100 protein-coding genes, 1 tRNA gene and 1 pseudogene (2 of these 102 running past the window's edge) are annotated in these 115343 nt (G+C 67.1%); 68 read left to right on the forward strand and 34 right to left on the reverse strand.

The genetic code is table 11. From position 1 onward, the window contains the following. From ABE487_RS02115 to ABE487_RS02125, 3 genes are all read left to right on the forward strand, one after another. Window positions 1-1091: the 3' portion of a tryptophan--tRNA ligase gene (locus tag ABE487_RS02115; protein ID WP_346441741.1), read on the forward strand. It extends 229 nt beyond the left edge of the window; the window shows 1091 of its 1320 coding nt (coding positions 230-1320); its start codon lies off the left edge, out of view; it ends in the stop codon at window positions 1089-1091. After that, window positions 1088-1399: a hypothetical protein gene (locus ABE487_RS02120; RefSeq protein ID WP_346441740.1), complete on the forward strand. Its 312-nt coding sequence runs from the start codon at window positions 1088-1090 to the stop codon at window positions 1397-1399. The genes ABE487_RS02115 and ABE487_RS02120 overlap by 4 nt, the downstream gene beginning before the upstream one ends. Window positions 1400-1488: 89 nt before the next feature. After that, window positions 1489-2424, forward strand: coding sequence for an MBL fold metallo-hydrolase (locus ABE487_RS02125; RefSeq protein ID WP_346441739.1), 936 nt, complete (start codon window positions 1489-1491; stop codon window positions 2422-2424). A gap of 60 nt (window positions 2425-2484) precedes the next feature. On the opposite strand, the gene ABE487_RS02130 is transcribed toward ABE487_RS02125, so the two are convergent. From ABE487_RS02130 to ABE487_RS02140, 3 genes are all read right to left on the reverse strand, one after another. Next, window positions 2485-2907 carry a hypothetical protein gene (locus tag ABE487_RS02130; RefSeq protein ID WP_346441738.1) on the reverse strand — a complete coding sequence of 141 codons (423 nt, stop codon included), beginning with the start codon at window positions 2905-2907 and terminating at the stop codon, window positions 2485-2487. 214 nt (window positions 2908-3121) lie between these two features. After that, entirely contained in the window at window positions 3122-3784 is a 663-nt protein-coding gene (locus ABE487_RS02135; protein ID WP_346441737.1) for an energy-coupling factor ABC transporter permease, read from the reverse strand. Between the two features lie 15 nt (window positions 3785-3799). Next, window positions 3800-4675: a tryptophan 2,3-dioxygenase family protein gene (locus tag ABE487_RS02140; protein WP_346441736.1), complete on the reverse strand. Its 876-nt coding sequence runs from the start codon at window positions 4673-4675 to the stop codon at window positions 3800-3802. A 162-nt stretch (window positions 4676-4837) separates the two neighbouring features. On the opposite strand from ABE487_RS02140, the gene ABE487_RS02145 reads away from it, so the two are divergent. From ABE487_RS02145 to ABE487_RS02155, 3 genes are all read left to right on the forward strand, one after another. Beyond that, the gene (locus ABE487_RS02145; protein ID WP_346450764.1) at window positions 4838-8392 is read left to right on the forward strand and encodes a pre-peptidase C-terminal domain-containing protein; all 3555 of its coding nucleotides are present in this window, start codon (window positions 4838-4840) and stop codon (window positions 8390-8392) included. 145 nt (window positions 8393-8537) lie between these two features. Next, a complete protein-coding gene (locus ABE487_RS02150) occupies window positions 8538-10118 on the forward strand; it encodes an AbgT family transporter (RefSeq protein ID WP_346450766.1) in 1581 nt (526 codons plus the stop codon). Window positions 10119-10257: 139 nt separating this feature from the next. Beyond that, window positions 10258-11781 (forward strand): peptide MFS transporter, encoded by a 1524-nt coding sequence (locus ABE487_RS02155; RefSeq protein WP_346447385.1) that lies wholly within the window; start codon window positions 10258-10260, stop codon window positions 11779-11781. A gap of 62 nt (window positions 11782-11843) precedes the next feature. Here the strand turns inward: ABE487_RS02155 and ABE487_RS02160 are convergent, their stop codons facing one another. After that, window positions 11844-12335, reverse strand: coding sequence for a MarR family winged helix-turn-helix transcriptional regulator (locus ABE487_RS02160; RefSeq protein WP_346447386.1), 492 nt, complete (start codon window positions 12333-12335; stop codon window positions 11844-11846). A gap of 79 nt (window positions 12336-12414) precedes the next feature. Between ABE487_RS02160 and hppD the strand changes: the two genes are divergently transcribed. The 3 genes from hppD (at window position 12415) to ABE487_RS02175 (ending at window position 15828) form a co-directional block, all read left to right on the forward strand. Further along, the gene (hppD, locus tag ABE487_RS02165; protein WP_346450768.1) at window positions 12415-13521 is read left to right on the forward strand and encodes a 4-hydroxyphenylpyruvate dioxygenase; all 1107 of its coding nucleotides are present in this window, start codon (window positions 12415-12417) and stop codon (window positions 13519-13521) included. Between the two features lie 164 nt (window positions 13522-13685). Further along, complete coding sequence (gene hmgA, locus ABE487_RS02170) at window positions 13686-15005, forward strand: homogentisate 1,2-dioxygenase (RefSeq protein WP_346447405.1); 1320 nt, start codon at window positions 13686-13688, stop codon at window positions 15003-15005. 160 nt (window positions 15006-15165) lie between these two features. Continuing rightward, window positions 15166-15828 carry a lectin gene (locus tag ABE487_RS02175; protein ID WP_346450769.1) on the forward strand — a complete coding sequence of 221 codons (663 nt, stop codon included), beginning with the start codon at window positions 15166-15168 and terminating at the stop codon, window positions 15826-15828. Between the two features lie 38 nt (window positions 15829-15866). Here the strand turns inward: ABE487_RS02175 and ABE487_RS02180 are convergent, their stop codons facing one another. The 6 genes from ABE487_RS02180 to ABE487_RS02205 are packed head-to-tail and all read right to left on the reverse strand — an operon-like array spanning window position 15867 to window position 21675. Beyond that, window positions 15867-16244, reverse strand: coding sequence for a Na+/H+ antiporter subunit G (locus ABE487_RS02180; protein ID WP_346441729.1), 378 nt, complete (start codon window positions 16242-16244; stop codon window positions 15867-15869). Next, on the reverse strand, window positions 16241-16525 hold the full coding sequence (locus tag ABE487_RS02185; RefSeq protein WP_346441728.1) for a K+/H+ antiporter subunit F: 285 nt from the start codon (window positions 16523-16525) through the stop codon (window positions 16241-16243). The genes ABE487_RS02180 and ABE487_RS02185 overlap by 4 nt, the downstream gene beginning before the upstream one ends. Then, window positions 16522-17010, reverse strand: coding sequence for a Na+/H+ antiporter subunit E (locus ABE487_RS02190; RefSeq protein ID WP_346441727.1), 489 nt, complete (start codon window positions 17008-17010; stop codon window positions 16522-16524). Before ABE487_RS02190 ends, ABE487_RS02185 begins: the two co-directional genes overlap by 4 nt. Beyond that, the gene (locus tag ABE487_RS02195; RefSeq protein WP_346450770.1) at window positions 17007-18536 is read right to left on the reverse strand and encodes a monovalent cation/H+ antiporter subunit D; all 1530 of its coding nucleotides are present in this window, start codon (window positions 18534-18536) and stop codon (window positions 17007-17009) included. Before ABE487_RS02195 ends, ABE487_RS02190 begins: the two co-directional genes overlap by 4 nt. Next, window positions 18533-18898, reverse strand: a complete 366-nt coding sequence (locus tag ABE487_RS02200; RefSeq protein ID WP_346441725.1) for a Na+/H+ antiporter subunit C — start codon at window positions 18896-18898, stop codon at window positions 18533-18535. The genes ABE487_RS02195 and ABE487_RS02200 overlap by 4 nt, the downstream gene beginning before the upstream one ends. Continuing rightward, on the reverse strand, window positions 18898-21675 hold the full coding sequence (locus ABE487_RS02205) for a monovalent cation/H+ antiporter subunit A (RefSeq protein ID WP_346441724.1): 2778 nt from the start codon (window positions 21673-21675) through the stop codon (window positions 18898-18900). Before ABE487_RS02205 ends, ABE487_RS02200 begins: the two co-directional genes overlap by 1 nt. Window positions 21676-21851: 176 nt before the next feature. On the opposite strand from ABE487_RS02205, the gene ABE487_RS02210 reads away from it, so the two are divergent. Beyond that, window positions 21852-22712, forward strand: a complete 861-nt coding sequence (locus tag ABE487_RS02210; protein ID WP_346441723.1) for an NAD-dependent epimerase/dehydratase family protein — start codon at window positions 21852-21854, stop codon at window positions 22710-22712. A 10-nt stretch (window positions 22713-22722) separates the two neighbouring features. Here ABE487_RS02210 and ABE487_RS02215 read toward each other — a convergent pair whose 3' ends face one another. Then, on the reverse strand, window positions 22723-23217 hold the full coding sequence (locus ABE487_RS02215) for an Mpo1-like protein (protein ID WP_346441722.1): 495 nt from the start codon (window positions 23215-23217) through the stop codon (window positions 22723-22725). A 228-nt stretch (window positions 23218-23445) separates the two neighbouring features. Here ABE487_RS02215 and ABE487_RS02220 point away from each other — a divergent pair, with 228 nt between their 5' ends. Then, window positions 23446-25455 carry a serine hydrolase gene (locus ABE487_RS02220; protein WP_346450772.1) on the forward strand — a complete coding sequence of 670 codons (2010 nt, stop codon included), beginning with the start codon at window positions 23446-23448 and terminating at the stop codon, window positions 25453-25455. Between the two features lie 474 nt (window positions 25456-25929). Then, on the forward strand, window positions 25930-28794 hold the full coding sequence (locus ABE487_RS02225; protein WP_346450773.1) for a TonB-dependent receptor plug domain-containing protein: 2865 nt from the start codon (window positions 25930-25932) through the stop codon (window positions 28792-28794). A gap of 370 nt (window positions 28795-29164) precedes the next feature. Here ABE487_RS02225 and ABE487_RS02230 read toward each other — a convergent pair whose 3' ends face one another. Next, window positions 29165-29659: a hypothetical protein gene (locus tag ABE487_RS02230; RefSeq protein WP_346450775.1), complete on the reverse strand. Its 495-nt coding sequence runs from the start codon at window positions 29657-29659 to the stop codon at window positions 29165-29167. A gap of 9 nt (window positions 29660-29668) precedes the next feature. Next, on the reverse strand, window positions 29669-30565 hold the full coding sequence (locus ABE487_RS02235) for a phosphoribosylaminoimidazolesuccinocarboxamide synthase (protein ID WP_346450776.1): 897 nt from the start codon (window positions 30563-30565) through the stop codon (window positions 29669-29671). 116 nt (window positions 30566-30681) lie between these two features. On the opposite strand from ABE487_RS02235, the gene ABE487_RS02240 reads away from it, so the two are divergent. The 10 genes and pseudogenes from ABE487_RS02240 (at window position 30682) to ABE487_RS02285 (ending at window position 39634) form a co-directional block, all read left to right on the forward strand. After that, window positions 30682-31026 carry a DnaJ domain-containing protein gene (locus ABE487_RS02240; protein ID WP_346441717.1) on the forward strand — a complete coding sequence of 115 codons (345 nt, stop codon included), beginning with the start codon at window positions 30682-30684 and terminating at the stop codon, window positions 31024-31026. A 166-nt stretch (window positions 31027-31192) separates the two neighbouring features. Beyond that, window positions 31193-31876, forward strand: coding sequence for a ribulose-phosphate 3-epimerase (rpe, locus tag ABE487_RS02245; protein WP_346450777.1), 684 nt, complete (start codon window positions 31193-31195; stop codon window positions 31874-31876). A 5-nt stretch (window positions 31877-31881) separates the two neighbouring features. Beyond that, a complete protein-coding gene (gene rraA / locus ABE487_RS02250) occupies window positions 31882-32358 on the forward strand; it encodes a ribonuclease E activity regulator RraA (protein ID WP_346450845.1) in 477 nt (158 codons plus the stop codon). Between the two features lie 230 nt (window positions 32359-32588). Continuing rightward, complete coding sequence (gene yegS, locus ABE487_RS02255) at window positions 32589-33536, forward strand: lipid kinase YegS (protein ID WP_346441715.1); 948 nt, start codon at window positions 32589-32591, stop codon at window positions 33534-33536. Window positions 33537-33818: 282 nt separating this feature from the next. Continuing rightward, a complete protein-coding gene (trpE, locus tag ABE487_RS02260) occupies window positions 33819-35303 on the forward strand; it encodes an anthranilate synthase component I (protein WP_346441714.1) in 1485 nt (494 codons plus the stop codon). A gap of 40 nt (window positions 35304-35343) precedes the next feature. Next, entirely contained in the window at window positions 35344-36123 is a 780-nt protein-coding gene (locus ABE487_RS02265) for an SIMPL domain-containing protein (protein ID WP_346450779.1), read from the forward strand. 3 nt (window positions 36124-36126) lie between these two features. After that, window positions 36127-36705: an aminodeoxychorismate/anthranilate synthase component II gene (locus tag ABE487_RS02270; RefSeq protein WP_346441712.1), complete on the forward strand. Its 579-nt coding sequence runs from the start codon at window positions 36127-36129 to the stop codon at window positions 36703-36705. Window positions 36706-36813: 108 nt separating this feature from the next. Further along, entirely contained in the window at window positions 36814-37851 is a 1038-nt protein-coding gene (trpD, locus tag ABE487_RS02275) for an anthranilate phosphoribosyltransferase (RefSeq protein WP_346441711.1), read from the forward strand. A 79-nt stretch (window positions 37852-37930) separates the two neighbouring features. Beyond that, a pseudogene (trpC, locus tag ABE487_RS02280) lies at window positions 37931-38692 on the forward strand (indole-3-glycerol phosphate synthase TrpC); the annotation flags it as partial. Window positions 38693-38944: 252 nt separating this feature from the next. Next, a complete protein-coding gene (locus tag ABE487_RS02285) occupies window positions 38945-39634 on the forward strand; it encodes a haloacid dehalogenase-like hydrolase (protein WP_346450847.1) in 690 nt (229 codons plus the stop codon). Here ABE487_RS02285 and ABE487_RS02290 read toward each other — a convergent pair. The 3 genes from ABE487_RS02290 to crp all read right to left on the reverse strand — a co-directional run bounded on the left by ABE487_RS02290 (window position 39620) and on the right by crp (window position 41548). Further along, a complete protein-coding gene (locus ABE487_RS02290; RefSeq protein WP_346441710.1) occupies window positions 39620-40372 on the reverse strand; it encodes a sulfite exporter TauE/SafE family protein in 753 nt (250 codons plus the stop codon). The two genes, ABE487_RS02285 and ABE487_RS02290, sit on opposite strands and share 15 nt — an antisense overlap. A gap of 61 nt (window positions 40373-40433) precedes the next feature. After that, window positions 40434-40907: a GNAT family N-acetyltransferase gene (locus ABE487_RS02295; protein WP_346447396.1), complete on the reverse strand. Its 474-nt coding sequence runs from the start codon at window positions 40905-40907 to the stop codon at window positions 40434-40436. Window positions 40908-40912: 5 nt separating this feature from the next. Further along, entirely contained in the window at window positions 40913-41548 is a 636-nt protein-coding gene (gene crp / locus ABE487_RS02300; protein WP_346441880.1) for a cAMP-activated global transcriptional regulator CRP, read from the reverse strand. A 189-nt stretch (window positions 41549-41737) separates the two neighbouring features. Between crp and speD the strand changes: the two genes are divergently transcribed. Beyond that, window positions 41738-42529, forward strand: a complete 792-nt coding sequence (gene speD, locus ABE487_RS02305) for an adenosylmethionine decarboxylase (protein WP_183427679.1) — start codon at window positions 41738-41740, stop codon at window positions 42527-42529. Between the two features lie 166 nt (window positions 42530-42695). On the opposite strand, the gene coq7 is transcribed toward speD, so the two are convergent. Beyond that, on the reverse strand, window positions 42696-43343 hold the full coding sequence (gene coq7 / locus ABE487_RS02310; protein WP_346441708.1) for a 2-polyprenyl-3-methyl-6-methoxy-1,4-benzoquinone monooxygenase: 648 nt from the start codon (window positions 43341-43343) through the stop codon (window positions 42696-42698). Between the two features lie 204 nt (window positions 43344-43547). Between coq7 and rplM the strand changes: the two genes are divergently transcribed. The 6 genes from rplM (at window position 43548) to maiA (ending at window position 47095) form a co-directional block, all read left to right on the forward strand. Then, a complete protein-coding gene (gene rplM, locus ABE487_RS02315) occupies window positions 43548-43976 on the forward strand; it encodes a 50S ribosomal protein L13 (RefSeq protein WP_183427677.1) in 429 nt (142 codons plus the stop codon). A gap of 3 nt (window positions 43977-43979) precedes the next feature. Then, window positions 43980-44372: a 30S ribosomal protein S9 gene (gene rpsI, locus ABE487_RS02320; protein WP_346441707.1), complete on the forward strand. Its 393-nt coding sequence runs from the start codon at window positions 43980-43982 to the stop codon at window positions 44370-44372. A 90-nt stretch (window positions 44373-44462) separates the two neighbouring features. Continuing rightward, a tRNA-Gln gene (locus ABE487_RS02325) sits at window positions 44463-44537 on the forward strand. Between the two features lie 104 nt (window positions 44538-44641). Further along, the gene (locus tag ABE487_RS02330) at window positions 44642-45376 is read left to right on the forward strand and encodes a 2OG-Fe dioxygenase family protein (protein WP_346450781.1); all 735 of its coding nucleotides are present in this window, start codon (window positions 44642-44644) and stop codon (window positions 45374-45376) included. A gap of 58 nt (window positions 45377-45434) precedes the next feature. Then, entirely contained in the window at window positions 45435-46439 is a 1005-nt protein-coding gene (locus ABE487_RS02335) for a fumarylacetoacetate hydrolase family protein (protein WP_346441705.1), read from the forward strand. Next, window positions 46436-47095 (forward strand): maleylacetoacetate isomerase, encoded by a 660-nt coding sequence (gene maiA / locus ABE487_RS02340; RefSeq protein WP_346450783.1) that lies wholly within the window; start codon window positions 46436-46438, stop codon window positions 47093-47095. The genes ABE487_RS02335 and maiA overlap by 4 nt, the downstream gene beginning before the upstream one ends. A gap of 10 nt (window positions 47096-47105) precedes the next feature. Here the strand turns inward: maiA and ABE487_RS02345 are convergent, their stop codons facing one another. Then, window positions 47106-48218, reverse strand: a complete 1113-nt coding sequence (locus ABE487_RS02345; RefSeq protein ID WP_346447397.1) for a PilT/PilU family type 4a pilus ATPase — start codon at window positions 48216-48218, stop codon at window positions 47106-47108. On the opposite strand from ABE487_RS02345, the gene ABE487_RS02350 reads away from it, so the two are divergent. From ABE487_RS02350 to ABE487_RS02445, 20 genes are all read left to right on the forward strand, one after another. After that, on the forward strand, window positions 48166-48693 hold the full coding sequence (locus ABE487_RS02350) for a DUF4398 domain-containing protein (protein ID WP_346450784.1): 528 nt from the start codon (window positions 48166-48168) through the stop codon (window positions 48691-48693). The genes ABE487_RS02345 and ABE487_RS02350 overlap by 53 nt on opposite strands. 2 nt (window positions 48694-48695) lie before the next feature. After that, window positions 48696-49271 (forward strand): hypothetical protein, encoded by a 576-nt coding sequence (locus ABE487_RS02355; protein WP_346450785.1) that lies wholly within the window; start codon window positions 48696-48698, stop codon window positions 49269-49271. Between the two features lie 473 nt (window positions 49272-49744). Further along, entirely contained in the window at window positions 49745-49966 is a 222-nt protein-coding gene (locus ABE487_RS02360; protein WP_047137910.1) for a YdcH family protein, read from the forward strand. 128 nt (window positions 49967-50094) lie between these two features. Next, a complete protein-coding gene (locus ABE487_RS02365; protein ID WP_346450787.1) occupies window positions 50095-51471 on the forward strand; it encodes a pyridoxal-phosphate dependent enzyme in 1377 nt (458 codons plus the stop codon). Window positions 51472-51645: 174 nt separating this feature from the next. Next, entirely contained in the window at window positions 51646-52827 is a 1182-nt protein-coding gene (locus tag ABE487_RS02370) for a cystathionine gamma-synthase (RefSeq protein WP_346450789.1), read from the forward strand. Between the two features lie 59 nt (window positions 52828-52886). Beyond that, complete coding sequence (locus ABE487_RS02375; protein WP_346450791.1) at window positions 52887-53204, forward strand: hypothetical protein; 318 nt, start codon at window positions 52887-52889, stop codon at window positions 53202-53204. Next, entirely contained in the window at window positions 53204-56392 is a 3189-nt protein-coding gene (locus tag ABE487_RS02380; RefSeq protein WP_346450792.1) for a glycosyltransferase, read from the forward strand. The genes ABE487_RS02375 and ABE487_RS02380 overlap by 1 nt, the downstream gene beginning before the upstream one ends. Continuing rightward, window positions 56389-57183 carry an ABC transporter permease gene (locus ABE487_RS02385; protein WP_346450794.1) on the forward strand — a complete coding sequence of 265 codons (795 nt, stop codon included), beginning with the start codon at window positions 56389-56391 and terminating at the stop codon, window positions 57181-57183. The genes ABE487_RS02380 and ABE487_RS02385 overlap by 4 nt, the downstream gene beginning before the upstream one ends. Beyond that, on the forward strand, window positions 57180-58421 hold the full coding sequence (locus tag ABE487_RS02390; protein WP_346452858.1) for an ABC transporter ATP-binding protein: 1242 nt from the start codon (window positions 57180-57182) through the stop codon (window positions 58419-58421). The genes ABE487_RS02385 and ABE487_RS02390 overlap by 4 nt, the downstream gene beginning before the upstream one ends. Before the next feature lie 14 nt (window positions 58422-58435). Then, the gene (locus tag ABE487_RS02395; protein ID WP_346450798.1) at window positions 58436-59773 is read left to right on the forward strand and encodes an FkbM family methyltransferase; all 1338 of its coding nucleotides are present in this window, start codon (window positions 58436-58438) and stop codon (window positions 59771-59773) included. Window positions 59774-59775: 2 nt separating this feature from the next. Next, window positions 59776-62301, forward strand: coding sequence for a glycosyltransferase family 1 protein (locus ABE487_RS02400; RefSeq protein WP_346450799.1), 2526 nt, complete (start codon window positions 59776-59778; stop codon window positions 62299-62301). A 111-nt stretch (window positions 62302-62412) separates the two neighbouring features. Then, a complete protein-coding gene (gmd, locus tag ABE487_RS02405) occupies window positions 62413-63453 on the forward strand; it encodes a GDP-mannose 4,6-dehydratase (RefSeq protein ID WP_346450800.1) in 1041 nt (346 codons plus the stop codon). Continuing rightward, a complete protein-coding gene (locus ABE487_RS02410; protein WP_346450801.1) occupies window positions 63437-64360 on the forward strand; it encodes an NAD-dependent epimerase/dehydratase family protein in 924 nt (307 codons plus the stop codon). Before gmd ends, ABE487_RS02410 begins: the two co-directional genes overlap by 17 nt. 115 nt (window positions 64361-64475) lie before the next feature. Next, entirely contained in the window at window positions 64476-65426 is a 951-nt protein-coding gene (locus ABE487_RS02415) for a UDP-glucuronic acid decarboxylase family protein (RefSeq protein WP_346450802.1), read from the forward strand. 11 nt (window positions 65427-65437) lie between these two features. Continuing rightward, window positions 65438-66376 (forward strand): glycosyltransferase, encoded by a 939-nt coding sequence (locus ABE487_RS02420; protein WP_346450803.1) that lies wholly within the window; start codon window positions 65438-65440, stop codon window positions 66374-66376. Further along, window positions 66360-66758 carry a GtrA family protein gene (locus ABE487_RS02425; RefSeq protein WP_346450804.1) on the forward strand — a complete coding sequence of 133 codons (399 nt, stop codon included), beginning with the start codon at window positions 66360-66362 and terminating at the stop codon, window positions 66756-66758. Before ABE487_RS02420 ends, ABE487_RS02425 begins: the two co-directional genes overlap by 17 nt. Next, a complete protein-coding gene (locus ABE487_RS02430; RefSeq protein WP_346450806.1) occupies window positions 66755-67354 on the forward strand; it encodes a hypothetical protein in 600 nt (199 codons plus the stop codon). Before ABE487_RS02425 ends, ABE487_RS02430 begins: the two co-directional genes overlap by 4 nt. Then, entirely contained in the window at window positions 67345-69024 is a 1680-nt protein-coding gene (locus ABE487_RS02435) for a DUF6311 domain-containing protein (RefSeq protein ID WP_346450807.1), read from the forward strand. Before ABE487_RS02430 ends, ABE487_RS02435 begins: the two co-directional genes overlap by 10 nt. 44 nt (window positions 69025-69068) lie before the next feature. Beyond that, window positions 69069-70364: a hypothetical protein gene (locus ABE487_RS02440; protein ID WP_346450808.1), complete on the forward strand. Its 1296-nt coding sequence runs from the start codon at window positions 69069-69071 to the stop codon at window positions 70362-70364. Window positions 70365-70390: 26 nt separating this feature from the next. After that, complete coding sequence (locus tag ABE487_RS02445; protein WP_346450809.1) at window positions 70391-71557, forward strand: nucleotide sugar dehydrogenase; 1167 nt, start codon at window positions 70391-70393, stop codon at window positions 71555-71557. Window positions 71558-71726: 169 nt separating this feature from the next. Here ABE487_RS02445 and ABE487_RS02450 read toward each other — a convergent pair whose 3' ends face one another. Together ABE487_RS02450 and ABE487_RS02455 are read right to left on the reverse strand one after the other, a co-directional pair. Then, window positions 71727-72671, reverse strand: a complete 945-nt coding sequence (locus ABE487_RS02450; protein WP_346450811.1) for an electron transfer flavoprotein subunit alpha/FixB family protein — start codon at window positions 72669-72671, stop codon at window positions 71727-71729. Between the two features lie 100 nt (window positions 72672-72771). Next, window positions 72772-73518, reverse strand: a complete 747-nt coding sequence (locus ABE487_RS02455; protein WP_346450813.1) for an electron transfer flavoprotein subunit beta/FixA family protein — start codon at window positions 73516-73518, stop codon at window positions 72772-72774. Window positions 73519-73732: 214 nt separating this feature from the next. On the opposite strand from ABE487_RS02455, the gene rfbB reads away from it, so the two are divergent. The 4 genes from rfbB (at window position 73733) to rfbD (ending at window position 77213) form a co-directional block, all read left to right on the forward strand. Next, window positions 73733-74788, forward strand: coding sequence for a dTDP-glucose 4,6-dehydratase (gene rfbB, locus ABE487_RS02460; protein ID WP_346441682.1), 1056 nt, complete (start codon window positions 73733-73735; stop codon window positions 74786-74788). An 84-nt stretch (window positions 74789-74872) separates the two neighbouring features. Next, entirely contained in the window at window positions 74873-75760 is an 888-nt protein-coding gene (gene rfbA / locus ABE487_RS02465) for a glucose-1-phosphate thymidylyltransferase RfbA (protein WP_346450814.1), read from the forward strand. Then, window positions 75757-76314, forward strand: a complete 558-nt coding sequence (rfbC, locus tag ABE487_RS02470) for a dTDP-4-dehydrorhamnose 3,5-epimerase (RefSeq protein ID WP_346450816.1) — start codon at window positions 75757-75759, stop codon at window positions 76312-76314. Before rfbA ends, rfbC begins: the two co-directional genes overlap by 4 nt. Further along, window positions 76311-77213, forward strand: a complete 903-nt coding sequence (gene rfbD, locus ABE487_RS02475) for a dTDP-4-dehydrorhamnose reductase (protein ID WP_346450818.1) — start codon at window positions 76311-76313, stop codon at window positions 77211-77213. Before rfbC ends, rfbD begins: the two co-directional genes overlap by 4 nt. 62 nt (window positions 77214-77275) lie before the next feature. Here rfbD and ABE487_RS02480 read toward each other — a convergent pair whose 3' ends face one another. Both ABE487_RS02480 and ABE487_RS02485 read right to left on the reverse strand, forming a co-directional pair. Further along, on the reverse strand, window positions 77276-78679 hold the full coding sequence (locus ABE487_RS02480) for a mannose-1-phosphate guanylyltransferase/mannose-6-phosphate isomerase (RefSeq protein WP_346450849.1): 1404 nt from the start codon (window positions 78677-78679) through the stop codon (window positions 77276-77278). 15 nt (window positions 78680-78694) lie between these two features. After that, the gene (locus tag ABE487_RS02485) at window positions 78695-80044 is read right to left on the reverse strand and encodes a phosphomannomutase (protein ID WP_346450820.1); all 1350 of its coding nucleotides are present in this window, start codon (window positions 80042-80044) and stop codon (window positions 78695-78697) included. 110 nt (window positions 80045-80154) lie between these two features. On the opposite strand from ABE487_RS02485, the gene ABE487_RS02490 reads away from it, so the two are divergent. The 3 genes from ABE487_RS02490 to ABE487_RS02500 are packed head-to-tail and all read left to right on the forward strand — an operon-like array spanning window position 80155 to window position 82152. After that, window positions 80155-80889, forward strand: a complete 735-nt coding sequence (locus ABE487_RS02490) for a CoA transferase subunit A (RefSeq protein ID WP_346450821.1) — start codon at window positions 80155-80157, stop codon at window positions 80887-80889. Window position 80890: 1 nt separating this feature from the next. Beyond that, complete coding sequence (locus ABE487_RS02495) at window positions 80891-81523, forward strand: CoA transferase subunit B (protein ID WP_346450823.1); 633 nt, start codon at window positions 80891-80893, stop codon at window positions 81521-81523. 23 nt (window positions 81524-81546) lie between these two features. Beyond that, entirely contained in the window at window positions 81547-82152 is a 606-nt protein-coding gene (locus ABE487_RS02500; protein ID WP_346450825.1) for an alpha-ketoglutarate-dependent dioxygenase AlkB, read from the forward strand. Window positions 82153-82193: 41 nt separating this feature from the next. On the opposite strand, the gene ABE487_RS02505 is transcribed toward ABE487_RS02500, so the two are convergent. Genes ABE487_RS02505 through ABE487_RS02520 form a run of 4 tightly spaced genes read right to left on the reverse strand, consistent with a single transcriptional unit; the run spans window position 82194 to window position 85808 of the window. Next, window positions 82194-82880: an ABC-type transport auxiliary lipoprotein family protein gene (locus ABE487_RS02505; RefSeq protein WP_346441673.1), complete on the reverse strand. Its 687-nt coding sequence runs from the start codon at window positions 82878-82880 to the stop codon at window positions 82194-82196. Next, the gene (locus tag ABE487_RS02510) at window positions 82877-83803 is read right to left on the reverse strand and encodes an MlaD family protein (protein WP_346441672.1); all 927 of its coding nucleotides are present in this window, start codon (window positions 83801-83803) and stop codon (window positions 82877-82879) included. The genes ABE487_RS02505 and ABE487_RS02510 overlap by 4 nt, the downstream gene beginning before the upstream one ends. 6 nt (window positions 83804-83809) lie before the next feature. After that, the gene (locus ABE487_RS02515; protein WP_346441671.1) at window positions 83810-84691 is read right to left on the reverse strand and encodes an ATP-binding cassette domain-containing protein; all 882 of its coding nucleotides are present in this window, start codon (window positions 84689-84691) and stop codon (window positions 83810-83812) included. Window positions 84692-84698: 7 nt separating this feature from the next. Then, on the reverse strand, window positions 84699-85808 hold the full coding sequence (locus ABE487_RS02520) for an ABC transporter permease (RefSeq protein ID WP_346441670.1): 1110 nt from the start codon (window positions 85806-85808) through the stop codon (window positions 84699-84701). 110 nt (window positions 85809-85918) lie between these two features. Here ABE487_RS02520 and ABE487_RS02525 point away from each other — a divergent pair, with 110 nt between their 5' ends. Beyond that, entirely contained in the window at window positions 85919-87175 is a 1257-nt protein-coding gene (locus ABE487_RS02525) for a threonine/serine exporter family protein (protein WP_346447303.1), read from the forward strand. A gap of 199 nt (window positions 87176-87374) precedes the next feature. On the opposite strand, the gene ABE487_RS02530 is transcribed toward ABE487_RS02525, so the two are convergent. The 3 genes from ABE487_RS02530 to ABE487_RS02540 form a co-directional block, all read right to left on the reverse strand. Beyond that, on the reverse strand, window positions 87375-87737 hold the full coding sequence (locus tag ABE487_RS02530; RefSeq protein WP_346441668.1) for an H-NS histone family protein: 363 nt from the start codon (window positions 87735-87737) through the stop codon (window positions 87375-87377). A 166-nt stretch (window positions 87738-87903) separates the two neighbouring features. Next, complete coding sequence (locus ABE487_RS02535; RefSeq protein WP_346450827.1) at window positions 87904-89598, reverse strand: proline--tRNA ligase; 1695 nt, start codon at window positions 89596-89598, stop codon at window positions 87904-87906. A 64-nt stretch (window positions 89599-89662) separates the two neighbouring features. After that, entirely contained in the window at window positions 89663-90073 is a 411-nt protein-coding gene (locus ABE487_RS02540) for a DUF4124 domain-containing protein (RefSeq protein WP_346441667.1), read from the reverse strand. 108 nt (window positions 90074-90181) lie between these two features. Here ABE487_RS02540 and pssA point away from each other — a divergent pair, with 108 nt between their 5' ends. The 4 genes from pssA (at window position 90182) to ABE487_RS02560 (ending at window position 92534) form a co-directional block, all read left to right on the forward strand. Beyond that, window positions 90182-90952, forward strand: a complete 771-nt coding sequence (pssA, locus tag ABE487_RS02545) for a CDP-diacylglycerol--serine O-phosphatidyltransferase (protein WP_346441666.1) — start codon at window positions 90182-90184, stop codon at window positions 90950-90952. Then, window positions 90949-91203, forward strand: a complete 255-nt coding sequence (locus ABE487_RS02550; protein WP_346441665.1) for a hypothetical protein — start codon at window positions 90949-90951, stop codon at window positions 91201-91203. The genes pssA and ABE487_RS02550 overlap by 4 nt, the downstream gene beginning before the upstream one ends. Before the next feature lies 1 nt (window position 91204). Beyond that, the gene (rimI, locus tag ABE487_RS02555; protein WP_346447302.1) at window positions 91205-91693 is read left to right on the forward strand and encodes a ribosomal protein S18-alanine N-acetyltransferase; all 489 of its coding nucleotides are present in this window, start codon (window positions 91205-91207) and stop codon (window positions 91691-91693) included. Window positions 91694-91760: 67 nt separating this feature from the next. Then, the gene (locus tag ABE487_RS02560; protein WP_346441663.1) at window positions 91761-92534 is read left to right on the forward strand and encodes an NYN domain-containing protein; all 774 of its coding nucleotides are present in this window, start codon (window positions 91761-91763) and stop codon (window positions 92532-92534) included. A 42-nt stretch (window positions 92535-92576) separates the two neighbouring features. Here the strand turns inward: ABE487_RS02560 and ABE487_RS02565 are convergent, their stop codons facing one another. After that, window positions 92577-94811, reverse strand: coding sequence for a primosomal protein N' (locus ABE487_RS02565; RefSeq protein WP_346447301.1), 2235 nt, complete (start codon window positions 94809-94811; stop codon window positions 92577-92579). 507 nt (window positions 94812-95318) lie between these two features. On the opposite strand from ABE487_RS02565, the gene ABE487_RS02570 reads away from it, so the two are divergent. Further along, window positions 95319-96299 carry a sigma-70 region 4 domain-containing protein gene (locus ABE487_RS02570; RefSeq protein ID WP_346447300.1) on the forward strand — a complete coding sequence of 327 codons (981 nt, stop codon included), beginning with the start codon at window positions 95319-95321 and terminating at the stop codon, window positions 96297-96299. Then, on the forward strand, window positions 96286-96915 hold the full coding sequence (locus ABE487_RS02575; protein WP_346441660.1) for a DUF3106 domain-containing protein: 630 nt from the start codon (window positions 96286-96288) through the stop codon (window positions 96913-96915). Before ABE487_RS02570 ends, ABE487_RS02575 begins: the two co-directional genes overlap by 14 nt. Before the next feature lie 13 nt (window positions 96916-96928). Here ABE487_RS02575 and ABE487_RS02580 read toward each other — a convergent pair whose 3' ends face one another. Further along, window positions 96929-98053, reverse strand: a complete 1125-nt coding sequence (locus ABE487_RS02580; protein WP_346441659.1) for a DUF3667 domain-containing protein — start codon at window positions 98051-98053, stop codon at window positions 96929-96931. A gap of 195 nt (window positions 98054-98248) precedes the next feature. On the opposite strand from ABE487_RS02580, the gene ABE487_RS02585 reads away from it, so the two are divergent. Both ABE487_RS02585 and sppA read left to right on the forward strand, forming a co-directional pair. Next, the gene (locus ABE487_RS02585; RefSeq protein WP_346441658.1) at window positions 98249-99628 is read left to right on the forward strand and encodes an MATE family efflux transporter; all 1380 of its coding nucleotides are present in this window, start codon (window positions 98249-98251) and stop codon (window positions 99626-99628) included. 120 nt (window positions 99629-99748) lie between these two features. Then, on the forward strand, window positions 99749-101644 hold the full coding sequence (gene sppA / locus ABE487_RS02590; protein WP_346441657.1) for a signal peptide peptidase SppA: 1896 nt from the start codon (window positions 99749-99751) through the stop codon (window positions 101642-101644). Window positions 101645-101733: 89 nt separating this feature from the next. Here sppA and ABE487_RS02595 read toward each other — a convergent pair whose 3' ends face one another. Next, window positions 101734-102759: a sugar kinase gene (locus tag ABE487_RS02595; protein WP_346447298.1), complete on the reverse strand. Its 1026-nt coding sequence runs from the start codon at window positions 102757-102759 to the stop codon at window positions 101734-101736. 196 nt (window positions 102760-102955) lie between these two features. On the opposite strand from ABE487_RS02595, the gene ABE487_RS02600 reads away from it, so the two are divergent. The 3 genes from ABE487_RS02600 to ABE487_RS02610 all read left to right on the forward strand — a co-directional run bounded on the left by ABE487_RS02600 (window position 102956) and on the right by ABE487_RS02610 (window position 113116). Beyond that, window positions 102956-105733, forward strand: coding sequence for a TonB-dependent receptor (locus ABE487_RS02600; protein WP_346450828.1), 2778 nt, complete (start codon window positions 102956-102958; stop codon window positions 105731-105733). Window positions 105734-105997: 264 nt separating this feature from the next. Further along, entirely contained in the window at window positions 105998-109132 is a 3135-nt protein-coding gene (locus ABE487_RS02605) for a TonB-dependent receptor (protein WP_346450830.1), read from the forward strand. Window positions 109133-109306: 174 nt separating this feature from the next. After that, a complete protein-coding gene (locus ABE487_RS02610) occupies window positions 109307-113116 on the forward strand; it encodes a LamG-like jellyroll fold domain-containing protein (protein ID WP_346450832.1) in 3810 nt (1269 codons plus the stop codon). A gap of 52 nt (window positions 113117-113168) precedes the next feature. Here the strand turns inward: ABE487_RS02610 and ABE487_RS02615 are convergent, their stop codons facing one another. Both ABE487_RS02615 and ABE487_RS02620 read right to left on the reverse strand, forming a co-directional pair. Then, a complete protein-coding gene (locus ABE487_RS02615) occupies window positions 113169-114764 on the reverse strand; it encodes a carboxylesterase/lipase family protein (protein WP_346447294.1) in 1596 nt (531 codons plus the stop codon). Then, window positions 114761-115343, reverse strand: the 3' portion of a protein-coding gene (locus ABE487_RS02620) for an alpha/beta hydrolase (protein ID WP_346447293.1). The gene runs 377 nt beyond the window's last position; 583 of the gene's 960 nt are visible here — the last part of the coding sequence; its start codon lies off the right edge, out of view; it ends in the stop codon at window positions 114761-114763. Before ABE487_RS02620 ends, ABE487_RS02615 begins: the two co-directional genes overlap by 4 nt.

Genomic DNA, 115343 nt, shown 5'->3' on the forward strand with positions numbered 1-115343 from the left:
ACCCGGCGAAGGTCTGGTTCTACCGCCAGAGCGACGTGCCCGAAACCACCGAACTGATGTGGTTGCTGACCTGCGTGGCAGGCAAGGGCTTGCTCAACCGGGCACATGCCTACAAGGCTGCCGTGGACCGGAATCGGGCCCAGGCGCTGGATGAGGACGCATCGGTGACCGCCGGGCTCTATCTTTATCCAGTGCTGATGGCCGCCGACATCCTGATCTTCAACGCCCACCGCGTGCCGGTGGGGCGCGACCAGATCCAGCACATCGAGATGGCGCGCGATTTCGCGCAGCGCTTCAACCATCTGTACGGGCGCGAGTGGTTCACGTTGCCCGAGGCGGTGATCGACGACGACGTCGCCACGCTGCCCGGCCTGGATGGCCGCAAGATGAGCAAAAGCTACGACAACACCATTCCGCTGTTCGCGCCGCCTGCGCAGCTCAAGAAGTTGGTGTTCTCGATTCTCACCGACTCCCGTGCGCCGGGCGAGCCGAAGGACACCGAAGGCTCGGCGCTGTTCCAGCTCTACCAGGCGTTCGCCACGCCCGAGCAGACGGCCGCCTTCGCACAGGCCTTCGCCGATGGCATCGGCTGGGGTGAGGCCAAGCAACAGGCGCTCGATGTGATGGAGCGCGAGATCGCGCCGATGCGGGAGCGCTACGAGGCGCTGATCGCGCGGCCGTCGGATATCGAGGACATCCTGCGCGATGGCGGGCGCCGGCTGCGCGAGCGCTATGCCACGCCGCTGCTGGCACAACTGCGCGATGCGGTCGGGCTGCGCGATCTGGGCCGCGTGGCGGTGCCGGCCACCGCCGGGGCCGCCGCGATCCGCAACGAGCCGCCACAGTTCAAGCAGTACCGTGAGGACGATGGCCGGTTCTATTTCAAGCTCGTGGACGGCGATCGGGTGCTGCTGCAGAGCCACGGCTTCGACGCGCCGCGCGAGGCGGGGCAGACCATCGCGCGCTTGCGTCGCGGTGAGTTGGCACCGGCGCAGGCGCCGGCCGCGCTTGGCGAGGGCGTTGCGCTGGCCGACGTGCAGGCTGCGCTGGATGCAATCGCTGCGGCGGAGGTGGAGAAGGCGGCATCATGAACCCGCTCGTCGAGTTCAACCTGACACTGCTGTTGTTCCTGCCGTGGTTCGCGATCCTCGGCGTGCTGTTCTGGGTCTACCCCCGGCGTCCGCGTGGCGTGCGGCGCGTGCTCTACGATCTGGCCAGCCTGGCGGTGTCGGTCGCCGCCTTCATGGTCTCGATCTACTGGGCGCAGACGAGCGCCGATCCGGTGCATGGCCACATGTGGCAGCAGATCCTGGCGACCGCGGTCGGCTACGGGGTGTTCCTGGCGGTGCTCGGCGCCGCGTTCGTGCTGCGCTTGGCGATCCTGCGGCCGCGCGACTGAGGCCAGACCCGGCCACGCCTACGACCAAAGGCCCATGCGCGTCTTCCAACGCACGGCCTAGACTGCCGGCAGCGACCTGGAGCGATGCGATGCGCGACGACAGCGGCGGAATCACGATCATCGACACCGGCTACGTGCGGCCGGCGTTATGCGCCGCCTATCTGGTGCGCAGTGAAGGGCGCGCCGCGCTGATCGACTGCGGGACCGCGACCTGCGCGCCGCGCGTGCTCGCCGCGATCGATGCGGCTGGGGTCGATCGCGCATCGGTCGACTGGGTCATGGTCACGCACGTGCATCTCGACCACGCCGGCGGCGCCGGGCCGTTGATGCGCGCGCTGCCCAGCGCGCGACTCGTCGTGCATCCGCGCGGCGCGCCGCACATGATCGATCCGACGCGGCTGATTGCCGGTGCGAAGGCGGTGTACGGCGAGGCGGACTTCGCGCGCGACCATGCCGGCATGCTGCCGGTGCCCGAGTCGCGCGTGGTGATCGCCGACGACGGCCATGTCGTCGATCTGGCGGGCAGGGCGCTGGTCTGCGTCGACACGCCCGGCCACGCGCGCCACCACTACAGCGTCTGGGACGCAGCCACCCGCAGTTGGTTCGCCGGCGACACCTTCGGCATTTCCTATCGCGAGCTCGACACCGACGCGGGGGCCTTCATCGTGCCGACGACCTCGCCGGTGCAGTTCGATCCGCAGCAGATGCATGCCTCCATCGATCGGCTGCTGGCGCGCGCGCCGGTTTCGATCCGGATCGCGCACTACGGCGAGGTGACCGAGTGCGTGCGGCTCGCCAGCGACCTGCATACGGTGATCGACGCGATGGTCGCCATCGCGCAGGCGGCCGATGGGCGCGACGACCGCCAGGATGTGATCGTCGACGGCCTGGTCCGGCTCTATACCGAGCGGGCCGTGGCCCACGGCATCGCCGACGCACCGGCACGCGTGCGCGAGGTGCTCGGCGGCGACATCGCCCTCAACGCGCAGGGCTTGTGCGCCTGGCTCGATCGCATGGCGCGCTGACCGTGCGCGCCGATATCGCCCCCACCGGCATCGACGATGTAGGCGGAGGCGACAGGTGGGTCAGCCCAGCGGCGGCTGGCCCAGATCGGCCAAAAGCTGGTTCTGCACCTTGAGGGCATTGGCGCGCGGCAGCTTGGCCATCACGCCCGGGTAGGACAGCGCGAGGTCGCCCTTGAGCAGCAGGCCGTCGACGTGCACGTAGCTGCGGGTGGTGTAACGGTTGCCGTCGCGCTCGACGTCCAGGCGCATCGGCGCGGTCAGGACGTTGATGCCCTTCTGGTAGACGCGGCGGCGGCCGTCGTCGCTGCGCAGCTTGTAGCCGTTGGCCGCGGCCCAGGCGTCGACCCGGCCCAGTACGTCGCCTTCGGCCGTGAACTCGCGCACGTCCCATGGGTGGTTCGCGCTCTTGGCCTTGTGGGCCATGAAGTTGATCAGGCCGAAGCCCATCAGCCCGCCTGCGATCGTCGCGGTCAACATCGCCATCGTTGCGATTCCTGTTCATGATGAATGGGGAGCGCACTTTAGTGTGCGCCATGTGAAGGCGGTGCTGGGGGCGCCCCCAGATGACGCGCGCACGCCGCCGTGCCAGGCCGTGGGCTGCCCAAGAGGCGGGCAGAGCGGTGGACCGTGGCCGTGATCCGGGCCCGTCGGGCGATCCGGCGCTGCCTCGAGCAGAGGTGCGCGGCCGCCGGTCCGGTTACATGGGCGCCTGCGGCCAGAGGTAGGCGCGGTCGTCGAAACTCACGCACCAGTGTGGCCGGTAGACCACGATCAGGGCCATGACCGTTCCGGAGAAGAACGCCTCGGCAAACATCAGCAGCGGCGTCGCAGTCAGGTAGGCATCGACCGTGCGGCCGCCGAGCCAGGCCGTCAAGGCGGCCTTGGCAAGCATCGAGGCCGCCATCGCCAGAGCGGCGGCCGCAAAGGCGTTGAGCATCACGTAGACGACGATGTTGCGCGGCGCCCAGCGCCGTGCCGCGCGTGAGGCCAGGGCGGTGACGGCGACCGGTAGCGCGCCGGTGACCAGGAAGTCGGCCGCCCAGCCCTGCCACGCCGCGCCCAGCAGCACGCCGGTCAGGCTGACGGCGGCCATCGACCAACAGGCGACACCGGCGCCGAACAGCAAGGTTGCGATGGTTGCGCCCAGGAAGTGGAGCATCACGCCCTGCAGCGCGGCCGTGTTGAACCAGCGCATCGCCGCCAGCGCGAGGGTCGCGGCCAGCAGCACGCGCAGCGTGTCGGGCGTGGCCGTGCGGATGTGCGTGCGCAACGCGCCGACCTGGCGCAGCAGCACCGCGATCGAGGCGGTCCAGGCCAGGGCCTGGAGCCACAGCGGCAGCGCATTGCCGGAAAGGGCCATCGGACCTGCCGGCGCCTAGTCGGGCACCGCCGGCGTCGGCTGGCCAAGGTGAGTGCGGACCTCGAACAGCTCGGGGAAGAAGCTCAGCTCCAGCGCCTGGCGCAGGAAGCCCACGCCGCTCGAGCCGCCGGTGCCGCGCTTGAAGCCGATGATCCGCATCACCGTGCGCATGTGGCGGAAGCGCCACGACTGGAACTGGCTCTCCAGGTCGACCAGGTCCTCGCACAGCGAATACTCGCGCCACCAGCGATCGGTGTCCTCGTATATCGTGCGCAGCACCGGCACCAGGTCTGCATCGAACACGTGTGGCTGCGCCCAGTCGCGCGCGACGTGCGCCGCTGCGACCGGATGCCCCCAGCGTGCGAGATAGCGCAGGAACTCGTCGTACAGGCCTGGCTGCTCCAGCACCGCGCGCAAGCCGGCCTGGCCGTCGGGGTCGTGCGCGAACACCTCCAGCATCGCGGCGTTCTTGTTGCCGAGCAGGAACTCGACCGTGCGGTACTGCAGCGACTGGAATCCGGACGAGGGGCCCAGCACATCGCGGAACTCCATGTACTCGGCCGGCGTCATCGTCTCGAGCACCGACCATTGTTCGGTCAGCTGCCGCAGCACCTGCTTGCAGCGCGCCAGCACCTTGCGGCAGCGCCAGACTTCGTCGCGGCGCAGGTGTGCGATGGCCGCCGACAGCTCGTGGATCATCAGTTTCAGCCACAGCTCCGAGACCTGGTGCTGCACGACAAACAGCATCTCGTCATGGTGTGGCGGATCGGACAGCGGCTGCTGGGCGGCGAGCAGCAGGTCCAGGCGCAGGTAGCCGCCATAGGTCAAGCGCCCGGACAGGTCGCGGTGGATGCTGTCCTCGAGCGGACGCTGGTTGCGGTCGATGGTCATCCGCACAGCGTAGCGCAGGACGTGGTGCTGCCTGCGCCCGGCGACCGGTGCCCGTGACCCGGGTCGTCGGCAATTGCCGCACAGCGTCATGCAAACGACATCGGCCCCGTCCACACTCCGTCCAGGGGCGCCTTCGCCCGGGGATGCCAGGGGAACCGACGCATGAACGAGACCGTCCGCCGGCTGTTGCCGGCGCTGTTGCTGTCCTGCGCAGCCACGGGCGCGCAGGCCCAGGTAGTGGTCAGCCAGATCTACGGTGGAGGCGGTAACGCTGGCGCCCCGTACCAGGCCGACTACGTCGAGCTGTTCAACGCCGGCGACCAGCCCGCCTCGCTCGCCGGCAAGTCGGTGCAGTACGCGAGTGCGACCGGCAACGGCCATTTCGGCGCCGGTGCCAACCAGATCGTGGTGCTGCCAAGCGTCGACATCCCCGCTGGCGGCTACTTCCTCGTCGCACTGGCGGGCGGCGCGAACGGCGACCCACTGCCGGCGCCCGATGCGAGCGGCACGATCAATATGTCGGGCAGCGCGGGCAAGGTGGTGCTGGCCGACACCGCAGCCGGGCTGGGCTGCAACGGCGGCAGCACGCCCTGCACCCCGGCGCAGCAGGCGCTGATCCTCGACCTGGTCGGCTTCGGCGGCGCCAATTTCTTCGAGGGCACCGGGCCGGCCCCGGCGCTGGGCAATGCGCTGGCCGCCGTGCGTGCCGGCGGCGGTTGCACCGACAGCGACGACAACGCCGCCGACTTCTCCGCCGCCGCACCGGCGCCGCGCAACGCCGCCTCGGTGCCGAATGTCTGCGGCGGAGGCGGGGCGCTGTACCTGAGCATCGGCGATAGCCGCGGCGCCGAGGGCGACAGCGGCACGACGCCGTTCTTCTTCACCGTCAGCCTCAATCAGCCGGCGGGACCGGATGGGGTGCGCTTCGCGTATGCGACCACCGATGGCAGCGCGACCGTGGCCGACCAGGACTACATCGCCAAGTCCGGGACAGGCAGCTTCGCGCCCGGCCAGCGCGAGCTGACGATTCACGTCGATGTGGTCGGCGACGAGCGCGTCGAGCCCGACGAGGATTTCCACGTGGACCTGGCCGATGTCGAGGGCGCGCTCGTCGCCAAGACGCGCGGGACTGGGCTGATCGTCAACGATGACGTGTTGACGCTGCCGATCCACCACATCCAAGGGCCGGGTGCCCGCTCGCCGGTCGAGAACCAGCCGGTCGCCACGACCGGTATCGTCACCGGCCGCAAGAACAACGGCTTCTTCATCCAGACGCCCGACGGCGAGGACGATGGCGACCCGATGACCTCGGAAGGCGTGTTCGTGTTCACTGGCAGCGTGCCGCCCGCCGATGCCGCGGTCGGCAACAAGGTGCTGGTGCAGGGCACGGTCATCGAATACGTGCCGGCCGCCGACCCGCGCCAACTCCCGCTGACCGAGATCACCGATGCCTCGGTCGTGGCGCTGTCCAGCGGCCATGCGCTGCCGGCGCCGGTCGTGCTGACCGTCGAACTGCCGCATGCCGACGGCGGTCTCGACCAGCTCGAGCCGCTGGAGGGCATGCGCGTGACCGCGCCGAGCTTCACCGTCGTGGCGCCGACCGGCGGCAACATCGACGAGCGCGCCGCGAGCGCGACCGGCAACGGTCGCTTCGCGGTCGTGGTGACCGGGACCCCGCGCCCGTTCCGCGAGCCGGGCATCCAAGTGCCCGATCCCGACCCCTTGGGCAGTAGCGCGCCGGCGATCCCGCGCTGGGACTTCAATCCCGAGACGATCGTCGTCAACAGCGCCACGATCGGTGCGCCGTCGGCCGACCTTGCGGCCGGCTGCCGGATCGTCGGCGGCTCGCTGACCGGCCCGCTCGATTACACGTTCCGGCGCTACACGATCTATCCCGAGGGCGCGCTCGACACCGACTGCAGTGGGGCCGGCGAGGTGCGTCCGGCGGCGCTGCCGGGCCCCGACCATGTGAGTCTGGCGACCTACAACCTGCAGCGCTTCTTCGACACCGTCAACGACGGCAACAGCGGCCCGACGCTGACCGCTGCGGCGCTGGAACGGCGGCTGGCCAAGGCGTCGATCGGCATCCGCGCCTTCCTGCACGCGCCCGATGTTGTCGGCGTGACCGAGGTCGAGAACCTCGGCGTGTTGCAGAGGCTGGCCGCGCGCATCAACGCCGATGCCATGGCCGCGGGCCAGCCCGATCCGGGCTACGTCGCCTATCTGCAGGAGGGCTTCGATGTCGGTGGCATCGATGTTGGCTTCCTGGTGCGGGCCGGCGCGGTCGCGCCGGGCATCGCGCGGATCGAAGTGCGCTCGGTCGTGCAGCAGGGCGCCGAGGCGGTGCTGGCGAACCCCAACGGCTCGACCAGCGTGCTCAACGATCGGCCGCCGCTGGTGCTCGATGCGGTGGCGCATTTCGCCGACGGTCGCCGGTTCCCGTTCACCGCGATCGTCGTCCATCAGCGCTCACTCAGCGGCATCGAGGCCGACGACGGCGGCAGCAATGGCTGGATCAGCGGTGGCGCGCGGGTGCGTGCCAAGCGTCAGCGCCAGGCCGAATTCCTGGCCACGCTGATCGACGACATGCAGCGGGCCGATGCGAGTCGGCACATTGTCGTGCTCGGCGATTTCAATGCTTTCGAGTTCAACGACGGCTACGTCGATGCGATGGGCACGACGACGGGTCTGCCGTCCCCGGATGCGCAGACCGCGGTCGATGGCGATGGGGCGGTGCTGGTGGCGCCGTCGCTGCTGAACATGACGCTGGAGGCGAGCGACGAGGCGCGCTACTCCTTCGTCTTCGACTACCAGGCGCAGTCGCTCGACCATGTGCTGGTGAACCAGGCGGTCGTCGATTCGCCGCTGGTCGCCGGCCTCGACATCAGCCATGCGCGCATCAACGCTGACTTTCCCGAAGTCGCGCGCAACGATGCGACCACGCCGACCCGGCTGTCGGATCACGACCCCACGGTGCTGCTGCTGCGGCTGCAGCCGGCGGCGCTGGCCGACCTCGGCATCGAGGCCGAGGCGGCGAATGCCGACGTCTTCGAGGGTGCGCCCCTGGCGTTCTCGGCCGTGCTGCGCAACGCCGGCCCTGATCCCGCGCAGTTCCCCGGCTTCGGTGCGGTCATCGATGCCGAACTCGCGGACCTCGTGGTCACCGCGCCGGCGGGTTGGGACTGCGAGGCGCCGGTCGTCGGTGGCGGCACGACGACACTGTCGTGCAATCACGATGCGCTCGCGGTTGCGGGCGAAGCGGCATTCGCGCTGTCTGCGACCGCGCCGGCCTCGGCCATCGGCCGGACGCTGGTGCTGACCGTCGCTGCGACCTCGCAGACCCACGATCCGGACGAGGGCGACAACAGTGCCCGCGCATCGGTCGCGGTACTCGCCGATCCGGCGCTGCCGTTGACCGATGGCGTGCCGGTCCAGGGTCTCTCGGGCGCGGCGGGCGCGTCGCGGTTGTTCCGCATCGATGTGCCCGAAGGCGCGCGTTCCCTGCGCGTGCTGACGTCGGGCGGTAGCGGCGATGTGTCGTTGTACGCGTCGCATGCAGCAGTTCCGACGCCGGACGACTTCGACCTGCGCTCGCTCCGTCCGGGCAACAACGAACTGATCCAGGTGATGGCGCCGGCCGCGGGCCGTTGGTACCTGCGCGTGGCCGGCGAGCGCGCGTTCGAGCGGGTCAGCGTGCGCGCCAGCATCGTGCGCTGACGGCACCGCGTCATGCAGGCGTCCGGCCGGTGCGATGGCCGGGCGCCGGGAAACGGGCGCCGGTGGACGCAGGCGGCCCGACGCCGTGGGGCTGCGACGTGCTGCTAGGATGCGCGATCGCACGCTTTGCAGGGGATTCCATCGCATGAGCCAGCCTACGTCCGATACCGGTGCACCGCGCGGCACCGTCGCCCGTCTTCTCGACGCGATCGAACGCACCGGCAACCGGCTGCCGGATCCGGCCATGCTGTTTCTGCTGTTGATGCTTGCGGTGTGGGGGTTGTCGTGGGCGTTGTCGGGCGTGGACTTCGCCGCGATCGATCCGCGCAGCGGCACGCCGATCCAGATCGTCAACCAGCTCTCGGGCGAGTCGCTGACCGCGTTCATGGCCAACATGGTGCGGGTGTTCCTGGGCTTCGCGCCATTGGGCGTGGTGCTGGTCGCGATGCTGGGGCTGGGCGTGGCCGAACACACCGGCTTCATCAATGCGGCACTGCGCAGCGTGCTGTCGGTGACGCCGAAGATGCTGCTGACGCCGGCGCTGGTCGCGGTCGCGGTGCTGAGCCACGTCGCGGTCGATGCCGGCTACGTGCTGGTGATCCCGCTGGGCGGGGTGATCTTCTACGCGGCCGGGCGCCATCCGCTCGCCGGAATCGCCGCCGCATTCTGTGGTGTGTCGGGTGGATTCTCGGCGACGCTGCTGGTGCCCTCGTCGCTGGATCCGCTGCTGGCCGGTTTCACCCAGGAAGCGGGCCGCATCCTCGACCCGGCGTTGACGATCAACCCGCTCAACAACTGGATCTTCACCACTGCCTCGAGTCTGCTGATCATCGCGATCGGCTGGTTCGTCACCGACCGCATCGTCGAACCGCGACTGGCGCGCACGGTCGTGGACGGCGACCCGGCCAACCTGCCGAAGATGGACCCGCTGCGCGCGGCCGAGAAGCGTGGCCTGATCTGGGCCGTGGTCGCGATGCTCGCCGCGTGCCTGGTGTTCGCGCTGACGCTGATGCCCGAGGCCTCGCCGTGGCGCGCGCCGGCAGAGGCCGTGCCCGAGGGCAGCCATCCGCTGTTGGTCGCGGCCGCGCCGGTGATGCAGTCGATCGTCGCGTTGATCTTCGTGCTGTTCCTGCTGCCGGGCGTGGTCTACGGCGCCGTCGCCGGCACGGTCCGCTCGCACCGCGATGTCATCGCGGCGATGACCAAGTCGATGAGCGGCATGGGCTACTACATCGTCATCGCGTTCTTCATCGCGCAGTTCCTGGCCGCGTTCAATGGCTCGGGCCTGGGTACGTTGATGGCGGTGGAGGGCGCGGACTTTCTCAAGGCGCTCGGGTTGCCGATGTGGTTGACGATTCTGGGCCTGATCGTGATGACCGGTGTGGTCAACCTGTTCATCGGTTCGGCCTCGGCCAAATGGGCCTTGCTGGCGCCGATCATGGTGCCGCTGATGATGCAGCTTGGCGTGTCGCCGGACCTGACCCAGGCCGCGTACCGTGTCGGCGACTCGATGACGACGATCCTGACCCCGTTGATGCCGTACTTCCCGCTGATCGTGGTGTTCTGCCAGCGCTACGTGACCGCGGCCGGCATCGGCACGCTGGTGTCGATCATGATTCCGTATTCGATCGCCCTGTCGGTGCTGTGGACGTCGTTCCTGCTGGCGTTCTGGGCATTGGACATCCCGCTGGGGTTGGGCGCGAGCTACACCTATCCGGCTGGCTGAACAGGGGGCGGGTCGCGCAGAGTGGGTCGGTCGGCGTTGACGCCACGTTGACGCCCGGGCTCCGGGCTGGGATTCTCGCCGCTTCCCGGCGGTCGCGATCGTCCGGGTCGTCCCAGCTTCCCTTTATGCAAGGATCTCCATGAGCGCCGACGTCGTCGAGCCCAAAGTCGCGGCCGTACCGCCGCCGCCCGTCAATCCGCCCGAGTTCTCCCAGGTGCTTGGCCATCCACGCCCGCTGTGGATGCTCTTCATGTCGGAGTTCTGGGAACGCTTCGCGTTCTACGGCATCCGCTGGGCGATGGTGCTGTACATCGTCGCGCAGTTCCACGGCGGCGATGCGGCCGGCGAGCGGCCGGCGAGCGAGATGTACGGCGCGTACCTGGCGCTGGTCTATGCGGGTGCGATCTTCGGTGGCTACGTTGCCGACAAGCTGATCGGCTTCCAGCGCTCGATCCTGCTCGGCGCGATGTTCATGGCGCTGGGGCTGTTCATGCTGGCCTCGCCGAGCGAGCCGCTGTTCAAGCTGGGCTTGGCGACGATCATCGTCGGCAACGGCCTGTTCAAGCCGATCATCTCGACCATGGTCGGCAAGCTGTACATGCAGGGCGACGCGCGTCGCGATGCGGGCTTCACGATCTTCTACATGGGCATCAACATCGGCGCGATGATTGCGCCGGTGGTCACCGGCTGGCTGGCGCGCAAGGTGTTTGGCACCGACACCGACCCCCACTACCAGTGGGTGTTCATCGCCGCCGGCATCGGCATGGTGATCAGCCTGGTGTGGTTCTGGGCCGGCCGCAGTCAGCTCAAGGGCATCGGTCTTCCGGAACCGGGTCACGAAGGCCTCGGCCGCGTCGGCCTGGTCGCGCTGCTCGGCGCCGCCATCGGCGTCCCGCTGTTCTACTTCCTGCTCACCATCGATGCGAGCGCGCTGCAGGCGATCCTGATGGCCCTGTTCGTGGTGCCGGCGGTGATGCTGCTGGTCGAAGGTATCCGCGAGGGCAAGGTGGCGCGCGACAAGGTGATCGCGATGCTGATCATCTTCGTGTTCAACGTGTTGTTCTGGATGTTCTTCGAGCAGGCCGGCAGCTCGTTCACCTTCCTCGCCGATCGCATCGTCAATCGCGAATTCGGCAGCTGGACCTTCCCGCTGGAGTGGTTCCAGTCGGTGAACTCGATCGCCATCATCACCTTCGCGCCGATCATGGCCTGGATGTGGGTCAAGATGGGCCGCGCCAATCCGTCGATCCCGCGCAAGTTCGGTCTGGGCCTGATCTTCAACGGCCTGGCGTTCCTGCTGCTGATGATCGCGCTCAACAGCATGGTCGACGGCAACGGCAAGATCCCGTTCTGGACGCTGTTTGCGGTGTATGTGATCCAGTCGATCGGCGAGCTGTGCCTGTCGCCAATCGGGTTGTCGATGACGACCAAGCTGGCGCCCTCGCGCGTGGCTGGCATGGCGATGGGCTGCTGGTTCCTGTCGGTCGCGATCGGCAACAACCTGGCGGGCATCTTCGCCGGCCAGGTCAGCGGCGAAAGCGGCATGACCGCCGCCTCGGCGCAGGCCGGCTACACCGTCGGCTTCTGGGCGCTCGCCGGTGCCGGGGTGCTGCTGTTCGTGATCGCGCCGTTGGTCAACCGGCTGATGCACGGCGTGAAGTGATCGCTCGAACCGGATAGCGAACGGCGGCCTTCGGGCCGCCGTTTTCGTTTGCGCGCCGGCGATCAGCCGGCCAGCGCAGCCTCGAGTTTGTCCATCAGCCGCAGCAGCGTCGCGCGCTCGTCGGCATCGAGCGGGGCCATCACCCGCTGCTGGTACTCCAGCGCGAGCGGGGCCACGACGTCGTAGACCGCTTCGCCGGCGCGGCTGAGCGCGAGCACCGAGCGCCGGCGGTCGCTGTCGTGCATGCCGCGCAGCAGCAATTCGCGTTCGAGCAGCCGCGCGACCGCGCGGCTGACGGCGACCTTGTCCATCGCGGTGCGTTCGGCGACTTCGTTCGCTGACAGGCCGCGGTCGCGGCCAAGCACCGCGATCACCCGCCACTCGGTCACGCTGATGCCGAAACGCTCGGAATAGATGTCCGCCAGGCCGCGGCTGATGTGGTTGGTCAGCACGCTGAGCCGATAGGGCAGGAACGTCTCGAGGTCGAGGGTGGCGTGTTCATGGCTCTGGAGGGCCTGCCCGTCGCCAGCGACGGAGGTAACCGACTGCGTCATGGTGCGGTGCGCCTTGCAAGTGGTTGCAGTTGAAACTATAAACGGGCATCCAAGCCATCGTCACGCCACGGAGTATCCCATGAGCGCCCACGCACACACCGCCCCCAACCTGGGCATGGACGTCACCACGTTCGAGAATCCGATGGGCATCGACGGCTTCGAATTCGTCGAGTTCGCAGCCCCCGAAGGCCAGGCCGATGCCATGCACGCGTACTTCCGCAACATGGGCTTCACCGCGGTGCTCAAGCACACGTCGCGGCCGATCACCGTGTACCGCCAGGGCGGGGTGAACTTCCTGCTCAACGCCGACCCCGATTCGTTCGCCGCCGATTTCGCCAAGGCCCACGGCCCGTCGGCCTGCGGCTTTGCGATCCGTTTCAAGCGGCCGGCCGACGAGGTCTATGGACGTGTGCTCGAGAACGGCGGCGAGGCGGTGGGCGCGCGCGAATCCACCAAGGCGGTCGATGCGCCGGTCGTCAAGGGCATCGGCGACTGCATGCTCTATCTGGTCGATCGCTACGGCGCCGCCGGTTCGATCTACGGGGACGACTATGTGCCGGTCGAGGGCGCCGACCAGAATCCGACCGGGTTCGGGCTGACCTTCATCGACCATCTCACGCACAACCTCTACTTCGGCAACATGCAGAAGTGGTCGGATTACTACGAGAAGCTGTTCAACTTCCGCGAGATCCGTTACTTCGACATCAAGGGCAGCAAGACCGGCCTGGTGTCCAAGGCGATGACCGCGCCTGACGGCATCGTGCGCATCCCGCTCAACGAGTCGAGCGATCCGAAGTCGCAGATCAACGAGTACCTCGATGCGTACAAGGGCGAGGGCATCCAGCACATCGCCTGCTTCACCGACGACATCTACAGCTCGATCGAGAAGATGCGCGAGCACGGCATCACCTTCCTCGACACGCCCGACACCTATTTCGACGTGATCGACCAGCGCATTCCCGACCACGGTGAGGATGTGCCGCGGCTGCGCCGCAACAAGATCCTGATCGACGCCGATCCCGAGACCAAGCAGCGCAAGCTGCTGCAGATTTTCACCGAGAACGCGTTCGGTCCGATCTTCTTCGAGATCATCCAGCGCAAGGGCAACGAGGGCTTCGGCGAGGGCAATTTCCAGGCGCTGTTCGAGAGCATCGAGCGCGACCAGATGAAGCGCGGCGTGCTGTGACGCCGCGCGCTGGCGCACGGCGGGCGTCGGCGCACGGCATCGCATGACGGCCGAACGCCGGCGACGGGTGTGCGCGACTTGACGCCATGCCCGCGCTGCGCGGTGATGGCAACGATCCTCCAGGTGAAGCGATGAACGCAACGATCGACGACACGATCATCCCGATGCCGCAGGCAGCGGCGCAGCCGCGCCCTGCGTTCGACTACATGTCCGGATTCGGCAACGAGTTCGCGACCCAGGCCGAACCCGGCACGCTGCCGGTCGGCCAGAACTCGCCGCAGCGGGTCGCGCATGGGCTTTATGCCGAGCAGCTGTCGGGCACTGCGTTCACCGCGCCGCGCGGCGAGAACCGACGCAGTTGGCTGTACCGCATCCGCCCGGCAGTGCTGCACGGGCGCTTTGTGCCGTTCGCGCAGCCGCGCTTCCACGACGGTTTCGATCGCGGTCCGGTGACGCCGGAACAACTGCGTTGGAGCCCGATCCCATTGCCCGAGACGCCGGTCGATTTCGTCGATGGTCTGTTCTCGATGGGCGGCAGCGGCGGCGCCGGCGCCTACGACGGCGTGGGCATCCACGTCTACGCGGCCAACGCATCGATGACCGACCGCTTCTTCTACAGCGCCGACGGCGAGTTGTTGCTGGTACCGCAGTTGGGCCGGCTGGTGGTGGCGACCGAGCTCGGCACGCTCGAGGTCGAGCCGCAGGAGATCGCGGTGATCCCGCGCGGCATCCGCTTCCGCGTCGAACTGCCTGACGGGGCGAGTCGTGGTTACGTGTGCGAGAACCAGGGGCGTGCGCTGCGCCTGCCCGACCTCGGGCCGATCGGGGCCAATGGCCTGGCCAACCCGCGCGATTTTCTGACCCCGGTCGCGCGCTACGAGGAGCTTGAGGGCGACTTCTCGCTGATCGCCAAGTTCCAGGGCCATCTGTGGCAGGCGCCGATCGGGCACTCGCCGCTCGACGTCGTCGGCTGGCACGGCAACTACGCGCCGTACAAGTACGATCTGCGCCGGTTCAACACGATCGGCTCGATCAGTTTCGACCACCCGGACCCGAGCATCTTCACCGTGCTCACCTCGCCCAGCGACACCCCCGGCACGGCCAATCTCGATTTCGCGATCTTCCCGCCGCGCTGGCTGGTGGCCCAGCATACGTTCCGGCCGCCGTGGTTCCACCGCAACGTCGCCAGCGAATTCATGGGTCTGGTGCACGGGCAGTACGACGCCAAGGCCGACGGCTTCTCACCCGGTGCCTGTTCGCTGCACAACTGCATGAGCGGCCACGGGCCGGACGCGGCCACGTTCGACAAGGCCAGCGCTGCCGATCTCTCCAGGCCCGACGTGATCGCCGACACGATGGCCTTCATGTTCGAGACCCGTGGTGTGCTGCGGCCGACCATGCAGGCGCTCGAAGCCGCGCATCGGCAGGCGGACTACCAGACGGTCTGGGCGGGCTTGGAGCGTCGGTTCGTCCCACCGCGTTAGCGCAGGACATCACGCCCGCCACGGCGGTGGAGGGGCGGGCAGCAAGCGGCGGCAACAATGGGGTCAAGCCGGTGCCCGTCGGCCGCGGCAGCCGCACAGTTCGCAGCCCATTCACGCGGGCTCGCGGACGCTGGCGCGGTCTTTTTCCGTGGAGTGACCCATGAAGCAGACCCTGCCTGCCGTCGCCTTGCTGGCACTCGCGCTGTCCGCCTGCGGCGACCGCTCGCCAACGCCAGCCTCGGGCTCCCAGGCCGATGCCCAGACGCCGCAGGCTGCCGATCCTGCGCCTGCAGGCTCGCCGCCGATGCCGTCCGCAGGCACCGACGCGCCGTCGGCCCCCACGCAGGCGACGGGCACCAACATCCCGCAGGTGGTCGATGGCGTGATCACGTTCGACGGCTTCGGACCAGCGGCGTTCGGCAGCACTGAAGAGGAGGTGCGCATGTCCTGGGGCAATGACCTCGGCGACGCGGCGCCTTCGGAGCCGGGCGGCTGCTACATCCTCAAGCCGCAGCCGATCGGCACGACCGATTACCGGCTCGGCTTCATGATGGAGGGCGATCGCTTCGTCCGGATCGATGTCCGCAACGCGGGCTACACCGCCCCGGGCGGCGGCAAGGTCGGCATGGATCGGGCCGAGATCGTGCGCCTGTACAACGGACGCGTCGAAGCCTCGCCGCACAAGTACGTGGAGGGCGCGCAGACATTGCGTGTCGCCGAAGGCGACAAGGCCCTGGTGTTCGAGACCGATGCAGCCGGCAAGGTCACCGAATGGCGCATTGGTGTGCCGCCGCAGATCGACTACCTCGAAGGCTGCGGCTGAAGCCGCGTCCCTCGCCCAAAGGCGCGGCTGACGGAGGCTCAGTCGCGCTCGGGCGGCGCTGGATCGTCGTCGTCGACCACGCGCTGGTTCGCATCCGGCGTGCGCTCGGGGTGCGGTGGCCGGTTGTCCATCAGCGACAGCGCGGCGCGCGACATCAAGTGCGCGCTGATCGGTGCGGTCAGGAACAGGAACACGGTGATCAGCAGTTCGCGCGGGTGGACGCCGCTCTCGTTGACCGAATGGTAGAGGATCGAGGCGAACAGGATGCAGCCCACGCCCAGCGTGCTGGCCTTGGCCGGCCCGTGGACGCGCTGAAAGAAGTCGCGCAGCTTGAGCAGTGCGATCGCACCGAGCAAGGTGAAGAAGCAACCCACCAGCAGCAACAGCGCGATGACGAGGTCGAGGACGATGTTCATTCCACGACGTCCCGGCGGATCACGTACTTGCTGAGCACCACGGTCCCGACGAAGCCAAGCATCGCGATGATCAGCGCCGCTTCGAAATAGATCTCGGTGTCCATCAGCATGCCGAACAGGATGAGCTGGGCAATTGAGCTGACGTAAAGCGTGTCGAGCGCGAGGATGCGATCGGGCGCGGTGGGCCCGCGCAGCAGACGCCAGGCCGACAGCAGCATCGCGATGCCGACCAGATGCATGCCGGCGATGATGGCCAGCTCGATCAGGGGATTGCCGTTCATGGGAAGATCTCCCGCAGCGGGGCCTCGTAGCGGTCCTTGATCTCGGCGACCAGCGCCTCGGGATCGTTGGTGCTCAGGCAGTGGATCAACAGAAACCGGCGGTCTTCCGACAGTTCCGCGGACACGGTTCCGGGCGTCAGCGTGATCAGGCTGGTGAGCGCGGAGATGCCGTGGATGTTGGTCAGGTCCAGCGGCAGCCAGACGAACTGGGAGTTGAGCTTGTCGCGAGGGCCGAGCACCTGCCGGGCCACAGTCATGTTGGCGACCACGATGTCCCACAACACGCGCGCGGCCAGGGCCCAGACGCCGCGCAATCTGCCGAGTTGGGCGAACTCGCGTTCCATCCGCGAGGCCAGCAGCGGCATCAGCCAAGCCAGCAGCAGCGCCATGACGATGTTGGCCGGGCTGAAGTCCTCAGCCATCAACAGCCAGAACAGAAAGACGGTCAGACTTTGCGGGATCGACGGCAGCAAACGGCGCTTCATCGCGAGGGCTCCCGGATCAACGGCGTGGTTCCGCCGACGCGTTCGATGGTCGCGCTGGTGTCGAGCAACTGGTCGGCGGTCGCCTCGGTGTAGCGCAGCAATGGACCTGCGAAGACGGTCATCGCAACACCGTAGGCCAGCAGCAACGTGGTCGCGGCGATCTCGGTCCGGCGCAGGGGCATCGCAGCGGTCCCCTCGGGCGCCGGATCGACACGCCAGAACAACCGAGTGCCACTGCGCGACAGACCGATGATTGCCATCAGGCTGCTGCCCAGGATCGCGGCCCAGACCCAGCCGATGACCGATTCGGGGACCGAGTTGAGCAATTGCAGCTTGCCGATGAAGCCCGACAACGGCGGCAGGCCGGTGACCGAGATCGCCGCGACCAGGAACAGCAGCGCCGGCACGGTCTTGCCAGGCATCGAGGCGATCGGCATCAGATAGTCGCCGGTGCTGCCACGGTGGCGCTGGATGATGTCGGCCAGCAGGAACAGCGCCGCGGTCACGAACACGCTGTGCGGCAGGTAATACAAACCGGCGGAGATGGCGCCACGGTTGGCGAGCGCGAATGCGACGAACAGCATGCCCGCCGACAACAGCACCAGATACGCCACGCCGATGCGCAGTCGTGGCGCGCCGACCACGCCGAGCGCGGCCAGGACCATCGTTGCCGCGCCGGCCGGTAACAGCCATGGCCAAGCGAGGTCGGCCAGCAGGCCGGCATCGGCGCCGAACACCAGCGTGAACACGCGCAGGATCGCGTACAGCCCCACCTTGGTCATGATGGTGAACAGCGCCGCCACCGCTGCCGGTGCCCGCGCGTAGGCCTCCGGCAACCACAGGTACAGCGGCAGCAGCGCGGCCTTGGCGCAGAACACCAGTAGCAGCAGGCCGGCGCCAGCGCGCACCAGGGGCGCGGTCTCAGGCGGCACCTGTGCCACGCGGACTGCCACCTCGGCCATGTTCAACGTCCCCAGCAGGCCGTAGAGCAGTCCGAGCGCGAGCAGAAACACGGTCGATGCCGCGATGTTGAACACCACGTAGTGCATGCCGGCCTTGATCCGCGCACCGCGCGCGCCGCTCAGCAGCAGGCCGTAGGAGGCGATCAGCATCACCTCGAAGAACACGAACAGGTTGAACAGGTCGCCGGTCAGGAACGAGCCGTTGAGGCCCGCGAGTTGGACCTGGAACAAGGCATGGAAGTGCAGCGCGCGCTTGTCCCACCCGGCGCAGGCGTAGAGCAGGCATGGGATGGCAAGCAACGTGGTGGTCATCACCATCATCGCCGAGAGGCGATCGACCATCAGCGCGATGCCCAGTCGCGCAGGCCAGTCGCCGAGCAGGTAGACCAGCATCTCTTCGCGCTGAACCTGCAGCAGCAGCGCGATGCTGACCGCCAGCAGCACCGCCATGCCCAGCCACGCCCACAGCCGCAGTGTCGAGGCGCGATGTCGGCGCTCGAGCAGCAACAGCAAGGCGCCGGTGATCAGCGGCACCAGGATCGGCGCGATCGCGATGTGGTTCATCGCCCACCTCCGCGCTGCTCGCTGTCGGGTTCTTCGCCGTCGACATGGTCGGTGCGCAGGTCCGAATGCTCGCGCATCGCGATGACCACGGTTACAGCGGTCATCGCGAACGCGATCACGATCGCGGTCAGCACCAGCGCCTGCGGCAGTGGATCGGTGTAGCTGGCCAGCGTTTCGGGAATACCGTCGCCGAGCACCGGCGGCTTGCCGACCACGATGCGGCCGGACGAGAAGATCAACAGGTTGGTGGCGTACGAGAGCAACGTCAGTCCGAGGATGACGTCGAACGTGCGTGCGCGCAGCAGCAGGTACACGCCCGAGGCGGCAAGCACGCCGATGGCGCTGGCGATCGCAAATTCCATCAGGGCGTCTCCTCGCCGGCCTGGCGTTGCTTGACCGTGCCCATCGTCGAGAGCATCAGCAGCGTGCCGGCGAACACCACGACGTAGACGCCGGTGTCGAACACCAGCGCGCTCGCCAGGGGCAGCATGCCCACGACCGGCAACGTCACATCGATATGGCCGCTGGTGAGGAACGGCAATCCGAACCACCATGAGCCCACGCCGCCGATCACCGCCAGCAGCAGGCCGATGCCGATGCCGCGCAGGTAGTCGAAGCCGAAGGTGGCCTCGACCGCACGCGCACCCTGCAGGACGTACTTCACCAGCACCGGCACCGCGAACACCAGGCCGGCGATGAACCCGCCGCCTGGGGCGTTGTGCCCGCGCAGGAACAGATAGATCGAGACCGTGAGCGCCAGCGGGAACAGCAACTGGGTGAGGTCGGCCGCGATGGGCAGATGCACCGGCGGGCCGGGCATCACCTCGTCGGGCTGCAGCCGCGCCCAGCGCAGCAGGGCATGCACCACCAGTGCCGCGGTGCCGAATACGGTGATCTCGCCGAAGGTGTCGAAGCCGCGGAAGTCGACCAGGATCACGTTGACGACATTGCGTCCGTAGGCCTCGGGTAGCGAGCGCACCAGCAACTCGCCAGAGATCGTGTCCACCGGCGCCATCATCATCGCGTAGGCCAGCGTCGCCAGTCCGCCGCCGGCGACCAGCGAGATCGCGACGTCGCGTACCTTGCGCAGGGGCGTGCGCGCGACCTTCGACTGCTTGGGCAGGTAATTGAGCGCCATCATCATCAGCGCAATGGTGACCATCTCCACCAGCAACTGGGTCAGCGCCAGATCCGGCGCCGAGAGATAGACGAACATCAGGCTCACGGCCAGGCCCACCGCACCGATGACGATCAGCGCGGTCAGCCGCTTGCCATGCACCAGCACCGTGCCGATCGACGCGGCCACCAGCAGCGCCCACAGGATCCAGCCGATCGGAGGCATGGTCTGCGAGCCGGGCGCGGCGGACACGATCGCGCCGATTTCGCCGACGAGCGGCCAGCCGGCGAGCAGCAACGCGACCAGCAGCAGGCCCAGCAGGCTGCGCTGCAGCCGGCCATTGGCCACGCGGGCGGTGAACGCGCGCGCCAGCGAGAACAGCCGTTCGATGTTGACGTGGAACACGTGGCGGCCGATCGACCGGGTGACCACCGCATGGAAGTCGAGCAGCCGGCGCAGGCCGAAGTACAGCGCCACGCCCAGCACCAGGCTGGCCACGCTCATCAGCAGCGGCAGGTTCACCCCGTGCCAGACCGCAAGACTGAACGCAGGCGCGGCATCGCCGAGCGTGCCGGCGACCATCGTGCGCAGCAGCGGCTGCACCGTCAGTGCCGGCACGATGCCGACCACGACGCACAGCACGGCCAGCACGCCGACCGGGATGCGCATCCAGCGCGGCGGCTCGTGCGGCACCACGTCCAGCGCGCGCGGCCCGTTGCCGAAGAACGTGTCGTGGACGAAGCGCAGGCTGTAGGCGATGCCGAACACGCCGGCGAGCAGCGCCGCGACGCTGATGACCAACCGCATCGTGCCGTGGCCGCCGATCTCCAGTGCCTCGGCGAAGAACATCTCCTTGGACAGGAAGCCGTTGAGCAACGGAATGCCGGCCATCGCCAATGACGCGACGATCGCCAGCGCGCTGGTCATCGGCATCAAGCGCCGCAGGTTGCCGAGCCGGCGCATGTCGCGGGTCCCGGCCTCGTGGTCGATGATGCCCGCCGCCATGAACAGCGAGGCCTTGAACATGGCGTGGTTGAGGATGTGGAACAGCCCGGCGACCACGGCCATGTCGGTCGACAGGCCGAACAGCAATGTGATCAGGCCCAGGTGCGAGATCGTCGAGTAGGCCAGCAGCCCCTTGAGGTCGTGCTGGAAGATCGCGAACCAGGCGCCGACCAGCAGCGTCGTCGCGCCGACGCCAGTGACGACGTAAAAGAACAGGTCGGTGCCCGCCAGCGCGGGGTGCAGCCGCGCGAGCAGGAACACACCCGCTTTGACCATCGTCGCCGAGTGCAGATAGGCCGACACCGGCGTGGGCGCAGCCATCGCCTGCGGCAGCCAAAAATGGAACGGGAACTGCGCGCTCTTGGTGAACACGCCCAGCAGCACCAGGGCCAGCGCCGCCGGGTAGAGGTGGCTGGCACGGATCGTGTCGCCGGCGGCGAGCACCGCATCGAGGTCGTAGCTGCCGACGATGCGCCCGATCAGCAGCACGCCGCCCAGCAGCGCCAGACCGCCCAGGCCGGTGATCGTCAGCGCCATGCGCGCGCCCTGGCGGGCGTCCTGGCGATGCGACCAGAACCCGATGAGCAGGAACGAGCTGATCGAGGTCAGTTCCCAGAACACCGCCAGCAGCAGCAGGTTGCCGGCCAGGACCATGCCCAGCATCGCGCCCATGAACAGCAGCAGGTAGGTGAAGAAGCGTCGCGGGCTGTCCTTGAGCGACAGATAGTAGGCGCCGTAGAGCACCACCAGACCGCCGATGCCCAGCACCATCAGCGCAAACGTCCAGGCCAGCCCGTCCATGCGCAGGCTGAAGTCGAGCCCGGCCTCGGGGATCCATGCGTATCCGGTGCGCAGGATCGTGCCGTCGAACACGTCGCCGGCCGCTGCCGCCAATATCGCCAGTCCCAGCAACGGCACAGAGCCGGCGAGCCAGGCGGTGGTGCGACGCGACGCGTGCGCCGAGAGGGCGACGACGAGCGCCAGCACGAAGGGCAGGGCCAACAACAGTTCGAGCATCGGACTCCTTGTGGAGGCGGTCGGCCAGAAAGCCGGCGGAGCGCGCAAGGGCCGAGCAGTCTAACCGATACGCGCGAACAGTTCGTGGATTTTGCCGGCTATGCTGTGAGGATGTCAGCATGGTCCGTGCCGTTCGCGTCCTCCCGGCGCCGATCGCCTCTTCAGGGCGGGCGGACATGAACAGGCGTGCGCTGGTGTTCGGCGGCAGTGGCGCGATCGGGCGCGCGCTGGTGGTGCGACTCATTGCCACTGGCTGGTCGGTCGACGCGGTCTCCCGCGAGGCCCGTCCACCACAACCGGACCTGCGCTGGCACTTGGGCGGCTTTCAGGCGATGCCGGCGTTGACCGGACGCTTCGATGCCATCTTCAGCTGCGGACCGCTGGACCACTTCTCGGCCTGGTACGCGGCTGTCGCACCCGACTGCCCGCGCGTGGTGGCGTTCGGATCGACCAGCGATGCGACCAAGCAGGCCGCGGCCGACCCCGACGAGCGCGCGCTGGCCGCACGCCTGCGCGAAGCCGGCGCGCGATTGTTCGCCGCTGCCGGAGATCGGGGGGCGGCCGCGACGCTGTTGCGCCCAACCTTGATCTATGGGCCTGGCAGCGCGCACAACCTGGGGCGGGTGGTCGCGCTCGCGCGCCGTCGCGGCCTCTTCGTGCTGCCGTCCGATGCGCATGGCCTGCGCCAGCCCGTGCATGCCGACGATTTGGCGGCCGCGGCGCTGGCTGCGGTCGATGCGTCGTCCGCCGCCGGCCAGGCCTACGCCTTGCCCGGCGGCGAGACGTTGCGCTACCGCGACATGGTCGCGCGCACGTTGGCCGTCCTCGTACCACGGCCGCGGTTGTTGTTACTGCCCGCGCCGTTGTTCGGGGTGGCGCTGCGGCTGGCGCATCGTGCCGGCCAGTTGCAGGGGTTGCCGGCAGGTGCGGTGGCGCGGATGCGCGAGGATCTGGTGTTCGATCCCGGCCCGGCGCAGGCCGCGTTCGGCTACGCGCCGCGGCCGTTCCTGCCCGACGCGTCGATGTTCCCGGACTGAGCGGCCGCTCTCAGTACCGCCAGCCGAGCCGCCGATACAGCTTGGCCAGCACCCACGCCGGCCCGATCAGCAGATAGCGCAGGTCGGTCAGGAAGCTCGGTTTGCGGGCCTCGAACCACCGGCTGTGGCCGATGAACTGGGCGATCCATGCCACGACGAACACCGCTGCGCCCAGCGCCAGCAGTCCCTGCGTGCCGAGTGTGCGATGCAGCCAGGCGGTGCCCGCGGCCATCGCCACGAAGAGTGCGAGCATGCCCAGACCCAGCGGGCGCGACACGCGTTGGTAGAACAGCCAGGCACCGAACATCGCCAGGGCGGCCCAGGCGCCGTGGCGGAAGAACGGGCCTGGCGGCAGACACCACAGCAGGGCCACCACGCTCCACAGAATCGCCGGGACGGCGACGACATGGATCCGCTGGTTGGCGGCGTTGCGGTGATCGGCCGAGTAATGCGCGAACCAGTGCTCGATCGGGCGCAGGCCCTCGTCACCGTGTGTCGTGTCCAATCTGGCTCCCGAATGCCGTGGTGCGGGATCATCTTCGCAGAATGCGGTGCGCCGATGCCGTCCTCCAGTGCGATGTACGGTTGTCCGCCTGGCACCTGCAGTCGCATTCTCCCGATCGGGCACTGCGCGCCGGAAATCGAAAACATTTTCCGATCAGGCTTGACTTGGCCGGTTCAGGGCGAGAGAGTCGGTGGGCTGTCTCGCGTCCGTCCCGTCGAGGTGCCTCCGATGCCCGGTTCGTTGCGTGTGCGATCGTTGCTGGCCTGCGTGCTGCTGTGCACCTCCGCGTTCGCCCAGACGGGGCCTGCGCCAGTCCCCCCGACGGCGGTCCCCGAGTCGAGGGCGGCTGTCGACACGCCCCCAGCCGCCGACGGGGCCCAGGCCCTGACCGGGACCGACGTGACGGCCTGGCTCGACGGGTTCATGCCCTACGCGCTGGCGCGTGGGAACATCGCCGGCGGTGTGGTCACTGTGGTCAAGGATGGCGAGATCATCGCCAAGCGCGGTTACGGCTACGCCGATGTCGCCAAGCGCCAGCCCGTGGATCCGGATGCCACGCTGTTCCGACCCGGCTCGGTCTCCAAGCTGTTGACCTGGACGGCGGTGATGCAGCAGGTCGAGGCCGGGCGCCTGGATCTGGATGCCGACATCAACGATTACCTCGACTTCCGGGTGCCGACGCGCGGAACGCCGATCACGCTGCGCCACCTGATGACCCACACTTCCGGGCTGGAGGAGCGGGTCAAGAACCTGATGACCACCGAGGCGCAGGCGCGCGCGGGCAAGACCGAGCTTGGTGCCTACCTCAAGGCCTGGGTGCCCGGCCAGATCTTCGAGCCTGGCTCGGTGCCGGCGTACTCCAATTACGCGACCAGCCTGGCGGGCTACATCGTCGCGCGGGTCAGTGGCGAGTCGTTCGACGACTACATCGAGCGGCATGTCCTGCAGCCGTTGCGGATGACCCGTTCGAGCTTCCGCCAGCCGCTGCCGGACGAACTGGCGGGGCTGATGTCGCGCGGCTACAAACTGGCTTCGGACGAACCCGGCGGTTACGAAGTCGTGCCGTCGGCGCCGGCTGGCGCCCTGGCGGCCACCGGCAGCGACATGGCGCGCTTCATGATCGCGCACCTGGAGACCGCGGCCGGCCGCGATTCTCCGTTGCTCAAGGCCGCGACCGCGGCGCAGATGTACACGCCGCAGACTCGCTTCGTGTCGCCGCTGCGGACCATGGCGCTGGGCTTCTACGAGATCGACCTCAACGGGCAGCGGGTGCTCGGACACGGCGGCGACACGATCTTCTTCCACTCGTATCTGTATCTGTTCCGCGACCAGGGCGTCGGTGTCTTCGTGTCGGTCAACAGCACCGGCGCCGATGGCGCGACCGGCGTGATCCGCAGCGAACTGCTCGAAGGCTTCGCCGACCGTTACTTCCCCGCACAGCCGCCGCAGCCGGTCCAGGTCGATCTCGAGACTGCGAAGGCGCAGGCACGGCTGCTCGCCGCGGGCCATTACTTGAATTCGCGCCGCAGCGAGTCGGGCTTCATGCGTCTGATGCAGCTCCAGCAGGTCCAGCTCGTGGACCACGGCGACGGTTCGGTCGGATTCCCGATGTTCTCCGGCACCGATGGCCAGCCGAGCCGCTTCTATCCGGTGGCGCCATTCGTCTGGCGCACGCTGGATGGCAAGCAGCGCTTGGCCGCCGTGGTCGAGGCGGGCGAGGTCACCGCGTTCTCGGTCGATGCGATCTCGCCGTTCATGCTGTTCCAGCGCGTCGAGGGCTATCGCTCGGGCGCGTGGCTGGTGCCGGTGCTGGGCGTGTCGTTCGCGGTGCTGGTGCTCAGTGCATTGGCCTGGGCGCTGAGCGCCTTGGTGCGGCGCCGCTATCGCCTAGCGCTGCCGTGGCCGCCGCGCACCGTGCACGCGTACCGGGCCAGCCGCGCCGCGAGCTGGCTGGTGCTGGTGAGCTGGGTCGGCTGGATCGGCTTGATCGCCTGGTTCATGGCCGACTACTTCCGGATCAACGACGGCCTCAATGGTGGGGTCCTGGCGCTGAGCGCGCTGTCGGTCGTGGCGATCGCCGCCGGGGTCGCAACGTCGGTGTGGAACCTGCGCGAGACCTGGCGCGGCGGACGCGGCTGGCCGGCACGGCTGTGGGCGGGCTTGCTGCTGATCGCGATGCTCGCGACCAGCTATGCCGCCGTGATCAGCGGCCTGGTGGCCTTCGTCACCGACTTCTGACCTCAGGATGGGGGCAGCCTGCGCGTCGGTTCCCTAGATCGGTCGAGTCGTGCCGCCCCGATGGCATGGGCATGCGCGCTCCTGAAGGCCGCATACGGCCCCGGACCACTTTCCTCATCGGGGCGCAGCGCCCGGCGCGCTGCGCGCGCCGGTCCGCCTTTAGTCGACGACGATGCCCGCCAACCGCTGCAGGGCCTGGGCGTCGCAAAACACAGTAGATCTGGCATTCACTGCTTAACGTAAGTTCGAGCGCGTGGGGCCAGCGCGTTGACCGCGACCAAGAGCGTTGCGTTGATTATTGTGCGGCGCGTCATAATTCGCCAGATTGCGCAAAGGCACTGTCTTGCCAGGGCAATATTGATGGTAGTTTCGGCAATGGCGGCATTGGGCCGCCAATCGCGAGGGGCCTGTCAAGGACGCACCGGGGGGGGCTCCATCGTCCGACCACGTATCACTCGAATGGGGATAAACGAGATGTCGAATCGCGCCGTTTCCGCGCGTCGCCACCGTCTTTCGGTGGCGCTCGCAAGTGCAGTGTGCTGTGCAACCAGCATGTCAGCGACCGCTCAAGACACCACATCCGCTCCAGCCACCTCCCCCGCCACGCTGGACGCGGTGATCGTGACTGGTACGCGCATCCGTAGCCAGACGATGACCGCCGCCAGCCCGGTCGCCGAGATCCAAGCCGAGGAGTTCCGCTACACCGGCGCGACGAAAGTCGAGGACCTCGTCAATCAGTATCCGCAACTGGGGTTCACGAGCGGCTTCGACAACTTCCAGAACAACCCGTCTCAGGGCTACGCGACCGCGTCACTGCGTGATCTTGGCGCGCAGCGCACCTTGTCGCTGGTGAACGGTCGCCGCATTCCGAAGGGGCTGGGAGAGACGCCGGATCTGAGCATCATTCCCTCGGCCCTTGTGCGTCGCGTCGATGTCCTTTCGGGAGGCGCATCCGCCGTTTACGGCTCCGACGCGGTCGCAGGCGTGGTCAATTTCGTGCTCGACGACGATTTCGAGGGCGTCAACGTCAACGTGGGGTATTCGGCGTTCCAGCACAAGAACGAGAACCACTACATGCGTGGCCTCATGGACAAGGTGGGATACGACTATCCGACCGGGGGCTCTGGGTTCGACGGTATCTCGCAGAACATCGACCTGTCGATTGGTGGGCGCTTCGGCGAAGGCGGTCATGCGATCGCCTGGGCGACCTGGCGGGAGAACAAGGCGCTGCTCCAGGGCGACCGGGATTACTCGTCCTGCGCTTTGAACGATGCGGGCACGGCCTGCGGTGGTTCGAGCGGTGCCGATCCAGCGAACTTTACCGTGCTCGCGCCATCGCTTCCTGGAGGCAATACCCAGGCCCACCTCGGGCCGGACAGTGTCTGGACACCCGGATTCGGGGCGCTCTACAACTACGCGCCAGTGAATTACTACCAGCGCCCGGATACACGGTATACGGCCGGTACACGCATCAAGTACCAGATCAACGAGCACGTGCAGCCATACTTGGAAGCGATGTTCGTCAACCGTCGAAGCGCCACTCAGATAGCGCCGAGCGGCACATTCAACACGGATGTCGACGTTGCTTGCGATAACGGAATCATCGGCACGTTGTGCAGTGATCTGGGCATCACCGATGATGCGATCACCGTGCTGGTCAACAAGCGCAACGTGGAGGGTGGTCCACGCGCGACCAACCAGGAAACGACGAGCTATCGCATCACCGCGGGCCTGGGTGGCGCGATCAACGAAGACTGGACCTACGATGCATCGTTTACCTACAACCGAAGCTCGGTGAAGGACGAAAGCGTCAACGACTTTGTCACCGACCGCGTACGGTCCGCTTTGCTCGGCTGTCCGCCCGGCTCATTCAGCGGCTGCACGTTCTACAACGTGTGGCAGGACGCGGTTACCAAGGAGGCGGCGGAAGCGCTTCAGGGCGTCGGCCTCGTCAACTACGTGACCTCAATGAAGGTCTTCAACGCCTACGCGTCCGGAAGCCTTGGGGTCGGCCTACCGTGGGCGAATCAGCCGATCAGCTTGGTGCTGGGCTACGAGCGCCGGCAGGAAACGTACGAACGCACGCCCGATTCCAATATGGCCACCAACAACTTCACCGGCCTCGGAGGGCCTACCACAGCGGTGGCCGGCGACCTGACTGTCGACGAATTCTTTCTGGAAAGCGCGTTGCCTTTGCTCTCGGACGCAGGTTCGCTCGACGGCCTCGATCTGGAGTTGGGCTATCGCTACTCCGACTACAGCACGTCCGGTGGCGTGAACACCTGGAAGGCCGGCCTGGGCGCAAAGTTCGCCGATGGTCGCTTCCTGTTGCGCACGGGCTGGAATCGGGCGATCCGGGCTGCCGGCATCACCGAGCTCTACGAAAACCAGAGTATCGGTCTTTGGGGTGGATCGGACCCCTGCGCAGGATCGGCGCCCACCTGGACCGCCGAACAATGCGCGCTGACAGGGGTGGCGCCGAGTCAGTACGGTTTCGTGCCGGACAATCCCGCAGGCCAGTACAACCTCCTTGGAGGCGGCAGTCTCAATCTTGATCCTGAGACCGCGGATACATGGACAATCGGGTTTGCTGCAGCGCCTATCGAGGGTCTGAACTTGAGCCTCGATTACTATCGGATCGAGCTCAAGGACGCAATCACGAGCATCGGACCTTCGGTCATTCTGGACCTGTGCGCGCGTGGGCAGTCCGAGATGTGCGGGCTCGTTCGTCGCAATCCGAGGACCGGTGATCTGTGGTTGGGCAGCGATCCCGAAAGCTCGGGATTGGTCGTCGATACCCTGGGCAATTTCGGCAGTTTTGACTTCAGCGGTATCGATCTCACGGCGTCCTACGCTTGGCCGGTCGGCCCCGGGCGGCTGACCACCTCGCTGGTCGGTACCTACCTGCTGGAGCAGACCAAGCAGCCGGTCGCCGAGGACGCGTCCACTGCCTACGACTGCGCCGGCCGGGTCAACGAGGCCTGCAATGCGCCCGAATGGCGCCATGTGGCCAGCGCCCGGTATGCGTTCGACCGCTATGGCGTGGGTCTGCGCTGGCGCTATGTCGGGGGGTTGGACTACGTCAATAACGACGGGACGCCGGGAACCACCGATAAGCTTCTGGTCAATCGTGGCAACCGGGTGGGCAGCTACAACTACATCGATCTGAGCGGATCGGTGGAGCTGTGGGACGTCGCGACGTGGACCGTAGGCGTCAACAACGTGTTCGACAAGGAGCCGCCGCTGGTCGGAGGTACCTTGGTGTTGAATGGCAATTCGCTCGGAGGCTACGACCAGGCGGGACGCTTCTTCTTCACCAGCCTGAGCTTCCGTTTCTAGTCGACCGGGGCGGCGGCGGGCAAGACGCCTGCCGTCGCCCCCTCGGACGACGGACGCGGCGAGACATGGGGTGGACGCAGTACGGGCCGCGCTGGGCATGGCCGGCGCGTGCGCTGCGGCCATGAGGCCAGGGCCAGGCGCTTGAGCGCCTGGCATCAGTGCATGGCTGTTTCGGCGCGCGGGTCGAGTCGAATCGGCGATCGAGAGGCATCCGCACGGCGTCCGGATCGACGCAGGCGCACGACTTCGTTGCCCGCCGTCGCGGGTGTTGGATCCAGCATGAGCGCCTGCTTCGAGGCTTTTCGGGCATCAAGCCTCTGTCGGTGCTGCCTGCGGCGCGCTCAGCGCGGCGCGATTCAGCCCATCGACGTCAACGCAATCGGCGGGCGCGAAGCGAGACGCCGGCCGGGGTGCGCAGCATGTAGCCGCCCATCGCACCTCTTCTAATCGACACCGCTTCGCCCGGCGTCAACGGGCCGCGTGCGGTGACTTCGATCAGTGTCCAGACTTGGCCGTTGTCGAGGGCGACCGTTCGTCGGTCCCCCAGGTCGTCCACCGCTACCACACGCGCCTCGATCCGGTCCGACATCGAGTCACGCTCGCGAGGCGGCAGTGGCAGACCGAAGGCCTCGCCATGCAGGGCCTCCGCTGGGGCGGCGCCGAAGACCGGTGGGAAGGCTCGGTCATAGCATGCCAGCCGTGCGACCGCGTCGGCGAGATGGCTGCAGCTCAAATCCGGTTGCGGCGACGAGGTGGCCGGGCCAGCAGCAGCGGCCGCTGTGCCACAGAGCGAGAGCAGCCAACCGGCCGCCAGGACATCGGCACGCATGATTCTCCGCTTCCGCTTGGGAGAAGCATCGAGCATAGCGCGCCGTCAGTCGAAGGCGATGTCTGCCAACCGCTGCAGGGCCTCGGCATATCGCGCATGGGTGCGCGCGATGACCTCGGCCGGCAGGCGCGGACCCGGCGCGGTCTTGTCCCAGTCCAGCGTTTCCAGATAATCGCGCACGATCTGCTTGTCGTAGCTCGGCGGGCTGGTGCCAACCTGGTACTCGTCCGCCGGCCAGTAGCGCGACGAGTCCGGGGTCAGCATCTCGTCCATCACATACAGGCGGCCATCGGCATCGGTGCCGAACTCGAACTTGGTGTCGGCCAGGATGATGCCGCGCTCGGCGGCGTGGACGGCGGCATGCGCGTACAGGCGCAGTGTCGCGTCGCGGACCTGCTCGGCAAGATCGGCACCGATGTGGCGCACCATCGTGTCGAAGTCGATGTTCTCGTCGTGGTCGCCGACTGCGGCCTTGGTCGACGGGGTGAAGATCGGCTGCGGCAGCTGTTCGGCCTGGCGCAGGCCGCCCGGCAGCGCGATGCCGCTGACCCGGCCGGTGCGCTGATAGTCCTTCCAGCCGCTGCCGATCAGGTAGCCGCGGGCGATCGCCTCGACCGGCACCGGCTTGAGCTTTTTCGTCACGACCGCGCGCTGTGCGTAGAGCGCCGGATCGACGCCGGTGGGCAGCACGCTGGCCACGTCGATGTCGGTCAGGTGATTGGGCATCAGCGCCGCGGTCTGTTCGAACCAGAAGTTGCTGATCTGGCACAGCATCTCGCCCTTGCCGGGGATCGGGTCGGGCAGCACGACGTCGAACGCGCTCAGGCGGTCGGTGGCGACGATCAGCAGCCGCTCCTCGCCGAGCTCGAACACGTCGCGGACCTTGCCGCGGTGGCGCAGGTGGAGGCCGGGCAGGTTCGCTTCGAGCAGGGTCGTCGACACAGAGGTGGTCCGGGTTGCGTCGCAAAACGGTCGGCAAGTGTAGTGCGAACGCGGTCGCGGTGCAGGGGGGGGCATCGCGACCGCCTGGGCGGCGGCGAACCGCTACACTGCCGGCCATGCAACGCTGGTACGGAAAACTGCTGGGCTTCATCGCCGGATGGCTGCTGCTGCGCCACCCTGCGGGCGGTGTGATCGGGCTGGTGATCGGGCATGCGTTCGACGCCGGCTGGCTGGCGCCTCGCCGGCAGAAGGATCATGCGGTGTTCGGCCTGGCCCCGGATGCGACCCAGGCCCAGATCGACCAGGCCTATCGTCGGCTGATCTCCCAGTACCACCCCGACCGCGTGGCCGGCGCCGCGCCGGAGTTGCGCGCCCAGGCCGAGGCGCGCGCCGCCGAGCTCAATGCCGCCTACGACCGGCTGCGCCGCGGCCGCGACGGCCGCAAGCGCCCCCGGCGCTGAGGCGCGCGGCGCCCACGCAGCATCGGTGCGCGATGGCCGCGCCGTCCACAGTGCGGCCTTCGAGCCGGACGCAGGCGCCCGGCAAGCAGTCGGGCCGGGTGCGCGGCCGCGTAGAATGGCGGTCTGCGGCGCTCGCCGCGCCCTCCCGCCGCCCCCGGAGCCGTCCATGCAGCCCGCCGTCATCGCGCCCTCGATCCTGTCCGCCAACTTCGCACGGCTCGGCGAGGAGGTCGACGCCGTACTGGCTGCCGGTGCCGACTGGGTGCACTTCGACGTGATGGACAACCATTACGTGCCGAACCTGACCATCGGGCCGCTGGTGTGCGAGGCGCTGCGCAAGCACGGCGTGACCGCGCCGATCGATGTGCACCTGATGGTCGAGCCGGTCGACCGCATCGTGCCGGACTTCGCCCGCGCCGGCGCGACGCTGATCAGCTTCCATCCCGAGGCCAGCCGCCATGTGCACCGGACGATCCAATTGATCCGCGCCGAGGGCTGCCAGGCCGGCCTGGTGCTGAATCCGGCGACGCCGGTCGAGGTGCTCGACTACGTGCTCGAGGATCTGGACATGGTGCTGCTGATGTCGGTCAATCCGGGCTTCGGCGGTCAGGCGTTCATTCCCTCGACGCTCGACAAGCTGCGCCGCGTGCGCGAGCGCATCGATGCCACCGGCAAGGCGATCCGGCTGGAGATCGACGGCGGCGTCAAGCCCGACAACATCGGCCAGATCGCGGCGGCCGGCGCCGACACCTTCGTTGCCGGTTCTGCGATTTTCGGCAAGCCCGACTACCGCGCTGTGGTCGACGCGATGCGCGTGGAGATCGCACGCGCGACCACGATGCGCGCGTGAACGACGTGATCTCTACCTGCGACCTGTGCGATGCGCACCCCGACGCGGTGCGCGTGCTCGATCTCCCTCTGCGGGATTTCGGTGGACGCCGCGCGTTCGCCGGCATCGTCAGCACGGTGCGCGCGTTGGAAGACAACTCGCGGGTGAAAGAGGCGGTCGCCGAACCGGGCGAGGGGCGCGTGCTGGTGATCGACGGCGGCGGTTCGACCCGCCGCTCGATGCTCGGCGACCTGCTGGCCGCGCAGGCGGTCGCCAATGGCTGGGCCGGCGTGATCGTGCATGGCGCGATCCGCGACAGCGCGGTGATCGCAGGCATGGATCTCGGCGTCAAGGCGCTGAGCACCGTGCCGCTGAAGACCGATCGCCGGGATCAGGGCCTGCGCGATGTGCCGGTGACCTTTGGTGGCGTGACCCTTGTGGCGGGCGAGTGGCTCGCCGCGGACGCCGATGGCGTGATCGTCGCCGCGCAGCCACTGCTGTAGGCGGGGTCCATCGCCATCACCACAGAAGAAGGCCGCATCCTGCGATGCGGCCCTCCGGAAGATTGGAGGCTGATCCTGCCTCCGCCCGTCGTCCCTGCGATGGCCTCCCATGGTCCGGGCGCTCGATGACAGCGTCATGACGGCGCACGGACAAACAGCGTGAGGGACGTTTAACAGCGCAGCCCGCGTACTCCGCTACGCTGCGCCACCTCTCCTTCGTCCCGTGCCCCATGCCTGCTCCGTCCTGGTGTCTGATCCTCAACGGCAAATCGGCGGGGGTGGAGGCGGTGCGCGAGGCGGTCGCGGCGATGCGCGCCCGCGGCATCGCGCTGGCCGTCCGGGTGACCTGGGAGGCGGGCGACGCCGCGCGCTTCGTCGACGAAGCGCTGGTCAGCGGTGTGGAGACGCTGGTGGTGGGCGGCGGCGATGGCACGCTCAATGCGGTGGTCTCCGCGCTCGCCGCGCGCCCGGAAGCGGCCGACGCGCTGCCGTCGCTGGGGGTGCTGCCGCTGGGCACCGCCAACGACTTCGCGACCGCAGCGCAACTTCCGATCGACCCGCACGACGCCCTCTCCCTGGTCGCCGAACTGGCGCCGCGTCCGGTCGACGTGCTCCGGGTTGCGGCCGACGACGCCGTGCTGTGGTGCGCGAACCTGGCCTCGGGAGGCTTCGGCACGCAGGTGACGGTCGACACGCGCGACGCCCTCAAGCGTGTACTCGGCGGACTGGCCTACTTCGTGACCGGACTGTCGCGGCTGGGGCGGATCGAGCCGATCCAGGCGCGGGTCCGCGGCCCCGAGTTCGCCTGGGACGGCGGGCTGGTCGCACTGGGCATCGGCAATGGCCGTCAGGCTGGTGGCGGGCAGGCGCTGTGTCCCGATGCCTGGATCGACGACGGCATGATCGATCTGACGATCGTGCCCGAGTTCGAAGGCGAGGTCGTCGCGGCCTTGCGCACCGCGCTGGTCGAGGGCAAGGTCGCCGCGCTCGACCAGGTCGCGGTGCGTCGCCGGCTTCCTCGACTGGTCGTCGAGGCCGACGCGCCGATGGCGTTGAACCTCGATGGCGAGCCGGTTCAGGCCGCTCGCTTCGATATCCAGTGCGTGCCCGCGCGCCTGCGGATGCATCTTCCGGCCGATTGCGCGTTGCTGTCGAAGACGCCCGCCGCCGCGCGCTGACCGCTTGCACGGGGCGGCACTGTGGGCCGTTCGACCAGGACGTCCCACGCCCCCAGCTGCTCGCTGGCCGCCTCCAGCACGGTGGTTGTCGCTGCGCACCGCGGACGTGCCGCCATCGTCGTCGCGATCTCGCCGGACGGTCGCGCAATCGCCGGTGAGCCGCTAAAGTAGCCGCCATGCGCGCGCCTTCGCCCCTGCATTTCCGTTCCGCCGGCTCCAGCTGGCGATGGTGGCCTTCGGCTGCACTCGCCCCTGCCTGCCTGCTTTGCAAGGAAATGCCGCGTGATCTCGCAACACGACTTCCAGCGCTACGCCACTGACGGCCACACCCGCATCCCCGTGGTGCGCGAGGTGCTGTCCGATCTCGACACTCCGCTTTCGGTCTACCTCAAACTCGCCGACGGTCCGCACACCTACCTGTTCGAATCGGTGGAGGGCGGTGAACGCTTCGGCCGCCATTCGATCATCGGCCTGCCGGCTGCCCGGGTGTACGCCTTCCATGGCCACAGGCTGACGATCAGCGAGCACGGCGAGACCATCGAGACGCGCGAGGTCGCAGATCCGTTCGCCGAGGTCGAGCGCCTGCGCGCCGAGCACTCGGTTCCGCGAGTCGAGGGCCTACCGGGCTTTGCCGGCGGCCTGGTCGGCTGGTTCGGATTCGAATGCATCGAGTACATCGAGCCGCGCCTGCGCGATGCGGCGAGGACGGATGTGCGCGACGAACTGGGCACGCCGGACATCCTGCTGATGCTCAGCACCGAGGTCGCGGTGTTCGATAACCTCAAGGGCCGGCTGTATCTGATCGTGCATGCCGATCCGCGCGAGCCGCAGGCCTGGGCGCGCGCCAATCGCCGGCTCGATGCGTTGAGTCACCGGCTGCGCCAGGGCGGGGCCGGCTACCCGGAGACGCTGCAGCCGGCGGCGCTGGACGAGTCGGACTTCGTGTCCGGCTTCACCCGCGAGGGCTTCATCGACGCGGTGGCCCGGGTCAAGGACTACATCGCGGCCGGTGACGCCTTTCAGGTCGTGCTGTCGCAGCGCATGTCGGTGCCGTTCCAGGCGCGTCCGGTGGATGTCTACCGGGCGTTGCGGGCACTCAATCCATCGCCGTACATGTATTTCCTCGATGTCGGCGGCACCCAGGTCGTCGGCTCGTCGCCGGAGATCCTCGTGCGGCTGCAGGACGGCGAGGTCACCGTGCGGCCGATCGCCGGCACACGGCCGCGGGGCAGGACCGCGGAGGAGGACGCAGCGCTCGAGGTCGAACTGCTGGCCGATCCGAAGGAGCGGGCCGAGCACCTGATGCTGATCGACCTGGGCCGCAACGATGTCGGCCATGTGTCCGACGCGGGCACGGTCGAGGTCGGCGAGCGCTTCGTGATCGAGCGCTACAGCCACGTCATGCACATCGTCAGCGAGGTCACCGGGCGGCTGCAGGCCGGGCTGACCTATGCCGACGTGCTGCGTGCGACGTTCCCTGCGGGCACCGTCAGCGGCGCGCCGAAGGTCCGCGCACTGGAGATCATCCGCAGTCTCGAGCCGGTCAAGCGCAACGTTTACTCCGGCGCGGTCGGTTGGCTCGGCTGGCATGGCGACGCCGATACCGCGATCGCGATCCGCACCGCGGTGATCCAGGGCGGTCGCCTGTACGTGCAGGCGGGCGCGGGCATCGTGTACGACTCCGACCCCGACATGGAATGGGCCGAGACGATGAACAAAGGCCGCGCGCTGTTCCGCGCGGTGGCGCAAGCGGCGAAGGGGCTGTGAGCCGCCATACCGGTTTCGATCAGGGATCAGGGAGACGACGATGAAAGGATGTTTGGTTCGCGGATGTGCCGGTCTGCTGCTGGCTCTGTGCGCGCCGTGGGCGACGGCGCAGGTCAATGCGCTGCCGTCGCTGCCGCACCTGCTGGTCAAAGGCGATGCGACACGCGACGTAGTGCCGGACCGCTTCACGGTTTCGATCACGTTGAGTGCGCTGGACATGCAGCCGGAAGTCGCACGCGACCGTGTGCAGACGCATCTGGGCGCGCTGCTGACCGCGTTGAAGTCGGGCGGCGCGATCGCCGAATCGATCGACGCCAGCACGTTCTCGGTGCAGCCCGAGCACGACTACGAATCCCAGAGGCGGGTGTATCGCGGTATCCGCGCGACGCGCGCGTTGCGGGTGACGTTTCCCGACGCGGAGGCTACGCGCGCGTTTCTCGCGAAGCTGCCTGCCGGTGAAGACGTGCAGTTGGGCGGTATCGAGCCGACGTTCTCCGGTGAAGCCGCGCTGCGCGGTGAACTGAAGGCCGAGGCCATACGCCAGACTCGTGACACTGCGGCGCTGTTGGCGACGAGCTACGGCGCGCGTCTCGGTCCGCTGTACAGCGTGTCCGACGTGGCCCCGAGCTTCGCTTACGGCATCCAGGCCGGCCAATGGCCATCGACACGCGGCGGCACACCTCCGCCGCCTGCGGCGAGTCCCGCTGCCGCGTTCGAGCGCATCCAGGTCACCGGCAACCGAATCACGCCCGAAAGCCTCGCGGTCGGCACCGTCACCATCGCCGAACACCTTTACGCCATCTTCCTGCTCGCGGATTGACCCATGCTGTTGATGCTCGACAACTACGACAGCTTCACCTGGAATCTCGTGCAGTACCTGCAGGCGCTTGGCGCCGAGGTCCGCGTTGAGCGCAACGATGCATTGACGGTCGAGCAGATCGAGCGGCTCGCACCGGAGCGGATCGTGATTTCGCCTGGTCCGTGCACGCCGAACGAAGCGGGCGTGTCGTTGGCGGTGATCGAGCGCCTGGGGGCGACGGTGCCGATTCTGGGTGTGTGCCTGGGCCATCAGGCACTGGGCCAGGCCTACGGCGGCCGCGTGGTCCGCGCCGGCCGGATCATGCACGGCAAGACCTCGCCGATCCGACACGAAGGCCGCGGCGTGTTCGCCGGACTGCCCGATGGCTTCGATGCCACGCGCTACCACTCGCTGGTCGTCGAGCGCGCATCGCTGCCCGATTGCCTGGAGGTCACTGCCTGGACCGAGCATGACGACGGCACAGTGGAAGAAATCATGGGCCTGCGCCATCGCACGCATCCGGTCGAGGGCGTGCAGTTCCACCCCGAGTCGATCCTCACCGAACACGGCCATGCCCTGCTGAAGAACTTTCTGGCGCGCTGAGCGGGCGCCGGAAGAGCGCGGATTCCAACGCGCCCTCCGATTGCGGGGCACCGTACCCGGATCGGCGACAATCTGAAGCGTCAGCCTGTGCCAGGAGTCCGCGTCGCGATGCCCATCACCCCCCACGAAGCCCTGCAACGCACGATCGAGCATCGCGAGATCTTCCGCGACGAAATGGTCGAGCTGATGCGCCAGATCATGCGCGGCGAGGTTTCGCCGCTGATGACCGCGGCAATCCTGTCCGGCCTGCGAGTCAAGAAGGAGACCGTCGACGAGATCGCGGGGGCGGCGCAGGTCATGCGCGAGTTCGCGCTTCCGGTACCGGTCGCCGAGGACGACCGCGTGCAACTGGTCGACATCGTCGGCACCGGCGGCGACGGCGCGCACACGTTCAACATCTCCACGGCGAGCATGTTCGTGGTCGCCGCGGCCGGGGCCAAGGTCGCCAAGCACGGCAACCGCAGCGTGTCGTCGAAATCCGGCAGCGCCGACGTGCTCGAGGCGCTGGGCGCGCGTATCGACCTGCAGCCCGAGGCGGTCGCCGATTGCATCGCGCGCACCGGGATCGGCTTCATGTTCGCGCCGGTGCACCACCCGGCCATGCAGGTCGTCGCCCCGGTACGCCGCGAGATGGGCGTGCGCACGATCTTCAACATCCTCGGCCCGCTGACCAACCCGGCCGGCGCGCCGAACATCCTGATGGGGGTGTTCCATCCCGACCTGGTCGGCATCCAGGTCCGCGTGCTGCGGGAGCTGGGCGCCGAGCGCGCGCTGGTGGTCTGGGGCCGCGACGGCATGGACGAGATCTCGCTGGGTGCCGGCACCCTGGTCGGCGAATTGCGCGACGGGCAGGTGCACGAGTACGAGATCCATCCCGAGGATTTCGGCATCGCGATGGCGGCCAGCCGCAACCTGCGTGTCGCCGACGCCGCCGAATCGAAGACGCTGCTGCTCGCCGCACTCGACGACACGCCAGGGCTGGCCCGCGATATCGTCTGTCTCAACGCCGGCGCGGCGCTGTATGTCGCCGGCGTAGCCGATTCGATCGCCGAGGGTGTCGTGCGCGCACGCAACGCGATCGCCGACGGTGGCGCGCGCGCGCGGCTCGACGCGTTCGTCATGGCGACCGGCGGTCGTCCGCATTGATCGAGGCCGGCGCCGGGCGGTGGTGGCGTCACCTGGGGTATCTTGGGCGGCCCTGTCCGTCCGCCGCGGTTCTACGATCTTGAACGACGTCCTGCAGCGCATCGTCGCGCGCAAACACGAAGAAGTCGCCGCTCGCCGCGCCGCCTGCCCGCTGGCGGAGATCGCCGCGCGCGCGGCCGATGCCGGCCCGGTCCGCGGCTTCGCCGCGGCGATCGAGGCCAGAATCGCCGCAGGCGATGCGGCGGTGATCGCCGAGGTCAAGAAGGCCAGCCCGTCGAAGGGGGTGATCCGGCCGGACTTTCGCCCGGCCGACATCGCCCGCAGCTACGCAGCCGGCGGCGCGGCCTGCCTGTCGGTGCTGACCGACATCGACTTCTTCCAGGGCGCCGACGACTACCTGGTGCAGGCGCGCGACGCCTGCACGCTGCCGGTGCTGCGCAAGGATTTCATCGTCGACCCCTGGCAGGTCCACGAATCGCGCGCGCTCGGCGCCGACTGCATCCTGCTGATCGTCGCCGCGCTCGATGACCGCCAACTGGTCGAGTTGGCCGGGCTGGCGATGTCGATGGACCTCGACGTGCTGGTCGAGGTGCACGACATCGACGAGCTCGAACGCGCGCTGCAGGTGCCGTCGCCGCTGCTGGGCATCAACAACCGCAGTCTGCGCAGCTTCGAGGTCTCGCTCGACACCACGCTGTCGTTGCGGGGCGCGGTACCGCGCGATCGGCGTCTGGTCACCGAGAGCGGCATCCATACGTCCGACGACGTCGCGCGGATGCGCGACGCGGGCATCGACGCCTTCCTGGTCGGCGAAGCCTTCATGCGCGCGCCCGATCCGGGCGCCGCACTCGCTGCCTTGTTCTCGCCGGCCCTGCCGGCGCCGGAGGTCATCGCCCCCCCTCCGCAGGCCCCCGACGATACCGATCGGCCGCGTGCGCCACTGACCCCGGTGATTGTCGCGGCCACCGATCCGTCCCAGGCTTCGGCCGGAGCCGCGCCGGCCAGCGCGCCGACGCTGGCGGGGCTGTTGGCGCCGGCGGCCGCGGCCGGCGAGTCCGGCGCGGAGGCCGCGGCCGTCGCCACGCCGCGCACCGTGGTCTTCGATTTCGACCACACCCTCTACGACGGCGATTCGGGGACGCACCTGTTCGGCTGGCTGATCCGCCGCAGCCTCTGGCGCACGGCGCTGGCGCTGCTGGCCACGCCGCTGCTCGGGCCGATGATCGCCTGCCTGCCGACCCGCCGGTACGGCATTTCCGGCTACGCGTGGATCGCCACCGTCGGCCTGAACAGCCGCGGGTCGCTGGATCGTCTGATCGATCTCTACGTCGCCCGTCACGCCGACCAGATCCGCCCGCGGCTGCTGCCGGTGGCACTCGACGTGCTGCACGGCCACCGCGAGGCTGGCGATCGCGTGGTCGTGGCGACCGGTGCGCCGCCCGAACTGGCGCGCGCGATCCTGGCCTTCGTCGCCCACGAGACCGTGCCGGTGATCGGCACCGCGGTCGGGCCCAAGCTCGGCGCGGTCGTGGCCACACGCCACTGTCATGCCGAGGAGAAGATGCGCATGCTGCGCGAGCGCGGCTATGGCGACATCGACATCGCCTATTCCGATTCGAGTGCGGACCTGCCGCTGCTCAAGGCCGCGGCGACGCCGGTGGTGGTCAATCCGAAGGCGGGGGCGGTGGCGATGTTCCGGCGCGTGTTGCCGGCAGGCACGCCCATCCTCAACTGGGGCTGCCGCGACCGCGCGGGAACACCGGCAGGCTCAGCCGGGCAGTAGCGACCGGCCGATCTGGTAGAGGCTGATCGCCATCACCAGCACGCCCACCGCCAGCAGTACCCAGCGCTCGCGGACGTGGCGCACGAACAGCGCCGCCAGCGGCGCGGCGATCATCCCGCCGACCAGCAGACCGAGCACCACGTCCAAGTGCTGCAGACCGATCGTCAGGAAGAACGTGATCGAGATCGACAGCGTGACCAGGAACTCGGCGGCGTTGACGGTGCCGATCGTCGTGCGCGCCGTGCCGCCGCGCGCGAGCAGGGTCGAGGTCGCGACCGGGCCCCAGCCGCCGCCGCCGGTGGCGTCGAGCAGACCGGCCACGAAGCCGAGCAACGGGACCCGCTGCACCTCGCGCCGGGGCAGCATCCGGCCGGCTGCACGCAGCAGGATCAGCACCGAGAGCACCAGCAGGTAGGCATAGATGAACGGGCGGACCACGTCGCCGGGCAATTGGGTCAGCACATAGGCGCCAAGTACGCCGCCGACCATGCCCGGGATCGCCAGACGGAAGAACAGGCGCCGGTCGACGTTGCGCATCGCCAGGTGGGACACGCCCGAGGCGCCGGTGGTGAACACTTCGGCGGTGTGTACGCTGGCGCTCACCGCCGCAGGCGGCACGCCCATGCTCAGCAGCACCGACGAGGACACCAGGCCGAACGCCATGCCCAGCGCGCCGTCGATCAGCTGCGCGGCCAGGCCGACCAGCACGAAGAACAGGAATTGGTCGCCGAGCGTCATGTGCGGTCCGTTGCGATGGTCGGCCACAGCATACGGCGCCCGAGGGGCGCGCTGTCAGGGGTCAGGCGTCGCCGAGCCGCTTGATGAAGCGCAGGGTGCCGTCGGAGAAGCCGCAGGCCCGGTAGAACGCGTGCGCATCGGCGCGCTGCGAGCCGCTGGTCAGTTCGAGCCGCGCCGCACCGGCGAAACGCGCCCGGCGCTCGGCTTCCTTCAGTAGCTGGCGGCCCAGCCCCTGACCCTTCGCGGTATCGGTGACCACCAGCGCGGTGATCCTGCAGGTGGTGGTGCCCAGGGGCAGGTAGTACATGAAATCCAGCGCGACCAGCCCGCAGACCCGACCGCCGCTGCGCGCGACCACCAGCGCCTGGCGGTCATTGGCGGTGACGGCCAGGATGCGCTCGCGCGCTTCGTCGACGCCGCAGGGATAGCCCAGCTCCGAGAGCAGGGCGGCGACGTCATCGGCGTCGATGGCCGACGCGCTGCGCAGATCGGCGTCGGGCAGATCGCCCCGAGGTGCGAAATGTCCGCTGCTCATGGCTGCTATCGGGTTCCGAACAGCACGATGGTCTTGCCGCGGGCGGTCAGCTTGCCGTCGGCCTGGAGTTTCTTGAGCACCCGGCCGGCCATCTCGCGCGAGCAGCCGACCAGCCGCGCCAACTCCTGCCGGGAGATCCGCAACTGGGTGCCCTGCGGGTGGCTCATCGCGTCCGGCTCCCGGGTCAGGTCGTGGAGCGTGCGCACGATGCGATCGGTGACGTCGAGGAACGCCAGCCGGCCGGCCTTGCGGCTGGTGTCGAGCAGCCGGCGCGAGAGCTGGGCGCCGATCGCATGCATGATCGAGGTCGCGTCGCCCGCCAGCGTGGTCTCGAACAGCTGATAGAGCCGCTCGTAGCTGATCTCGGCCAACTCGCACTGGGTCCGGGTGCGCAGGATGACCTCGCGTACGTCCGATTCGATGAACAGGCCCATCTCGCCGACCATCTCCCCCGGCCCGAAGTACCCCAGCACCAGCTCCCGGCCGTCGTCCTCCTCGGTGATGATGCTGACCGAGCCGCTGACCACGTAGTACAGCGTGCCCGCCGGATCGCCGGGGCGGAACACTTCGCTGCGCGGCGGATAACGGCGGCGGTGGCAGTGGGCGAGGAAGCGTTCGATGGCCGCCGCCGACGGTGACATCGGGTGCGGCGTGCGGACATGGGAATTGATCAGGGCCACGGGATCGGGGGGCATGAGGCATCGCAGCGGGGAATGCCGAAGAGTAGGCGGTCGGCCCGCCGGGGGCAAACTGCTTTGCGCCGAGGTCGCGAGTGGGCCCCGGTTTGCCGCATAATCGCCGTTTCGCCCAACCCCCGAGGGTCGACCGCTGTGGTCAAACCGCTCCCGCGCCTGAAGCTCCAGGGTTTCAACAACCTGACCAAGGCCCTGTCGTTCAACATCTACGACGTGTGCTACGCCTCGTCCGAGGACGAGCGCCAGCGCTATATCGCCTACATCGACGAGGTCTACAACGCCGACCGGCTGACGCAGATCCTGACCGATGTCGCGGAGATCATCGGCGCGAATATCCTTCACGTCGCTCGCCAGGACTACGAGCCCCAGGGCGCGTCGGTGACGATCCTGATCTCCGAAGAGCCGGTGATCGACCGCAAGGACGCCAAGGGCGTGATCTCCGACGCGGTGGTCGCGCACCTGGACAAGTCGCACATCACCGTCCACACCTATCCCGAGACCCATCCCGACAACGGCATCGCGACCTTCCGCGCCGACATCGATGTGGCGACGTGTGGCGTGATCTCGCCGCTCAAGGCGCTCAACTACCTGATCGAGAGCCTCGAGTCGGACATCGTGGTCATGGACTACCGCGTGCGCGGCTTCACCCGCGACGTGAAGGGCAAGAAGCACTACATCGACCACAAGATCAACTCGATCCAGGACTACCTGGCCAAGAACATCAAGTCGCGCTACGACGCGCTCGATGTGAATGTCTACCAGGAGAACATCTTCCACACGAAGATGCACCTCAAGGACTTCGACCTGGACCAGTACCTGTTCGAGGAGAAGGCGCGCAACCTTTCATTCAAGGACCGGATGAAGATCGAGGCGCGCCTCAAGCGCGAGATCGAGGAGCTCTATCACGGGCGCAACCTCGTCGACTGACGCAGACGCCGCGATCGGCAACGCGTGATTCGAAGCAGCGGCCTCGCATGATGCGGGGCCGTTTCCGTCTGGAGGGCGCGGCGATCGGATTCGCCCCAGACCTGCGCGTTGCGGACTGCCGCGTCGCAGCGCAACGCGGGTCACGCGTCGCGTCGCAGCGCTGACGCTACAGCCGGTACGCCACCGTTTTCATCACCGACGAGGCGGCCGACATCAGCGAGGGGATCGGCCAGGGCAGTACGCGGGCACCGGCCAATTCGGCCTGGTCGGCGTGCCGGGCTTCGTCCTCCTTCATCTGGCGCAGGATGTCGCGGCTGCGCGCGTCGGCCGGCGGCAACGTTTCGAGGTGCTCGTCCAGATGCGCCTCGACCTGGCGTTCGGTCTCGACCACGAAGCCGAGGTTCCAGCCATCGCCGCGCAACCCCGCGAGCACGCCCAGCGCGTAGCTGCTGCCGTACCACAGCGGGTTGAACATGCTCGGTCGGCTGTCGAGTTCGTGCAGGCGCTGCGCGCACCAGGCCAGGTGATCGGTCTCTTCCTGGGCGGCCTCGAGCAGATGGTGGCGGGTGTCGGGCTCCCGCGCGACCGCGGCCTGCCCAAAGTACAGGCCCTGGGCGCAGACTTCACCGACATGGTTGATGCGCATCAGCCCGGCCGCGTGGCGGCGCTCGTGCGGGTCGAGCACGACGTCAGGGGTGCCGGCGGCCGGATTGGGCCGGGCGGCGGGCGGGTTGCCGAAGACCGTCTCCAGCGCGCGCTGGGTCTCGACCAGGACCTGGTCGAGCGGGCCGAACCTTGTTCGGGACGATGACATCGCGGGGCTCCAGGTGTCCGGGGGCGGCTCATTGTCGGCGGTGCGGACAGACGATGCCAGCGCGGCCCACGCGCTTGGTTGCGCGCGGTGACCGGCCGCGCTATCATCCCGCCTCTTTGCTGCACCGTACACAACGCGAGGCGAAGTTCCGCCGGCCACCGGCGCAATCAGCCCGACCAGTCACCGACCGAGTACCAACCCGTCATGAAGACTTTCACCGCCAAGTCCGAGACCGTCCAGCGCGACTGGTATCTCGTCGACGCCACCGGCAAGACGCTGGGCCGCCTGAGCGCGGAAATCGCCCACCGCCTGCGCGGCAAGCACAAGCCCGTCTACACCCCGCACGTCGATACCGGCGACTATATCGTCGTGATCAACGCCGAGAAGATCGCGGTGACCGGCAAGAAGATGACCGACAAGCTCTATCACCGTTTCACGGGCTACATCGGCAACCTCAAGACCGAATCGCTGGGCCAGGCGCTCGAGCGCCACCCCGAACGCGTGATCGAGATCGCCGTCAAGGGCATGCTGCCGAAGAACACGCTCGGCCGTGCCATGTACCGCAAGCTCAAGGTGTACAAGGGTGCCGAGCATCCGCACGCCGCCCAGCAGCCGCAGCCCCTGGAACTCTAAGTCATGGCTATCACCCAGAATTACGGCACCGGCCGTCGCAAGTCCTCTGTCGCCCGCGTGTTCCTGCGCAAGGGCAGCGGCAAGATCACCGTCAACGACCGTCCGCTCGACGAGTTCTTCGGCCGCGAGACTGCGCGCATGATCGTGCGTCAGCCGCTCGAGCTGACCCAGAACACCGAGACCTTCGACGTCGTCGTCACCGCGACCGGCGGCGGCACCACCGGTCAGGCCGGTGCGATCCGCCTGGGCATCGCGCGCGCGCTGGTCGAGTACGACGAGACCTTGAAGACCGAGCTGCGCAGGGCCGGGTTCATGACCCGCGACGCGCGCGAAGTCGAGCGCAAGAAGGTCGGTCTGCACAAGGCACGCCGCGCCACGCAGTTCTCCAAGCGCTGATCGCGCTGGTTCGGATCCACGCGCGATGCGTGGATCCGGCATCGCTGGGACTTGCGATTTTTTGCGGTTTCAGCGGTACAATAGCGTCATAGCCCCGTCGCCAAGCGGTAAGGCACCTGACTCTGACTCAGGCATTCGGTGGTTCGAATCCATCCGGGGCTGCCATCTACGAAAAGCCCGCCGCAAGGCGGGCTTTTTTTGCGTCGAGATTCGTGCCGCCATCAAGCGTGTCTCGCCCGCAGGCAGGTCCCACGCCCTAGAATCTGCCGATGTCCAGCCCTCTTCCTCCGCTGTCCGACGCCGCAAGTGCGGTCGCCGATCTCAAGATCCACGGTTTCGCGGTGCTGGCGCCCGACGCGCTGTCGGCGCTGTGCGATGTCGCGGTCGCCGATCTCCAGGCGTTGCGACCGGACTGGGATGGATTGCCACCCGACGGGTATCTGCGCGATGGCGGGCGCTATCGCCGGCGCCGCCATGCCTGCTACGTGCAGCACGGCGACCAACTCGTCCCGGCGGCGCGGCGCGCGCACTGGCAGTCGGAGGATTACAACGCGTTGCACGGCGGCATGCACCGCTGGTTCGAGCCGGTCTGCGCGACGACGGCTGCGGCACCGGCCTGGGCCTCGCTGATCGCCGGGCTGGGGGCGGTGTTCGGGCAGGTGCGCGCGCATCAGCCCTGGTACGTGGAGGCGCACCAGTTCCGCATCGACACCACCGACGGCATTGGACGGCCGACACCGGAAGGCGCGCATCGCGACGGTGTGGATTTCGTCGCTGTGCTGCTCGTCGCGCGCGAGGGCATCAAGGGCGGCGAAACCCGTGTCTTCGATGCTGACGGCCCCCGAGGTCAGCGCTTCACGCTGACCCGGCCCTGGTCGGTGTTGCTGCTCGACGACCACCGCGTCATCCACGAATCGACGCCGATCCAGCCGATCGACGACGCAGGCCATCGCGATACCTTGGTGCTCACCTATCGCAGCGGCGCGTTCCAGGGCGAGGACTGATCGCGGGCCGGCACTTGGTTACAATCGCAACGAATAGCCGACGCCAACCGGAGTTGCCATGAAGCTGGGTTCACTGAAGGAGGGCGGCCGCGACGGCACCCTGATCGTCGTCTCGCGCGACCTGGCCACGGCCGTGCGCGCGACTGGCGTGGCGGCCACGCTGCAGCAGGCGCTCGACGACTGGTCGAACGCGGCGCCCCGGCTCAATGCGCTCTACGAATCGCTCAATGCCGGCGATGCCGACGGCGTCTTCGACCTGGATGTCGGCCGACTCGCCGCACCGCTGCCGCGCGCCTACGAGTTCGTCGACGGCAGCGCCTACCTGCCGCACGTCGAGCGGGTACGGCGCGCGCGCGGCGCCGAGGTGCCCGAGAGCTTCTATACCGATCCGCTGATGTACCAGGCGACCAGCGCCGGGTTCTACGGCCCGCGCGACACGGTCAAGGTGGCCAGCGAGGACTACGGCATCGACCTGGAAGCGGAGATCGTCGTGGTCACCGACGATGTGCCGATGGCCGCGACGCCGGCGCAGGCGGCCGGCCATATCCAGCTCGTCGGCCTGGTCAACGACGTCAGCCTGCGCAACCTGATCCCGGGCGAACTCGGCAAAGGCTTCGGCTTCCTGCAGTCCAAGCCGAGGTCGGCGCTGAGCCCGGTGTTCGTAACGCCGGACGAACTGGGCGACGCCTGGCGCGACCACAAGCTGCACCTGCCGCTGGTGACCCACGTCAACGGCGAATGGTTCGGGGCGCCGGAGGCGGGCGTGGACATGCAGTTCGACTTTGCGCACCTAGTGGCCCACGCCGCCAGGACGCGGCCGCTGACCGCGGGCACGATCGTCGGTTCGGGCACCATCGCCAACGCCGACACCGGCAAGGGGGCCTCGTGCTTCGCCGAGCGTCGCGTCGTGGAAACCCTCGAGCATGGCGCGCCGAAGACGCCGTTCCTGTCGTTCGGCGACACGGTGCGCATCGAGATGCTCGATGCGTCGGGGGCGAGCATCTTCGGTGCGATCGAGCAGGTGGTCGAGCGCTACGTGCCCGACCCGGACGCTGACGCGTGACCGACGCCGCGCTGACGCTGTACGGCTATTGGCGTTCGAGCGCTGCGTACCGCGTGCGCATTGCGCTGCATCTCAAAGCACTGGCATTCGCATCGGAGCCGGTGCATCTGCTGCGTGACGGCGGCGAGCAACGCGCACCCGCGCATGCGGCGCGCAATCCCCAGCGTCTTGTGCCGGTGTTGCGGCATGGCGAGCGGATGCTGACCCAGTCGCTGGCGATCATCGAGTACCTCGACGAGGTCTTCCCGTCGTTGCCGTTGCTGCCGGCCGATCCGGTCGCGCGCCATCGCGCGCGTGCGCTGGCGCAACTGGTGGCCTGCGACATCCATCCCCTCGGCAATCTGCGCGTGTTGCAGTTCCTGGAGCGCGAGTGGGGCATCGATCCGGTAGCGCGCACGCGCTGGATCGAGCGCTGGGTCGCTGACGGGCTCTCGGCGTTCGAGACCCTGCTCGGCGAGGCACCCGAAGCGGGCAGGTTCTGCGTCGGCGATGCGCCCGGGCTCGCCGATTGCGCACTGGTCCCGCAGCTCTACAACGCTCGCCGCTTCGGCATCGATCTTGCGCCGTATCCGCACATCCTCGCGATCGAATCGGCCTGCCTGGCGATGCCGGCATTCACCGCGGCCCGGCCCGAAGCCCAGCCCGACGCCGCCTAGAGGCCGCGCACTACAGCGACTGCGGGGCGAACACGTCCGCGTATGGGTCGTGGGCGTCGGTCGCACCTTCGGAGAGCCGGAATTTCAGGTCCAGGCCGTCGCGCGAGTCGGCCGCGCGCAGCGCGGTCTCCCGCTCGATGCGCCCGCTCTTGTAGAGCCGGTACAGGCACTGGTCGAAGGTCTCCATGCCTTCTTCGAGCGATTCCTCCATCGCCTGCTTGACCTCGTGGACATGACCACGGCGCAGCAGGTCGCGGATCGTCGGCGTATTGAGCAGCACCTCGGTCGCCGGCAGCCGACGGCCGTCCACGCCCTCGACCAGGCGTTGGGAGATCACCGCACGCAGATTCAACGACAGGTTCATCAGCACGTTCTTGTGCGCGGCCTCGGGGAAGAAGTTGAGGATGCGTTCGATCGTCTGGTCGGCGTTGTTGGAGTGCAGGGTGGCCAGGCACAGATGCCCGGTCTCGGCGAACGCGATCGCCGCCTCCATCGTGGTCGCGTCGAGGATCTCGCCGATCAGGATCACGTCGGGCGCTTCGCGCATCGCGTTCTTCAACGCATTGTGGAAGGTCTGGGTGTCGATCCCGACCTCGCGTTGGTTGACCAGCGAGCGCTTGTGCTTGTGCAGGTACTCGATCGGGTCCTCGATCGTGAGGATGTGGCCGGCCGAACAGGTGTTGCGGTGATCGATCATCGACGCCAGCGTCGTCGACTTGCCCGAGCCGGTCGAGCCCACGATCAGCACCAGCCCACGCGGGGCGGTGATCACGTCCTTGAGCACCTGCGGCAGCTGCAGCTGCGCGATGTCGGGAATCCTGCTGCTGATCGCGCGCACGACCATGCCGGCCTCGCCACGCTGGCGGAACACGTTGACCCGGAAGCGGCCGACCTCGGGCAGCGAGTAGGCCATGTTCATTTCCAGATCGCGCTCGAAGCGCCGGATCTGCTGCTCGTCCATCATCGAGTAGGCGATCTGGCGGACGACCCCGGGCGCCAGATGTGTGCCCTCGAGCGGCTGCAACCGGCCTTCGATCTTGATGTGGATCGGCGCGCCGGTGCTCAGGAACATGTCCGACGCGCTTTTTTCCGTCATCAGCTTCAGAAACGGGCCGATGTCCATGTATGAATTCCCCACGGGCGGCCGGGGCGCATTGCGCAGCCCCGGCTTGCTGACGACAATGCCCGTCATGACGATTTTCGGGCACGATGCTTCGATGAAGACAAGCTTCGCATACATCCGGCCGCTGCTGGGCGCGGCGGTGCTCGCCTGTGCCCTGTCGCTCGCAGGCTGTGCCAGCGCGCCGCCCCCGACCGAGGATCTCGCGGCCGCGCGGCTGTCGGTCGCCCGCGCCGGCGACGCCGACGCCGACCAGTACGCACCGATGCAGATCGACCAGGCGCGTCGCGCGCTCGAACAGGCGCAGGCGGCGGCCGGCAACGGCCGCGACGCTGAAGCGCGCACGCTGGCGCTGTCGGCCTCCGCGCTCGCCGACCTGGCCCATGCCCGCGCGCGCCAGGCGGTTACCGAGGCCGAGTTGGCGCAGCGACGCGCCGAGATCACCAATTTGCGCCAGCGGCTGCAGGGGGAGGGCTGAGCATGCGCCTGTCGATTCTGACGCTCGCCCTGACCATGGTCGTGTCCATGGCCTGGGCCCAGTCGGGCACTGGCACTGATGAAGCCGCGCTCCAGCAGCGGCTGCAGGCCATCGATGCCGACGCCGGCACCGCCGGTGCGGCCGCCTACGAGCGTCTGCAGGCGCGCCAGGCCCTGGCCGCACTCGCCACGGCGCGGAGCAGCCAGCGCGCGTCCGCGCTGCAGATTGCGCAATGGCGAGTGGAAACGGCCGAAGTCGCCGCGCAGACCGAGGTCGCCCGACGGGAGCTGGGGGAGCTCGAGCGCGAGCGCGCCCAGTTGCTGGTCGAAGCCAGCCAGCAGGACGCTGTGCGGGCGCGCCAGGAGGCCGAGCGCCTGCGCATCCAGGCACAGATCCAGGCCGAGGAGGCCGCACGCCTGCGTCTGGCGGCCGAGGAGGAGCTGGCCGCGCGTCAGCAGGCCGAGACTGTGTTGCAGGGCGTCGCAAGCGGCGAGGCCGCCAAGCTGCGCGCCGCGCGCCAGCGTGAAGCCGAACTCAAGCGGCGCGAAGCCGAACTGCTCAAGAGCCTCGAGCCCTGAGCCGCCCCGCCGGGCGGTCTCGGACGGTCCGGCGCGCATGCTGCCCCTTGCCGTCGCCCCGGCCGCGCCATGGTGCGTGGGCGAAAGGCGGCGCATCACATCGATGAATCCAAGTGGAATCAACTACTTGGCGTTGTCTTCACTCGCCGGCCGCGTCATGGCGCGATGCGCGCGGGCTCCCGAGTGCCGCGCTTAACACATCTGGCGGCGCCGTCTTCGGCAGCGTGCCTTCGGGGCCTTGCCGCCGTTGCGACCCCGGAGTAGGGTCGATTGCACCGGGTGGTCTCCTCTTTCGCCATCCGGTCAACGAACCAGGCCGATGACCGAGACGATTTCCCACGAGGTTCCCGATGCCCGCCCCAAGCGCGGCGCCGCATGCCCGAGCGGATCGTTCGCGCCATCCCTGGAGGCCGTCCCCGCAGCGCCCCTGCCGTCGCCGGCCGGGGCGTTCGCATTCGTGTCAGGAGGATTTCATGTTCGAAGCGCACTCGCAGGTGGAACTCGAAGAAATCATGAAGGGCAATGTCGAGTTCCGACAGCTCTACTACCGGCACAAGGAGTTGGACAAGAAGGTGCTCAACGCCGAGTTGGGCGTGTTGCCGGTGGACGAAGCCACGCTGTCGCAGATGAAGCGCGAGAAGCTTGCCGCGAAGGACCGCCTGGCGTCGATGTACGACGCAATGCAGAAGCACTAGGTTCACGTCAGTCGCGGGCGGTGGCGGTCATCCTCGTCGGCCGCCATCGCCCGCGAATGCCGGGTGCCGCGACCGGCGCCCTGGCGATAAGCGATAATCGGAGGCCCGCCTGCTGTGGACCGGACCCCATGCCGATCGCCTCCTCCGTCCTCGATCTGATTGCCGAGACTCCGATCGTCAAGGCGCGCCGCCTCGACGCCGGCGTCTGCGAGCTCTACTTCAAGCTCGAGAACCAGAACCCCGGCGGCTCGATCAAGGACCGGATCGGCCTGAGCATGATCGAGGCGGCCGAGCAGCGTGGCGACATCGCGCCCGGCGCCACCCTGGTCGAAGGCACCGCCGGCAACACCGGCATCGGCCTGGCGCTGGTAGCCCAGCAGAAGGGCTACAAGCTGATCCTGGTCGTGCCCGACAAGATGAGCCGCGAGAAGATCTTCAACCTCAAGGCAATGGGCGCCGAGGTCGTGCTGACCCGCTCGGACGTGGCCAAGGGCCATCCGGAGTACTACCAGGACCTCGCCGCGCGCATCGCCGCCGAGACCCCTGGCGCCTACTTCATCAACCAGTTCGGCAACCCCGACAACCCGGCCGCACACGAACACGGCACCGGCCCCGAGATCCTGCGCCAGATGGCCGAGGTCGGCGGTCTGGACGCCATCGTCTTCGGCTGCGGCAGTTCGGGCACGATGACCGGCCTGTCGCGCTGCTTTGCCGCGCACGCGCCCGACGTCGAACTGGTGCTTGCCGACCCGGTCGGCTCGATCCTGGCCGAGTACATCAACGACGGCACGCTCAGCGACAAGTCCGGCAGTTGGATGGTCGAGGGCATCGGCGAGGACTTCCTGCCGAGCATCTCCGACTTCTCGCGCGTGCGGCAGGCCTATGCGATCAGCGACCGCGAGAGCTTCCTGGCGGCGCGCGAACTGTTGCAGGCCGAGGGCATCCTCGGGGGCTCCTCCACCGGCACGCTGCTCGCTGCCGCGCTCAAGTACTGCCGCGCCCAGACGAGCCCCAAGAAGGTGCTGGTGTTCGTCTGCGACACCGGCAACAAGTACCTGAGCAAGCTCTACAACGACTACTGGATGCTCGACAACGGCTTCATCGAACGCGAGCAGCACGGCGACCTGCGCGACCTGATCCTGCGCCCGTACTCGCGCCGCGACACCGTCGTGCTGGCCCCCGGCGACCTGCTGGTCACCGCCTATCAGCGCATGAAGCTCTACGAGATTTCGCAGCTGCCGGTCATGGAGGGCGACCGGATCGTCGGCATCCTCGACGAGAGCGACGTGCTGCTGCATGTCTACGGCGACGAAAGCCGCTTCCGTGATCCCGTCTCGACCGCGATGGTCAGCAAGCTCGACTTCCTCGACGTCAAATCGCCCGTCGAAGCCCTGTTGCCGGTATTCGACCGCGGCCAGGTCGCGATCGTCACCGAGGGCGAGCGCTTCCTTGGCCTGATCACCCGGATCGACCTGCTGAACTACCTGCGGCGGCGGGTGCAGTAGGCGGCCTGCTGGGGCTGTCGGGCTGATCCCGGCCCGACTCGCCCTCGCTTGCAGCGCCTCCGGCGCCACCCTAGCTGAACGGCGTGCGCACGGACCTCGGTGCGCGCCGTCGCGCCGTGGGGCGCGCGAGGCCCGATGCTAGAATCGCCGGCCAGTCGAACAGGACCTTCTTCCATGACCGATGACCGCAACGCGGCCGATCCGGCGCAGTGGGCACTCGGCACCAAGGCGATCCACGCCGGCCAGTCGCCCGACCCGAGCACCGGGGCGGTCATGCCGCCGATCTACGCGACATCGACCTACGCCCAGTCGAGCCCGGGCGAACACCAGGGCTTCGAGTACTCGCGCACGCACAACCCGACCCGCTTCGCCTACGAGCGCTGCGTGGCGGGCCTGGAAGGCGGCAGCCGCGGCTTCGCCTTCGCTTCGGGCATGGCCGCCACCGCGACGCTGCTGGAACTGCTCGACAGCGGCGACCATGTCATCGCGATGGACGACCTGTACGGTGGCACCTACCGCCTGTTCGAGCGTGTGCGCACGCGCAGCGCCGGCCTGACGTTCAGCTATGTCGACCTGACCGACCCCGACGCATTCGACGCCGCGGTGACCGACAGGACCAAGCTCGTCTGGATCGAAACGCCGACCAACCCGCTGCTCAAGATCGTCGACATCCAGGCGATCGCCGAGCGGGCGCACCGCCGCGGCCTGCGGGTCGTCGTCGACAACACCTTCGCCTCGCCGATCGTCCAGCGCCCCCTCGAACAGGGGGCCGACATCGTCATGCATTCGGCCACCAAGTACCTCAACGGCCACTCGGACATGGTCGGCGGCATCCTCGTCGTCGGCGACGACGCCGACTTGGCCGAGCAGATCGCATTCCTGCAGAACTCCGCCGGCGCCGTCCAGGGGCCTTTCGACAGCTTCCTGGCCCTGCGCGGCCTCAAGACCCTGCACCTGCGCATGCGCGCCCATTGCGAGAACGCCCAGGCGCTGGCCGAGTTCCTCAACGCACATCCCGCCGTCGAGCAGGTGATCTACCCCGGTCTCGCCTCGCACCCGCAGCACGCGCTAGCGAAGCGCCAGATGGACGGTTTCGGCGGCATCGTCTCGGTCCGTATCAAGGGTGGCTACGAGGCGGCCAAGCGCTTCTGCGAACGCACCGAACTGTTCACCCTCGCCGAATCGCTCGGTGGCGTGGAGAGCCTGGTCAACCATCCGGCGGTGATGACCCACGCCTCTGTGCCGCCGGCGCGGCGCGCGCAGCTGGGGATCCACGATGACCTGGTGCGGTTGAGTGTTGGGGTGGAGGGGGTGGAGGATCTCAGGGCCGACCTTGCGCGCGCACTGACAAGCTGAATCATCAGTTGGCCACCTGTCGGATGAGGCGTTCGCATGGACACCGAGAACTCTATTTCATGAGTAAGGCTGTGGCTGACCCGGAAAGATCACGTCGCGTCGGATTGCGCGTCTTGTTGATTGCTGGCATGCGTTATGTACTTCTGCGTCCCGGCTTGAAGAAGCCGGTCATGCACCTGCTCAAGTTTGCCCCCGGTTTGTTGATGGCGGCCAAGCGATTTGGCGTACGCGCTGGCCTGGCGCAGGATATGGGCGATCGGCCGATTTCCCGTCATCTGGGGCATTCCGGTCTCGCGAGGCAGGGCCGGCTCTCGGTACGCGGCGCGGAAATCCATGCCGAACTGCGCAGCGCGATGCTCGGCCAGCGAGACGAATAATGCGCATCGTCGTGGATTTGCAGGGAGCACAGACCGCGAGCCGGCATCGAGGTATCGGGCGGTACTCGCTTGCCTTGCTCGAAGCGATGCTGCGGCACCCCCGAGAGCACGAGTTCTGGGTGGTCACCAATGCGGGCATGGCGCCTCCAGAGCTCGACGCACTCGCCGACCTTCTGCCGCCGGAGCGGATTCTGGCGTTTCATTCAATCCCCCCCACCCATTGGCAGGACCCGGAGAACGCGTGGCGACGGATTGCTTCGGAGCATGCGCGCGAGGCATTCATCCGGGCATTGAGGCCAGATGTTGTCCACATCTCCAGCCTCGTGGAAGGCTCGCAGGATCGGGCAGTGACGTCGATCGGACGAACTGGGTCGCTTTTCTCCGCCGCGACGCTTTACGACTTGATTCCTCTGCACGAGCCCAGTTATCTCGGTGCCGACTGGCTGGCAAGCTGGTACCGAGACAAGATTGCATCGCTGCAGCGGGCGGATGTGCTGCTGGCCATCTCCGACCATGTCAAAGAAGATGCGGTCCAACGCCTGTCCATTCCCGCAGAACGGATCGTCAATATCTCCTCCGCCGCTGCCGACGAATTCAGGCCGGTGAGCGTGAACGACGAGCTCCGTGCCAAACTCGCGCAGACATATGGGATCGTCGGCGGATATCTGATGTACAGCGGAGCGATGGAGCCCCGCAAGAACCTCGAAAGGCTCCTTTGCGCATACGCGATGTTGCCCGACGCGACGCGAGCGGGTTATCAGATAGTTGTCAGCGGCCGCTTGAGTCAGATGGAGCGTGATCGCTTGACTCTGGTCGCACGCCGTCTGGGACTGCCGCCCGATCGATTGGTGGTGGCCGGACATGTGCCCGATCCTGCACTCGTCGAGCTTTACAGCGCAGCGGACCTGTTCGTGTTTCCGTCGCTTCAGGAGGGCTTCGGATTGCCCGCACTGGAGGCGATGGCGTGCGGTGCGCCCGTAATCGGCTCCGATAGCAGCAGCGTGCCTGAAGTGATCGGGCGACGCGATGCTTTGTTCGACCCTACGGATGCAGCCGCGATCGCGTCGGCGATCGAGCGTGTCCTTGCTGAGCCCGCGTTCGCGCAGGAACTGCGCGCGCATGGTTTAAGAAGAGCGCGGGAATTCTCCTGGACGTCGTGCGCATCGCGTGCACTCGATGCGTTCGAGAGTGCTGTCCCGACCTCCAGGTCTCCAAGGCGTTGGGCTGAGGAGCTCGCTGGTCAGGAGGATGGTCGCACTCGGCTCATCCGCGAGATCGCGGATGCACGACGTCCGGGCTGTCTGGTCAGTGACCAGGACATGATCGACGCAGCGGCTGCCATCGCAGCGAACGAAGATGTCGTTCGGGAGGTCCATCGGCGTGCCGATAGGCTATCAGAGTCGCTGTCCTGGCGAGTGGAAGGGCCGTTTGACAGCAGTTACAGTCTGGCATTGGTGAATCGCGAAATTGCACGTGCGTTGCACGATCTGGGGGTGCGCGTTGCGCTGCATTCAACGGACGGTGCAGGAGACACGGTTCCTGATGCGGCTTTTCTCCGGGCTGACCCCGATATCGCACGATTGCACGCGGAGTCAACGCGACTGGGACCACGCGATTCGGACATCAGCAGTCGTCTGCTGTATCCGCCCCGTGTTTCGGATATGGAGTCGCGCTTCAACCTGCTGCATGCCTACGCGTGGGAAGAATCCGAGATCCCGGCTGCCTGGGTCGATGGTTTCAACGAGTTCCTGCAGGGCGTCAGCAGCCTGTCGACCCACGTCAGCAAAGTCCTCGTAGACAATGGCGTAGGCCTGCCGATCTCGATATGCGGCGCAGGTGTGGATCACTGGGATCGCGTGCCCGATGATGGGACGTTTCTCCTGGAGGCGCGTGCATTCCGGTTTCTCCACGTCTCGTCCTGCCTGCCACGCAAGGGCGTCGACGTATTGCTCCGCGCCTACGGCGACGCGTTCACCGATGCTGACGACGTGACGCTGGTCATCAAGACGTTCGCCAACCCGCAGCAGGACGTACAGCGACTGCTGCAAGAGCTGCGGGCTTCCGATCCTGGATTTCCGCATGTCGTGGTCATCGAGCAGGATCTGGACAGCGTGTCGCTGAAGCGTCTGTATGCGCAGTGCCACGTCATGGTCGCGCCGAGCCGAGCCGAAGGCTTCGGGCTTCCTATGGCGGAGGCCATGCTGTCGAATCTGGCAGTGATCACCACTGGGTGGGGCGGTCAGTGCGACTTCTGCACGCCCGAAACCTCATGGCTCATCGACTACCGCTTCGAACCGGCGGGCACGATGTTTGCATTGTCCAACTCGGTCTGGGCCGAGCCCTCCAGGGCGCACCTGTGCTCGCTCCTGCAGGAACTTAGGCGAATGCCGCCGGAAGAACGTTCACGGCGCGTTGCGCACGGAAAAAGCCTCCTCCGTCGCGACTTCACATGGCGGAAGGTCGCTCAACGCCTTTTGACGTTCGCGCGCGACGTTGCCAATCACCCGATGCCTGCATCGATCCCGGAGCTTCTGTGGATAGGATCGCTGGATCCACGGTGGCCGATGTCCGCGCGCGCGCGCGCGGTGATCGATGGACTGCCGTGCCGGACGACCGTCTTGTCAGAAGTTCGGACGAGGGACGGGGCACTCGACAATGAGGCGTCGACGCGGGCAGTGCAATGCGATGTTCACTCTACCGATGCGCTGTCGGCGATGCTGGATCGCTCGCCACAAGCCATGGTGCTCATTCATCATCAGAGGGACGCATTTGCTCCCTCGCAACTTGAGCATTTGTTGGTACGGCTAATGCATGCATCGCACAAGACAGTGCTGGTGCTGGATGACCCTGACGAGCTCAGTGATTGGCCGGTTTCGTTGCTGGCGGCAATGGGGGGCTGCGATCGCATTCTGGTCCCTGATGTCGAAGGTCTGAACGTCCTGCAGCGCCATGGGTTGGTAGGCGCGGCTACGATCTTGCCCTGGGACAGCTTCGGACCTTCGTTCGATGCGCCCGACCCCCTCGATGTGTCTCGCCTGTGGAACATGCTCCGCGCGCTGTCCTGGCGCGCATGGCCGGAAGCCGTGTCTTCATCGGCTCATGAACGCTCTGCGGGCGCCCATGACGTAGGCGCCGCTTCCTTCACCCGGCAGCGGGCAACGTCCGCTGCGACTAGGTCAATTCAATGAACGACATGCTGCGAGCCTTGTGGGCCTACAGATACTTCATCTTCTCTTCAATCAGAAATGAACTGAAAATCCGCTTCGTGCGTAGCAAGCTCGGTGCGCTGTGGATGGTGATCCATCCGTTGCTGCAAGTGCTGATCTTCGCCATGATCCTGTCGGAGGTCCTCTCGGCAAAGCTTCCGGGCATCGACAATAAATATGCCTATGCGCTCTACCTGATGGCCGGCATTCTCTGCTGGAGCATGTTCGCCGAAACGATAGGGAAGTGCGTCACCTTGTTCGTCGAGAGCGGGAATCTGATGAAGAAGATGGCGTTTCCTCGTATTTGCCTGCCCTTCATCGCGGGCGGCACCATGTTGGTCAACAACGTTCTGTTGTTGGTTTCCATCTTTATTGTCTTCGCTGCGTTGGGGCATTTTCCGGACGCGCAGGCATTCTGGCTGCCGGCATTGATGCTGCTCACGCTGACATTCGCAATGTCGATCGGCCTGTTGCTGGGTGTGCTTAACGTCTTCATGCGTGATATCGGTCAGGTCGTTCCAGTCGTCCTGCAAGCGCTCTTCTGGCTCACGCCCATCGTCTACCATATCGATATCCTGCCCGAGGCTGTGCAGCGGGTTTTCAGACTCAATCCGCTGTTCTCGCTCGTCACCAGCTACCAGAACGTGCTGATATTCAACAAGCCGCCCATATGGGCGGACCTAGTCTGGATGGTGATCGCGACATTGGCCTTGAGCGCGACTGCGTTGCTCGTCTTTCGTCGTGCAAGCCCTGAACTGGTTGACGCGCTATGAGCGGCGAACTGCGTGTCGAAGGTGTCGGGAAAGCGTATCGTGTGTGGGGTAGCGAGTGGCTGCGAGCGGCTCGGTGGTTTGGCCTCCCGGCTCGTCCTCGGGAGGAGACCTGGGTGTTGCGCGACGTCTCGTTTCGCATCGCGCCCGGTGAGGCCGTCGGCGTCATTGGCCAGAATGGTGCGGGCAAGAGCACGCTCCTGAAGTTGATCACTGGTACCGCGCAGCCCACCGAGGGGCGCGTGCAGCGTACAGGGCGTGTCGCGGCAATTCTCGAGTTGGGAATGGGCTTTACCCCGGATTTGACAGGGCGTCAGAACGCTTTTCACTCGGCAGGACTGATGGGGTATACGCAAGACCAGATCGCCAGCGTTATGTCGGAGATCGAGAGTTTCGCGGAAGTCGGTGAGTATTTTGATCAGCCCGTCCGGACGTACTCGAGTGGGATGCAGGTACGTGTTGCATTCGCGGTCGCCACTGCATTCACTCCGGATCTGCTGATCGTCGACGAAGCGCTCGCCGTAGGCGACAGCTACTTCCAGCACAAAAGTTTCGACCGGATGCGCCGCTTCCGTGAGCAGGGAACGTCGATCATGCTGGTGTCGCATAGCCCTGGTGATGTCAAGGCCCTGTGCGACAGGGTCATCTTGCTCGACAAGGGGCGCGTGCTGCGCGACGGGGCGCCCAACGAGGTCATCGACTACTACAACGCACTGATTGCCCGTAAAGAGAATGAGCAGTTGTCGGTCGAGCAGCGTCGCGAAAGCGGGGGCTGGGTGATGACGCGCAGTGGGAGCGGTCAGGTGTACAGCCGAGGGCTGAGGCTCGAGGACGCAGCGACAGGACAGGAGGTCGGCGTCGCCACCGTGGGACAGGCGCTGCGGTTGGTCCTGGATGCCGAGGCGCGCGACGCAGTGGATAGCCTTGTTCTGGGCTTCATCGTGCGAGACAAGCAGGGCAACATCATTTGGGGCAGCAATACTTGGCACACCGGCCAGGTCCAGACGGGCGTGAAGGCCGGGGAAAGGATCAGGTTCACTCTGGATTTCCTGTGTCGTCTTGGGCCTGGTTCTTACTCGGTGTCGCCTGCCTTAGTGAGCACCGAGACGCATCTTGTCGACAATTTCGAGTGGACCGACAACCTGCTCGTGTTCGAAGTGATGAATGTCGGGCGCGCACTGTTCATCGGCACAAACTGGTTCGATGCCTCATTCGAGGTGCAACGGAACCTTGAAGTCTAGCAACGGATACATGCATGTTTAATTTGATCTCCTATGCCCAGAACTTCGAGGACGTCATTCTTTGGCGAGCCCTCGGGCAGGTGCGAGAAGGTACCTATATCGACATCGGTGCTCAGAGCCCCGAAGAGCATTCGGTCAGCCGGCTTTTCTATCTGAAGGGATGGCGCGGCGTTCATGTCGAGCCGGCGGCGTATTATGCGCAGGCGCTTCGGGAAGCCCGTCCCGACGAGCAGGTCATCCAGGCTGCAGTGTCGGACGAGTCGGGAAGCCTGCGGTTCTACGACATTCCAGACACCGGGCTGAGCACGCTGGAGGTCGATATCGCGGAACGCCACGCACAGGCTGGGTTCCATGTCAGTGAAGTCGATGTGCCGGCAATGACGCTGGATGAGGTATTCGAGTGCGTCGCCGCGCAGCAGGTGCACTGGCTCAAGATTGACGTTGAAGGGGCGGAGCACCAGGTCATTGCTGGATGGCAATCCGGACATAGGCCCTGGATCCTGGTAATTGAGAGCACACGCCCCTTAAGCCCGGAGCCCAGCCATGACGGCTGGGAGCCGATGGTGTTGGCCAAGGGGTATACGTTTGCGTACTTCGATGGCCTGAACCGCTTTTACGTCAGCGATGAGCATCTTGAGTTGCTGTCGGCGCTGGCCTGCGGTCCAAACGTGTTTGACGATTTCGTCCTGGCGCCGCAGTCGTCGTTCTGCGCCGCGGCCAATGCGGTTGCCGCCGAACGCCATGCGCAATTGCACGCCGAACTCACGCAGGCCTCGATGCAGGCGCAGGAGCTTCTCGATGTGGCGGACGCTCAGCGTGCGGCCGAATCCGCACTCGAACGTCAAGTGGAGATGCTGAGCGAAGCGGTCGAAGGGTACAAGGAGGATCTGGAGCGTGCGGTGCTCCATGGCCATGCTCTGTCGGGTGAGATTCATCGCCGCGATGTCGAGTTGGCGCGGCAGCAGGCGCTCATGCAGGAGATACTCCAGAGCAAGTCCTGGCGGATCACACATCCGCTGCGAGTCTCACTGTGGTACATCGGTCGAGCCGTACGCCAGCCGAAGGTTCTAGCTCGCGAGACGCTGGTACGCACGATGGGCGCGATACTCGCAAGGCCGCGTTTGGGCCGCTCGCTCAACAGGGCAGTCCGGCTCGTGCCATTTCTGCATGCGCGGCTTCGGCTACTGGCCAGTGATCGAGGCATCGTGGCAGCGCATCCCGAGCCCGTACTGGTCGGTGGGCTGGGGCAGGTCCAGTACTTCGGCGACGAAAGTGGGGTCGAGTTGCTGTCCTTGCGCGCGCGCCAGTTCTACGAGCGGCTGAGTTCGGCATCGAACAACAGGAAAGAGTGAGCATGCGCATCGTCATCGACCTTCAGGGCGCGCAGTCGGAGAGCCGTTACCGAGGTATTGGCCGCTACAGCCTCTCATTGGCGCTTGCCATGGCGCGCGCGAGCCGTGGTCATGACATCCATCTGGCGCTCAATGGCTCGTTCGTTGAAACGGTGCCGGCGATCCGGCTGGCATTCGACGGCGTTCTGCCACCGGAGAACATCCATGTCTGGCATGTGCCGATGCCGGTGCATTGCATGGATCGCAACAACCAGGACCGCATCCGCAGGGCGCAGATCGTGAGAGAGGCCGCGATCGCGGCCTTGGCGCCGGACGTGGTGCATGTATCGAGTTTGTTCGAAGGTTACGGCGATCAATCCGTTATCAGCATCGGGACGGCTTTTCGGATGCCGACCGTCGTCACTCTGTACGACTTGATTCCGCTGATGAACCCCGGGGCCTACCTGGACCCGATTCCTCCCTACAAGATGTACTACAGAGATAAACTCGAATCATTACATCGTGCCGATCGCCTGTTGGCCATCTCCTTAAGTGCTGCCGCCGAGGCGAGGGACGTCCTCCACTTTGATGCAGATCAAGTGGTCAACATATCCGGTGCCTGCGACGAGATATTTAAGCCGTTGCCCAGTGATTCCCTGACGTTGCGTCGCGTCAAGGAAAAATTCGGTATCGCCACTGATTTTATCCTCTATACGGGAGGCTCTGACGAGCGCAAGAATCTTCGTCGGCTGGTGCAAGCTTATGCATGTCTGGACGAGCGACAGCGCAGTATGCTGCGGCTGGTGATGGCGGGCCGCATGCATGGCCCGCACATCGCGGAACTGCAGACAATGGCGGCCGAGCTCGGCATGCGTCCTGAGGAGATCGTGTTCACCGGTTATGTTTCCGACCGCGATCTGGTCGCGCTCTACAATCGCTGCCGTTTCTTTATTTTTCCGTCCTGGCACGAGGGGTTCGGACTGCCGGTACTCGAAGCGATGAACTGCGGGGCCGCGGTCCTTGCTTCTGATGCTTCAAGTATCCGTGAGATCGCGACATGCAAGAGTGCATTGTTCGATCCGATGGACGTGGCCTCAATCCGCGAGTGCATGTCGCGTCATCTCGACGACGAGGCGGCGTTGTCGGCATTGCGGGAGTACTCGCTTACGAGAGGCGCGCAGTTTTCTTGGCCCAAGGTTGCCTCTGCGGCACTGGAGGCCTGTGAAGCACTTCACGCCGCTTCGCCTGCAGCCGGCTTGGAGCGTGATGGAGTGATTTCGCATGCAATCGAAGTCTTGGCGGAGGAGGACGAACTGGCGGACCATGTCGCCATGGCGCTGGCAGATGCATTGGATCGTTCAATTGCCCCGGCCTCACCTCGTATCCTTCTCGATGTGTCGGAGCTCGCCGTACACGACCACCGGACTGGAATTCAGCGAGTAACCCGTGCGATTGCGACAGAGTGGCTTGCCCAGCCACCAGAGGGCTATCGGGTCCAGTTGGTTCGGATCGATCGTGCGAGCGGGCAGTATGTATGCGCGAATGCGTTCACCGCTCGCCTTGCGCCTGGAGTCCAAGAGAGCGACCAGGATGTGCCGTTGGTGTGTCACGCCGGGGATGTCTTCCTGGGGTTGGATCTTGTCGGCGACACAGCGTCGCTGGTTCCGCACTGGTTCGACTACTTCCGGGCGGCGGGAGTCAAGGTCGCTTTCGTGATTTATGACATCCTGCCGGTCCGGCATCCTGAGTGGTGGCCTCTCGACGGCGGGCGCTATCACGAGCGTTGGCTCAGGGCGATCATGGACTACTCCGACCACCTGATCTGCATCTCCAAGGCGGTTGCTGACGACGTGCGGGCATGGATGGATAACGCAATGCTGGAGTCGCACCCGACGATCGACTGGTTCCATCTGGGCGCGGACATTGAAAACAGCACACCCAGTCGAGGCCTGCCGGACGCCGGTGAGGCAGTCATCGAACGGATCGGCGCTGCGACAAGCTTCCTGATGGTGGGAACGCTGGAGCCGCGGAAGGGGCACGCGCACGCGCTGGCTGCATTCGAGCAGCTGTGGGCGCAGGGCATCGACGTGCTGTTGGTGATCGTGGGCAAGCGCGGCTGGCTTGTTGACGAGCTGTGCGATCGGATCGACACACATCCCGAGCGCGGTCGGCGTCTGTTCTGGCTGGAAGCAATCAGCGATGAGTATCTGGCTAGGGTGTATGCTGCTTCCACCTGTCTGCTGGCGGCCTCCAAGGGCGAGGGCTTCGGCTTGCCGCTGATCGAGGCCGCCCAGCAGGGCATGCCGGTGCTTGCGCGAGATATTCCTGTTTTCCGCGAAGTGGGCGGTGAGCACGTCAGCTACTTCAGCAGCGCCAGCGCCGGGTCCCTGGCGGTCGCATTGCGCAAGTGGATCGCCGATCATGAAGCTGGACGCCTGCCGGACGTCACAGCGCTGACTTGGGCGACCTGGCGCGAGAGCGCCAAACAGCTGGAAGCAGCCCTGTTGAGCCCAAGTGGCCGAGACAGGCAGTCTACTCGCAGATCGTGACCGGTCGGCCTATTGAAGGCGGGCTGGTCGAATGGGCGGAAGAATGCGGCCGCCAGTCAAACCGCAGTGGCGCATCGTCGTAATGCCATCAACATAGTGAGCAAAATGGATATGGGTATCAAGAAGGCGATTATCACGGGCGTGACGGGGCAGGATGGCGCGTACCTGGCCAAGCTTCTGCTCGACAAGGGATATGAAGTTCATGGGACGTATCGCCGGACCAGTTCGGTCAATTTCTGGCGTCTGGATGAAGTAGGCGCTACCACGCACACGAATATGCATCTGGTCGAGTACGATCTGACCGATCTGGGGACCTCGCTGGCCATGGTCCAGAGGATCCAGCCGGACGAGATCTACAATCTCGCCGCGCAGAGCTTCGTCGGTGTGAGCTTCGAGCAGCCGAGCACCACCGCGCAGATCACCGGCGTCGGGGCGCTGAACCTGCTTGAGGCGATTCGTCTCGTGAATCCCAAGATCCGCTTCTACCAGGCGTCGACTTCGGAGATGTTCGGCAAGGTGCAAGCGGTGCCGCAGGCTGAGGACACTCCCTTCTACCCGCGCAGCCCGTATGGCGTCGCCAAGCTCTATGCGCATTGGATCACAGTGAACTACCGCGAGAGCTACGACATCTTCGGCTCCAGCGGCATCTTGTTCAACCACGAGAGCCCACTGCGCGGGCGCGAGTTCGTGACACGAAAGATCACCGACTCCGTCGCCAAGATCAAGCTGGGCCTGTTGGATGTACTGGAGCTGGGCAACCTCGACGCCAAGCGAGACTGGGGCTTTGCGAAGGAGTATGTGGAGGGCATGTGGCGCATGCTGCAGGCCGATCAGCCTGATACGTTCGTGCTCGCCACCAATCGAACCGAGACCGTGCGTGACTTCGTCACCATGGCGTTCAAGGGGGCGGGCATCGATGTCGAGTTCAGCGGCCGCGACCTGCAGGAGGTCGCAGTCGACAGCGCCACCGGGAAGACAGTGCTGCGCATCAACCCGAAGTTCCATCGCCCCGCCGAAGTGGATCTGCTGATAGGCAACCCGAGCAAGGCGGAGCGTGTTCTGGGCTGGAGGCCGCAGACGACCCTGGAGCAGCTCTGTCAGATGATGGTGAAAGCCGACCTGGAAAGGAACGCGCGTGGCTTCTCTTTCTGATTTGAGAGGAAAGCGGATCCTGGTCACGGGCGCGTCCGGTTTCACCGGGCGCTATGTTGTGGCCGAGTTGCAGGCCCACGGCAGTCACGTGATCGCGCTGGGCGGCCCTGGCTCGATAAGCGGGGCGGCGGACCAGCATGTCGTTGCCGATATGAGGGACAAATCTGCGCTGGCGGCCGCGGTGACTGAAGCCAGAGCAGACATGGTCGTTCATCTTGCGGCTCTGGCGTTTGTCGGTCATGACCAGGCCGAAGAGTTCTATAGCGTCAATATGTTGGGTACCCGCAATCTGCTGGTCGCGCTCGAACAAGTGCAGCGCGTTCCCGAGCGAGTCCTGTTGGCGAGCAGTGCCAATGTCTATGGCAACGCGTTGTCAGGGCGTTTGGACGAAACCACCATGCCCGCGCCAGCCAACGACTACGCGGTCAGTAAGCTGTCGATGGAGCATATCGCCGGGCTCTGGCGCGGACGACTGCCCATCACTATCACGCGGCCCTTCAACTACACAGGAGTCGGGCAGGCAGAGCACTTTCTTGTGCCGAAAATCGTGTCGCATTTCGTGCGGCGGGCGCCGGCGATTGAGCTTGGCAACGTCGAGGTTTCACGCGATTTCGGCGATGTGCGAGCGGTGGCATCGGCGTATCGCTCGCTACTTCAGGTGCCAGCGAACAACGAGGTGCTCAACGTCTGCTCCGGCCGCGGCCTCACGTTGATGCAGATCATCGAGATGTGCACAGCACTCACAGGGCATCGACTCGATGTTCTGGTGAACCCCGAATTCGTGCGCGCCAACGAGGTCAAGACGTTGCTGGGCAGTAACGAACGCCTGCGTAGCTGGATCGGCGACTGGCAGACACCCCCGTTCGAGCAGACGTTGGCTTGGATGCTGGGGGCATGGCCGCATTAGATCGAGGTTTGATCGCCGAGTTCTGATTGCATTTGAATAGATAGCTGGGTGTCTTTCGACTCGCTCATAGAGGCCGACCGATGCGCAACCATCAACTCCGAGGACTGTACTGACCATGGTTGAAGAACAAAAACGCGTTCTGGTCACGGGCGGCGCCGGCTTTCTGGGCTCCCATCTTTGTGATCGCCTGATTGAAGCAGGCCACGACGTCCTATGCGTGGACAACTTCTACACCGGAAGCAAAGCTAACGTCGGCGGGCTGCTCGATCATCCACGTTTCGAGTTGATGCGCCACGACGTCACATTCCCGCTTTACGTGGAAGTGGACCGCATCTTCAACCTGGCTTGTCCGGCATCGCCTGTGCATTACCAGCATGATCCCGTGCAGACCACGAAGACCAGTGTGCACGGCGCAATCAACATGCTGGGATTGGCCAAGCGAATCGGCGCCAGAATCCTGCAAGCCAGTACCAGCGAAGTCTATGGTGACCCCGAGATACATCCCCAGGTCGAGGGCTACTGGGGGCGAGTCAACCCCATCGGCATACGCAGCTGCTACGACGAAGGAAAGCGCTGCGCGGAGACCCTTTTCTTCGACTACTGGCGGCAGCATAGGCTCGAGATCAAGGTTATGCGCATTTTCAATACGTATGGTCCGCGCATGCATCCCAATGACGGCCGTGTGGTCAGCAACTTCATTGTGCAGGCGCTCAAGGGCGAGCCGATTACGATCTATGGTGATGGCACCCAGACCCGAAGCTTCTGCTACGTCGATGATCTCATCGAGGGCATGTTGCGGTTGATGGAGTCTCCGGCCGATTTCACCGGCCCCGTCAATATCGGCAATCCTGGCGAGTTCACCATGCTTGAACTTGCCGAGACGGTCCTTCGTTTCGTTGGTGGACCGTCGAAGATCGAGTATCGTCCCTTGCCTTCGGACGATCCGAAGCAGCGCCAGCCGGACATCAGCCTGGCGAAGGCGACCTTCGACTGGGCGCCGAAGGTCGCGCTCGAGGATGGACTGCAGGAAACGATCAGTTACTTCCGTCATCGGCTGCAAGCCTAGTGGAGTTGGCAATGCGCAAGATCGTGGTGATGCCGGTGTATGAAGATCTGGAGGCGTCTTCGCAGCTGTTCTTCGAACTGGCGCGGATGCAGGGACCCGATGTCTATATTGTCGCTGTCGACGACGGCTCGGTGCGGCAGCCGCTGGACGTCGCTGCGATCGGCGCTGCTGGCCTCGAGGGCGTCGTGCTCAAACTGCGCCGAAATGTCGGGCACCAGCGTGCAATCGCGATTGGTCTGAGCTATGTGGCCGAAAATTTCGGAGACGAAGCGATCGTCATTTCAATGGACTCCGATGGCGAGGACACGCCACAGAGCATCTCCGATCTCATCGCAGGCCTGGCGTCGCCCAATGTGGATGTCGTGGTGGCAACCCGCAAAAGTCGGGTCGAGTCGCTGAAGTTCAAGACCTTCTATGTGGTCTACAAATTGCTGTTCTCTTTGCTCAGTGGCAGGAGGATCAGCTTTGGAAACTTCATGGCGGCCAAGATGCCGGCGGTGCGAAGATTGGCCGCGATGCAGGAATTGTGGACGCATGTCGCCGCCGCCGTGCTCGCCTCCAAGCTGCGTGTCCGCAACTGCGGCCTGGATCGGGGCGCGCGATATGCCGGACGCAGCAAGATGAACTTCGTCGGCCTGGCGCTTCACGGGTTTCGTGCGTTGATGGTGTTCGCCGAGGACGTGCTGGTGCGTGTTGGTATCGCCTGCACCATCGTCGCGAGCCTTTCAGTTCTGGGTGGGGTGTTGGCTCTGATGTTGAAGATGCTGGGCTTCGCCACGCCTGGCTGGTTCTCCCTCGCATTCGGCATTCTCTTGCTTGTATTTCTGCAGACTGCAGCCCTGACGCTCATCATCCTGATGCTGTCGGGCATGATTCGAGGTGGCGGCGTGCTGCTGTCGGGAAGCTATCGTGAGTTCATTGACGACATCCAATATGCCGGCCGCAGTTGAGGGGGGGCTGGGCGGTCAACTTGTCCGTTACTTGATCAATGGCGTTGTCGCCACTTCGGTCCACTATGGGGTGTTGCTATTCAACATTGAGGTATTGCATATCCCCCTTGCGGCAATCGCCAATGCCATCGCAGCGGTGTTCGGGATTGCAGCGTCCTTCATTGGAAGCCGGTACTTCGTTTTTCGTGGGCAGCAGGGAAGCCTTGTCAAACAGGGGGGGCTTTTCGTCTTGCTCTACGTTCTCATTGCCGCTCTGCATGCGGGCATCATGTATCTCTGGGCTGACTGGCTAGGTTACGGCTATCGGATCGGATTCTTGCTCGCGACCGGTGTACAGATGGCTTTTAGTTTCGTGGCGAACAAATTCGTGGTGTTCAGATGAGCAAGTATGTGCGTGCTTTCTTGGCGACAGTCACTTTCGTTGCGGTGTTGCTGGCGGTGCACTATGTGCACATGCGCCATTTTCGTGTCGACGTCGTCCTGTATGCGGCCATCATCGACGCCCTCATAGCCGTCGCGATCTGCGCCGGCCTACTGTGGGGTGCGCGGCAGGCCCGACATTTCACGGGGTTGGAGTGCATCTTGCTCTTGCTGTTCTGGACGCTGGGTGGCTATTCCTTTGCCATCAGCGTTCCGACTGTGGTCGACCGGTCCCTTTCGTTCTACATCCTCGAAAAGTTGCAACAGCGCGGTGGGGGCATCGAGCAGGCACGCATGGCGGATGTCTTCGTGAAGGAATACATGGTTGAGCATCGGCTGGTGGATATCCGTCTGACCGAACAGCTTGAGTCGGGCACGATCACCATTGAACACGGATGTGTGCGTCTGACCGACAAAGGGCAGAGGTTCGCATCGATGGGCCGCTTTTATCGTGCCCATTTCCTTCCCAAGCACAGGCTGATCATGGGCGGCTACAGTGATGACTTGACGGATCCCTTTCGCCGCAGCGCGTCAGAGGTTGACTACCGGTGCAGGTGAACACGCTTCGCTTGGGCGGCATTGTCCGTCACCGCAGTACGGCCCGCCTTCTTGGCGCCCTGACCGTCATTGCATTTGCGGTCTGCTGGGGGCGCTATGTGCTCGGAGCCGTTCCCTTGGATGTGCATGATGTTCACTGGCTATGGGGCGACCTGTCTCAGGTGCATACGGCCTGGCGTCAGTACCTGTCCGATCCAGACGTTGTGTGGTTGGCCTCGACACGGATGAGTCATCCGCTGCCATTGAGCATCGCGCTGTTCGATCCGATGCCATTGCTGCTGCTACTGGCTCGTCCCGTCGCATCTTTTGTAGAACCCGGAACACAGTACTTCGGCTACTACTTCCTGATGTGCCTGGTGCTGCAGGCCTTGTTCGCCTACCTTGCAGCCCTTTCGGCGCTTACGCGCGTCGGTGCGGGCAGGGGGGGGGCCTCGGTCGTCGTCGCGATCTGCTGTGCGTTCCTGATCGCCAGCGTTCCCTACACCTTCTACCGCTTCCAGGGGCACACTGCGCTGTCATCTCAGTGGGTACTGGTGCTGTCCATCTGGGCGGCGCTTGCGACCCTCGAAGTACGCGGCTCGCGTTGGTATCTCGCCAACTGCGGCGTCGTATTGCTGGCCACCGGACTCAACCCCTATCTCGCTCTGATGGTCTGCATCAGCAGCGCGACGCTGAGCCTTTTTCGCATCCGAGCACTTGGATCTGCCGAAGTCCTGCGCAGATTGGTGGCGATCGGGGGCGTCGCCGCCACAGGCCTGGCGCTGTTCGGCTTTTTGGGGGGCTCAACGGCGCATAGTGGCGGGTACGGTGTCTACTCGATGAATGTGCTCGGCCCCTTCGATTCGCACGGAATCGCTCGACTGCTACCTCTGGACGTGCCCGATGCTACAGGCGGGCAGACATTCGAGGGCTATACCTATGTGGGACTTGGCGTATTGAGCCTGATGGCCATTGCGCTATTGACCTACGTCAATCATCGCGCGCCGGATAACCGGTTCCCATTCGTGCCTGCGCTGGCGATCGTGCTTCTCTGTACCGCATTGGCGGTGTCGGCGACGGTAACCGTTGCGAGTCACTCGCTCGAGATTCCTCTGCCCGGTGCCGTGACATACCTGCTTTCGCGTTTCCGGGGCTCGGGTCGGTTCTTCTGGATGGCGGGCTTCTGGTTGATCCTGGTGAGCGTATGTGCGTGCACCCTCCGGTTCGGCGTGCGTCGGGCGGCGGCGCTGTTGATGGCGATCACCGCGTTGCAGATCGTCGATGTCAGCACGATCGGCGCGAACGTCCGTAACACGATCGCATCGGGCAATGCGCTGCGTGTTGACGGGATCGCTGCTGCTCAATACAGCGCTGTCCTGGTGTTTCCGGCCTGGCAATGCGACAACCAGCACACACCCGCAGGTGGGGTTCGCAATTACGAGGCGATCGGCGACCTCGCAGCGCGCCTGAAGGTGCCTACTAACAATTTCTATGCGGCGCGAACGCCTGCAGACCAGACGGCATACCACTGCGATTACGATGGGAGATTCCAGTCACTCGATCCTCGAGCGTTGTACCTGGTCTCGGGTGCGGTCTACGCCGATCGCGGGGAACGCCTTCGGCTCGACCATGACTGCTCGCCGCTGCAACCTGGTCAGGATGAATGGAAGTGCACTCCAAAGCGCAACTAGGTACACCAAGCAGCATGCGATGTCGGCCCTGGCCCGTCAGGGCAATGCTGCTTCTGTTGTCGGCAGCCGCGCTTTGGCAGGCAGGCCGCACCGCTCAGTTCAACCCGACCGACTACGCCGCCTGGCAAGGCGACTGGACCGCGGTCGCGAGCTGTCTCGACGCTCCTGCGGTGCCGTGCTCTGGGGTCAGCAAATTTCCGCTGGCCTACCTCATGAATGCCGGTTTGGCGGGCTCCGGTCATGTGAACGATCGCAGCATGTTGACAACAGTCAATGTGGTGTCATTGCTGCTGCCAGCACTGGCTTTTCTATGGCTGCAGCGCGGTCGCGGAGCGCATCTGATTTATCCCTATCTCGCATCCATCCTGCTTAGCCCGCTGCCCTTGTTCTACATCGCCAGCGGAGCAATGGAACTGCAGTCGGCGGTGTTCAGTGGGCTTTATCTGGGCGCCTTCGTCCGGCTGCTTGAGGCAGGACCGTCGAAGCCGAGCAAGGACACCGGCATCTTGTTGTTCTCAACAGGACTGATCTTTCCTCTGTACAAGGATACGGCCGCGGTTCTCGTTGGCGCTGCTTGCTTGGTTCTGTTGTGGCTGCATCGTCACCAGTTGCGGCAATGGGCCGGGGTGGGCGAGGGGCGGCGCTTTTTGTGGCGGGCTGCTGCGGTGGCGGCAGTCCCCGTCGCGCTTGCCGTGACGCTGTCCGCGTTCTACAACCTGTTCCGCTACGGCACGCCGTTACCGCTGGGCTACATGGAGGAGGCGCGACAGACGCTGCCGACACTGGGGAAAAGCGCCGAGTTCCTCGCCGGTTCACTTCTATCGCCCAATGGCGGAGCACTGGTGTTCTGGACGTTTCCGGTCTTCGTTGCATTGGCCGGATGGCGACTGGAAGGATGGGTGCCACGTCGTGCGGCGTTGATCGGCTCTGGACTCGTTCTGGCGATTTCCGCCTTGGCGTTCGCGCGTTGGTGGGCTCCATTCGGGTGGGATAGCTGGGGCAATCGCCTTCTTCTCCCGCCCACATTTGCGCTGATTGTGGCCGCGATGATTTCGCTGCGCCCGCGTAGGATTGCCGATCAGGCGGTCAGTCAAGCGCGGGTCGTCGCCTTCGGTGCATCCTTGCCGGTGATCGCCGTCTCTGCGATGTACATACTCGCCCCCTATCTTTCGTCCGCGGAGCGGGCGATGCCCGATTCTCTGTGGCCAGGGGCGGCATGTGATCGCATGCGTCAGGCGCTACCCGAGCAGGCGTTGGCCGAAGGCATGGCGTTCTGGAGGGGGCAGGTCTACTACGATTGCGCTCGAGAGAGGATGCTGCACATCCCGGCTCCTCGGTAATTTATTTCCTCGAGAAGAATGAATTAATGAAAATTGCGATTGCAGGTACCGGCTACGTTGGTCTTTCCAACGGGATTCTCCTGGCGCGCCATCATGAGGTGGTCGCGCTGGATCTGTTGGCAGAGAAAGTGGAAAAGCTCAATCGGAGGGAGTCGCCTATCGAAGATGCCGATATTCAGTCCGCGCTTGATCAGGGGGAGATCAATTTCCGTGCCACGCTGGATCCCCAGGATGCCTATGAGGGAGCGAGTTTTGTCGTGGTCGCCACCCCTACGGACTACGACCCGGAGACCAACTACTTCGACACACGGTCCATCGAAGCGGTAGCCAGACAGGTAATCGCGATCAACCCATCCGCCACGATGGTCATCAAGTCGACGGTCCCGGTGGGCTATACGCGCAGCCTTAGAAGCTCGCTAGGCGTCGATAGCATCCTGTTCTCACCGGAGTTCCTACGCGAGGGGCGCGCGCTTCAGGACAATCTGTATCCGTCTCGTATCATCGTTGGAGATCACACAGAGGCTGCACGGGTTTTCGCTGCGCTACTCGAGCAGGGGGCGGAAGCAGAGCAGGTTCCTGTTCTCTTTACCGATTCGACCGAGGCAGAAGCCATCAAGCTGTTCGCCAATACCTACCTGGCGATGCGCGTCTCCTACTTCAATGAGTTGGACACCTATGCGCAGGCCCATGGTCTAGACAGTCGACAGATCATCGAGGGGGTGTCGCTTGATCCGCGGATCGGCGCGGGCTACAACAATCCGTCGTTCGGCTATGGCGGCTACTGTCTGCCGAAGGACACCAAGCAATTGCTCGCTAATTATCAGAGTGTGCCCCAGAACCTCATTCGCGCGATTGTCGAATCCAATACCACGCGCAAGGACTTCATCGCGGCGGATATTCTGGGGCGCCGCCCGAAGGTGGTAGGTGTCTATCGTTTGATCATGAAGGCGGGCTCGGACAATTTCAGGTCGTCGAGCATCCAAGGCATCATGAAACGCATCAAGGGAAAGGGCGTCGAAGTGATCGTCTACGAGCCCGTGCTGCAAGCGTCAGAGTTCTTCGGTTCGCGCGTGGTCAACGATCTTCAGGCGTTCAAGCAGGAGGCGGATGTGATCATCAGCAACCGCATGGCGGATGTGCTCGTCGATGTCGCCGACAAGGTCTATACCCGCGATCTCTTTGGCGACAACTGACGTTCTCTGTGCAAGGAAGGTCGGCCGGGCTGACGGCATGCCCGGCCACTTCTTCGCGACGATGCTCTCAAGGCCGCTTGGCGTTATCGCTGGGGCACATCGGATCGACCTCGGTCGACGGCATTCCTTGGGTCAAGATTCCGTCGACGGCACGTGGGGTCGACTCACATCAGTCCAATGCGGCTTCCAACTCCGGCAGCACCTTGAACAAGTCCCCCACCAGGCCGATGTCGGCGATCTCGAAGATCGGTGAGTCGGCATCCTTGTTGATCGCGACAATGGTGCCCGCGTCCTTGATGCCGGTCAGGTGCTGGATCGCGCCGCTGATGCCGATCGCGACATAGAGCTCGGGTGCGATGATCTTGCCGGTCTGGCCGACCTGCAGCTCGTTGGGAACGTAGCCGGCGTCGACAGCCGCACGCGAAGCGCCGACGGCCGCGCCGAGCTTGTCGGCGAAGTCGAAGATGATCTTGAAGTTCTCTTCCGAGCCGACGCCGCGGCCACCCGAGACGACGCGCTTGGCGCTCTGCAGGTCGGGACGATCGGTACTGCCGGCCGCCAGGGCCACGAAGCGCGTATGGGTGGGCAGGTCGGCATCGACGGTGGTCGGCTCGATCACTGCGCTCCCGCCGCGTGCGGCTTCCTGCCACGACGCGGTGCGCACGGTGGCGACCACGGGCTGGTCGGCAGGGGCCTCGACGGTGACGATGGCATTGCCCGCGTAGATCGGGCGCTTGAAGGTGTGGCTGCCCTCGACCGTCATCAGGTCGGAGATCTGGTTGACGCCAAGCAGGGCGGCGACCACCGGCATAAGGTCCTTGCCGAAAGTGGTCGACGGTGCGAAGACATGGCTGTAGCCGGCGGCGAGCTTGGCGATCTGCGGGCCGAGCACCTGGGCCAGCGGCTGCGCATTGGCCGGGCTTGCGACCGTGAGCACCTTGGCGACCCCCGCGATGGTCGCCGCGTCGGTCGCGGCGCTGGCAGGGTCGGCGGCGAGCACGACGATATCGATGGTAGCCGGCGACAGGGCCTGCGCCGCGGCGACAGTCTTGGCGGTCGCGCTGGCGTTGAGCTTGCCGTCGAGGTGTTCGGCGATGACGAGGACGTTGGACATGGAAGTTCTCCTGGGAATCGTCGCGTCCGGGCCGGACCGCGTCGATGCACTCCGGCTTCGGCCGGCAGTCACTGGGCTCCCGCGGTGCGGGAGCGACGGTTCAGAGCAGGCCCTTGGCCTTCAGCGCGGCAACGAGCTCGGCCGCGTCCTTGACCATGACGCCCTTGCTGCGCTTGGCCGGTGCCTCGTAACGCGAGGTCGTGAGCGTGTCGGCCGCGTCCACGCCGAGGTCGGCGAACGGGATCGACTCGAGCGGCTTGGCCTTGGCCTTCATGATGTCCGGCAGCTTGATGAAGCGCGGTTCGTTCAGGCGCAGGTCGGTGGTCACGACGGCGGGCAGGTCCACTTCGAGGGTTTCCAGGCCGGCGTCGACCTCGCGGATCACGGTGGCCTTGCCGTCGGCGACCTCGAGCTTGCTGGCGAAGGTCGCCTGCGGACGCCCCCACAGCGTGGCCAGCATCTGGCCGGTCTGGTTGGCGTCGTCGTCGATCGCCTGCTTGCCGAGAATGACGAGGTCCGGCTGTTCCTTCTCGACCAGCTTGAGCAGCGTGCGCGCCGCGGTCAGCGGCTGGATCGGCTGGTCGCAGACCACGTGTAGCGCCCGATTGGCACCCATCGCCAGGCCGTTGCGCAGATGCGCCTGGGCGTCGGCCGGTGCGATGGTGGCGACCACGACCTCGGTCGCGACGCCCTTGTCGCGCAGACGCAGCGCTTCTTCGAGCGCGATCTCGTCGAAGGGGTTGGCCGACAGCTTGACGCCGTCGGTGACGACGCCGGAGCCGTCGGGCTTAACCTGGATGCGGACGTTGTAGTCCACCACGCGCTTGTAGGCGACGAGGATCTTCATCGGGCGGGCATTCCTTAGATGTCTGACGGGTCACCCGGCCGCGGCGGCAGGCACGGGGCGAATTCCCCGATTCTAGCGGTGTGAGCGTCGGGGAGCGAGGGATGTCGGTGTCGGGGACCGGTTCTGTGCAGGTCGGCAAGCGCACGGACCGGTATTCTGTCCTCCCGCCCCCCAACTGGCGGCTCGACGCACTCGTGCAAAGGAGCGTGTTTCCGTGCCCACTTGGCTCGTCACCGGCGGTGCCGGCTTCATCGGCGGTAATTTCGTGCTCGAGGCGGTCCGCCTGGGCGTGCGCGTGGTCAACCTCGATGCGTTGACCTACGCGGGCAACCTGCAGACCCTGGCCTCGCTGGAAGGCAACGCCGACCACGTCTTCGTGCATGGCGACATCGGCGATCGGACCCTGGTCTCCCGGCTGTTGGCCGAGCACCGGCCCGATGCGGTGCTCAACTTCGCGGCCGAGAGCCACGTCGACCGCTCCATCGACGGCCCGGCCGCGTTCATCGACACCAATGTCGTCGGGACACTGGGGCTGCTCGAGGCCGTGCGCGATTACTGGAAGGGCCTCGACGGCGACGCCAAGGCAGCCTTCCGTTTCCTGCATGTGTCCACCGACGAGGTCTACGGCACGCTCGGCGAGACCGGCAAGTTCACCGAGACCACGCCGTATGCGCCGAACTCGCCGTACTCGGCCTCCAAGGCGGCGTCCGACCACCTGGTGCGCGCGTTCCACCACACTTACGGCCTGCCGACGCTGACCACCAACTGCTCCAACAACTACGGCCCCTACCATTTCCCCGAGAAGCTCATTCCGCTGGTGATCGCCAAGGCGCTGGCCGGCGAGCCGCTGCCGGTCTACGGCGACGGCCAGCAGGTGCGCGACTGGCTGTTCGTGACCGATCACTGCGAGGCGATCCGCACGGTGCTCGAGAAGGGCCGGGTTGGCGAGACCTACAACGTCGGCGGCGACTCGGAGCGCCGGAATCTCGAGGTCGTCGAGACGATCTGCCGACTGCTCGACGCGCGCCGTCCCCGCGAGGATGGCCAGCCGCGCAGCAGCCAGATCACCTTCGTCGCCGACCGGCCGGGCCATGACCGGCGCTATGCGATCGATGCCTCCAAGTTGCAGAACGAGCTGGGCTGGACGCCGCGCCACACCTTCGAGAGTGGCATTGCCGAGACCGTCGACTGGTACCTGGACAACCAGGACTGGGTGCGCGGCATCCTCGATGGCAGCTACCGGCTCGAGCGGATTGGGACCGCGGCCTGAAGCGCCCCCACCCCGGCCCTCCCCCGCGTGCGGGGGAGGGAGATCAGTGATCCCCGCGCGCGGGGAGGAGACGAGAGAATTCCAATGACGCAACGCAAGGGCATCATCCTGGCCGGCGGATCGGGGACCCGGCTGTATCCGATCACCAAGGGCGTCAGCAAGCAGTTGCTGCCGGTCTATGACAAGCCGATGATCTACTACCCGCTCAGCGTGCTGATGCTGGCGGGCATCCGCGAGGTGCTGATCATCAATACCCCGCACGAGCAGGCGCTGTTCCAGGCACTGCTCGGCGACGGGTCGCAGTGGGGCATGGACATCCGCTATGCGGTGCAGCCCAGTCCCGATGGCCTGGCGCAGGCGTACCTGATCGGGCGCGAGTTCGTCGGCGGCAAGCCGAGCTGCCTGGTGCTGGGCGACAACATCTTCCACGGCCATGGCCTGACCGACACGCTTCGGCGGGCAGACGCGCGCGGCGACGGCGCGACGGTCTTCGGCTACTGGGTCAACGATCCCGAGCGCTACGGTGTGGCCGAGTTCGATGCCGATGGCAAGGTCGTCGACATCGCCGAGAAACCCGAGCAGCCGCGTTCCAACTACGCCGTGACCGGCCTGTACTTCTACGATGGCCGGGCCAGCGACTACACCGCCGAACTCGCGCCCTCGCCGCGCGGGGAACTGGAGATCACCGACCTCAACCGCCGCTATCTGGACGACGGCGCGCTGTATCTCGAACAGCTCGGCCGCGGCTACGCTTGGCTCGACACCGGCACGCACCAGTCGCTGCACGAAGCCTCCAATTTCATCCAGACCATCCAGGACCGGCAGGGCCTGCAGGTGTGCTGTCCGGAGGAGATCGCCTTCGGACAGGGCTGGATCGATGCCGAGCGGCTGATGGCGCTGGCCGGGCCGCTGGCCAAAAGTGGCTATGGCCAGTATCTGTTGAATCTCGTCAACCGGGGAGTGGTGCGTTGAGGATTGTCGAAACTCCTCTCGCCGGCTGCCTGGTCATCGAGCCTGCCGTGTTCGGCGATGCCCGCGGTTTCTTCTTCGAGGCCTGGAACGCGGCGCGCTTCGGCCAGCATGGCCTGCCCACGACCTTCGTACAGAGCAATGTGTCCTCGTCCGCAAAGGGCGTGCTGCGTGGCCTGCACTACCAGTGGCCGCGGCCGCAGGGCAAGCTGGTCAGCGTGCTCCAGGGCGAAGTGTTCGACGTGGCGGTCGACATCCGGCGCGGCTCGCCGACCTTTGGGCAATGGGACGGGGTGCTGCTGAGCGCCGAGAACAAGCGCCAGTTCTGGATTCCAGAAGGCTTCGCGCATGGCTTCGCAGTGCTGTCGGAGACGGCGTTGTTCAGTTACCTGTGTACCGACGTCTACGTCAAGGAAGCCGACGCCGGCGTGCGCTGGGACGATCCGCAGATCGGCGTCGAATGGCCGATCCAGGCGCCTCTGCTGTCGGACAAGGATGCGCAGGCGCCGCTGTTGGCCGACATTGCTCAGGATCGGCTGCCGGACCTGCGCGCATGACCACGCTGGTCTTCGGCGCCAACGGCCAGGTCGGCCGCGAACTGCTGCGCTCACTCGCACCGCTCGGTGCAGTCCAGGCCACGACGCGCAGCGGCAGGCTCGCCGACGGCGCGCCGTGCCTGCAGGCGGACTTTGCCGACGCCGAGGCCGTCGTGGCGCTGTTCGATGCCACGCGGCCGGAGCGGGTGGTCAATGCGGCGGCCTACACCGCCGTCGACAAGGCCGAAAGCGAGCAGGAGGCCGCATTCGCTGCCAACGCGACGACGCCGGGTGCGATCGCACGCTGGTGCGCCGCGCACGACGTGCCGCTGGTGCACTACTCGACCGACTACGTGTTCGACGGCCAAGGCACGCGCCCGTACCGGCCGGACGACGCCACCGCGCCGCTGGGCGTCTACGGCGCCAGCAAGTTGGCCGGCGAGGAGGCGATCCGGGCCGCCGGCGGACAGCATCTGATTCTGCGCACGGCCTGGGTCTATGCAGCGCATGGCCACAATTTCCTGCGCACGATGTTGCGCGTGGGCGCCGAGCGCGATGTGCTCCGCGTGGTCGCCGACCAGGTCGGCACGCCCACACCGGCCGCGCTGATCGCCGACGTGACCGCGCAATTGCTGCAGGACGGCAGCAAGCGGCGCGGCACCTGGCATCTGACCGCACGCGGCGAAACCAGCTGGCATGGCTTCGCCGAGGCCATCTTCGAAGGCGCGCTCGCACGTGGTCTGATCGCACGTGCGCCGACGGTCGAGCCGATCACGACGGCCGACTATCCGACGCCCGCCAAGCGTCCGGCCTACTCGCGCCTGGACACTGGCGCGCTGGAGCGCGATTTCGGTGTCGTCCTGCCCGAGTGGCAAGCCGCACTGGGCAGCGTGCTCGATACGCTCTCCGCGGATCGCTGACAGGCCCGAATGCAGGACGGCGCCCGAGGGCGCCGTCCTTGAGGTCGAGCGACGGGCATGCGTCAAGCGCGGCCGTAGGTATCCTCGAAGCGCACGATGTCGTCCTCGCCAAGGTAACTGCCCGACTGCACTTCGATCAGCTCCAGCGGCAGCTTGCCCGGGTTGCGCAGGCGGTGGGTTACGCCGAGCGGGATGTAGGTGCTCTGGTTTTCGCTCAACAGCAGCACGTCGTCGCCGCGCGTGACCTCGGCCGTGCCGCTGACGACGATCCAGTGCTCGGCGCGGTGGTGGTGCATCTGCAGGCTCAGTGTCGCGCCGGGCTTGACGGTGATGCGCTTGACCTGAAAGCGCGCGCCGTTGTCGATCGAATCGTAGGCGCCCCAGGGCCGGTAGACCTTGCGGTGCCAGCTTGCCTGCGGCAGCTTGCGCGCCTTGAGCTCGGCGACGACGTCCTTGACCTGTTGGATCCGGTCGCTGCGTCCCACGAGGATCGCGTCATCGGTCTCGACGACGATCGTGTCCTCCAGGCCGATCATCGCGATCAGGCGGTTGCCGTGCGCATAGGTATTGCGACAATCGATCGCCACGACATCGCCATGGTGCGCATTGCCGTCCGCGTCCTGGGGGCTGACCTCGCGCAGGGAGGCCCATGAGCCGACGTCGCTCCATTGGGCATCGAGCGGCGTCACTGTGGCAGTCGAGGTCTTCTCCATGACCGCATAGTCGATCGAATCCGAAGGGGTCGCCGCGAACGCATCCCCATCGATCCGGATGAAATCCGCATCTCGACGCGCAGATGCCAGCGCGTTTCGGCTTCCGGCGAGAATCCCGGGATGGTGCTGAGCGAGTTCCTCGAGGTAGCGCGACGCCTTGAACAGGAACATACCGCTATTCCAGAAATACTCGCCGGACGCCACGTATTGCTGTGCAGTCGCGAAGTCGGGCTTCTCGACAAAACGATCGACCGGTCGGGTCGACGCGCCAGAGCCGGCCTTGATATAGCCATAACCGGTTTCCGGCCCGGTGGGCACGATGCCGAACGTCACCAAGTTGCCCGCCTCGGCTGCGGATCGGGCATCGCCCACCGCATCGATGAAAGCTTGTTCGTCGCCGATCACATGATCGGAGGGCAGGATCAGCAGTAGCGGATCGGCGCCGTCCCGCGTTGCCTCCAGCGCAGCCAGCGCGATCGCAGGCGCTGTGTTCCTGCCGAACGGTTCGAGGACGATGGCTTGGGGGCCGGCCTGGACTTGCTGCAGCTGTTCTGCGACGACGAAGCGATGCTCCTCGTTCGCGACGACGATTGGTGGCAGTTCGGCGATGCCTGCAACACGCTTCCAGGTCGCCTGAAGCATCGTCAAGTCCCCGACCAGAGGCAGGAACTGCTTGGGGTAGGACTCGCGCGACAGCGGCCACAGGCGCGTGCCCGAGCCGCCGGACAGAATGACGGGTTGGAGTTGGCTCACTGGTGATTCCTTCATTCAGGTACTGAGGAGGGTGGAGATGTCCCGCGTCCGCGCCTCGAGCAGCGCGCGGTCGCCGCGGGTCTCGACGTTGAGCCGCAGCAGGGGTTCGGTATTGGAGCTGCGCAGGTTGAAGCGCCAGTCGCCGAAGTCGGCACTGATGCCGTCGGTGTGGTCGAGCGTCGGCGACTGCGCGGCGTAGTGCGCCATCACGCGCTCGACGGCGACTTTGGCATCGGCGACGCGGAAGTTGATCTCGCCGCTGCAGGGGAACTTCTGCACGCGCGCGGCGACGAGATCACCGAGGGTGCGCCCGCTCTTGGAGACCAGTTCGGCGATCAGCAGCCACGGGATCATGCCCGAGTCGGCATAGGCGAATTCGCGGAAGTAGTGGTGGGCACTCATCTCGCCGCCGTAGACCGCATCCTCGGCGCGCATCTTCTCCTTGATGAAGGCATGCCCGCTCTTGCACAACACCGGGACGCCGCCGGCGGCCTCGACCTGTTCGACGGTGTTCCAGACCAGGCGCGGGTCGTGCACGACCTTGCCGCCCGGCTGCTTGGCCAGGATCGCCTGCGCCAGCAACCCGACCAGGTAATAGCCCTCGATGAACGTGCCGGCCTCGTCGAAGAAGAAGCAACGGTCGAAGTCGCCGTCCCAGGCGATGCCGAAATCCGCGCCATGTTCTCGCACTGCATCGGCGGTCGCCTGGCGGTTCTCGGGCAGCAGCGGGTTGGGAATGCCGTTGGGGAAGCGGCCGTCGGACTCGTGGAAGACGCGCACGAACTCGAATGGCAGGTGCGGGGCGAGCAGGTCCACGATTGCCCCAGCGCCGCCGTTGCCCGCGTTGACCACCAGCTTGAGCGGACGCAGCGCGGCCGCCTCGACGTAGCCAAGCAGGTGCGCGATGTAGTCGGATTTGTCGGTGTAGGCCCGTTCGCTGCCCGGATCGGCCACGGGCGGCGGCAGGTTGCCCGCCTCGACCGCGTCGCTGATCGCGAACAAGCCAGTATCGGAACTGATCGGCCGCGCCTGCTGCCTGACCAATTTCATACCGTTGTAGTCCATCGGGTTATGGCTGGCGGTCACCATGACGCCACCGGCCGCGCCGAGTCGGTCGACCTGGAAGTAGACCTCCTCGGTCCCGCCTACGCCGATATCCACGACCTCGCGGCCCTGGCTGCGCAGCCCTTCCGACAGCGCGGTCTGCAGCTCTGGACTGGTCAAACGCACGTCGCGGCCCAGGACCACGGCCCCCGGCTCGAGCTGCGTGGCCAGCGCGACGCCGATGTCGCGGGCCAGCGCCGGGTTGAGTTCGTCGGGCACGCGACCGCGCAGGTCGTAGGCCTTGAAAGCGGGCAGGGGCATGGCGCATCCATGTGGAAAGGGGGAATGCCGATTCTATCCCGCACGTCGACCGACCGGCGGCAAGGCGCGCTGCCGGCTAGAATGGGACGAGTTGCGCCACGAGGATCGAGATGAGCGAGCAGAGTTCCGCCGCGGCCCGCCGCGGCAAGCTGTACCCCGATGCGGCGTCGGCGCTGGCCGGTGTCGTCGCCGATGGCCAGACCTTCGCGGTTGGCGGCTTCGGCCTGTGCGGCATCCCTGAGGCGCTGATTGCCGCATTGCGTGACTCGGGCGTGACCGGGCTGACGGCGATCTCCAACAACGCCGGCGTCGATGGCTTCGGCCTGGGGCAACTGCTGGAGACCCGGCAGATCCGCAAGATGATTTCCTCCTACGTCGGCGAGAACAAGGAATTCGAACGCCAGTATCTGGGCGGCGAACTGGAATTGGAGTTCAACCCGCAGGGCACGCTGGCCGAGCGCCTGCGTGCCGGCGGCGCCGGGATTCCGGCGTTCTTCACCGCCACCGGCTATGGCACCGTCGTCGCCGAAGGCAAGGAAACGCGCGAGTTCGATGGCCGCCACTATGTGCTCGAGACGGCCCTGGTCGCCGACGTGGCATTGGTCAAGGCCTGGAAGGCCGACAAGGCCGGTAATCTCGTGTTCCGCAAGACCGCGCGCAACTTCAACCCGGCTTGCGCGATGGCCGGCAAGCTCTGCGTGGCTGAGGTCGAGGAGTTGGTCGAGACTGGCGACATCGATCCCGACCAGGTGCACCTGCCGGGGATCTACGTCGACCGCATCGTCGTGAACGCGAACCCGGAAAAGCGCATCGAGCAACGCACCGTACGGCAGGAGGGGAACTGAGATGGCCTGGACCCGCGATCAGATGGCGGCCCGCGCCGCCCGTGAGCTCACCGACGGCGCCTACGTCAATCTCGGCATCGGCCTGCCGACGCTGGTGGCCAACCACATTCCCGACGGCGTCGACGTCTGGCTGCAGTCCGAGAACGGGCTGCTGGGCATCGGCCCGTTCCCGACCGAGGACGAACTGGACGCCGACCTGATCAATGCCGGCAAGCAGACCGTCACCGCGCGCCCGGGCGCGAGCTACTTCGGCAGCCACGACTCGTTCGCAATGATCCGTGGCGGTCATATCGACCTGGCGATCCTCGGCGCGATGCAGGTCACCGATCGCGGCGACCTCGCCAACTGGATGGTGCCCGGCAAGATGGTCAAGGGCATGGGCGGCGCGATGGACCTCGTGGCCGGCGTCAAGCGCGTGGTCGTGTTGATGGAGCACGTCGCCAAGGACGGTGGCCACAAGATCCTGCCCGAATGCACGCTGCCGCTGACCGGCGTCGGCGTGGTCGATCGCATCATCACCGACCTGGCGGTGTTCGACGTGACGCCAGACGGATTGGTGCTGGTCGAAATGGCCGATGACGTGGACGTGCAGTCGCTCGAGGCCAAGACCGGGGTTGCGTTCGCAACCCCCTAAAAACCTGCCAGCGAGGACGCGAGATGGGTCCGACTGACGGCGCGCTTTCGCTTCCCGGCGCCGATCTTGCTTTCGACCCGGATTGGCTGCCCGCCGCGGTGGCCGACACACTGTTCGCTGCGCTGCAGGTCGGGTTGCCGTGGACGACGCATCGCCTGCGCATCTTCGGGCGGCAGATCGATGCGCCGCGGCTGAGTTGCTGGATCGGCGATCCGGGGGCGGCCTACCGGTACTCGGGGGTGCGCTTCGATCCGCACCCCTGGCCCGCGGCGCTGCGGGCGGTGCGGGACCGGGTGTCGGCGGCGGCCGGAACGGCGTTCGACAGCGTGCTGGCCAATCTCTACCGCGACGGCCGCGACGCGATGGGTTGGCATAGCGACGACGAGCCCGAGCTCGGGCCCCGGCCGGTGATCGCATCGTTGAGTCTCGGCGCGACGCGGCGGTTCCTGCTCAAGGCGCGCGACACGCCGCCCGGACAACCGCCGGCGCGCCTGGCGCTGGATCTGGCGCACGGCAGCCTGTTGGTGATGCGTGGCGACACGCAGGCCCGCTATGGGCATGCGCTGCCCAGGACGGCGCGACCGGTCGGGCCGCGCATCAACCTGACGTTCCGGCGCATCCTGCGCTGAGCCGCCGCCGGGGTTCGAGCGTGGTGCGCGCGCCGGAGCGATCAGCGCGAGGGCGGGGGCGATGCACCATGGTGGCTGGCCTCGTGGGCATTGCCCGAGGTCAGGATCCAGCCGACCATCTCGCCGCCCATGCTCTGCAGCGCAGTGCCGAATGCGTCGACGACCTGCGCGACCTCGGTGCCGCTGGCGGGGATCGCGGCAAGGAATGTGCGCGAGCCGACCACGGTCTGGTCGATGTTGTGGATCAGCTTGGCATTGGCTTCGATCGTCGCCGCCGGTATCGCGTTGCCGGCGTAATCGGCCTCAAAGCGTCGCAGGTCGATCACCAGCTTGTAGTCGGCGGTGATGCCCGCGCCCTGGCGCGCGACCGCCGGGATCCGGCCCGAGTCCTCGAGCGTGCGCAGCACCACGTCCTGCAGCATGTCAGTGGGGGTCTTGGCCCAGCTCGCGCTGCGATAGACCTGCAGCTCGCTGGGCGTCGGACGCACCGCGATGCGGAAGCTGTCGATCATGCGCGCGGCCGTCGGTGGGCTCAGGGTCAGTTGCCAGTCGGCATGCGGCCACTGCGCGGCTGTCTGCACGCGCGGATCCGGGGCGTAGATCGTCGAGCGTTCGCGGTCGCCGGCACCGCCGCCGAGCAGCGACGAACAGGCGCCGAGCAGGGTGACCAGCAGCAGGCCGGCCGACGCGCGTGCGACATCGCGGGTCGCGGTCGAGGAGAGTTTCATTCCGGGTCGAACTCCTTCGGGGCGTCGCGGCCGAGCAGGTAGCGCGCAGGGTTGGCGTCGAGACGGTCGCTGATGCGGCGCAGGTCGCGGACCAGCGAGCGCAGCTCGCCCAGCGTCGGGCCCAGCTGGGACAGGCCGTCATTGGCGAAGCTGCTGATCGCGGCGCGGTTCTCGTTGAGGATCGTATCGGCGCCGCCGGCCGCGGAGTCGAGCCGGGCCAGGGTGCTGTCGAGCCGCGCAACGAGGTCGGGCAGCTTCTGCACCAGTTCCCGGTCGAAGCTGGTCATCGCGCGGTTGGTCGTGGTCAGGGTCTGTTCGAGCTGTTCGCTGGCGCGGCGGGCGTTGACGATCATCGCGCCCAGGTCCTCGCGCTGGCCGGCAACGGCCCCGGTCATGCCCTCGATGTTGGCCAGCGTCTGCGAAATGCGGGCAACGTTCTCTTCGCTCAACACCTGGTCGAGGCGTTCGACCAGACGGTTGGCGGTGTCGGAAATGTTCTGCAGCGCCGAGGCCTCGGTCTGGATCACCGGTACGTCGTCGCCATCGGACACCGTGAGCAATGCGGCCTCCGGCGACCCGCCGGTGAGCTGGATGATCGGCGAGCCGGTCAGGCTGGTCATCGACATCCGGGCGCGGGTGTCGGTCTTGACCGGCGCGTTGGCCTGGATCCGCAGCCGTGCGATGACCTGCCGCGGGTCCTCCGGCGCCAGCTGCAGGTTGTCGACCGTGCCGACGGCGATGCCGTTGTACTGCACGCTGCTGCCTTCGGTCAGGCCGGTCACCGGCTCGCGGAAGATCACGTCGAACTCGTTCCAGCTGCGGTCCGACGAGTACTTGGCGGCCCACAGCGCGAAGCCGAGCAAGGCGATCGTCGCCACAAGCGTGAACGCGCCGATCAGGACGTAGTTGGCTCTGGTTTCCATGGTCGTCTACTGGGCTCCTGGCGCGTTGGCCCTGGCATCTCGTGCGGCACGGCCGCGCGGGCCGTGAAAGTAATCCTGGATCCACGGGTGGTCGACCCGTTCGATCTCCTCGACCGGCGCGACCGCGATGACCCGCTTGTCGGCCAGGACCGCAATCCGGTCACAGATAGCGTAGAGCGTGTCGAGGTCGTGTGTGATGAGAAAGACGGTCAACCCCAGCGCCTCTTGGAGGGTGCGGATCAGGCGGTCGAATGCGGCCGCGCCGATCGGATCCAGGCCGGCCGTGGGTTCGTCGAGGAACAGCAGCGGCGGGTCGAGCGACAGGGCGCGCGCCAGGCCGGCCCGCTTGCGCATGCCGCCGGAGAGCTGCGAGGGCAGCTTGCTGACCGCGTCGGCCGGCAGGCCGGCGAGCTTGACCTTCAGCAAGGCCAGCTCGTAGCGCAGCTTGTCGGGCAGGCTGCCGTGATGCTCCTTCAACGGCACCTCCACGTTCTCCCCGACCGTCAGCGACGAGAACAGGGCGCCATCCTGGAACAGCACGCCGGTATGGCGCTCGATGTGGCTGCGACTTTCGGGGTCGCGCGACAGCGCATCGGCGCCCAGAACCTCGATACTGCCCGCCTGCGGCGCACGCAGTCCGAGGATCGCGCGCATCAACACCGACTTGCCGGTGCCCGAACCGCCGACCACGCCCAGGATCTCGCCGCGACGCACATCCAGGTCCAGATCCTCGTGCACGACCTGCTCGCCGAAGCGGTTGACCAGCCCGCGCACGCGAATGGCGATGTCGGCGTCGCCGGCGTCCTGCCCGGCATCTGGGAGGGGCGAAACCGCGGCGCCCGCATCGACCGGCGGGCCTTCGCTTTCGTGATGTTTCGATTCGCCCATCACGTCTTCACCATCCCATGTGCATGAACCAGATCGCGGCAAACGCGTCGAGCACGATGACCAGCGAAATGGACTGGACCACGCTCGAGGTCGTGCGTTCGCCCACCGACTGCGCGGTGCCTTCGACCTGCAGGCCCTCCAGGCAGCCGATCAGGCCGATGACGATCGCAAACAGCGGGGCCTTGGACATGCCGACCAGGAAATGCCGCAATTCCATCTGTTCGTGCATGCGCGACAGGTAGGCCTGCGGCGGGATGTCGAGGCTGAAGGCGCCGACCGACAGGCCACCGATCAGGCCGGCGACCATCGCGATGAAGGTCAGCAGCGGCAGCATCGCCATCAGCGCGAGCACCCGCGGAATGACCAGCAGGTCCACCGGGTCGAGCCCCAGTGTGCGGATCGCGTCGACCTCCTCGCGGCCGACCATCGCGCCGATCTGCGCGGTGAACGCGCTCGCGGTCCGGCCAGCCAGCAGGATCGCGGTCAGCAGCACGCCGAATTCGCGCAGGAACGCGATCGACACCAGCTCGACGACGAAGATCGTCATGCCGAAATCGGCCAGCACCGATGCGCCCAGGAACGCGATCACCGCGCCGACCATGAACGACAGCAAGGCCACCAGCGGCACTGCGTCCAGGCCCACCTGCTCCATGTGGTGGACGGTGGAGGTGACCCGCAGCCGACGCGGGGAGGCGGCCAGCCGCGCGAGCTTGACCAGCAGTTCGCCCAGGAAGCTCACCAGCGACACGATCCTGCGCCAGTTGCCGTGCATCGTGTAGCCCAGCCGGCCGAGCGCTGCGGCAAAGCCGTACTCGCGCTTGCGCGGCGGGCGGTCGTCGGCCACTTCATCGATCGCCTCGACCAGCGCGCGATGGTCCTGCCGGAAATCGAATGCCGCGAAATCGAGCTGTCGCTTGTTGGCGTAATGCCGCAGTTGCAGCACCCCGACCGAGTCGAGCCGGTCCACGCCGGTCGCATCGACATCCGCAGCGCCGTCGGCCTCGCGCAGCACCTGCTCGATCGCACTCGCATGGTCGAGTGTCCAGTCGCCGTGCAGCCGCAGCCGGCCGGCATCGTCGGCGTCTGCGCTGGGCGTGGCGTGTCGGGAGGCGGTCATTCGGCGCGTGCGTCCGGGGCGGGGGCAAACACGGACGAGAATACCGAAAATCCATGTGACGCCGGGCATCACGCATCGCCGTCTTGGCGCGCCCATGCCATGCTGTGCCGATGTCCACGACGATCGCCTCGCTGACCTCCGCCAGCTACGCCGCCCGCATCGCCTTCGTGGTCGAGCTTGCCGAGCATCTGCATGCCTATGGCACCACCGCGCAGCGCCTGGAAGGGGCGGTGATCGCGGTGACCCAGCGGCTGGGCATCGAATGCGAGCCCTGGGTCAATCCCACCGGCATGATCCTGACATTCAGCGATCCGCTGCGTCCGCCCGGCGACAGCGACACGACCCGCGTGATCCGCATGCCCCCGGGCGAGGTGGATCTGTACAAGCTGTGCGAGACCGACCGGATTGCCGAGCAGGTGATGGCCGGCGGCATGGACCTGGCCGAGGGCCATGCGGCGCTGCGTGCACTCGACCAGCGCCAGCCGGGGCGGGCAGGGAGGGCGCTGCACGTGCTCGGCTTCGCACTGGTGGCCACCGGGGTGGCCGGGCTGTGGCGGCTGCCCTGGCCGGATATCGCCACTGCCGGCACGATCGGGCTGCTGATCGGACTGCTCGACCTGGTGACTCGCAACGGGACCCGACTCAAGGAGGCCGGTGACGCGCTGGCCGGCATGCTCGCCGGCTTCGTCGCCATCCTCGTGTCGGCGTTCCTGAGCCCGCTCAACCTCAACACGGTCATCATCGCCTCGCTGATCGTGATGCTGCCGGGCATGGCGCTGACCAATGCGATCAACGAACTCACCAGCCAGCACCTGGTGTCGGGTACCGCGCGGTTCGCCGGCGCCATTACCACGGTGCTCAAGCTGACCATCGGCACGATCATCGCGTTGGCGCTGGCGCAGTTGCTCGGGGTCTCGCCGAATGTGCGCGCGATGCGGCCACAGCCCGATTGGGTGGAATGGGGGGCATTGGTGGTCGCCGCAGGCGCGTTCGCCATCCTGTTTCGCGCAGGCAAGCGCGACGTGCTGGTGGTGATGGCGGCAGCGGCGTCGGGCTACCTGATCTCGCGCTGGGTCGGGGCGGCGCTGGGCCCGGAGATCGGCCTGTTCGTTGCCGCACTGGTGATCACGGCGGCGGGCAACGGCTATGCGCGCTGGGCCGACCGTCCGGGTGCGGTGATCCGGGTCCCGGGCATCATCATGCTGGTGCCGGGCAGCAACAGCCTGCGCGGCCTGATGAATCTGATGCAGCAGCAGAACGTCGCCGCAGGCCAAGAGGCCGCGCTGCTGGTGATGAATATCGTGATGGCGCTGATTGCCGGCCTGATCTTCGGCAACGTGCTGCTGCCTGCGCGAAAGAATCTGTAAGGCATGGCGCGGGTGTCGTTGGCGATTCGGGCGCAACGGCGCCCCTTCGACATTCGTGGCGGGACCGCGGGCCACCAGGCTGCCGAGCTTCGAGGCTCGGTGCGCGCACGGGGACGCTGCGAAAGGTGCGGTTGCCGGCGGTGAAACGCCAAGAAAAAGGCGCCAACGGCGCCTTTTCTCGTTTCGAAAGCAGTCCCGATTACTTGATCAGGAACTCTTCGAGCTTCTTGCCCTTCTTGATCTGGGCGGCCAGCCACAACGGCTGCTTGCCGCGACCGGTCCAGGTTTCGGCCTTGTTGGCCGGGTTGCGATACTTCGGCGGCACCTTGCCGAGTTTGCGGCCCTTGGCAGGCCCGGTGCGGCCGGCCTTGGTGGGGGCTGCAGCACCCGCCGTGCCGAACAGTTCGGCAACGCTGTACCCTTCCGCAGCGGCCAGGTCGGTGAGCTTCTTGCGCACAGTGGCCAGCGGCTTGCGCTTCTTGAGCGTGGTCTTGCGCTCCTTGGCCTGGGCAATCAGCGCATCGAGTTGCTGCGGGGAAAATGCATTGAGGTCAAACGCCATGTGTACGGCTCCGGCTGGTTAATGGGGTGACCAGTCCTTTGGCATGGCGGGCATCATAATCGGGATTATCCCAGGAAACAAATCATCGCCGCGCCCGGCGCGGTCGCCGGACCTGGCGCGAGATGGGCCGAGGGATTAACCGGCGCTGTGGCGGCTGCAGGAAACTTCAGTCGCGAAGCCTGGAGAACAGCGATTCGCGATCGAGATTCTCTGCGTCCGCCACCGTACGTCGACGATATTCGTAGGTGCCCGAAGCCAACCCGCGGCCCGATACCACCACGCGATGGGGCACGCCGATCAATTCGATGTCGGCGAACATCGCGCCGGGCCGCAGGCCGCGGTCGTCGAGCACGGTCTCGATGCCGGCCGCCAGCAATTCCCGATATAGCGCCTCGGCCGCCTCGGCGACGTGGGTTTCGTTCTTGGGATTGATCACGCAGACCGCGACTTGCCACGGCGCCATCGCCGCCGGCCAGATGATGCCGTTGTCGTCGTGATTCTGTTCGATCGCCGCAGCCACCACGCGCGACACGCCGATGCCGTAGCAGCCCATGCACGGCACCACGGCCTTGCCAGCGGCATCGAGCACCTTGAAATCCATCGCTTCGGCGTACTTGCGGCCCAACTGGAAGACGTGGCCCACTTCGATGCCGCGCACCATGCGCAGTTCGCCGCCGTCCTCGGCGCGATCGCCGGCAACCACGTCGCGGATGTCGGCCACGACGTCCGGCTCGGGCACGTCGCGGCCCCAGTTGACGCCTGCAAGATGCCAGCCGGCCTCGTTCGCGCCGAATACGATGTCGGCCATCGCGGCGACTTCCAGGTCGGCCACGACCCGGATCGGTCGGCGCGGGGCGACCGGGCCCAGGAAGCCCGGCGCACTGCCCAGGTAATCGGCGATTTCCGCCTCGCTCGCCAGCCGGTAATCGGCCAGGCCCTCGACCTTGGCGAGCTTGATCTCGTTGACGGCGTGATCGCCGCGGACCAGGGCGAGCACGAACTGATCGCCGGCCATCAACGCGATCGATTTGGCGGTGCGGGCCAGCGCGATGCCGAGCAGCGCGGCGACGTCCTCGCAGGTCTTCTGGGTGGGCGTCTCCACCCGGCGCAGCGCCTCGCTGGGCGCCGGTCGCGCGCCAGGCGCGGCAGCGCGGGCGGCCTCGACGTTGGCGGCATAATCGGAAGCGGTGGAAAACACCAGTGCGTCCTCGCCCGATTCGGCCAGCACGTGGAATTCCTGCGAGGCGTCGCCGCCGATGGCACCGGAATCGGCCTGCACCGCGCGAAAATCCAGGCCCAGCCGGGTGAATATCCGGGTATAGGCCGCGTGCATCTTCTGGTAGGAGGCCGCCATGCCCGCCTCGTCGATGTCGAACGAGTAGGCGTCCTTCATGACGAACTCGCGCGAGCGCATCACGCCGAAACGCGGGCGGATCTCGTCGCGGAACTTCGTCTGGATCTGGTAGAAATTCAACGGCAGCTGCTTGTAGCTGGCCAGTTCGCCGCGGGCGAAATCGGTGATCACTTCCTCGGCGGTGGGCGCATAGCAGAACTCCTGCGCCTTGCGGTCCTTCACCTTCAGCAACTGCGGGCCGAATTTCTGCCAGCGGTCGCTTTCCTCCCACAGTTCGCGCGGCTGGATGGTCGGCATCAGCAATTCGATCGCGCCGGCGGCATCCATCTCCTCGCGCACGACTGCTTCCACCTTGCGCAGCACGCGCAAGCCCAGTGGCGACCAGAGATAGATCCCTGCGCCCAGCTTGCGCAGCATGCCGGCCTTGAGCATCAGCTTGTGGCTGACGAGCTCGGCGTCGGCGGGCGTTTCCTTTTCGGTACGGAGGTGGAACTGCGACAGGCGCATCGGCGGCATCTGGGTCGGGATCGGACCCAGCATTGTGCCACGCGGGCCTGCAGCCTCGCGGCGATCAGCGGCAGTAGGCGCGCACCGCGGCACGGGCCAGTGCCAACTGGTCGACGCGTTCGGCAGGCGAGAGCTCGCGTAACCGGCCGTCTTCGCCGGCCTGGCGGACCGGGGCGTCGGTTTCGAGCGCGGCGACGCTGTCCTTCGCCAGAGCGCACTGCGCCTGGAGGCTGCCGGCATCGGTGCCGGGCGTGGCGGTCAGCGCCGGCACCACGGGGGCTTCGCCGGACCGGTCGCGCGTCGCGGTCTGTGTCGCGTCCTGGCGGACAGTCCGCAATTGATAGCGCACGCCGGACGGGGGCGGGGTCTGGGAATAGTGGGTGACGCCCGCTGCGTCCTTCCAGGTGTAGACATCCCCGGCCATGGCCGGGCAGGCCAGCAGCACGAGGCAGAGCAGGGCGAGGGCACGGCGCATGGGGGCTCCAGGAGCCGAGCAGGGGACGGGCGCGATTCCAGCACCCCCGGGACGGGCGCGCAACCGTTCGGCCGACGGCCACGGCCGTCCAGGCGCTACACTCGTGCGATGAGCGAGACCGACCCCACGCCGCGCCGCGGCCGCGGCATCTACCTGCTGCCGAACCTGTTCACCACCGGTGGCCTGTTCGCCGGCTTCTTCGCAATCATCGCCGCGTCCCAGGGCCGGTTCACCGCTGCATGCCTGGCGATCTTCGTGGCCGCGATCCTCGACGGCATCGATGGGCGCGTCGCACGGCTCACCAATACCCAGAGCGAGTTCGGCGTCCAGTACGACTCGCTGGCCGATCTGATCAGCTTCGGCATGGCGCCGGCGATGGTCATGTACCACTGGGCGCTGCTGTCGCTGCGGCTCGACGGGCCGACGCTGGGCAAGATCGGCTGGCTGGGGGCCTTCCTCTACGCCGCATGCGCCGCGCTGCGGCTGGCGCGATTCAACAGCCAGGTCGCGACGGTCGACAAACGCTATTTCGTCGGGCTGGCGAGCCCGGCCGCAGCCGGCTTGATGGCCAGTTTCGTCTGGACCTGCCACGAGTTGGAGTTCAGTGGCGACGACCTGCGCTTTTTGGCCCTCGGGGTGACCGTCGTAGCGGCGCTGCTGATGGTCAGCCGTATCCGCTACACCAGCTTCAAGGGCAGTGGCCGTGGCCCGCGTTCGGACCGGGTGCCGTTCGTGGCGCTGGTGGTCGCGGTCGGCATTCTGATCGCGTTGTGGGTGGATCCGCCCAAGACCTTGCTCGCCGCGTCGTTGCTGTACGCGCTGTCGGGCCCGGTGCTGTGGTGCCTGCGGCGGCGAGGCGGCGCGGGAGCGACGCCATGACCTGGGATGCGCTGCAGTGCGCCGCGCTCGATGCGCTCGGGCACGTGCGCTATCGCGCGCAGCTGCCTGGACAGACGCTGCCCGACGATGCGTTGCTCGATGCCTTGCTGCGCGCGGCCGGTCGCAGCCGCGATGCCGAGGACGCCTTCGCGATCTATCGCAGCCTGGGCGAACTGCGGACGCTGCGCGATGCCCAGGCCAAGCGCGCGCTGTGGCCGGCCCTGCGGCGTCTGCGCGTGCGCGCAGGCTGACATGGACGCGCCGATCGACATGCCGACGCTGCGCGCCGCCGCAGCGACGTTGCGGCCGATGCGGGACGACGACCTGGATGCGGTGATGGCGGTCGAACTGCGTGCCTACCCGTTTCCGTGGACACGCGGCATTTTCGAAGATTGCCTGCGCGCGGGCTATCCGGCCTGGGTGCTGCATGCCGATGCCGACATCCTGGGCTACGGCGTACTGAGTATCGCGGCCGGTGAGGCGCACGTGCTCAATGTCTGCGTCGATCTCCATGTCCAGGGCTGCGGACTGGGGCGGCGCCTGTTCCGCACACTGGTGGACACCGCGCGCCGCCATGGCGCACAGCGGGTGTTCCTGGAGGTGCGTCCGTCCAACCCGCATGCGATCGCGCTCTATCACGACGAGGGCTTCAACGAGATCGGCCGCCGCCCGCGCTACTACCCGGCCCATCACGGGCGCGAAGACGCGATCGTGATGGCGCGCGAACTGCTCGACCCCTGAAGGCGCAGCGCTGGCGCCGATCGGGCAGACTGGCGCTCTCGCGCACAGCGCCCACAGGAGCACGGCCATGCACGGCCAACGGATCGACGACGAGAAACGCATCGCGCTGCTGATCGATGCCGATAACGCCCCGGCCTCCAAGATCGATGTGATCCTGGCCGAAATCGCTCGGCACGGCGTGGCCAATGTGCGCCGCGCCTACGGCAACTGGAAGAGCCAGCATTTGTCGGGATGGGAGAAGGTGCTGCACGAGTACGCGATCCGTCCGATCCAGCAGTTTGCCTACAGCACCGGCAAGAACGCCTCGGACATGGCGATGGTCATCGATGCGATGGACCTGATGTACGCGCGCAACCTCGACGGTTTCGCGATCGTGTCGAGCGACGCCGACTTCACGCCACTGGTGATGCGCCTGCGCAACGACGGCTACGGGGTCTACGGGTTCGGGCAGGAAAAGACGCCGGCGCCGTTCGTCAAGGCCTGCTCGACGTTCCTCTACCTCGAGAAACTCCGTGCGCTCGACGAGACCGACAACGGCGGGTCGGTAAAGGCGAGGACGTCGGCCGAGCTGCAGGGCGATCGCGAACTGGTGCAACTGCTGCGCAACGCGGTCGCCGCCGGCGCCGACGACGAGGGCTGGTCGCACCTGGGGGCGGTCGGCAGCCATGTGCGCAACCAGGGGTCGTTCGATGCACGCAACTACGGCTATCGCAATCTCAGCGCGTTGATCGATGCCGTCGGCCTGTTCGAGGTTCGCCGCGACGGCCAGGCCGTGGAGATCCGCGAGGCGCCGAAGCCCAACCCCAGAAGCCGCAGCCGTCGAGGTGCCTCGGCGGCCTGAGCGCGGGCATCGGGTTGCAACGCCCGTATCCTTTGCCCGGGCTCAGTACAGGTCCACCGGGTCGATATCCAGCGACCAGCGGGTCCGACGGGCCTCGGGGAGCGCATGGAGCGCCGGCAATGTGGCCTCCAGCACGCCATGCAGGCGCGCACGGTGATCGGCGGCCAACAGCAGCTGCGCGCGATAGGTGCCGGCGCGTCTGGGCATGGGGGCGGCGACCGGGCCGTCGAGCGACAGCGTCGGTGCGCCGTTCGCGTCGCGCCCGATGTGGGCGGCGAGCAGCGCGCGGGCCGCGTGCAGGAAGACCATCGGCGGCTGCGCGTGCGGCGATTCGGCGCGCAGCAGCGCCAGCGGCACGAACGGCGGAAAGCCGGCCGCCTGGCGCTGGTCGAGCTCTTCGGCGGCGAAGGCGTGGTAGCCGCCGTGGACCAGCGTCTGCAGCAGCGCATGGTCGGGGTGGTGGGTTTGCAGCAGCACCTGCCCGGCCTTGTCGGCGCGGCCGGCACGGCCGGCGACTTGGATCAGCAATTGCGCCAGCTTTTCGCCAGCACGGAAATCGGCCGAGAACAGGCCCTCGTCGACGCCGACCACGCAGACAAGCGTCAGGTTCGGCAGGTCGTGCCCCTTGGCGAGCATCTGCGTCCCGATCAGGATGCCCGGGCGTGCGCCCAGTTCGGCGAACAGCCGTTCGAGCGCATCCCGCCGCCGGGTGCTGCCGCGGTCGATCCGCAGCACCGGCACGTCGGCAAAGCGCGCGGCCAGCAGTTCCTCCAGCCGTTCGGTGCCGATGCCCTGCGGCTGCAGGCCCAGGCTGGCGCAGTCGGGGCAGGCCGGTGGTGCGCTCTGTCGGTGGCCGCAATGGTGGCACTGCAGCCGGCGGCCGCCGGCATGCACGGTCATTGGATGGCCGTGCTCGGGGGTGCTGCAACGCGGGCAGTGCGCGCTCCAGCCGCAGTCATGGCATAGCAGCACGGGGGCGTAGCCGCGGCGGTTCTTGAACACCAGCACTTGGCCGCCGGCATCGAGCGCACCGCGGATCGCGACGAGCAGGTCGGGCGACAGGCCGGCTTCGAGCGGGCGCTTGCGGACATCCAGCACGCGGACCGCCGGCGGTCGTGCGCCGCCTGCGCGTTGCGCCAGCCGCAGGTGCCGGTAGCGCCCGGCCACGGCGTTGTGCAGCGACTCGAGCGACGGCGTGGCGCTGCCCAGCAGCACGGGCACGCCCAGCGCCTTGCCGCGTACCAGCGCGAAATCGCGGGCGTGGTAGCGGATGCCGTCCTGCTGCTTGTAGCTGCCGTCGTGCTCTTCATCGACGACGATCAGGCCAGCGTCGGGCAGGGGCACGAACACCGCTGAGCGGGTGCCGACGATCACCCGCGATTCGCCGCGCCAGGCGGCTGCCCAGACCCGCGCACGCTCGCCATCGCCCAGGCCCGAATGCAAGGCGTGCACCGGCACGCCCAGGCGGGCGCGAAAGCGCGCCAGCGTCTGTGGGGTCAGGCCGATCTCGGGCACCAGCACCAAGGCCTGGCGTCCGCGTGCCAGGCAATGCGCGATGGCCTGCAGGTAGACCTCGGTCTTGCCGCTGCCGGTCACGCCATCGAGCAGCAGCGCGGCGAAACCGTCGGTGGCGGTCACCGCGTCGATCGCGGCGCATTGCTCGGGGTTGGGGGCGGGCCCGGCCTGCGGGGCCGGTGCAAGACCGGACGCGGCGATGGCGATGCGTTCGACCAGGCCACGCGCCGCGAGTGCGCGGGCCGCGCTGCGCCAAGCGGGTAGCAGCAGGTCCAGCGCGTCCTCGTCGCGCGGCGCCGCCTGCAGCAGTTCGGCCAATCGGTGCGGGCGTGCGCCTGGCTTCAGGCCCGGCGTCGCCGTCTGGCCGGCCGCGGTCAGTTGCCAGGCCCAGGCATGGGTCTCAGGCAGGGGGGCGCCGCGCCGCAGCGACGCGGGCAGGGCGGTCGCCAGCACTTCGCCCAGCGGGGCGTGGGTGTAGCGCGACAGCCAGCGCAGGGAGGCGTCGAGCTCGCCGGCAACCAGGGGCGCGTCATCGAGCAGCGCGAGTGCTTCGCGCAGTTGCGGGGCATCGCCGGCCGGTGGGCCCACCTCGGCCACCACGCCGACAAGCTCGCGCGGGCCGAACGGGACCCGCACGCGTCGGCCGACATGCGCAGGCAGGGCGGGCTCGCTGCCGACGGGCGGTCGATAGTCGAACAATCGCGGCAGCGGCACGGGCAGCGCGACGCGGAACACCGCGGGGAGGGAAGCAGATTCGGACACCGGCGCAGTCTAGGCGCTGCGCGACGTCCACGGCAGTCGGGTTCGCGCTGCGGTGGCTGCCGGCAGCGCTGATGCGCCGGGCTCATGGGCGGCGGTGCGAGGCAGCCCAGGGGTCGCGTCGTTTGCGCGCCGAAGTTGCGGGCAGATTCACGTTTCTGCCGCAAGTGACGGATTGGAAACGAAATCCGGCTTATCCACACGTCCTGTGGATAAGGCTGTGCATGAACGGATTGAACCGCCCCCACAGGCGGGATTCAGTGCGGCTGGCGTTGGGTTGGACAAAAAAGTGCCAAATCTAAATTCCTTTTTTGAATCAAATGCTTGGCCGTGAAACATTTCGGTCATGAGGGGGGCGATGCCGGTTGACTTCAGCCAAATGACAGCTTCGTGAGTCCTGTGCACAACGTCGGCGCGTGTCCGGCGCCTGTGGAAAGCGCGATCGCGCTTGTCAAGACTCGCCTGCATCGGCGTGGAAGCTATGATGCCCGGCCCGAACCGTCCTTCCCGATGCGTCCGTCTTCGTCGTCCGTCCCCGGCAATCCGCCTGCCGCCGCCGCATTCCTGCGTGGCGTGGAGCGGCGCGCGGCGATGTTCGCGCAGTGGCAATGCGGCGATCTGGACACCGGCGATGCCGCGGTGGCCGCGACGATGGCCGAGTTCGTCCGGGGCGCCACCACGGTGCCGTTCGCCGACTGGCCACGTCGTTTCTGGTCGTTGTTGCTGGCCGCTCCGGCGCTGCGCGCGCCCCGGGCCGGCAGCGCAGGCGACGGATTGCCGGCGCTGGACCGCCTGCCCGGCGGTCCGCGCGTCGTCGTGCTGTTGCGGCTGGCGGCCGGCTTGCCCGAACACGAGGCGGCTGCGGTGCTCGGCGTGTCGCGCGCGACCTATCGGCTTGGCCTGCAGCGGGCCTTGCCGCGCGGCGACGATGGCAGCCCCGATGTCGCGGCATGGCGCGCGCTGGCCGCGACCGTTCAATCCGGCATCCGCACCTTGCCGCCCGACCGTCTCGCACGGCTGGCCGCCCTGCGCGAGGCGGCGCTGCGCGGGCGCGCGCCGACGCTGCGGCGCTACCCGGTGGTGCGTGGTGCGGCCGACGTGCAGCCGGATGCAACGCAATCGGTGGTGCGTCGCCCGCGCTGGCTCTGGCCGGTGATGGCCGCGGTGGCCTTGGCGACGATGCTGGCGCTGGCTGCCACCTGGATCGGGACGTTGCGCGGTGGCCTGGTCGACGAAGAGATCCGCATCGAGGCGCTGGCCGACAGTGCGCCGGCCGCACGCTACGACGCCCAGGCCGCGCTGGTGACCGAGCGGGACTTCGAACTGCTGTTGGCCCAGGACGCTGACGCCGGATGGCAAGCCGACCCGGCGTTCTTCGCCTGGCTGGCGGCGCAGCGCGATCTACCCCAGGACGAGACCGCCGATGCCCATCTGCAGCCCGTCCAGACCGATGACGATGGCGAACCGGAGACCAGCGATGCGGAGCTGTGAACGCGCATTGCGCCTGCTCGGTGCGCCATTGCTGCTACTGGCTGGCAGCGCTTTGGCATTGCCGGCTGCCTTGCCGCTCGAGCGGCTGCCTGACGGGGACCGGGCCCGGCTGACCGAGCGGGCGGCGCGGCTGGCCACGATGTCGGCTGCCGAGCGCGAGGCGCTGGCGGCACGGCAAGCGGCCTGGGCGGCGTTGCCGGCGGCTGAACGCGCGCGCCGTCGCCTGGCATTCGAGGCGGTGTCCGACCTGCCCGACGCCGAGCGCGCGCGGTTGCAGCAGGCGGCCACCTATTTCGACAGCCTGCCCGAAGACGAGCGGCAAGCGCTGCGCCTACGCTTCGAGCAGTTGGACCTGGGCCTGCGCCGGGGCTGGCTGCTCGGCCCGACCCTGGGAGCCGCGTGGCCGCGGTTGCATCCGCTGTTTGCGGCGATGCCCGATGCCCAGCGTGCGCCTGCGATCGCGGCGTTGCGGGCGGCGTCCCCTCAGGCGCTGGCCGATCTGACGCTGCTGGCGCAACGCACGCCGCCCCAGGATCGCGATGCCCTGCGGCGCCAGTGGCTGGCGGTGCCGGCGCCCGAGCGCGACGCTTGGTTGCGCGCCCGCGTGTCGCCCTGAGCGCCCCCGGCGCTCAGGCCGCGTACAGCGCGTAGCCGGCCATCGGGATCGCCACGCTCATGAACAGCACGACGTACATCTGGCCAATCGCCGCAAACTTGACCAGCGTCCACGGCCACGACTGGCCATAGACGCGTTTCTGCATCGCCAGCAAGTACAGCGGCAGCGAGCACAGCAATAGTGTCTGCGCCCAGGCGAGCGCACGCGCCGCCCAGCCCATCTGGGGCGAAAGCCAGTTGCCAGCGAGGGCGCAGCAGAACACCAGCAGCAGGCCGAGCATCAGCGCCGCGTGGCTGTAGAGCGCGATGACGACATGCTCCAGGTACAGCCGGCGCTGGAATATGTAGAACAGCTTGAGCAGAAGCGCGAACAACGGGACCAGGATGAACAGCGTCGTCGGCGCAGCGCCGAGCAGCGCACGACTGAAGACGCCGGGGTCGTCGCGCATGCGGCCGAGGTTGCGTTCGATGCGTTCGCCAAGCGGTCCGCCGATGATCGGCGGCGCCGGCCTGCGTGGGGCAGGTGTCGCATCGCGGCCCACCGCCTCGCCTTGGGCCGCGCTGACCGCGGGGCCTGCGTCTGCTTCGGCGCCTGCGCCGAGCGCGTCGATCCGCGCCTGCGCCTGCTGGCGGAGCAGTGCCTCGACCCCGTCAAGCTGCGGCCCGGCGCCAGGGATCGCGCCGGTGACGAGGCGGGCCTCTTCCAGGTCGGCGAGCACATCGTCGCGCACCCGTACGACCTCGGCGACGGTCGTTGCCGCGGCGATACGCCCACGCGTCTCGCGGTCGAGGCTGTCTGCTGCGATGTCGAACGTCGCGCCATCGACGAGAAACTTGGCGACGAAGAAGGTCAGTAGCGTGAGGATCACGAACAGCCGCATCGGCGCGACATAGCGCACCCGCTGCCCGGCCAGGTAGCGCGTCGCGATACGGCCCGGCACCAACAGGTCTCGCACAGTCCGGAAGATGCGTCCATCAAGATGCCAGAACGATTCGAACACCTCCTCGATCGCATGGCTGGCGTGGCGGACCGGGCTGTGGGTGGACTGGCCGCAGCGGTGGCAGAACGCGCCCTGCAGCGGGGCCGCGCAGTTCTCGCAGGCAGTGGGCGCCGAATCGCGCGCGTGGGCATGAGGCATGGGACGCACCGGCTGGTGTGGCGGCGGACGAAGCGCGCGACGGGAGCGCGCGGTCGCGATTGCGCGGCAGCCCGCCGGCCGATGGCCGTTCCCCCGGGCGATGCGCGATACCCGTAAAATAGCGGACTTGCGCGCCCCGGCGCCAGCGCACGCATCGGTTTCGTACGCGCGGCCGCAGTCGCCAGAGTCGGTCTTATGTCCTCCCCGCCCGCCATCCCGCGCTTCGGTCACGAAGTGCGTCATACGGCTCTCCTTGCCGCCCCCCTGGTTGCCGGTCACGTGGCCACCGGCCTGATCGGCTTCGTCGATTCGGTGATCGCCGGTCACCACGGCACCAACACGCTGGCGGCCGTCGCGGTCGGGACGGCGATTTTCTGGCTGCCGCTGATGGTGCCCATGGGCACCTTGATGGCCGTGCCGCCCTCGGTGTCGCAGCTCGACGGCGAAGGGCGCCACGCCGAGGTCGGGCCGCTGTTCCGGCAGGCCCTGTGGCTGGCCGCCGGGTTGGGCGCATTGCTGCTGGTTCTGCTGACGCTGTTGGCCAACGCGCTGGGGCCGCTCGGCATCGCGCCGGATATCGTGCCTGGCGCGACCGCGTTCCTACACGGCATTCGCTGGGGCGTGCCGGCGCTGACGCTGTATTTCTGCATGCGCTATCTGAGCGACGGCATCCACTGGACCCTGCCGACGATGCTGTTCGGCTTCGGCGGGCTGCTGGTGCTGGTGCCGACCGGCTACGCACTTGCGTTCGGCTGGGGGCCGTTCCCCGAACGTGGCGCCGGCGGCCTGGGCCTGGCTTCGGCGATCATGATGTGGCTGCAGGCGCTGGGCTTTGCGACGTATCTGGCGGTGTCCAGGCGCTTCGCCCGCTACGCGCTGTTCTCGCGGTTCGATCCGCCGCGCTGGTCGAAGATCGGTCCGCTGCTGCGGACCGGGCTGCCGATCGGGGTGACGGTCACAATGGAGGGCAGCCTGTTCGTGGTGACCGCGCTGTTGATCGGCCGGCTCGGCGAGATCGAGGCCGCGGCGCACCAGATCGCCATCAATGTCGCCGCCCTGTGCTTCATGGTGCCGTTCGGGCTGGCCGAGGCGACCACGGTGCGTGTGGGCAATGCGATCGGTCGCGGGCTCGGCAGCGCCGGCGTGCGCCGCGCCGGGTTCGCGGGGCTGGCCCTGGTGCTGGCGACCCAGACTATCTCCGGCATCGCCCTGCTGTTGGGCCACGACCACGTGGTCCGCGCCTATACCCAGGATGCCGCGGTCGCGTCGCTGGCCGGCGCACTGCTGCTCTACGCCGCGGCGTTCCAGTTTCCCGACGGCATCCAGGCGTTGTCGGCCGGCGCGCTGCGCGGCCTCAAGGACACCCGGGTGCCGATGTTCCTGGCTGCCGCGGCCTACTGGGGCGTGGGCATGGCGCTGGGTGCGGGCCTGGGCCTTGGCCTGGGCTGGGGACCGAAAGGCATGTGGATCGGACTGATCGCCGGCCTGTCAGTGGCCGCGGTGCTGCTGGGCGGCCGGTTCCTGCGCACCAGCCGGCGCGTGACGACGCCGTTGGCGTCTCGGCTGTCACAGTGACCACCGGCGCATGCATTCGGCCGGCTGCCCGGGTAGTCTGCCGCGGTGGACCGGAGCGTGCGTGGCATTGCCCACACCGGCAGCGGATCCGGGCCCTTTTCTAATGGAGTCGTATCGAGCATGAGTACCGTTGTGCAGCCCCCGCGCGCGCCGTTGGCGCGCTTCATCGTCGGTCTCTGGGACGGCATGAACTTCATCCGCAGGCTGATCTTGAACCTGCTGTTCTTCGGTCTGTTGTTCCTGTTCGCACTGCTGGTGCTGCTGGCGATCGTGGGTGGCGGCTCGCGGCAGGCGCCGTTGCTCGACCGCACGACGCTGGTGATCGCGCCCGAGGGCGCGTTGGTGGAGCAGTACCGAAGCGATCCGCTGACGCGCGCGCTGGCCGAAAGCGGCGGCGGTGGCAGCGGGGAAGTGCAACTGCGCGACGTGCTGCGCGCGCTCGAGGCCGCCAAGCAGGACGATCGGATCGAGCGCGTGCTGCTGCGGACCGACCGGTTGACGTTCTCGGGCTATGCGTCGATGCGCGAGATCGCCGAGGCGCTGGCCGAACTGCGCGCGGCCGGCAAGCAAGTGGTCGCATTCGGCGAGTACTTCGGCCAGCAGCAGTACCTGCTCGCCGCGCAGGCCGACGAGGTCTATCTCGATCCCGAGGGCGGCATGATGCTCGAAGGCCTGAGCGGCTATCGCCAGTACTACCGCGAAGCGCTGGCCGACAAGCTCTCGGTGGACATGCACTTGTTCAAGGTCGGCGAGTACAAGTCCGCGGCCGAGCCCTTCATTCTCGACGGCGCGTCGCCCGAGTCGAAGGAAGCCGACCTGTACTGGATGAACGACATCTGGCAGCGGCACGTGGCCGACATCGCCAAGGCGCGCGGGCTGACGTCCGAGGCGATCAACGCCGAGATCGAGACCTTGCCGGCCGGCATCGCTGCGGCGCAGGGCGACCTCGCCCAGTACGCGCTCGACCATGGCTACGTGGACGGGCTCAAGACCTTCGAGGAAGTCGAGCAGTTGCTGGCCGAGCGCGGCGTCGCCGACGACGATGCCGACGGCGGGTTCCGCCAGATTGCGATGCGCGATTTCCTGGCCCATGTCGAGCCGCGCGCCACCGACCGGCGTGCGCAGGTTGCGGTGGTCGTCGCCGAGGGCGGCATCACCGGCGGCGAGCAGCCCCCGGGCACGATCGGCGGTGAGTCGACCTCGGCGCTGCTGCGCGAGGCGCGCGAGGACGAGCACGTCAAGGCGGTCGTGCTGCGCGTGGACTCCGGCGGTGGCGAGGTGTTCGCCTCCGAGCAGATCCGCCGCGAAGTCGACGCGCTCAAGGCCGAGGGCAAGCCGGTGGTCGTGTCGATGGGCGATGTTGCGGCATCGGGCGGCTACTGGATCAGCATGAACGCCGACCGCATCTATGCCGATGCCTCGACCATCACCGGCTCGATCGGCATCTTCGCGCTGGTGCCGACGTTCCCGCGCACGCTCGAGAAGATCGGTGTGCGCACCGACGGCGTGGGCACGACCCGCTTCGCCGGCGCCTTCGATCTGTCGCGCGAGCTGCAGCCCGAGGCCGGGCAGGCGATTCAGGCGATCATCGACCGCGGCTACCGCAACTTCATCGGCAAGGTCGGCGAGGCGCGCGGCCGCAGCAGCGAGGAGATCGACACCGTCGCACGCGGCCGCGTGTGGAGTGGCACCCAGGCGCTCGACCGCGGCCTGGTCGACGAACTCGGCGGCCTGCGCACCGCGATCGCCAAGGCGGCCGAACTCGCCGAACTCGGTGCCGACCGCTGGCGCGTGCGCTACATCGAGAAGACCGCAACGCCGTTTGGGCGGTTCCTGACCGGCCTGGTCAGCGGCCGCGCCGGTAGCCTGCTGTTCGGCCACAGCGACCTCGCGCGCGGGCTGCTGTCGCGCGCCGCGCCGCGGGCCGAACAGGACCTGCGCCTGCTCGAGAGCGTGATGACGCCGGTGCCCGGCAAGCCGGTGAAGGCCGTCGCCTACTGCTTCTGCGAACTCTAGCCCGTCACGCGCAAAGCCAAACCGGGGTCAGAGTGCAATTCTTTTTGAATTTGCACTCTGCCCCCGGTTTTTTCTGACCCCGGTTCTTTTCAGCGGCGCACGTCCAGGCGGCCGCTGTCCACGAGGGCTGCGACGTCGTCCGCGCCGACGAGGTTGAAGTCGCCGGGGACACTGTGCTTGAGGCGCGCGGCGCCCAGGCCGAATGCCAGGGCCTGCGCGTCAGCCATGCCCGACAGCACGCCGTGCAACACGCCGGCGGCGAAGGCGTCGCCGCCGCCGATGCGGTCGACGATGCCGTCGACCGGCAGCGGGTCGAGTCGGTGGACCGCGCCGTCCCGGCGCACGAGCAGGGCGCCGAGCATGTGCGTGTCGACGTTGCGCACGTCGCGCTGGGTGCAGGCGATCCGCTGCAGGTGAGGGAAGGCCGCGAACGCACGCGCGGCGGCGGCGATGGTGCGCTCGGCCGCCGGCAGGCCCGCCTCGTCGGTCTTCGGACCCAGGATCAGGTCGACGTCGCGATGGTCGATGAAGGCGATGTCGGCCTCGGCGATCAGGGCATGGAGCAGCGGCGCCGGCCGGTCGTTCCAGGTGGCCCACAGCTTCGGGCGGAAGTTGCCGTCGAACGACACCAGCGCGCCGCATGGCCGCGCGGCACGGACGGCCTCGGCGGCGGCCTGCGCGCTGGCCGGGCCGACCGCGGCGGTCACGCCGGACACATGCAGGCAGTCGATGCCGTCCAACAGCGATGGCCAGGCGTAGGTCTCGGCGGCTGCGCGCGCGAACGCCGAGTCGGCGCGGTCGTAGACGACATCGCTGGGGCGCAGACCCGCGCCGGTCGCCAGGAAGTACAGCCCCATGCGACCCGGCACCCGACGCACGCGCGACACGTCGACGCCGTGTCGGCGCAACTCGCCCAGCGCGCCATCGCCGAGCGCGTTGTCTGCGACGGTCCCGGCGAATGCGCTGTCGTGCCCGAACCGGGCGAGCGAGACCGCGACATTGGCTTCCGCGCCGCCGACATGAACCTGCAGTTGCCGGCTCTGCAGCAGCAGCTCGCGCCCCGGCGCGCCAAGGCGCAGCAGCAGTTCGCCAAAACAGAGGATGCGCTTGCCCATGCGTGATGCCCTGTGGGATGGGCCGGCGCCGCGCGCTGGCCGGGGGTGAGTCTGTCGCGCCGCAGCATGCGTCGCTGACAGTGTTCTGATAGCGTTTGGCCCGCGGTGTCATTTGGGCGCCGTCACCACATTAGCAAGCGCGACGATGCAGTCAAGCCGCGCCACACCATGCACCGGGCACCCTGGGAGGGGACGTATGAGGCAGTGGGTCGATTCAAAAAAGACACCGGTTACCTTGTTGGCGACCGGCATCGCGCTGGCGCTCCAGGCGGCCGCTTTCCCGGTGCTCGCGCAGCAGGCCACCGGTACTGACGATCAGGCCGCCGAACTCGATACGGTGCGGGTGGTCGGCTACCGCGCAAGCGTGGAAAAGGCGCTCGACATCAAGCGCGGCGAGGCCGGCGTGGTCGATGCGATCGTCGCCGAGGACATCGGCAAGTTCCCGGATCTCAATCTCGCCGAATCGCTGCAGCGCATTCCCGGTGTGGTGATTGCGCGTGACGCGGGCGAAGGCCGACAGATCACCGTGCGCGGGCTGGGCCCTGACTTCACGCGCGTGCGCATCAATGGCATGGAAGCGCTGACGACCGTCGGCGGATCCGACCAGAGCGGCGGCGCCAACCGTGGACGCGGCTTCGACTTCAACGTGTTCGCCTCCGATCTGTTCTCGCAGCTGATCGTGCGCAAGACCGCGTCGGCGGACGTGGAAGAGGGCTCACTCGGTGCGACGGTCGACTTGCGTACCGCGCGCCCTTTCGACTACGACGGCCTCACCGTCGTCGCCAGCGGTCAGGCGAGCTACAGCGACATGGCGGCGAAGGCCGACCCGCGGGTCGCCGGCCTGATCGCCAATACCTGGGCCGACGGTCGTTTCGGCGCCTTGCTTTCGGTCGCTTATAGCGAGCGTCAGACGCTGGAGGAAGGCAGTGGCACCGGACGCTGGGCCAACGGGCCGAGCAATGGCGGCTTCAATGGATGTCCCACGGCGACGAATCCGATCAACACCTCGCCGTTCCCGGACGCGTGTCGAAGCGACGTCTATCATCCGCGCTTCCCGCGTTACACCTTGATGGAGCACGACCAGAAGCGCACCGGCGTGACGGCGTCGCTGCAGTTCAAACCCACCGATCGCCTGGAGTTCGCGCTCGATGGCCTGTACTCGAAGATTGACGCTGTGCGCGACGAAAAGTACATCGAGGCAATCTCGTTCAGTCGCAGCCGTGCTGGCAAGCCGCAGACGATCGTTCGCGACGGCGTCGTCGATGACCGCGGCGCGCTGATCTACGGTCAGTTCGACAATGTCGACATCCGTTCCGAGAGCCGCCACGACGAATGGAATACTGTCTTCACTCAGCTCACCTTGGACGGCAAGTTCGCCGTCACCGACGACTTCACGCTGTCGGGAAGGATCGGAACGTCGAAATCCGAACATGAGAATCCGATCCAGACCACCATCATCATGGACAAGCTTGATGTCGACGGGTACAGCTACGACTACCGCGGCAATCCCTACCGGCCGGTGCTGAGCTACGGCATTGATCCGCTCGATCCCGCCGGCTGGACGCTCGCCGAAATACGCCTGCGGCCGCAGTACGTCGAGAACAAGTTCGACAACGCGCAGATCGACTTCAACTGGAACATCAGTCCGGGCTTCCGCCTCAAGGGCGGTGTGCAGGCCAAGGACTACACGTTCTCGACTCGCGAACTGCGACGGAAATCAGAAGGCGCCGTTCCGGCGTTCGCCGATGGCAGCCAGATCGTGCCTTCCGATCTCACCAGCACCGGTACTCTGAGCGGCATAGGCGGTTCGCCCGGACGCTGGGTGATCCCCAGCTACGCGCGTATCGCCGACTACTTCGACATCTACAGCGGCCAGGGCACATTCGCGCTGACTGAGCGTGCGGTCAATACACGCAGCGTCGAGGAGCAGGATCGCGGCATTTACTTGCAGGGCGAGTTCTCGACCGATCTGGGCAACATTCCGTTCTCGGGCAACTTCGGCGTGCGTTACGTGCGCACCAAGCAGTCTTCTACTGGCATCGCAACCGCCAGCGGCACCCCGGTCACCTCGACGGTGTCGCGCGAGTACAGCGATACGCTACCGTCGATGAACCTCGTCGCTGAGATCGCGCCGGACTTCCTGATCCGTTTCGGCGCCGCGCGCGTGATGTCGCGGCCCGGCCTGGGTTCGTTGACGCCGGGCGTCACGGTCAACGTCAGTGGTGGTGCGCGTACCGTCAGCGGCGGCAATCCCACGCTCGAGCCGGTGCGCGCCGACACTGCCGATCTGGGCTTCGAATGGTATTTCGACGAAGGCGCGATGCTCGGGCTCGGCCTGTTCTACAAAGACCTCAAAACGACCATTCAACCGTTCCGGGAAGTGCGCAGCTACGCGTCCAGTGGGCTGCCCGCAAGCCTGCTCGAAGGGACGGGGGCGACTGTCAACGACGACTTTGTCTTCAGCGTGCCGCTCAACACGCCTGGCGGTCCGCTCAAGGGCTTCGAGGCGAACTACGTCCAGCCCTTCACGTTCCTGCCGGGCGTGTGGCGCAACTTCGGCGTCCAGCTCAACTACACCTATGTCGACACCGACATCCAGTACGTCACGGCGAGCGGCGCGACCTCGCTGCGTGAGCGTCTGCTCGGCTCGTCGAAGCGCTCCTGGAACGCGACATTGTTCTACGAGGGCGAGAGCTTCTCGGGACGCGTGTCCGCGACCAACCGTGACGACTACCTGATCCTGGTGCCGGGCCAGGAGGCGGGCTTCACCGAGGACGTGCACGGACAGAATGGGACCACGACGATCGATGCGTCGCTGCGCTACCGGATCAGCGATCAGATCGAACTGAGCCTGGAAGGCATCAACCTCACCAACGAGCCCTCGGAAACCTGGATCGGTGCAGCCTCCCGCCTGCCGCTCGACTACAGCCAGACCGGCCGCCAGTACCTGCTGGGTCTGCGCTACAAGTTCTGATCCTGCTGTGCGACAAGACGGGGCGGCCTTCGGGTCGCCCCGTTTTCGTGTCTGCGGACCAGTGGCTTGCAGACGAATAGCGGCACTGTGCTCGATGCGCAGGGCAGGCGCGTTGCACGCATCCGACGTCCTGCTTGTTGCGCTGCAAGATGCACCGCCCGTGTCGGCGCTGTTACCGTTCCGGCCCGAATGACCAGCGGTGTCATTTCGGGGGCGGTGATGGTCCATCTGCTCGACGCGCGACACAGGGGGAGGAGCCCGACCATGCAAGACACGACCGATCGCTTGAAGACACCGGTTTCCATGCTCGCGGCCGGGATCGCCTTCGTACTGGCTTCGCCGGTCTTCGCGCAGCAGGCAGAAGGCCCGACTCACGTGTCCGACATGGCGGCGGTCACGGTCACCGGCTATCGCGAAAGCCTGCAGAAGTCGCTCGACGAGAAGCGCTACAGCATCGAGCAGGTCGATGCGATCTTCGCCGAGGACATCGGCAAGTTCCCCGACCAGAATCTGGCCGAGTCGCTGCAGCGCGTGGCCGGCATCTCGATCGATCGCGAGGGCGGCGAGGGCCAGCGGATCTCCGTGCGCGGTCTGGGCTCGGACTTCACCCGCGTGCGCCTCAATGGCCTGGAAGCGCTGGCGACAGCCGGCAGCGGCAGCGCGGGCGTCAACCGCTCGCGCGGTTTCGACTTCAACACCTTCGCCTCCGAGCTCTTCAGCCAGGTCAAGGTCAACAAGACCCAGTCGGCGCAGATGGACGAAGGCTCGCTGGGGTCGACGGTCGACCTGCGCGGCTCGCGCCCCTTCGATTTCGACGGGTTCCGCGCCTCGGCCAGCGGCCAGCTGGGCTACAACCAGCTGTCGGAGGAAAGCGACCCGCGCGTGTCGGGCCTGATCAGCAACACCTGGGCCGACGGCCGGGTCGGCGCGTTGCTGTCGGCATCCTACAGCGAGCGTTCGATCTTCGAGGAAGGCTACAACCCGGTGCGCTGGGAGCACGGCAACCACCGCAATGCCAACCAGTCCAACGCCAACAACAACGGCACCTACGGCTTCTGTTCGCCCGTGGGCTACGACCCGCAGACCCCACGCAATCCCGCGTCCGGCGAGCTGGGCAATCCGAAAAGCAATAACGGCTATGGCACCTGGGGCATCGACGCGGCCCATTGCGGTACCGGGCTGCCGCGGCCGGAAGGCTCGCAGGCGAACATCGACGCCTATGAGACCGCGACCAACGCTTGGATTCCCCGCTACCCGCGCTATATCCGCACCAAGCACGAGATCGAGCGCCTGGGCGTCACCGGCGCGTTTCAGTTCCGAATCAGCGACGACACCCTGCTGAGCTTCGATGCGATGTACGCCAAGCTCGACAAGGACCAGCGCGAGGATTCGCTCGGCGCCAATCTGCACCGCGCGGCCAATCTCGGCGGCAAGACCCAGATCATCGTGCGCGAGGCCCAGGTCGATGAGCGCAATCGTCTGGTCTACGGCGTGTTCGACAATGTCGACTTCCGTACCGAGTCGAGCCAGATCGAGGAATCGACCGAGTTCAAGCAGTTCAGCCTGCAGCTCGAACACCGCTTCAACGACGCCGTCCGCCTGGACGCCACGCTCGGCCATTCGGTGTCCGACTATGCGCGGCCGGTGTTCTCGATGGTCAGCTTCGACAACGCCAATCTCGACGGTTTCGTGCTGGACATGCGCGGCGATGCGCGGATGCCCAGCATGACCTTCCCGTTCGACACCAGCAGCGCCGATGCCTGGTCGTGGCTGGGCTACGGCGCTGTGCCGGTGAACGCCAACGGCACCGCGCGCGGCGCCAACATCAGCGAGGTGCGGCTCAACCCGAGCTACGTGAAGAACGCCTTCGATACCGCCAAGGTGGACCTGGCCGTCGACGTCACCCCGAGCCTGACCTTCCGCACCGGCCTGGCATGGAAGGACTACGAGATGCGCAGCCAGGAATATCGCCACATCAGCTACGGACGTCTGCCGCAGGCGCTGCCGGCCGGGGTGACGCTGGGCGATCTGAGCACCACGCTCGACGGCTTCGGCAAGAATCTCTCCGGCAACATGCCGGCCTCGTGGCTGATCCCGGATTTCGATCGCATCGCCGATCTACTCGATATCTACAGCAATGCCGACAATGGTGTGCCCGGCGGCGACTTCCGGCTCGCCGGCATCGGCCATTTCGGTGCCTCGAACAACAACTTCGAGGTCACCGAGCGCAGCATGGCGGTCTACGGCCAGCTCGATTTCAACACCGACCTGCTCGAGCGCGCGCTGCGCGGCAATGTCGGTGTGCGCGTGGTCCGGACCCAGATCGACGCCTCGGGCTGGGCGCCGTGCCCGGCGGGCGGCGAAGCCAACTGCGAACGTTTCTTCGGCGTCGCCAGCGCGACCGCCGATGCCGGCGAGCGTCTGCTGGTGGGGACGACGGTCGGCCACAGCTACACCGACGTGCTGCCGTCGCTGAACCTGTCGTGGGACGTGGCCGAGAACGTCGTGCTGCGCTTGGGCGCCGCCAAGACCATGGCCAGGCCGACCTTGACCTATATGTCGCCCAGCGTCAGCGGCGGGCCGACGAATTTCTTCGACGATGGGCGGGTGTTCTCGATCAACCTCGGCAATCCCAAGCTCGATCCGTTCCGCTCGACCAACTACGACCTCAGCGCCGAGTGGTACTTTGCCGAAGGGGGCCTGCTGTCGGCGGCGGTGTTCTACAAGGACATCGACAGTTACGTGCAGCGCACCCGCCTGCTGAGCACGTGGGCCGACCTGGGCTACGCCCTCGAGCTGCTGCCGCCGGGCTTCACGCCCGAGACCATCTTCAACGTGCAGAGCTACTACAACACGCCGGGTGGCCCGCTGACGGGCTGGGAGCTGACCTACCAGCAGCCGTTCTCGTTCCTGCCCGGGTTCTGGCGCAACTTCGGCGTGCAGATGAACTACACCCACGTCGATTCGGACATCGAGTACCTGTTCAGCACCGCGGCCAACAGCAATGCCGCGGTGGTGACCCAGGTGACCGAGAACCAGTTGGTCAACCTCTCGCCCAACTCGTACAACGCCACGCTGTACTACGACGACGGCCGCTTCAGCGCGCGCATATCCACCAGCTACCGCGACGGCTACATCGGCGAGGTGCTCAGCCGCGAGAACGTCTGGGACCTGGACGGCAACCAGCTCGCCACGGCCGATGTGACTGGCAAGCACAGCGTGCGCAACGTCGACTTCAACATGGCCTACCGCGTCAACGACAAGCTCAGCCTGACGTTCGAGGCGATCAACCTGCTCGACACCGCCGACCGGCGCTATGTCGATTCGGACCTGATGCTGCCCGACCGCTACACGGTGACCGGGCGGCAGTACTACGTCGGTGCCCGTTATCGCTTCTGAACCGACCCTGCGCCGGGCGCGAGGGTGCGTTCGCCGCTGGCCTTGCGCGCCACTGCGGCGCGAGGCACTGCCTGCCTGGTGCGGGCGTGCGGCCGGGGCGGCATCGTCCGACAATCCGTCCACGTGCCGGCTGCGGCCGGCGCATCTGTCGAGGGAGGCAACCGCTTGAACCCGATGTCGATCCGAGTCATCGCCGCCGCGTGTGCGTTGGCCCTGTCCGCCGCCGCACATGCGCAGGCGCCCAGGCTGCTGTTCCATGTCTCGGCCGATGCAGGGCTGGTGGCCGACGTCGCTGCCGGTGATCCGGTCCCCAACTTCCAGGACAAGGTGCGCCTGGTCGAGGACGGCGTGCGCGGCAGTGCGATTACCTGGGACGACGATGGCGTGCTGTCGTGGGACGCGCCGGGCAACATCGACGCGCAGCGCGGCACGCTGAGCTTCTTCTGGCGCGCGCGCGATCCGGTCGGTGAGGCACCGTTCGTGATCTTCCGCGTCGGCTATGCCGACCATTCGAGCTGGGACATGGCCTGGTTGCGCATCGACTGGAACGGACACGGCTTCGACGCGTTCGTGACCGATACCAACCTGGCACGTTCGCGGGTGTCGTTCCGCATGGACACGCCCCCGGCCGCCGACGCCTGGACCCACATCGCCTTCGGCTGGGACGAGACGCTCGGCGTGCGCCTGTATGTGGACGGCCATGAGGTCGCACGCGAAGACCGGCCGGCGAACGCCCAGGCCGGCTTCGACTACGACGCCGGTCTCGACCAGTTTGGCTTGGCAGCGCGCGTGCTCGCGCCGCACCAGGTGCAGAGCCGCTACAACTTCCTGCGCGGCAGCGATTTCGACGACATCCGCATCCACGACCGCATGCTCGATGCGGCCGCGGTCCAGGCCGTGCGCGCGTTCGCGACGCCGACCACATCGGTCTCGCCCGTTGACCGCCATGCGGCGTGGTTGTTCCGGCACGGCTGGCAGAACGGGGTGGCGCCGCCGCTGCTCGACGCGCCGACCACGTCGATCCGCAAAGTCGAGTTCGCCGATACCCGCGATCTCAAACAGTGGATGTGGAAGGCCACCGACGGCATCGCCGAGACCACCTGGCCCGGTGTCTACAACCGCTCGCGGCTGCGCGGGCGTGACGACTACTTCCAACTGCCGGACTGGAACACCTATGTCGAGGGTGGCCGGGCGCTCGACCTGACCCTGCCCGACGAGCCGGTCAACCGGGTCGAGATCCGCGGTGCCGCCTACGGCCGTGTGCTGGCCGGCGACAATGTGGACAGCCTGCAGCCGCTGTTCGAACGGCCGCAGGGCATCGTGCGCAGCGTCGACGACCTTCCGCTGCGCCGCGGCGGGCACCTGCGGTTCGAGAACGTCGCCCAGGAGACGCCGATCCAGGAAATCTGGGCCTATCGCGTCGAGGCCGCCGACGAGCCGGCAGGCTCGGTGCGGCAGGTCTACACGGTGCGCAGCGACGCCGAGGTCGACTACACCAATCTCGCCGATCTGCGCGGCGACATCGAGGGCCGGTTCGCGCCGGAGGAACGCAGTACCGTCATCGCGCTGCCCGGTCGGGCGGCGTATCGCAGGCGCGCGCCGGCGTCGGCCGATGCGCCTCGGCAACCGGTGGTGCATGTGCTGATTCCCTCGGGCATCGGCGATGCGCCGGCCGCGCAGCCATTGATCCGCAGCTGGGCGCACAGCTGGGAGAACATGTACGACGGCCTGGACGGCATCGCGATCGACCTGCCTGCGCTCGACCTGCCGGCCACGCATACCGCCGACGGCACCGGGGCGATTCCGCTCAACATCCGCGTCAAGGATCCGATCTGGCCGGCGCGCGACATGATCGACGTCTCGGTCTCGGTGCGTCCGGGCCAGGCGCGCACGCTGTTTCTGGACTTGCGCGACCGCATCCTCAGCGACGACAGCCTGTGGATCAGCATCGCCTCGGCAGCGCCGGGCTTCGACGCCGCCGCGCTCGATGGCGCGCAGATCCGCATGGTCTACAAACCGCGCGCCGAGGCGCTGGTCGAGCATGTCGCCGACCGCTTCAACCAGGTACGCGACAACTGGGGGTTCCTGGTCGAGGAGCACACCACCTCCAAGCGCCAGCGGCTCTACGCGCGCGCCTATGCCGACATCAGCGACTTGCTGCGGGTCGATCCCGACCACGCGCTGGGCCGGTTGTACTGGAACTACATGAGCTACAACAGCCAGGGCCGGCCACCGTTCGTGCAGCCCGAGCCGCCGGCCGGCGTGCCGCTGTGGGCGTTCCGCCAGCTCGAGGACCTCAAGGCGGTCCGGCGTTTCGTCGAATGGTGGATCGATGAACGCCAGGTCGCCTTCGGCGACTTCGGCGGCGGCATCTCCGACGACAGCGACCTGTCCCAGCAGTGGCCGGGGCTGGCGTTGATGGGCGTGATGCCCGACAAGATCAACGCCTCGATCACCGCCCTGGCCGACGCGGCCTATGCCAACGGCATGTTCGCCGGCGGGCTGTCGACGATCGAGACCGACGAGCTGCATGCCTACGAGGAAGGCATCAACACCAACAGCGCGATGGCACTGCTCAACTGGGGCGATCCGCTGACGATGACCCGGCTGATGGACACGGTGCGCGACCTCGACGAGAAGATCGTGCTGCGCAACCCGCAAGGGCATCGGCTGTTCTCGAGCAACTGGTTCGGCGGGCGCAAGGTCTATCGGGAACCGCGCTGGCAGTGGCAGAAGCCGTACTCGTTCCCGGTGCTGCACCCGGCCTTCGTGCTCGGCGTGTTCAATGCCGACCCGACCAGCCGATCGATGATCACCGAGCTGGCCGATGGCTATCTGGCGCACGCCTACACCGACGAGGCGGGCGCCTGGCAGTTGCCCAACGAGATTCACTGGGCGACTGGCGAGCGACGCGGTGGCGACCTGTTCGACGGCTCTGGCGGCGCCGATACCCTGCACCTGTACTGGGCGGCGTGGCGATGGACCGGGGATGCGAAGTACCTGCGTCCGCTGCAGTACCGAGTGGACCGCAGCGGCCCGGCCGGTCTGTCGAACCTGGCGGAGAACTATGTCGACGCGCTCGACCGGCGCGCGGACTGGGGGCAGCGCCTGCAGCAATCGGCCGACAGCGGCGAGACCGGCGTGCAGAGCGTGTTCGCCTGGCAGCAGACCGGCGACAAGCGCTATCTCGAGGCGCTGCATGCCGACGGTATCCAGGCCAAGGCGCAGCGCGAATACATGAACACCGAAGGCCACTGGTGGTCGGATCGGGTCGAGGCGCCGAGCGAGTTCCTGCAACGCGCGCGGCTGGGCGGACTCGCGCTCAAGCGCAATACGACCTACCCCGGGCACACGGTGAGCTGGCGCTTCGCCGACGACGCGCAGGCGGAAACTGTCGCGTTGCTGGTGTCCGCGCTTTCGCGCGAACGCTTCAAGGTCGTCGCGTACAACACCGGCACGCGCACCGCGCACGCGACGATGACCGGCTGGAACGTCGCCCCCGGCCGTTGGCGGATGGTCAGCGGCGTGGACCGCACCGGCGACGAGAGCATCGACGGCCGCGCGCACATCCGTGAGGTCCGGCTCGAATCGAGTGCGTCGGTCGACCTGGCGTTCGCGGCCGGCCAGACCCAGGTGTTCGAGTTCGAGCGCATCGAAGCCGGCACCCCGGTGGAAACGCGTCCGGACATCGGCATAGGCCGCGGCGATGTGCGCGTGGTCGACGGGGCGGTCGAGGCGACCGTGCACAGTCTCGGCCATGCCGACGCGCCGGCCGGCGTGGCCATTCTTGAAACGGCGGATGGGCAGGAACTCGCACGTGCGGACCTACCGCCGCTCGCCGCGCCGCGCGACCTGCGTCCGCGCACGGCCACTGTGCGCCTGCAGCCGCCGGGTCGCCTGCCCGACGGCGCGCGCGTGCGGATCGCCTTGCCCGGCGATGCCGAAGAAGTCACGCGGCTGAACAACGTCGCGCCGGTGCGCTGAGGCACGTTCGGCAGGTGCGGGCGTCCGGCGCTGGGCCGGGCGCCCGGTCGGGTTACTGCGTGCCGCGCTGCACGAACGGCGCCTGGCGGTAGAGCCGGCGCTCGCCGCCGCGCGGGTCGTCTTCGAGCCGCGAGGGCGCGTCGAAGACCATCGTCTCGCGGCGGTCCAGGCCGTACGGCGCCCAGTGCGTCAGGCCGGCGTGGTTCGGGTCCCCCGAACGCGCGAACGCGAGCAGGGCGCCCTGCATCGCCGCTGCCATGTCGCGCGCGCGCGCATCGTCGCCGGCGCGGCTGCCGGCACCGGCAACGGTGCCGAACACCAGCGGGATGTCGAGGCCGTGGAGGGCGCGCAACCGCTCGCCGCCGTGCGGATACCAGTCGAGCTGATAGGCCCAGGTGTTGCGGCCCTGTGCGGCGCGCACTTCCAGTTCTTCGACTGCACCGCGCCACGAGCGGCCGGCGGTGGTGGCGGCGAAGAACACCTCCGACGGTGTGTAGTCGGGATACATGCGGCGGTACTCGGCGATCACCACCGCCGGGTCGAGGTCGACGAACTGCTGCGTGCGCAACCGCGCCGGCAGCGCGTCCCAGTCCAGGCTGAAGTTGTCCGGATCGTGCCCGAGGAAGGCGCGGGTTTCGTCGCGCGTATTGCCGATCACCATCGGGATCTGCGCCGATTGCGGGGGTGCGTCAGGCCAGAAGGGATGGCGCGGCAACGTCACGGTGTCCACGACCGGGCCGAAGTACAGGCTGCTGTCCTCGACCCGCGAGGGATCACGGGTGCGCTGCGCGTCGAGCAGGGCCTGCATCGGCATCGTGCGCAATCTTTCGACGTCCGTCGGCGCCACGCCCAGCGCGTCGAGGTACAGCCGCGCGCGCTGGTCGGCGGCGCGCGGGCCGGCCGCGGTGACCTGCTGCCCGCTCATCGTCCAGGCCCGGTGGAACAGCCCGCGCGCGGCCGGCATCGCCATCAGCGTGGCGATCTTCGCGCCGCCGCCGGACTGGCCGAACAGCGTCACGTTGCCGGCGTCGCCGCCGAACTCGTCGGCGTGCGCGGCGATCCATTGCAGCGCCTGCACCAGATCGAGTTGCCCGACATTGCCCGACCGCGCCAGCGCCGGGCCGCCGAGCTCGCGCAGCGCCAGGTACCCGAATGCGTTCAAACGATGGTTCAAGGTGACGACCACGACGTCGCCGCGGCGGCACAACGACCCGCCGTCGTAGAGCGGATCGCTGCCCGATCCGGTCGAAAACGCGCCGCCGTGGATGTAGACCAGGATCGGTCGGCGCGCACCATCGCGCAGCCCGGGCGTCCAGACGTTGAGGAACAGGCAGTCCTCGCTGCCCGGGCCTTCGCCGCCGCGTTGCGGCGCGGACGCGCCGTAGGCCAGTGCGTCGTGCACGCCGCGCCAGGCCGGCGCGGGCGCGGCGGGCATGAACCGGCGCGGCGCGGTGTCGGCGCCGTAGTGCACGCCGCGGAAGACGTGCACGCCGTCCTCGATCGCGCCGCCGAGGCGGCCGCCGGCCACGCGCGCGAGGCTGGTACGGGGCGCGGCGGCGAATGCCGCGGGCAGGGCGGCAAGCGCGCCGGCAAAGGCGCCGGCTTGGAGCAGGCGGCGGCGGTGGAGGTCGGTCGGCGTGTCGGTCATGGGCGTGGAGGCAGGCTGTCGATCCAGTCGAGGGCGAGGTGCGGCCAGCGCGCCAACGGGCCGTGCGCATCGCGCACGCCAAAGCCGTGGCCGCCGGTGGGGAAGACGTGCAGCGAGGCCGGCACACCGGCGACGAGAGCGGCGGCGTGCATTGCCAGCGCGTTGCCGACCGGCACCGCGGGGTCGTCCTGTGCGTGCAGCAGGAACAGGGGCGGCGTGCGTGCGTCGACATCGCGCTCGGGCGACAGTCGCGCCAATGCGCGCTCGGCCGGCGTGTCGCTCGCGGCCACCAGGCGGTCGCGCGACCCGGCGTGCGCGAGGCCGTCGCGCATCGAAATCACCGGATAGATCAGCAGTGCGAAGTCCGGGCGCGCGTCCACGAGGTCGATCGCGTCGACCGGCACGTAGGCCGGCGCTGGATGGGTCGCCAGCCGGGCGGCGACATGCCCCCCGGCCGAGAACCCCATCACGCCGATGCGGGCCGGGTCGATGCCGTGGTCGCGGGCGCGGGCGCGAATGATCCGCAACGCGCGCTGGGCATCGGCGAGCGGGGCGTCGGCGCCTTCGGCATGCCGCCGG

The organism is Luteimonas sp. TWI596 (assembly GCF_039674105.1).
In the GTDB taxonomy this organism is placed as follows: Bacteria; Pseudomonadota; Gammaproteobacteria; order Xanthomonadales; family Xanthomonadaceae; genus Luteimonas.

Bases quoted from the DNA above. Each gene is read 5' to 3' on its own strand.
- ABE487_RS02350 (WP_346450784.1), top strand. From the start codon at position 48,166: ATGTCCGACGCGCTTTTTTCCGTCATCAGCTTCAGAAACGGGCCGATG.
- ABE487_RS02485 (WP_346450820.1), bottom strand. From the start codon at position 80,044: ATGCCCCTGCCCGCTTTCAAGGCCTACGACCTGCGCGGTCGCGTGCCC.
- rimI (WP_346447302.1), top strand. From the start codon at position 91,205: ATGGACGCGCCGATCGACATGCCGACGCTGCGCGCCGCCGCAGCGACG.
- ABE487_RS02265 (WP_346450779.1), top strand. From the start codon at position 35,344: ATGAAAGGATGTTTGGTTCGCGGATGTGCCGGTCTGCTGCTGGCTCTG.
- ABE487_RS02335 (WP_346441705.1), top strand. From the start codon at position 45,435: ATGAAGCTGGGTTCACTGAAGGAGGGCGGCCGCGACGGCACCCTGATC.
- ABE487_RS02205 (WP_346441724.1), bottom strand. From the start codon at position 21,675: ATGCTCGAACTGTTGTTGGCCCTGCCCTTCGTGCTGGCGCTCGTCGTC.
- ABE487_RS02515 (WP_346441671.1), bottom strand. From the start codon at position 84,691: ATGGGCGAATCGAAACATCACGAAAGCGAAGGCCCGCCGGTCGATGCG.
- ABE487_RS02395 (WP_346450798.1), top strand. From the start codon at position 58,436: ATGTTTAATTTGATCTCCTATGCCCAGAACTTCGAGGACGTCATTCTT.
- ABE487_RS02225 (WP_346450773.1), top strand. From the start codon at position 25,930: ATGTCGAATCGCGCCGTTTCCGCGCGTCGCCACCGTCTTTCGGTGGCG.
- ABE487_RS02500 (WP_346450825.1), top strand. From the start codon at position 81,547: ATGGGTCCGACTGACGGCGCGCTTTCGCTTCCCGGCGCCGATCTTGCT.
- ABE487_RS02360 (WP_047137910.1), top strand. From the start codon at position 49,745: ATGTTCGAAGCGCACTCGCAGGTGGAACTCGAAGAAATCATGAAGGGC.
- ABE487_RS02160 (WP_346447386.1), bottom strand. From the start codon at position 12,335: ATGACGCAGTCGGTTACCTCCGTCGCTGGCGACGGGCAGGCCCTCCAG.
- ABE487_RS02175 (WP_346450769.1), top strand. From the start codon at position 15,166: ATGAAGCAGACCCTGCCTGCCGTCGCCTTGCTGGCACTCGCGCTGTCC.
- ABE487_RS02560 (WP_346441663.1), top strand. From the start codon at position 91,761: ATGCACGGCCAACGGATCGACGACGAGAAACGCATCGCGCTGCTGATC.
- ABE487_RS02330 (WP_346450781.1), top strand. From the start codon at position 44,642: ATGTCCAGCCCTCTTCCTCCGCTGTCCGACGCCGCAAGTGCGGTCGCC.
- ABE487_RS02455 (WP_346450813.1), bottom strand. From the start codon at position 73,518: ATGAAGATCCTCGTCGCCTACAAGCGCGTGGTGGACTACAACGTCCGC.
- ABE487_RS02375 (WP_346450791.1), top strand. From the start codon at position 52,887: ATGAGTAAGGCTGTGGCTGACCCGGAAAGATCACGTCGCGTCGGATTG.
- ABE487_RS02450 (WP_346450811.1), bottom strand. From the start codon at position 72,671: ATGTCCAACGTCCTCGTCATCGCCGAACACCTCGACGGCAAGCTCAAC.
- ABE487_RS02520 (WP_346441670.1), bottom strand. From the start codon at position 85,808: ATGACCGCCTCCCGACACGCCACGCCCAGCGCAGACGCCGACGATGCC.
- ABE487_RS02195 (WP_346450770.1), bottom strand. From the start codon at position 18,536: ATGAACCACATCGCGATCGCGCCGATCCTGGTGCCGCTGATCACCGGC.
- ABE487_RS02365 (WP_346450787.1), top strand. From the start codon at position 50,095: ATGCCGATCGCCTCCTCCGTCCTCGATCTGATTGCCGAGACTCCGATC.
- ABE487_RS02135 (WP_346441737.1), bottom strand. From the start codon at position 3,784: ATGGCCCTTTCCGGCAATGCGCTGCCGCTGTGGCTCCAGGCCCTGGCC.
- ABE487_RS02345 (WP_346447397.1), bottom strand. From the start codon at position 48,218: ATGGACATCGGCCCGTTTCTGAAGCTGATGACGGAAAAAAGCGCGTCG.
- ABE487_RS02615 (WP_346447294.1), bottom strand. From the start codon at position 114,764: ATGACCGACACGCCGACCGACCTCCACCGCCGCCGCCTGCTCCAAGCC.
- ABE487_RS02490 (WP_346450821.1), top strand. From the start codon at position 80,155: ATGAGCGAGCAGAGTTCCGCCGCGGCCCGCCGCGGCAAGCTGTACCCC.
- ABE487_RS02145 (WP_346450764.1), top strand. From the start codon at position 4,838: ATGAACGAGACCGTCCGCCGGCTGTTGCCGGCGCTGTTGCTGTCCTGC.
- ABE487_RS02140 (WP_346441736.1), bottom strand. From the start codon at position 4,675: ATGACCATCGACCGCAACCAGCGTCCGCTCGAGGACAGCATCCACCGC.
- ABE487_RS02595 (WP_346447298.1), bottom strand. From the start codon at position 102,759: ATGGGCAAGCGCATCCTCTGTTTTGGCGAACTGCTGCTGCGCCTTGGC.
- ABE487_RS02445 (WP_346450809.1), top strand. From the start codon at position 70,391: ATGAAAATTGCGATTGCAGGTACCGGCTACGTTGGTCTTTCCAACGGG.
- rfbA (WP_346450814.1), top strand. From the start codon at position 74,873: ATGACGCAACGCAAGGGCATCATCCTGGCCGGCGGATCGGGGACCCGG.
- ABE487_RS02385 (WP_346450794.1), top strand. From the start codon at position 56,389: ATGAACGACATGCTGCGAGCCTTGTGGGCCTACAGATACTTCATCTTC.
- ABE487_RS02185 (WP_346441728.1), bottom strand. From the start codon at position 16,525: ATGAACGGCAATCCCCTGATCGAGCTGGCCATCATCGCCGGCATGCAT.
- ABE487_RS02230 (WP_346450775.1), bottom strand. From the start codon at position 29,659: ATGCTCGATGCTTCTCCCAAGCGGAAGCGGAGAATCATGCGTGCCGAT.
- ABE487_RS02570 (WP_346447300.1), top strand. From the start codon at position 95,319: ATGCGTCCGTCTTCGTCGTCCGTCCCCGGCAATCCGCCTGCCGCCGCC.
- crp (WP_346441880.1), bottom strand. From the start codon at position 41,548: ATGTCACCGTCGGCGGCGGCCATCGAACGCTTCCTCGCCCACTGCCAC.
- ABE487_RS02200 (WP_346441725.1), bottom strand. From the start codon at position 18,898: ATGGAATTTGCGATCGCCAGCGCCATCGGCGTGCTTGCCGCCTCGGGC.
- ABE487_RS02605 (WP_346450830.1), top strand. From the start codon at position 105,998: ATGCAAGACACGACCGATCGCTTGAAGACACCGGTTTCCATGCTCGCG.
- ABE487_RS02220 (WP_346450772.1), top strand. From the start codon at position 23,446: ATGCCCGGTTCGTTGCGTGTGCGATCGTTGCTGGCCTGCGTGCTGCTG.
- ABE487_RS02270 (WP_346441712.1), top strand. From the start codon at position 36,127: ATGCTGTTGATGCTCGACAACTACGACAGCTTCACCTGGAATCTCGTG.
- ABE487_RS02380 (WP_346450792.1), top strand. From the start codon at position 53,204: ATGCGCATCGTCGTGGATTTGCAGGGAGCACAGACCGCGAGCCGGCAT.
- ABE487_RS02535 (WP_346450827.1), bottom strand. From the start codon at position 89,598: ATGCGCCTGTCGCAGTTCCACCTCCGTACCGAAAAGGAAACGCCCGCC.
- ABE487_RS02600 (WP_346450828.1), top strand. From the start codon at position 102,956: ATGAGGCAGTGGGTCGATTCAAAAAAGACACCGGTTACCTTGTTGGCG.
- ABE487_RS02295 (WP_346447396.1), bottom strand. From the start codon at position 40,907: ATGAGCAGCGGACATTTCGCACCTCGGGGCGATCTGCCCGACGCCGAT.
- ABE487_RS02415 (WP_346450802.1), top strand. From the start codon at position 64,476: ATGGTTGAAGAACAAAAACGCGTTCTGGTCACGGGCGGCGCCGGCTTT.
- ABE487_RS02580 (WP_346441659.1), bottom strand. From the start codon at position 98,053: ATGCCTCATGCCCACGCGCGCGATTCGGCGCCCACTGCCTGCGAGAAC.
- ABE487_RS02430 (WP_346450806.1), top strand. From the start codon at position 66,755: ATGAGCAAGTATGTGCGTGCTTTCTTGGCGACAGTCACTTTCGTTGCG.
- ABE487_RS02550 (WP_346441665.1), top strand. From the start codon at position 90,949: ATGACCTGGGATGCGCTGCAGTGCGCCGCGCTCGATGCGCTCGGGCAC.
- rplM (WP_183427677.1), top strand. From the start codon at position 43,548: ATGAAGACTTTCACCGCCAAGTCCGAGACCGTCCAGCGCGACTGGTAT.
- gmd (WP_346450800.1), top strand. From the start codon at position 62,413: ATGGGTATCAAGAAGGCGATTATCACGGGCGTGACGGGGCAGGATGGC.
- ABE487_RS02120 (WP_346441740.1), top strand. From the start codon at position 1,088: ATGAACCCGCTCGTCGAGTTCAACCTGACACTGCTGTTGTTCCTGCCG.
- ABE487_RS02575 (WP_346441660.1), top strand. From the start codon at position 96,286: ATGCGGAGCTGTGAACGCGCATTGCGCCTGCTCGGTGCGCCATTGCTG.
- pssA (WP_346441666.1), top strand. From the start codon at position 90,182: ATGAGCGAGACCGACCCCACGCCGCGCCGCGGCCGCGGCATCTACCTG.
- ABE487_RS02505 (WP_346441673.1), bottom strand. From the start codon at position 82,880: ATGAAACTCTCCTCGACCGCGACCCGCGATGTCGCACGCGCGTCGGCC.
- ABE487_RS02525 (WP_346447303.1), top strand. From the start codon at position 85,919: ATGTCCACGACGATCGCCTCGCTGACCTCCGCCAGCTACGCCGCCCGC.
- rpsI (WP_346441707.1), top strand. From the start codon at position 43,980: ATGGCTATCACCCAGAATTACGGCACCGGCCGTCGCAAGTCCTCTGTC.
- ABE487_RS02400 (WP_346450799.1), top strand. From the start codon at position 59,776: ATGCGCATCGTCATCGACCTTCAGGGCGCGCAGTCGGAGAGCCGTTAC.
- ABE487_RS02495 (WP_346450823.1), top strand. From the start codon at position 80,891: ATGGCCTGGACCCGCGATCAGATGGCGGCCCGCGCCGCCCGTGAGCTC.
- ABE487_RS02150 (WP_346450766.1), top strand. From the start codon at position 8,538: ATGAGCCAGCCTACGTCCGATACCGGTGCACCGCGCGGCACCGTCGCC.
- ABE487_RS02370 (WP_346450789.1), top strand. From the start codon at position 51,646: ATGACCGATGACCGCAACGCGGCCGATCCGGCGCAGTGGGCACTCGGC.
- ABE487_RS02125 (WP_346441739.1), top strand. From the start codon at position 1,489: ATGCGCGACGACAGCGGCGGAATCACGATCATCGACACCGGCTACGTG.
- rpe (WP_346450777.1), top strand. From the start codon at position 31,193: ATGCAGCCCGCCGTCATCGCGCCCTCGATCCTGTCCGCCAACTTCGCA.
- ABE487_RS02440 (WP_346450808.1), top strand. From the start codon at position 69,069: ATGCTGCTTCTGTTGTCGGCAGCCGCGCTTTGGCAGGCAGGCCGCACC.
- ABE487_RS02190 (WP_346441727.1), bottom strand. From the start codon at position 17,010: ATGAAGCGCCGTTTGCTGCCGTCGATCCCGCAAAGTCTGACCGTCTTT.
- ABE487_RS02290 (WP_346441710.1), bottom strand. From the start codon at position 40,372: ATGACGCTCGGCGACCAATTCCTGTTCTTCGTGCTGGTCGGCCTGGCC.
- ABE487_RS02425 (WP_346450804.1), top strand. From the start codon at position 66,360: ATGCCGGCCGCAGTTGAGGGGGGGCTGGGCGGTCAACTTGTCCGTTAC.
- ABE487_RS02130 (WP_346441738.1), bottom strand. From the start codon at position 2,907: ATGGCGATGTTGACCGCGACGATCGCAGGCGGGCTGATGGGCTTCGGC.
- ABE487_RS02180 (WP_346441729.1), bottom strand. From the start codon at position 16,244: ATGAACATCGTCCTCGACCTCGTCATCGCGCTGTTGCTGCTGGTGGGT.
- rfbD (WP_346450818.1), top strand. From the start codon at position 76,311: ATGACCACGCTGGTCTTCGGCGCCAACGGCCAGGTCGGCCGCGAACTG.
- ABE487_RS02585 (WP_346441658.1), top strand. From the start codon at position 98,249: ATGTCCTCCCCGCCCGCCATCCCGCGCTTCGGTCACGAAGTGCGTCAT.
- ABE487_RS02240 (WP_346441717.1), top strand. From the start codon at position 30,682: ATGCAACGCTGGTACGGAAAACTGCTGGGCTTCATCGCCGGATGGCTG.
- ABE487_RS02530 (WP_346441668.1), bottom strand. From the start codon at position 87,737: ATGGCGTTTGACCTCAATGCATTTTCCCCGCAGCAACTCGATGCGCTG.
- sppA (WP_346441657.1), top strand. From the start codon at position 99,749: ATGAGTACCGTTGTGCAGCCCCCGCGCGCGCCGTTGGCGCGCTTCATC.
- yegS (WP_346441715.1), top strand. From the start codon at position 32,589: ATGCCTGCTCCGTCCTGGTGTCTGATCCTCAACGGCAAATCGGCGGGG.
- coq7 (WP_346441708.1), bottom strand. From the start codon at position 43,343: ATGTCATCGTCCCGAACAAGGTTCGGCCCGCTCGACCAGGTCCTGGTC.
- ABE487_RS02610 (WP_346450832.1), top strand. From the start codon at position 109,307: ATGTCGATCCGAGTCATCGCCGCCGCGTGTGCGTTGGCCCTGTCCGCC.
- ABE487_RS02155 (WP_346447385.1), top strand. From the start codon at position 10,258: ATGAGCGCCGACGTCGTCGAGCCCAAAGTCGCGGCCGTACCGCCGCCG.
- hppD (WP_346450768.1), top strand. From the start codon at position 12,415: ATGAGCGCCCACGCACACACCGCCCCCAACCTGGGCATGGACGTCACC.
- ABE487_RS02390 (WP_346452858.1), top strand. From the start codon at position 57,180: ATGAGCGGCGAACTGCGTGTCGAAGGTGTCGGGAAAGCGTATCGTGTG.
- hmgA (WP_346447405.1), top strand. From the start codon at position 13,686: ATGCCGCAGGCAGCGGCGCAGCCGCGCCCTGCGTTCGACTACATGTCC.
- ABE487_RS02355 (WP_346450785.1), top strand. From the start codon at position 48,696: ATGCGCCTGTCGATTCTGACGCTCGCCCTGACCATGGTCGTGTCCATG.
- ABE487_RS02510 (WP_346441672.1), bottom strand. From the start codon at position 83,803: ATGGAAACCAGAGCCAACTACGTCCTGATCGGCGCGTTCACGCTTGTG.
- ABE487_RS02210 (WP_346441723.1), top strand. From the start codon at position 21,852: ATGAACAGGCGTGCGCTGGTGTTCGGCGGCAGTGGCGCGATCGGGCGC.
- trpD (WP_346441711.1), top strand. From the start codon at position 36,814: ATGCCCATCACCCCCCACGAAGCCCTGCAACGCACGATCGAGCATCGC.
- ABE487_RS02420 (WP_346450803.1), top strand. From the start codon at position 65,438: ATGCGCAAGATCGTGGTGATGCCGGTGTATGAAGATCTGGAGGCGTCT.
- ABE487_RS02540 (WP_346441667.1), bottom strand. From the start codon at position 90,073: ATGCGCCGTGCCCTCGCCCTGCTCTGCCTCGTGCTGCTGGCCTGCCCG.